Origin of the sequence: Actinokineospora baliensis, assembly GCF_016907695.1 — a bacterium.
Taxonomy (GTDB): Bacteria; Actinomycetota; Actinomycetes; order Mycobacteriales; family Pseudonocardiaceae; genus Actinokineospora; species Actinokineospora baliensis.
On record NZ_JAFBCK010000001.1, the window covers coordinates 57672 to 173014 of the forward strand.

The window sequence follows — 115343 nt, forward strand, 5'->3', positions numbered from 1 at the left end:
GGCGAGCGCGGCTCGGATGACCCGCTGCTGGGAGGGGCCGTTCGGGGCGGTGAGCCCGTTCGACGCGCCGTCCTGGTTGACCGCGCTGCCCCGCACGACGGCCAGCACCGGGTGTCCATTGCGGACAGCGTCCGACAGCTTCTCGACGAGGATCATCGCGGCGCCCTCGGCCATGCCCATACCGTCGGCCCGCGCGGAGAACGCCTTGCACCGGCCGTCCGAGGACAGGCCCCGCTGCCGGTTGAACTCGTGGAACCCGGTCGGGTGCGGCATGACCGTCACACCACCGACCAGGGCGAGGGTGCAGTCGCCCGACCGCAGCGCCTGACTGGCGAGGTGAAGCGCCGTCAGCGAGGACGAACACGCGGTGTCCACGGTGACCGCGGGCCCCTCGAGGCCCAGGGTGTAGGCGATGCGACCCGACACGACCGAGGTCGCGCCGCCGGTCAGCAGGTACCCCTCGGACCCGGCCATGCCCGCCTGCATGCCCGCGCCGTAACCCTGGCCGTTCGTGCCGACGAACACGCCGGTCTGGCTGCCGCGCAACGACTTCGGGTGGATCCCGGCCCGCTCGACGACCTCCCACGCGCCTTCGAGCACCAGCCGCTGCTGGGGGTCCATCGCGAGCGCCTCGCGCGGGTTGATCCCGAAGAACCCCGGGTCGAACAGCCCCGCGTCGTGCAGGAACCCGCCCTGCGCCGACTCCGCCGAGGTGTGCCCGTCCGGGTGGGTCAGCGTGTCCCCCACCCAGCCCCGGTCCGTCGGGAACGAACTGACCCCGTCCACCCCGTCGACCAGCATCCGCCACAACTCGTCCGGCGACCCCACACCGCCCGGCAGGTGGCAGCTCATCGCCACCACCGCCACCGGCTCCACCTCGGCCGACTCCGCCGCCCGCAACCGCCCCCGGGTCTCGTGCAACTCGGCGATGACCCGACCGAGGTAGTCCCGCAGCTTCCGCTCAGCGGGCGTGCCGTTCTCGCTCATGCCAGCCCCAGGTCGGTCTCGAACAGCTCGGCGGCGGAGTGCGGTTGAGCAAGATCACGCCGTGCTGAGCAGCCCCCGAATCGAGGGTAGTGGGGGGCGCGGCCACGGCGGTGGGGTGAACGTCGGGCTGTGGACAACCCGTGGGGTTGTGGACTGCAGGGCCGCGGACTGCGAGGTTGTGGAGTGCGGGGTTGTGGACTACCCGCCCCGAGCCCGTGCGGGGCGCGGGCGCTGCTGTCGGTCATGTCAACCCCAAGTCCTTCTCGACCAGGTCGAACAGTTCGTCGTTGGTGGCCGAACCGAGCCGGTCCAGCAGGTCGCCCGCGGTGCTGGCCGCGGTGGCGCGTTGGGCGGCCAGCAGGGATTCCAGGCGCATGACGACCCGGACCCGGGCGATGTCGTCGTCGGGGCGGGTGGTCAGGGCCAGTTCCAGGCGGTCGAGTTCGGCCATGGAGGGGAGGTCGTCCTCGGGGGTGTCCGGCAGGACCAGGGTGCGCAGGTGGGTGGCGAGCACGGTCGGGTTGGGTTGGTCGAAGACGAGGGTGGCGGGCAGCGCCAGGCCGGTGTCGGCGGCCAGGCGGTTGCGCAGTTCGACGGCGGTGAGGGAGTCGAAGCCGACCTCGCGGAAGGCCCTGTCCGGTTCGATCGCGTCCGCCCCGGTGTGGCCGAGGACCACGGCGGCGTGGGCGCGCACCAGGTCGAGCAGGGCGCGCGAGCGCTCCACTTCGGACAGTCCGGCCATTCGGGACCGGAAGTCGGCCGCGGCCTCGGCCGGCACGACCGCGGTGGCGACGGGTTGGGCGGCTTCGGGGAGTTCGGCCAGCAGGGGACTCGGCCGCAGGGAGGTGAACGCGGGCACGAACCGCGCCCAGTCGACCTCGGCGGCGGCGACGAAGGTGTCGCCGTGGTCGAGCGCCTGGCGCAGGGCGACCATGGCCGGGCCGGGGGTGATCAGCGGCACCCCCCGGCGCAGCATGGGTTCGACGGCGGTCAGCGCGACCATGCCGCCGCCGTCCCACGGCCCCCACGCCACCGACAGCACCGGCACGCCCTCGCTGCGCCGGTGCTCGGCGAGCGCGTCGAGGTAGGCGTTGCCCGCGGCGTACCCGCCGTGCCTGCCCACCCCCCACACGCCCGCGATCGAGGAGAAGTAGACCACCGCGTCGAGCTGTGCGGGGTCGATGAGCTCGTCGAGGTGGCGCGCTCCCGCCACCTTCGCGGTGATCAGGTACGCCAGGTCGTCGACGCTGGTGTACTCCAGCGGCGCCAACGTCCCCATGCCCGCCGTGTGCATGACCGCCGTGACCGGACTGTCCAGTTCAGACAGCATGCGCGCCACGTCCGCGCGGTCCGCCAGGTCGCAGGAGACGACGTCGACCCGTGCACCCGACGCCGACAGTTCAGCGACCAGTTCACGCGCACCCGGCGCGGCTGGGCCGCGGCGGCTGGTCAACACCAGGTGCTCGGCGCCGTTGGCCGCCAACCACCGCGACACGTGCCCACCGATCGCCCCGGTACCACCGGTGACCAGCACGGTCCCGCCCGGCCGCCACGACCGCATCGGCGCGGCCGAACCCGTCGCCGCGCGCACCAAGCGCCGGGCGAACGTCCCCGAAGCCCGGATCGCCAGCTGGTCCTCGTCATCCGCCCGGCTCAGGACCCCGACCAGCCTTGACGCCGCCCGGTCGTCGAAGCCCACAGGCACATCGACAAGACCGCCCCACTGCCGGGGGTGCTCCAAGCCCGCGACCCGCCCGAGCCCCCACACCTGGGCCTGCACCGGCCGAGCGGGCACCTCGCCCGTCGTCCCGACCGCGCCCTGCGTCACACACCACAGTGGAGCGATGTCGGTCTCGACCACCGCGTGCAGCAACGACAACGTCGCCGTCAACCCGACCGGCAAGGCGGTGTGCACTGGGTGCGGGGTCTCGTCGAGGGCCAGCAGCGACAGCACCCCGTCAACCTCGCGACCGAGCAGCTGGGCGACGAACGACTCCTCGGTCGGGTCGACCACCAGGACCTCGGCGCCCGCCATCGCCTTCACGACCGGTGAGTCCGCCACGGCCTGGGTGACCACGACCAGCCACCGACCGGTCAGCACCGGGTCGCGCACCTCATCGACCGCCGACCAACGGATCCGGTACCGCCAAGCGTCCACAGCGGACTCTTCGCTCACCTGTCGGTGCCAGCTCGCCAACGCGGGAAGCAATGGCTCCACCGCAGTCTCCGGAACCCGCAGCGCCGACGAGACCACGGCGCTGTCCTGCCGGTCCACCGCGGCCCAGAACCGGGCCTCACCCGGGTTGCTGACCACAGCGGGCGCCTCGGGTCGCGCCTTCGGCCAGAACCGCTGGCGCTGGAAGGCATAGGTGGGCAGGTCGACGAACCGGCCGTCGAGCCGCCAGTCGACCGCTGCTCCGCGGGTGTGGGCCTCCGCGAGCGCGGTCAGCCATCGCGCACGACCGCCGTCGTCGCGGCGGAGCGTCCCGATGGCGGTCGCGTCTTGGATGGCGGCCGTGAGCACCGGGTGCGGACTGGACTCGATCAGCAGGGTGTGGCCGTCGCGCAAGAGAGCCGTGGTCGCGGCTTCGAAGCGAACCGTCTCGCGCAGGTTCGTGAACCAGTACTCGGCGTCCAGCTTGGTGGTGTCCACGACATCGCCGGTCACGGCTGAATAGAACGGGATCGCGCACCGGCGCGGCGTGATCTCCGCAAGTGCCCCGAGGATCCGCGCACGCAGGCGGTCGACCTGCGCCGAGTGGGAGGCGTAGTCGACGGGTACGCGGCGAGCCCGGACGTTGTCCCCGGTCAACGCGACCAGCAGCTCGTCGAGCGCGCCCGGCTCACCCGACACGACCGTCGCTTCAGGACCGTTCACGGCCGCTACCGAGATCCGCTCGCCCCACCCCTCGATCCGCTCGCAGACGGAGCCCTCGGACAGCGGGATCGACACCATGCCGCCCAACCCGGCCAGTTCGGTGATGGCCTGGCTGCGCAGCGCGACGACAGCGGCCGCATCGGCCAGGCTCAGCGCACCGGCCACGGCGGCCGCCGCGATCTCGCCCTGGCTGTGCCCCACCACTGCCGCAGGCGCGACCCCGTGGGCCTGCCACAACGCGGCGAGCGACACCATGACCGCCCACAGCAGCGGCTGCACCACGTCAACGCGGGCCAACGCGTCTTCGTCGGCGAGCGCTTCGGTCGGCACGAAGTCAATGTGCGGGGCCAAAGCGTGAGCGCACTCGGCGAACCGGTCGGCGAACACCGGTTCGGTCAGCAGGTCCAGTGCCATCCCGGCCCACTGCGAACCCTGACCGGGGAAGACGAACGCGACCTTGGCCGTTCCCGCTTTGCCCGCCGTGACCGCCGGGTGCGGTGTCGCGTCCACGAGCGCCGACAAACCTTCGCGCAGCGAGTCGGTGGAGTCGGCGACCACCACGGCCCGGTGCTCGAAGGTGCTGCGCCTGCTCAGGGTGTGCGCGACGTCGGGTAGCGCGTCGGTCAGGTTCGCCCGCAGAGCCTCGGCTTGCGCGCGCAGGGCCTGCTCCGAGCGAGCCGACACGACGAAGGGCAAGGGCCGTCCGGCCGCTGAGGTGGTCTGCTCGGCGGGATCACCCGGGACATGCACTGCCTCCTCGACCACGAGGTGCGCGTTCGTTCCGCTGGCGCCGAAGGACGACACCCCGGCCCGGCGCGGCCGCCCGGTGGCAGGCCACGGCGTGGTGTCGGTGAGCAGGTCAACGGCTCCAGCCGTCCAGTCGACCTGGGTGGTGGGGGCGTCGATGTGCAGTGTCTTGGGCAGGATCCCGTGCCGCAGCGCCATGACCATCTTGATCACGCCTGCGGCACCGGAGGCGGCCTGGGTGTGTCCGAGGTTGGACTTCACCGCGCCCAGCAGCAGCGGGCGCTCGCGGTCGCGCCCGTAGGTGGCCAGCAACGCTTGGGCCTCGATCGGGTCGCCGAGCGTCGTACCGGTCCCGTGCGCCTCGACCGCGTCCACATCGGATAGTGAGAGGCCGGCCGCGGCGACGGCTTCCCGGATGACCCGCTGCTGCGACGGCCCGTTCGGCGCGGTCAAGCCGTTGGACGCGCCATCGGAGTTGACCGCGCTGCCCCGCACCACGGCCAAGACCTGGTGCCCGTTGCGCTGGGCGTCCGAGAGCCGCTCGACCAGCAGCAACGCCGCGCCCTCACCCCAGCCGGTCCCGTCGGCGGCGTCGGCGAACGCCTTGCACCGACCGTCCTGGGCGAGCCCGCTCAACCGGCTGAACTCGACGAACGGGCCCGGCGTGGACATCACCGACACGCCACCGGCCAGCGCCAGGTCGCACTCGCCCGACCGCAGCGACCGCGCGGCCAGGTGCAGCGCCACCAGCGACGACGAGCACGCCGTGTCGACCGTCAGCGCGGGCCCTTCGAACCCGAGGGTGTAGGCGACCCGGCCGGACAGGATGCTGGCGGTCGCGCCCGCGAGCAGGTGCCCCTCGACGTCCTCTTCCGCGCTGAGCAACAGGTAGCTGTAGTCCTGGCCGTTGCTGCCCGCGAACACGCCGGTCCGGCTGCCCCGCAAGTCGTGCGGGTCGATACCGGCTCGTTCCACCGCCTCCCAGGCGGTCTCGAGCAACAGCCGCTGCTGCGGGTCCATCGCGATGGCTTCGCGCGGGGAGATCCCGAAGAACGCGGGGTCGAAGTCGGCGGCCTCGTGCAGGAACCCACCCGCCTGGACGTAGGACGTGCCGCCGTCCGCGTCCTCGGCGAACAGCTCCGCCAGGTCCCACCCCCGGTCGGTGGGGAACGCGGAGATCGCCTCGTCGCCCGCCAGCAGAAGCCGCCACAGGTCTTCCGGCGACGCGATGCCGCCGGGGAACCGGCAGGCCATGCCGATGATCGCGATCGGCTCGTCGGTGGCGATCCGCGCGGTGGTCTCGACCTCGCGGGTGGTGCCGGTCAACTCAGCGGCCAGGTATTCGGCCAGGGACGCGGGTTTGGGGTAGTCGAACACCAGGCCCGCGGTGAGTGCGAGACCGGTCGCGGTGGCGAGCCGGTCGCGGACCTCGACCGCGGTCAGTGAGTCGACACCCAAGTCCTTGAACGGCAACTGCGCGCCGATGTCTTCCGGGCCCCGGTACCCCAGGACCGCGGCGACCTCGGCGCGGACCAGGTCGAGCAGGACGCCGGTGCGGTCGCCCTCCGGCAGGTCGGCGAGCCGGGTCCGCCACTGGGCGCGCAGGTCACCGGCGTCGACCGGGGTGGTGTCGGCGGCCTCGGGGAGGTCGGCGAGCAGTCGGCTGGGGCGGGTGCTGGTGAACGCGGGCGCGAAGGTGGTCCAGTCGACGTCGGCGACGGTGAGGTCGGTGCGGCTGTCGAGTGTCCTGCCGAGCGCGGTGAGGGCTTTCACCGGGGACATCGGGCGCAGGCCTCGGCGCAGGAGTTGGTCGTGGCTCTGCGCGGCCATACCAGCGCCCTCCCACGGCCCCCACGCGACCGACACGGCGGGCAACCCCCTGGCACGCCTGGATTCCGCCAGTGCATCGAGGTAGGCGTTCGCGGCGGCGTAGGCGCCCTGACCGCCACCACCCCAGGTCGCCGCGACGGAAGAGAAGTAGACGAATTCGGCCTTGGGCAACAGTTCGTCGAGCAGCGCGGCACCCTCGACCTTGGCCCGCAAGACATCGGCGAACTCGGCGAGCCCGGTCTCGTTCAGCGGAACGAGGTCGCTGACCCCGGCCGCGTGAACGACGGTTCCGATCTCGTGCCCGGCGACGAACGCTGCCACCTGTTCGCGGTCGGCGACGTCCAGCGGAAACTCAGTGCTGCCGCGGCTGGCGAGGATGACCTTCTCGGCACCGCGCTCGGTGAGCCACTGGGCGACGTGCGTGCCCAAAGCACCGGTGCCACCGGTGACCAGGACCGTTCCGCGCGGCGACCACGGGGTGCCGACGGGCGGTGTCGCCCGGACCAAGCGCCGCCCGAACACCCCGGTCGACCGGATCGCGACCTGGTCCTCACCACTGGAGACCACCGCGAGCAGCGCGGCCACGGCGCGGTCGTCGGGGTTGGGCATGTCGACCACGCCGCCCCAGCGAGCACCCAACTCGAGTGCCGCGACGCGACCCATCCCCCACAGCTGCGCCTGCCCAGGAGCGGTGAGCCGGTCCGCACGACCGACCGACACCGCGCCCCGGGTGACCATCCACAAGGGAGCGTCGATCGCCGCGTCACCGAGGGCTTGCACCAGGATCAGGTTCGCCACCTGCCCCGCGCTCATCGGCGGGTACTCGGTGTGCGGGGCGCTGTCGTCGGCGAGCAGCGAAAGCACGGCGGTGAAGCCCATGCCCGCGATGTCCCGCAACCGCGCGGCCACCGACCAGCGGTCCACCTCCGTGCGCGCCAACGGCAACTCGACCACGTCGACGCCGTGCCCGCGCAGCGCGCGGACCGTGCTGATCACCGACTTGTCGTCGGCCTTCGCGCTGGGGACGACCACGAGCCAAGTGCCGGGCGCGCGCGGCGCCAAGCCGGTGAGCGGGGTCCAGGTGGCCCGGTACGACCAGGTGTCGACCTCGGCGCGGTCCCGAACGCCTCGGCGCCAGTCGAGCAGGGCGGGCAGGACGGCGCGGACGGCATCCTCGTCGGTGCGCAGGGCCGCGGCGAGCGCGGTGGGGTCGGCGCGGTCGACGGTGGACCAGAAGTCGTTGTCCGAGGTGTCGGCGTCGGTTGTCGCGGCGGCGAGCCAGTAGCGGTCGCGGCGGAAGGCGTAGGTGGGCAGCGGCACGACCCGACCGCCCCACGGCTCGAACACGGCCCGCCAGTCGACGGGGACACCGGCGACGTGGGCGCGGGAGATCCCGGTGAGCAGTGCGTCGACCTCGTCGCGGTCCCGCCGCGACAGCGCCACGGCCCCGTCGACCATGGCCGAGAGCGCGCCGTCCGGGCCGACCTCGACGAACTTGGTGACCCCGGCGGCGCGCAACTGGTCAACCGCGGTGGCGAAGCGGACCGGCTGGCGCACCTGCTGGACCCAGTACTCGGCGGGGGCGTCGACCAGCAGCTCACCGGACACGGAGGACACGACGGGCAGGGCAGCCCGGGTGAAGGTGACCCCGGCCAGCGCGGCCCTGAACTCGGGCAGCATCGGGTCCATCAGCCGCGAGTGGAACGCGTGCGACACCGCCAGGTCCTTCACCCGGCGACCTTGTTCGACAATCCTACTTTTGAACTGTTGAACAATCCCACAATCCCCGGATACCACAATCGAACGATCCGAGTTCACCGCCGCGAGGTCGACCCCCTCGGGGAGTTCGATCTCGGACTCGGCGGCCTCGATGGCGAGCATGGCCCCGCCCTCGGGCAGCGCGCCCATGAGCCGGGCCCGGGCGGAGACCAGGGTGCAGGCGTCGTCCAGGGACAGGATCCCGGCGACGTGGGCGGCGGCGATCTCACCGATGGAGTGGCCGACCAGGTAGTCGGGCCGGATCCCCCAGGACTGCAGCAGCCGGAACAGGGCGACCTCGAAGGCGAAGATCGCGGGCTGGGCGTGCTCGGTCCGGTCCAGGTCACCCAGCTCACCGAACCGGGAAAGCACCTCGGCGTGCGCGTCGGCGAACACGCTGAACGCGGCGGCGAGCCGTTCGCCCATCCCCGCGCGCTGAGCGCCCTGCCCGGTGAACAGGAACGCGGTACGCCCATCGTCCGCGGTACCCGCGACCACGGTTCCCGCTGGTCGACCGGCGGCTATGGCCCGCAACCCGTCGACGAGGCCGTCGCGGTCGGCGGCCAGCACGACCGCGCGGTGCTCGAGCGCGGCGCGGGCGGTGGCGAGGGTGTGCCCGACGTCGAGCACGGACCCGTCGAGCGACCCGAGCAGCCGGTGCGCCTGTTCCCGCAAGACCTCTGGCGTGTGCGCCGATACCAGGCAGGGCACCAGCGCGGGGGCGGATCCCGCCGCCGCGGGTTCCGAATCCACACTGGACAAGATGGCGTGCGCGTTGGTGCCGCTCATGCCGAACGAGGACACGCCGATCCGGCGCGGCCGGTCGACCTGGGGCCATGACCGCGACGCGGTCAGCAGCCGCAGCCCGGTCCAGTCGATGTGCGGGGAGGGTTCCTCGGCGTGCAGGGTCATCGGTAGTTCGCCGTGCCGAAGCGCCAGCACCGACTTGATCACCCCGGCGACACCGGCGGCGGCCTGGGTGTGCCCGATGTTGGACTTGATCGACCCCAGCCACAGCGGCTCGGCGCGGTCACGGCCGTACGCCGCCGCCAACGCCTGCGCCTCGATCGGGTCGCCGAGCACGGTCCCGGTCCCGTGCGCCTCCACAGCGTCCACATCGGACGGCGTGAGACCCGCGGCGGTCAGCGCGGCCCGGATCACCCGCTGTTGCGACGGCCCGTTCGGCGCGGTCAGCCCGTTGGACGCCCCGTCGGCGTTCACCGCGGTCCCGCTGACCACGGCCAACACCTCGTACCCGCGCCGACGGGCCTCCGAAAGCCGGGTCAGCACCAGGACTCCAGCGCCTTCGCCCCACCCGGTGCCGTCGGCGTCGGCGGAGAACGCCTTGCAGCGCCCATCCCCCGCCAGCCCGCCCTGAGCGCCGAACTCGCTGTAGAGCCCCAGCCCGGCCATCACGGTGACCCCCGCGGCCAGCGCCACCGAGCACTCGTCGGCCTGCAGCGCCTTGACCGCCAAGTGCAGCGCCACCAACGAAGACGAGCACGCGGTGTCCACAGTGACCGCAGGACCCTCAAGCCCCAGCGCGTAGGCGACCCGACCGGACACGACGCTGGCGGCACTGCCGGTCAGCAAGTGCCCTTCAGCGCCCTCCGGCAACTCAAGGCCGATCCCGTAGTTCGACGCGCCCGCGCCCGCGAACACACCGGTCCGGCTCCCGCGCAGCGACAACGGGTCGATACCAGCGCGCTCCAACGCCTCCCAGGCGACCTCCAGCAACACCCGCTGCTGCGGGTCCATGGTCAGCGCCTCGCGGGGGCTGATGCCGAACAGCGCCGCGTCGAACCGGTCGGCGTCGTCGAGGAAACCGCCGCGCACGGCGACCGGGTCGGCGTCGATCCCGCGGCCGTCGGGGAACCCGGTGACCGCGTCACGGCCGTCGCGGACGAGGTCCCACAGGTCCTCCGGTGTGCGCACGCCGCCCGGGTAGCGGCACCCCATGCCAACGACCGCGACGGGTTCCCGCAGCGCCGCCAGCCGCTCGCGGGTGTCCGCGAGGTCGGCGGTGACCCGCTTGAGGTACCGCAGGAGCTTCTCGTCGTCAGCCATGTCGGGGTCCTCCACCACATCCGTTCCGGTCGGGGCTGCTGGGTTCAGGCCGTGGTCACGACACGCCGAGTTCCTTGTCGATGAAGTCGAAGACGTCGTCGGCCGACGCCGAGTCCAGTCGGCCCGCCGCGCCCCCGGTGACGGTGTCCAGCAGCGCCCGCAGCCGCTCGGCCAGCGCGCTGCCCGCGAGGGCACCGACCGGCAGCGCCTGGACGGTCGCGCTGAGCCGGTCGAGGTCGGCCAGCGCGGCGGCCCCCGGGTCGACACCGCCGAACAGCTCGGTCCAGAGCCGGTCGGCGAGCTCGGCCGGGGTCGGGTGGTCGAACACCAGCGTCGCGGGCAGCCGCAGGTCGGTGGCCCCGGTGAGCCGGTTGCGCAGCTCGACGCCGGTGAGGGAGTCGAAACCGAGTTCCTTGAACGCTCGCTGCCCCCCGACGGCGGTGGCGTCGCTGTGGCCGAGGACGGCGGCGGCGTTGTCGCGGACCAGGTCGACCAGGGTCCGGCGCTGCTCGGGTTCTGGGAGCCTGGCGAGTCGGTCGCCGAGGTCGAGCGGGGTCGCGGCACTCGCCTTGGCCCTGGTCGGGGTGGTCGGCCGGACGAGGCCGCGCAGCAGCGGCGGGACGTCCACAACGGCCTTGAGGTCGAGCGGCATCGGCACCAAGTGCGCGTCGGGCAAGGCCAACGCGGTGTCGAACAGGGCCATGCCGCGCTCGGCGGAGATCGTGCCGCCCGCGCGGGCCTGGTGCGTGCCCCCGAGGTGCCCGGTCATCGTGCTGGCCTGCTCCCACAGGCCCCACGCCAGCGACTGGGCGGGGAGCCCACGGGCCCGGCGGCGTTGTGCCAGGGCGTCGAGGACGGCGTTCGCTGCGGCGTAGTTCGCCTGGCCCGCGGTGCCGAGAGTGGCTGACGCGGAGGAGTACAGGACGAAGAACGCCAGGTCGTGGTGGGCGGTGAGCTCGTCGAGCAGCAATGCGGCGGTGACCTTGGGGCGCAGGACGGCGGCGAGGCGGTCCGGGGTGAGCGAGCCGAGCACGCCGTCGTCGAGGACACCGGCGGCGTGGACGACACCGGTGAGGGTGACGCCGTCCAGCAACGCCTCGACAGCGGCGCGATCGGTGACGTCGCAGGCGACCGCACGGGCCTGCTCCGGTATGTCCGCCGGGGCGTTGCCGCTGCGGCTGACCAGGAGCACGTCCCGCACGCCGTGCTCGTCGACCAGGTGCTGGGCCAGGAACCCGGCGAGGACGCCGCTGCCGCCGGTGATCAGAACCGTGCCGTCGGGGTCGAGCGGGGTGGGCAGCGTGAAGACGTTCTTGCCGACGTGCCGGGCTCCCGCGATGTGCCGGAACGCGGCGGGGGCTTGGCGCAGGTCCCACGCGGTCACCGGGAGCAGGTCCAGCGCGCCCCGGTCGAACAGCGCGAGCACCTCGGCGAGGATCTCGCCCAGTCGGTCCGGACCGGCTTCGACCAGGTCGAACGCGCGGTAGTTGGGCACGTCGACGCGGATGTCGGTCTTGCCCATCTCGATGAAGCGGCCCTCCGGCGCGAGCAGCCGCAGCGACGCGTCGACGTACTCGCCCGCCAGGGAGTTGAGCACCACGTCGAAGCCGCGGCCGTCGGTGGCGGCGCGCAGCCGCGGTTCGAAGTCGAGGGACCGCGACGAGGCGAGGTGCTCGTCGTCGAGACCGGTCGCGGGCCACTTCGCCGGGCTGGCCGTGCCGAACGGCTCAGCGCCGAAGTGCCGGACCAGCTGGACCGCCGCCATCCCGACCCCACCGGAGGCGGCGTGCACGAGCACGGTGTCGCCCTTGGCCATGCCGCCCAGGTCGACCAGGCCGTAGTAGGCGGTGAGGAACGGGGTGGGGACCGAGGCGGCCGCCGCGAAGCTCCACTGTGGACGCATCCGCGCGAGCGCGCGGCGGTCGGTGGTGGCCTCGGTCCCGAAGCAGGTGGTGAAGACACCGAACACGCGGTCGCCCGGCTCCAGGTCGAGCACGTCGGCGCCGACCTCGAGCACGACGCCAGCGCCCTCGGTTCCCATGCCCTGCTGGTCGGGTACCAGGCCGAGGGTGATCGCGACGTCGCGGAAGTTGACGCCCATTGCCCGCATGGCGACCCGGACCTCGTTCGGACCGAGTTCGCGTGGCGGGTCCGGCACGAACGCGAGGTTGTCGATGGTGCGGTCCCCGACGACGTCGAGCCTGGTGCCCGGTCGGGGATCGAGCGCCGGGGCGGTGACGCGGGCGAGGCGCGCGGCAAGCACCTGGCCGCGGCGGATCGCGACCTGCGGTTCGCCGGTGGCCAGCGCGGCCGGGAGCGCGGCGCGGGAGTCGGGGTGTTCGTCGAGGTCGACTGTGGCGAAGCGACCGGGGTTCTCGCTGGCGGCCGAGCGGAACAGGCCGTGCACCGCAGCACCCGCGAGGTCGTCGACGTGCTCGCCGGGGGCGGTCGCGGTCGCGTGCCGGGTGAGCGCGACCAGGCGGGAGTCCGCCACGCGGGGGTCGAGCGCCCAGTCTTGTGCGGTGATCAGGGCCTCGAGGGCGGCTTGCTCCGGCGTGGCGGCCGTCGGTGACCAGATGACGTGCGCCGGGACCGGGTCGGCGAGTTCGTGCGCGTACTCGGCGAAATCGGCCGATTCGCTTGCGGTGACAGGAATCCAGTCGACGCGGTAGAGGGATTCGGTGTCGACGACGGCGGTCAGCGGGCGCAGCACCAGGGAATCGATGGTGATGACGGGGGTGCCGTGCGGGTCTGTGGCGGTGACGGCGATGCTGTCGGCGCCGATCGGGCTGATCCGCACACGCAGAGCGGTCGCACCGGTCGCGTGCAGGGTGACCCCGGTCCACGCGAAGGGCAACAGGGTGCCGCCGCCGAGGAGACCACCGAGTGTCGCCGCGTGCAGTGCCGAGTCGAGCAGGGCCGGGTGGATGCCGAAGCCGCTGGTGTCGGCGAGTTCGACCTCGGCGTAGACGTCATCGCCGGACTTCCAGGCAGCGGTGAGGCCCTGGAAGGTCGGGCCGTAGGCATAGCCCGCTTCCGCCAAGGCGGTGTAGAAGCCTTCGGTGTCCAACGGTTCGCCAGCGGGTGGCCACGTCAGTGGCGCAGGTTCCGTGGTGGCGTCGCTGAGGGTTCCGGTGGCGTGGGTGGTCCAGTCGCCGCCGGTTTCCGGTCGTGAGTGGACGGTCAGGCTGTCGCCGTTGACGCGGACCTGGAGTTGGACGGCGCCGCGCTCGGGGATGGTGAGCGGGGTGCGCAGGGTCAGGTCTTCGACGTGGCTGCCCGCGTGCAGGGCGAGGTCGACGAACGCGGTGCCGGGCAGCAGCACGGAACCGGCCACGGTGTGGTCGACCAGCCAAGGGTGGGTGGCCAGCGACAGGCGACCCGTCCACAGTGTCCCGTCGTCGTCAGCGAGCGTGACGGCAGCGCCCAGGAACGGGTGGTTCGCGTCGGCGAGGCCAGCGGCGGTGACATCGGTGCTGGTCACGGGCTTGGGCCAGAACCGCTGCCGCTGGAACGGGTAGGTGGGCAGGTCGACGACCCGGCCGCCCCAGCCGCGCATGACCTCGGCCCAGTCGACCTCGATCCCGGCGACGTGGGCCTCGCCGAGCGCGGTGTACCAACGACCGGGCTCGTCGCGGCGCAGCGTCGCCAAGACGGTGCCCGCGGTGTCCTTGGCGTCGAGGGTTTCCTGGATGCCGACGGTCAGCACGGGGTGGGCGCTGACCTCGAGGAACACGGTGCGGCCCGCGTCGACCAGGTTCGCGGTGGCCTGCTCGAACAGCACCGTTTCGCGCAGGTTGTCGTACCAGTACTCGGCATCGAGTGAGGCGGTGTCGAGCACGCCCGCGGTGACGGCGGAGTGGAACGGGATAGTGCCGGTGACCGGGGCGATCGGGGCGAGGTCGGCCAACAGCCGTTCGCGGACCCGTTCGACGTGCGCGGAGTGGGAGGCGTAGTCGACGGAGATCCGCCTGGCGCGGATGTCGCAGTCAGCGCAGACAGCCAGCAACTCGTCCAAGGCGGGAACGTCACCCGAGACCACTGTGGACTGTGGCCCGTTGACCGCGGCGATGGACAGCGCGGGCCAAGCGGCGATCAGGGTCTGCGCCTCGGCGTGCGAGACGGCCAGGGAGACCATGCCGCCTTCGACGTCGATGAGCCCGCAGCGGTCCGCCCATTCGCGGTGAATGTCGCTGGTCGGAGTGGTCTCGGGTCGCAGGAGTTCAGCGATCGCGTTGGCGCGCAGGGCAACGACCCGAGCCCCATCCTCCAAGGTCAGACCGCCCGCGACCACGGCGGCGGCGATCTCACCCTGGGAGTGGCCGAGCACCGCGCTTGGCCGCACGCCCACCGAGGCCCACAACGCCGCGAGGGAGACCATCACGGCCCACAGCACCGGCTGCACGACCTCGACCCGCTCCAGGTCACCGCCGCGCAGGACGTCGAGCAACGACCACCGCACGTGCGGGGCGAGAGCGCGTTCGCACTCCTCGATCCGGTCCCGGAACACCGGCTCGTCGAGCAGGTCGACGGCCATGCCGACCCACTGGGAGCCCTGCCCAGGGAAGACGAACACCGGCCCCGCGAGGGTTCCGGTGCCGATCTGCGCACGACCGTCCGCGAGTGCGGCGAGACCCTCGGGGCCGAATGCCACGGCGCGGTGCGACAGCGCGGCCCTCGTGGTGGCGAGCGTCCAGGCGGCGTCAACCGACGAGACATCCACAGTGGACAGCTGCCGAGCGTGCTCGCGAACTGCTTCTGCGGTGTCGGCGGACAAGACCCATGGCACGGCCGGGCGGCCTACTGGCGCGACCGACTCGGCGTCGTCCGCGGATTCGATGACGATGTGGGCGTTCGTGCCGCTGACGCCGAACGACGACACGCCCGCACGGCGTGGGCGGTCAGCGGGCCAGGGCTGCGACTCGGTGAGTAGCCGGACGGCACCGGCCGTCCAGTCGACCTGGCTGGTGGGCGCGTCGACGTGCAGGGTCCTCGGGAGAACACCGTGCCGCATCGCTTGGACGACCTTGATCACACCGGCGACACCGGAGGCCGCCTGGGTGTGGCCGATGTTGGACTTCACCGAACCCAGCCACAGCGGCGTCTCGCGGTCCTGGCCGTAGGTGGCCAGCAGTGCCTGCGCCTCGATCGGGTCACCGAGTCGGGTTCCCGTTCCGTGCCCCTCCACAACGTCCACATCGGATGTCGTGAGGCTGGCGTCAGCGAGGGCAGCGCGGATGACCCGCTGCTGCGACGGCCCGTTCGGTGCGGTCAGGCCGTTGGACGCGCCGTCGGAGTTGACCGCTGTCCCGCGCACGACGGCCAGCACCCGGTGTCCGTTGCGGCGGGCGTCCGAGAGCCGCTCGACAACAAGGACGCCCACACCCTCACCCCAGCCGGTTCCGTCGGCGGCGTCGGCATACGACTTGCAGCGGCCGTTGGGTGCGACACCGTTCTGGCGGGAGAACTCGGTGAACACGCCAGGGGTGGACATGACCACAACGCCACCGGCAACCGCCATCGTGCACTCACCACCGCGCAACGCCCGGACCGCCATGTGCAGCGCCACCAACGAAGAAGAACAAGCAGTGTCCACAGTGACTGCCGGTCCTTCGAGCCCGAACGTGTAGGCGACGCGACCGGACACCACGCTGGCGGAACTACCGGTAGCGAGGTATCCCTCACTGCCTTCGGGTGCGTCCGCGAGCAGCGAGATGTAGTCGTGGCTGTTGGTACCCGCGAAAACACCTGTACTGGAGCCCTTGAGCGACATCGGGTTGATCCCCGCGCGCTCGAACGCCTCCCAGGCGGTCTCCAGCAGGAGACGCTGCTGCGGGTCCATGGCGACGGCTTCGCGTGGTGACACCCCGAACAGACCAGCGTCGAAGTCGGCCACGTCGTAGAGGAAGCCGCCTTCGTGGGCGTGCGAGGACGCCGGGTTGTCCGGGTCCGGGTCGTACAGGCCGTCGAGCCACCACCCGCGGTCGGTCGGGAAGGCCCCCATCCCGTCGCCGCCGGTGCGCACCAACTCCCAGAGGTCCTCGGGCGACCGGACGCCACCGGGGTAGCGGCACGCCATACCGATGATCGCGATCGGCTCGTTGGGGTCGGTGCTGGTGGGCGTCTCTTCGGGGGTGGTGCGCAGGTCACCCGCGAGGTGGTCGGCGAGCGCACGTGCGGTCGGGTAGTCGAAGACCAGCGTCGCGGGCAGCGCCAGGCCGGTGGCGTTGACCAGGCGGTCCCGCAGTTCGACGGCGGTCAGCGAGTCGAACCCGAGGTCGTTGAACGGGCGACCGGGCTCGATCGCCTCCGGGTCGCTGTGCCCGAGGACGGCGGCCGCGCTGGCCCGGACGAGCGTGAGCAGGTCACCGGGGTCGACCGCGACCCGCTCGGGAACGGCCACCGGCTCGGTGAAGTCGGTGAGCAGCGGACTCGGCCGGGAGGTGGTGAAGGCGGCGGTGAAGCGCGCCCAGTCCACATCGGCCACAGTGACCGTCGTGTCACCGTTGTCCAGCGCCTTGGCCAGGGCGGCCGTGGCCAACTCCGGGTCCATCGCGGCGAGGCCGCGCCGCAACAGGTAGTCCTCGGCATCGGCGCTGACCAGCATGCCATCGCCCGCCCATGGTCCCCATGCGACAGACGTGACGGGCAGGTCGCGCGCTCGGCGGTGCTCGGCGAGCCCGTCGAGGAAAGCGTTCGCGGCGGAGTAGGCGGCTTGGTTGCCACTACCCCAGGTGGCGGCGATCGAGGAGAACAGCACCAGGTGGGCGTTGGGCAGGAGCTCGTGCAGGTTCCTGGCGCCGGTGACCTTGGCCCGCAGGACATCCGCGAACTCACTCAACCCGGTCTCGGCCAGCGGCACAGCCTCGACCATGCCCGCGGTGTGGAAGACCGCGGTGATGTCATGGCCCGCGACGGCTTCCGCGAGGGCATCCCGATCGGCGACATCGGCGGCGACGAAGGTGATCCGGTTCCCGTGACGGGCCAACAACTCCTGAGCCCGGGGTGCGTCAGACCCACTGCGGCTGAGCAGGAGGAGGTGCTCGGCGCCCCGGTCCAGCACGAGTCCAGCGGCCCGAGCGGCAAGAGCTCCGGTACCACCGGTGACAAGAACGGTTCCCGTCGCGCGCCAACCCGGCTTGGCGGGGGCGGGAGTGGCGCGGGTGAGACGGCGGGCGTAGCGGCCTGCGGCCCGGATGGCGACCTGGTCCTCGGTGCCGGTGAGCGAGACAGCGAGGCGTTGCGCACCACGGGAGTCGAGGCGCTCGGGCAGGTCGATCAGGCCGCCCCAACGGGCCGGGAACTCCAGTGCGGCCACTCGACCCATGCCCCAGAGCGCGGCCTGGTCGGGGTCAGCTGGGCGGTCGCTGCGGCTGACGGCTTGGGCACCGCGGGTGAGACACCACAGGGGCGCTGTGCTGCCCGCGTCGCCGAGGGCTTGGACGAGGAGGACGGGCAGCGCGACGGCGGTGGGCAGGTCCGGGTACTCCGGGTGGTGGCCGGGGATGGCCGTGGTGATGACGCCGTCGTAGGTGCCGAGGAGGTGTTGGGCGAGGTTCCAGCGGTCGGTCTCGGTGCCGGTGAGGTCGAGCTCCACGACCTCCGCGCCGTGCGCGCGCAGAGCATCGCGGACATCCTGCGGGCAAGCGACGGCGAGCCAGGTGCCGAGCGGGGCTTGGTCGACGTCGGGGATCGGGTTCCAGGTGGCGCGGTACCGCCACGAGTCCACTGTAGACCGGTCGGTGCGGGTCCTGCGCCAGCTGGTGAGGGCGGGGAGCACGGCGTCGAGGGTGCTCTGGTCGAGGTTGAGGCTCGCTGCGAGGGCATCGGCGTCGCCCTGGTCAACGGCCGCCCAGAAGGCGTGCTCGTCCCCGGTGACCGCGGCGGGCGCGGGGAAGGTGTCCAGCCAGAACCGCTGCCGCTGGAACGGGTAGGTGGGCAGGTCGACGGGGTTGCCGCCGCCGATGACCTCCGCCCAGGTGACCTTGGCGCCGCGGACCCAGACCCCGGCGATCGCGTGAACCGCGGTGTCGGCCTCGGGCTTCCCGTTGCGCAACAACGGGAACGCGGTGCCTTCGACGAGCGCGCTGAGGACGCCGTCGGGGCCGAGTTCGAGGAAGTCGGCGTCCTGACCCGCGGCCGCCTCGGCGAAGCGGACGGTGTCGCGGACCTGGCGGACCCAGTAGTCCGGGGAGTCGAGGCGACCACCGGCGGTCGGCACGATCCGGATCACCGGCTCGTGGAAGGTCACACCCCGGGCGACCTCGGCAAACGCGTCGAGCATCGCGTCCATGTGGTGCGAGTGGAAGGCATGCGAGACCCGCAACTGCTTGACCCGCAGTCCTTGTTCTGCGAGCCGGGCCCTGAGCTGCTCGACCTGCACGCGGTCCCCGGACACCACGATCGACCGGTCCGCGTTCACCGCCGCCAGGTCGACGCCCTCGGGCAGCTCGACTTCGCCTTCAGGGGCCTCGACGGCGAGCATGGCGCCGTCGTTGTCGATGGCCTGCATGAGCCGGGCGCGGGCGGAGACCAAGGTGCAGGCGTCGTCGAGGGACAGGACCCCGGCGACGTGAGCGGCCGCGAGCTCGCCGATGGAGTGGCCGATGAGCAGGTCCGGCGCCAAGCCCCAGGACTCCAACAGTCGGAACAGCGCGACCTGCAGCGCGAACAGGGCGGGCTGGGCGTTGCCGGTCTGGTCGAGGTCGTCACCGAAGGGGACTCTGGCGACGATCGCGTCGTAGGTCTCGGCGAAGACGGGGAACGTCTCGCGCAGCTGCTCCCCCATGCCCGCGCGCTGCGAGCCCTGACCGGTGAACAAGTATCCCAGCCTGCGCGGCTCGGCGACGCCCCGCGCGATGGTCTCCCGATTGAGGACCACCGCCCGGTGGGCGAGAGAAGCCCGGCCGACCGCGAGCGTGTGCGCGATGTCGGCAGTGGGTGCCTCGGGCATGGCGCCCAGTTGCGCGTCGAGCGCCGGTTCCGTCTTGCCGGAGAACACCCACGGCACCACGGCGGCCGGGAGCGTCGGCCGGTCGGGAGTGGCCGGGGCCTGCTCGATGATCACGTGCGCGTTGGTCCCGCTGACGCCGAACGCGGAGATGCCCGCGCGGCGGGGGCGGTCCAGGTCCGGCCAGGGGCGAGCGTCGGTCAGCAGCGCGACCGAGCCGGTGGTCCAGTCGACGTGCGGGGTGGGTTCGTCGACGTGCAGGGTCTTGGGGAGGTGGCCGTGGCGCATCGCCATGACCATCTTCATGATCCCGGCCATGCCGGACGCGGCCTGCGTGTGCCCGATGTTCGACTTCAGTGACCCCAGCCACAGCGGCGTCTCGCGGTCCTGGCCGTAGGTGGCCAGCAAGGCTTGCGCCTCAATGGGATCGCCGAGCCGGGTGCCCGTTCCGTGACCCTCGACAACGTCCACATCAGACGTCCGAAGTCGAGCATCAGTCAGTGCGGCGCGGATCACCCGCTGCTGCGACGGGCCGTTCGGCGCGGTCAGGCCGTTCGACGCGCCATCGGAGTTGACCGCCGACCCGCGCACCACGGCGAGCACGGAGCGCCCCTGCCGGATCGCCTCGTCCAGCGGCATGACCAGCAGCGCTCCGACGCCCTCGCCCCAGCCCGTGCCGTCGGCGGCTCCGGCGAACGACTTGCACCGGCCGTCACCGGCGAGCCCGTTCTGGCGGCTGAACTCGGAGAAGATGTCCGAGCTGGTCATCACCGCCACACCCGCGACGAGCGCCATCCCGCATTCGCCCGCCGCCAGCGCGCGCATCGCCAGGTGCAGCGCGACCAAACTGGAGGAGCAGGCCGTGTCGACGGTGACGGCAGGCCCTTCGAGGCCGAAGGTGTACGCGAGCCGACCGGACATGACGCTGCTGGACGTGCCTGTCAGGTAGTGGCCTTCCGAACCGCTGGCGGTGTTCATCCCGACCCCGTACCCGGAGGCCGAGGCGCCGACGAAGACACCCGTGTCGGTGCCGCGCAGCGAATACGGGTCGACGTTGGCGCGTTCCAGAACTTCCCACGCGGCTTCGAGGAGCACTCGCTGCTGCGGGTCCATCGATGCCGCTTCACGCGGGGAGATGCCGAAGAGGTCGGCGTCGAACGTGGTGGCGTCGTAGATGAAGCCACCTTCGGGCGCATAGGCCCCGTCGGCGCGGCCCAGGTCCCAGCCTCGGTCGGTGGGGAACACCGAGACGCCGTCGATCCCATCCCGGACCAGCTGCCACAGCGCTTCCGGGCTGCTGACCCCGCCCGGGAACCGGCAGCTCATCCCAACGATCGCGACGCCGCCCGAGCTGACACCCGCGGCGACGACCGGGAGGTCAGCCGAGTCGGTGTCGTCCGGGAGGAGCAGTCCGAGGAGGTGGTCGGCCAGGGCCACCGGGTTCGGGTAGTCGAAGACGACGGTGGCGGGGAGCCGGACGCCGGTGGCCGCGCCGACCCGGTTGCGGACCTCCACGGCGGTGACCGAGTCGACGCCCAGGTCCTTGAACGGGCGGTCGGGGTCGACGGGGTCGGTGTAGCCGAGGACGACGGCGGTCTCGCGGCGGACGGCGTCGAGCACGAGGCGCCGCCGCTCAGCGGAGGTGCGGTCGGCGAGGGCGCCTACCAGGGCAGGGACCTCGGGGACGTCGGAGGCCACCACGACGTCCGGGGCGAACGAGGCGAGCAGCGGGCTGGGGCGCGAGGTCGTGAAGGTGGGGACGAAGCGGGTCCAGTCGATGTCGGCGATCGTCACGGCGGTCTCTCCGGCGTCGATCGCGGCGGCCAGACCGGCCAGGCACCTCTGGGGCGACATCGGGTTGATCCCCCGGCGCCTGAGGAACTCGCCCGCACCACCTCGGGTCGCCATACCGGCGTCTGCCCACGCCCCCCACGCGATAGAGGTTGCCTGCAGCCCGCGGGCTCGCCGCGACTCGGCAAGTGCGTCGAGGTGGGCATTGGCAGCCGCGTAAGAGGCCTGGTTTCCGCTGCCCCACACGCCGGCGATAGAGGAGAACAACACGAAGAGCTCGGCGTCAGCCAGCAGTTCGTTCAGGTGCGCGGCGCCGAGAACCTTCGCGCGTAGACCGTCGGCGAACTCGGCGACATCGGTCTCGTCCAGGGGCACGGAGTGGTCGACTCCGGCGGTGTGCACGACGCCCACTACGGGGTGAGCCGCCAGCACAGCCTCGACGGAGGCGCGGTCGGCCACGTCGCAGGCAACGACCGGCGCGCCCAACTCCGCGGACAGCTCCGCAGCACCCGGTGCGTCCAGCCCACGGCGGCTGGCCAAGACGACCGAGACACCCCTACCAACCAGCCATCGCGCTACGGCGGCGCCCAGCGCACCTGTGCCGCCGGTGACCAGCACGGGGCCGGAGAGCGCCAAGGGCGTAGTGGGTCGAGGTTCAGGCGCCCGCTCAAGGCGTCGCCCGTAGACGCCATTGGCGCGAACCGCGACCTGGTCCTCTTCACCGCCAAGCATGGCCACTAGGGCGGCAGGGTCACCGCCCGAGGACAGCTCGATCAGCCCGCCCCATTGCGACGGCGCCTCTAGCGCAACGACTCGCCCAAGACCCCAGACCTGGGCCTGTACCGGGTCCCCTAAGGCGCCAGTGACGCACCACAGCGGCGCAGTGACCCCAGCATCCCCAAGGGCCTGAACCAGCGTAAGAGTCCCACCGACGCCAACCATGACCGCGTCGTCGTCGATGTGGGGGCGGTCGTCGAAGGCGAGCAGGGACACGACCCCGTCCGGGTAGCCGACCTCGCGCATCCGCTCGGCCAGTGACCACCGGTCGAGGTCGTCGTCCGCAAGGACGATCTCCACCAACTCCACGCCTCTGGCAGCTAGCGCGTCGAGGCACCACTGCCCGTCAACGCCCTCGGTCCTTACGACCGCCCAAGTGCCGCTAGCGCCCTTGCCGGGCGTAAGAGGCCGCCACCCGACCCGGTACCGCCACGACTCCGCTGCCACTACGGGCGCGGCGAGCCAGTAGTGCTGTCGCTGGAACCGGTAGGTCGGCAGGTCCACCCAGGTCCCACCGGCCGCGAGCACCGACCAGTCGACCCGGACCCCGGCGACGTGCGCCTCGGCGACGGCGGTCAGCCACCTGCGCAGATCGCCTTCGTCGCGCCGCAGCGTCGCCAGCGCCGTTCCGGTACCGGCCTGTTCCAGCGTCTCCTGGAGCCCGACAGTGAGCACTGGGTGGGCGCTGACCTCGATGAACACGGTGTGCCCGGCGGCCAACGCCGCCGAAGTGGCCTGGTCGAACCGCACGGTTTCGCGCAGGTTGCGGTACCAGTAGTCGGCGTCGAGCTCAGCGGTGTCGATCACCTCGCCGGTGACGGCCGAGTAGAACGGCACCTGGGCCGACCGGGGCGCGAGGTCGGGCAGGTCAAGTCGATCGCGCAGCCGCTCCACGTGCGCGGAGTGGGAGGCGTAGTCGACCGGCACCCGCCGCGCCCGCACACCCGACTCCTCGGCCACCGCCAACAGCTCGTCCAACGCGGCGACGTCACCGGACACCACAGTGGACCCCGGGCCGTTCACCGCCGCGACCGACAGCCCCGGCCACCGCTCGATCAGAGCCGCCCCCTCGTCGTGCGGCAGTGCCAACGACACCATGCCGCCGGTGCCACCCAGCACCTCAGCGATGGCCCGGCTCCGCAGCGCCACTACGCGCGCCCCGGTCTCGAGGGAGATCGCCCCGGCCACTACGGCCGCGGCGATCTCCCCCTGCGAGTGCCCGATCACGGCGGCGGGCGTCACCCCGACCGAGCCCCACAGCTCGGCCAGCGACACCATCACCGCCCACAACACGGGCTGCACGACGTCGACCCGCTCCAGGTCGCCTCCGCGCACGACATCGAGCAGTGACCAGTCCACATGCTCGGACAGGGCGTGGGCGCACTCGGCCATGCGTGCGGCGAACACCGGCGAGGCCGCCAGCAGCCCGGTGGCCATGCCCACCCACTGCGAGCCCTGCCCGGGGAACACGAACACCGGCGCCGCGTCCGACCGGGCAACCCCAGAGACAACGTTGACGGCGGACTCACCGCGCTCGACGGCTCCAAGGCCCGCCCGCAACTCCTCTGCGGTGCCACCGACCACCACGGCCCGGTGTTCCAGCGCGGCACGCCCGGTCGCGAGCGACCAGGCCACATCGGCTGGCTGGGCCTCCACCGTCGCAAGAGCGGTAGCAGCGGCGCGCAGGGCGTCACCGGTGCGGGCCGCTACCGGCCACGCCACAACGGAAGGCGGCTCTACCGGCTCAGCGCTCTCGTGCGGTTCGGCTTCCTCTATGACGATGTGCGCGTTGGTGCCGCTAACGCTGAACGACGACACCCCAGCGCGGCGCGGACGCTCAGCGTCACGAGGCCACGGGGTGGGCTCGGTCAAGAGCTCTACCGCGCCAGCCGCCCAATCCACGTGCGGAGTCGGGGCATCCACGTGCAGGGTCTTAGGGAGCAGTTCGTGCTGCAGCGCTTGGACGACCTTGATGATCCCGGCAGCACCAGCAGCCGCCTGGGAGTGGCCGAGGTTGCTCTTAATAGAGCCAAGCAGCAGCGGCCGTTCGCGGTCCTGCCCATAGGTGGCCAGCAGGGCCTGCGCCTCTATGGGGTCGCCAAGCGTAGTGCCGGTGCCATGCGCCTCTACCGCGTCAACATCAGCTGGAGTGAGCCGGGCGTTGGCGAGAGCGGCACGGATGACGCGCTCTTGGGAGGGCCCGTTGGGTGCGGTAAGGCCGTTCGAGGCGCCATCGGAGTTGACAGCGGTTCCCCGCACAACGGCGAGAACGCGGTGACCGCGTGCCTTGGCGTCAGCGAGACGCTCTACGACCAAGACACCCGCGCCCTCGGCCCACCCGGTGCCGTCAGCGGCGGCGGCGAACGCCTTACACCGCCCGTCAGCGGCGAGTCCCTTTTGCCTGCTGAACTCGGTGAAGATCCCGGGCGTGGTCATCACGGTGACGCCGCCGGTCAGCGCCATGTCGCACTCGCCAGCCCGTAGTGCCTGGACGGCGAGGTGGAGCGCAACAAGGCTGCTGGAACAGGCGGTGTCCACGGTCACCGCGGGCCCTTCCAAGCCCAGGGTGTACGCGACGCGACCGGACACAACGCTGGGGGCGTTGCCGGTGAGCAGGTGCCCCTCAGCGCCCGGCGGTAGCTCCCGAAGACCAGCGCCGTAAGCGGAAGACGACGAGCCGATGAACACGCCGGTTCGACTACCGCGCAACGACAGCGGGTCGAACCCGGCCCGCTCCACCGCCTCCCAGGCGGTCTCCAGCAGGATGCGCTGCTGCGGGTCCATCGCGACCGCTTCACGCGGGGAGATCCCGAACAGGGTGGCGTCGAACTCGGCGGCGGTGTGGACGAACCCGCCCTCGCGCGCGTAGCTGGTGCCCGGCGCGTCGGGGTCGTCGTCGAACACAACGTCCCAGCCGCGGTCGGTGGGGAACGGGGACACCCCGTCGCGACCCTGAGCGACCAGCTCCCACAGGTGCTCGGGCGAGGCGATCCCGCCGGGGTAGCGGCAGGCCATGCCGACGATCGCGATCGGCTCGTGCGGCCGGTCCTCGGCCACCCGCAAGCGGCGGCGGGCCTGGCGCAGGTCGGCGGTGAGGCGCTTGAGGTATTCCAGGTACTTCTTCTCGTCAGTCACCCGATGCCACCTTCTCCAGGGCCGACGGGAGCGCACACCCAAAACCCGCGAGCCCACCGCACTGACGAAGTCCCGAAATCCGGTGGGCATTCCGGGGCCAGAACACGAGACAGACCCTAGGAAGCACCGTCCCGGCCGGACAACCCCCTAGCACCCCTAGGCGACCAGGGGCTAGGGGCTCGGCGCTGGGAACCCGACGCGGGGAATGTGCACCCCAATCGCAGCGCATTTCTCTAACGCGATTCGGGCGGCTCGATAGGGCGAACTTGTTTTGCGTGGGGCCCCTACGACAGCCGCGGCAGGACCGCAAAGCCGGGGCCGAAAAGCGTGGCCCTGTCCGCGCACAACGCTACGGCTGTCGTCCCCCCACGCAAAACAAGTCCGCCCTATCGAGCATTTGGGTATTGGTCATCTGCCTAGTTCCTGGTCGATGAGCGAGAGGAATTCCTCGTCGGAGGCGGTGTCCAGGTCGTCGACCTGATCGGTGTCGGTGCCGCCGCCGTCCCAGCGGGCCAGGAAGGAGCGCAGCCGCACGGCCAGTTTGATCCGGGTCAGCCCGTCCGGCGCGGCTCCCGAGAAGGCCGACTCCACCGCGTCCAACTCGGCCAGCAGGGCGTCCACCCCGGTGACCGGCCCGAGTTCCGCGCGCAGGTGCCTGGCCAGCTCTGCCGAGGTGGGGTAGTCGAAGGCCAGTGAGGCGGGTAGCGCGAGACCGGTCGCGGTGACGAGCCTGCCGCGCAGTTCGACGGCGGTCAACGAGTCGAAGCCCAGGTCGCGGAACGCCCGGTTCGGGTCGACACCACCTTGGTAGCCCAGGACTTCGGCGACCGCAGTAGTGACCAGCGCCAGCAAGGCGGCCTCCTGCTCGGCCTCCGGCAGGCCGGACAGGCGCGCACCCAGGTCGCTCTCGGCAACTGGCTCCGGGGCGGGCAGCAGGTCGGTGAACAGGGTGCCCGGCCGGGCGGTGTGGAAGGCGTCGGCGAAGCGCGGCCAGTCGACGTCGGCGACGGTCACCGCGGGCACACCCGCGTCGAGCGCGGCGCCGAGCGCGTCGAGCGCCACGGCGGGGTCGAGCGGGGTGAGGCCGCGTTTGCCCAGGTAGTCGGCGGATCCGGCGGCCATGCCCGCGCCCGCCCACGGTCCCCAGGCGACGGCGGTGACCGGTTTGCCCTCGGCGTGCCGACGCGCGGCGATGGCGTCGAGCGCCGCGTTCGCCGCGGCGTAGGCAGCCTGTCCACCACTTCCCCACACGCCCGCGATGGAGGAGAACAGCACAAAAGTATCCACAGTGGACAATTCGTCCAGGTGTAGAGCGCCGTTCACCTTGGCACGCAATGTATCGGCAACAGTGTTGGCGTCGAGGCCCGCGAGCGGCGCCACACCGGGCACGCCCGCGGCGTGGACGATCGCCGTGACCGGGTGGTCGGCGAGCAGGCGAGCGACAGCGTCACGATCACCGAGGTCGCAGGCGACGAGGTGCACCCGCGCGTCGAGGCTGGCCGCCAACTCGGCCGCACCCGGCGCGTCCGGGCCGCTCCGGCTGACCAGGACCAACTCGGTGGCACCGCGCTCCACCAGCCAACGGGCCACCTCGACACCGAGGGCTCCTGTGCCGCCGGTGACGAGGACCGGGCCGGTCGGGCGCCACGTCCTGCTCGGGGTCAGGCGCGTACGGGTGAGCCTGCGGGCGAGAACTTCCCCGCCTAGCACGGTGACCTGGTCTTCACCGACGCCCGCGAGTGCGGCGATCAGGCCAGGGCCGGTGCCATCAACGAGGCCGCCCCAGCGGTTCGGGTGCTCGAGGGCAGCGACCCGGCCGAGTCCCCACACCTGGGCCTGCTCGGGATCGGCGACGGCATCTGTTGTGACGCACCAGATCGGAGCGCCGTCGCGCCGCAGCAGGTCGATCGTGTCGTTGAGGCCGCCGAGGGAGATGACACCAGTGGTGTCAGCGGTTTCCTCTTGGACAACGGTCGCGCCCGCGCCCTTGAGCAGACCGGCGATGTCGTGGATGTCGTCACCGAGGACAGCCCAGGTGCCGGTCAACTTGGTGGCCGGGGCGGCGACGGGGGTCCAGGTGGCCGCGTAGGTGAGGCCGTCGAGGCGGGAGCGGACGGGCTCGATCGGCCAGAACCGCTGCCGGTCGAACGCGTACGTGGGGAGCGGGGCCCGGCGCCCGCCCGCGACCAGCGGCCGCCAGTCGACTGGAACACCCGCGACGTGCAGTCGTCCGACCGCCTCGAGCAGGGTTTCGCGCTCGTCCCGGCCCGCGCGCAGCGTCGGCACAGCGCCGTCGACGAGCGCGGTCAGGACACCGTCGGGGCCCAACTCCAGGAAGCGGGTGATCCCGCGCTCGCGCGCCTCGGCCACAGCATCGGTGAACCGCACCGGCTCGCGGACCTGGCGCACCCAGTAGTCCGCCGTGCCCGGATCGGCCTGGTGGTGGACCGTGGAGATGAGGGACTGCTCGCCCGCCCCCACGGCCAACCGCTCAACAACGGCCCGGAAGTCGGGCAGCATCGGGTCCATCCGGTGCGAGTGGAACGCGTGCGACACGGTGAGCCGCTTGACCCGCCGCCCCTCAGCGGCCCACTGAGCGGCCAACTCTGCCACGGCTGGTTCGTCGCCGGAGACCACGAGCGAACGGGGACCGTTGACCGCCGCGAGGTCGACACCGGCGGGCAGGATGATCTCGTCCTGGTCTGCCTCCACGGCGAGCATGGCTCCGCCCTCGGGCAGTGCCTGCATGAGGCGACCGCGGGCGGCGACCAGAGCGCAAGCGTCGTCCAGCGACAAGATGCCCGTCACGTGCGCGGCGGCCACCTCACCGATGGAATGTCCTATGAGGACCTCCGGCGTCGCAACCCAGGACTCGATGAGGCGGTAGAGAGACACCTGCAGGGCGAAGATGGCCGCCTGGGCGTTGACGGTCTTGTCTATCTCTTTGTCGTTGAACGGAAGCCGCTCGCGGATGTCGTCGAAGGTGCGCGCGAAGGTCGGGAACACCCTGAGCTGGTCACCCATCCCCGCCCGCTGCGAACCCTGCCCCGTGAAGAGGAACGCCAGACCACCGCGCCCCGCCTCACCGACCAGTCCGCGCCCGTCCGCCACGGCTCGAACCCGCTCGGCGAACTCCGCGCGATCAGCGGCGAACACCACAGCCCGGTGCGGCAGGAGTGCCCGGCCGAGCAGCGCGGCAGCGATGTCCAGTGTCGGCTCGACGTCCAGCAGCGCCTCGGCTTGGCCGCGCAGAGCGACTTCCGACGCCGCGGACAGCACGAACGGGGTCGGCTCGTCGATCGGCGTCTCGGTGGACCGCGCGGTCGGGTACGCCTCGATGATCACGTGCGCGTTGGTCCCGCTGACGCCGAACGCGGAGACGCCCGCGCGGCGCGGACGGTCGGCGGGCCACGGCCGCGACTCGGTGAGCAGGGCCACGGAGCCCGCGGTCCAGTCGACCTGGGCGCTAGGCCGGTCGACGTGCAGGGTGCGCGGCAGGGTCTCGTGCCGCATGGCCTGGATCACCTTGATGATGCCCGCGACGCCCGCGGCGGCCTGGGTGTGGCCGATGTTGGACTTGACCGATCCGATCCACAGTGGAGTATCGCGGTCCTGCCCGTAGGTGTTGAGCAGCGCTTGCGCCTCGATCGGGTCGCCGAGCGCGGTGCCGGTTCCGTGCGCCTCCACAACGTCCACATCGGACGCTGCCAGTCCGGCATCGGCCAACGCCGCCTGGATGACCCGCTGCTGCGACGGCCCGTTCGGCGCGGTCAACCCGTTCGACGCGCCGTCGGAGTTGACCGCGGACCCCTTGACCAGGGCCAACACCTGGTGGCCCGCCTCGATCGCGTCCGCCAGCCGCATCACGACCAGGACACCGACACCCTCACCCCAGCCGGTGCCGTCGGCGCCATCAGCGAACGCCTTGCACCGGCCGTCCGGGGCGAGGCCGCGCTGCCTGCTGAACTCGATGAACGCACCCGGCGTCGACATGACGGTCACGCCGCCCGCGAGCGCCATGTCGCACTCGCCACCGCGCAGCGCCTTCACGGCCAAGTGCAGTGCGACCAGACTACTGGAACACGCCGTGTCCACCGTGAGCGCCGGGCCTTCGAGCCCGAACGCGTAGGCAATCCGTCCAGAAAGGACACTCGCGGCGTTCCCCGTCCCGAGGTGCCCCTCCAGGTCCGGCCGGTTGGCCAGCAGCAACGCCGGGTAGTCCTGCCCGTTGGTCCCGGCGAACACCCCCGTCCGACTCCCCTTCACCCCCCTGGGGTCGATCCCCGCGTCCTCGAACGCCGCCCACGAGGTCTCCAACATGAGCCGCTGCTGCGGGTCCATAGCCACCGCCTCCCGCGGCGAAATCCCGAACAACCCGGCGTCGAACTCCGTCGCCGTGTCCAGGAATCCCCCGACCCGGGCGTACGAGGTCCCACCCCGCTCAGGATCATCATGGAACAACCCCTCGAGATCCCACCCCCGATCCCCCGGAAACGCCCCCACCCCGTCGACCCCGTCCCGAACAACCCGCCACAGCCCTTCAGCCCCCTCCCCCCCACCCGGGAACCGACAAGCCATCCCCACCACCGCAACAACCCCACCCGACTCCCCGCCAACCCCCACCCTCTCCACCGGGCGCCCACCCACACGCCCACCCACACCCACACCCACACCCAAGCGCCCGCCCGCACCCACCCCAACCCCTGCGCCCACACGCCCACTCGCGCCCACATCTACACCCACACGCCCGCCCGCACCCACGCCAGCCCTTGCACCCACCCCAACCCCTGCGCCCTCGTGCCCTCGCGCGCGCGAGGCCACCCCCCACCCTCCCTGGGGGGCTGCCCCGCTCCAGTTTATCGAGGTGGGGGCGTCGGGGGAGGGGGTGGCGGAAGGCTGTGGATGGGCAGTGGGGTTGTGGACAAGTAGGGATCGCAGATGGTTGGCCACGGCCACCGGAGTGGGGTAGTCGAAGACCACACTGGCGGGTAGGGGCAGGTCGACGGCGGTGGACAGGGAGTTGCGGAGTTCGAGGGCGGTCAGGGAGTCGATGCCGAGGTCGCGGAAGGCGCGGTCGGGGTCGACGGTCGGGTGGCCGAGGACGGCCGCGGTGTGGGTGACGACGAGGTCCAGCAGGTCGCGGACGGGTTCGCGGGTCGGCTGACGGGTCGGGAAGTCGGCGAGCAGCGGGCCGGTGGCGGTGAAGCGCGGCCAGTCGACGTCGGCGATGGTGACGCAGGTGTCGCCCGCGGCCAGGGCGGTCGCCATGGCGGCGAGGGCCCGGTGCGGCGCGAGCGGGCGCAACCCACCGCGGCGCAGGCGGGTGGCGACGTCAGCTGCCATACCCGCGCCCGCCCACGGTCCCCAGGCGACAGCCAGGCCGGGGCGGCCACGCGCCACGCGGGCCTCGATGAGGGCGTCGAGCTCGGCGTTGGCGGCGGCGTAGTTGCCCTGGCCCGCGCTGCCGATCACCCCGGCGAGTGACGAGAACACCACGAAAGTGGTGGCCGAATCGGCCAGTTCGTCCAGCCAGCGCGCGGACTTCGACCGCAACACCGCGTCGAACCGCGCCTCGTCGAGCGCGTCGAGGACACCGTCGTCGACGATGCCCGCCGCGTGGAAGACCGCGCGCACCGGGTGCTCGGCGAGCAACCGCGCCACAGCCGCCCGATCGGCGACGTCACAGGCCACGACGTGCACCTCGGCGTCCAGGCTCGCCACCAGCTCAGCCACCCCAGGCGCGTCCGGCCCCCGGCGGCTGACCAGCACCAGCTCGGTCGCCCCGCGGTCGACGAGCCAGCGCGCGACCTCCGCACCGAGCGCACCCGTGCCACCGGTCACCAGCACCGGCCCGTCCGGCACCCACTCACCGCGCGCGGCGACCGGCGCCCGCCGCAGCCTGCGCCCGAACACCCCGGACGCGCGAACCACGACCTCGCTCTCCGCACCACCGAGCACGGACGCGAACCGCCGCGCGGCCCGCCCCACCAACTCGGACGGAACGTCGACCACGCCGCCCCAACGACCGGGCACCTCGACCGCGGCCACCCGGCCGAGCCCCCAGACCCGCGCCTGCACCGGATCCGACTGCCCGCCGTCAACCGCGACCGCCGCCCTGGTCACGCACCACAGCGGCGCGGACAGATCGGCCTGCACGACCCGCAGCACGTCCTCGACCGGGGCCAGCACCAGCACACCCACGAGTCCGTCGACCTGCGGCAACGCATCGACCCGCGCCGGAATGATCTCGACGTCGGTGAGCGCGTCCCGGATGTCCGTCGGGACCGCACCGTCGGGTGTGACGACCAACCAGGCGCCGGACACCGGGCGCGCGGACTCGGACACCGGGCGCCACTCGACCCGATACCGCCAAGAGTCCACAGTGGATTGCTCGCGGTGGTCGCGGCGGAGCGCGGTCAACTGGGGCAGCACGGCGTTGAGCTCGTCGGAGGCGACCACCTCGCCAGCCTCGACCGCGGCCCAGAAGCTGTCGTCGGCAACCGGCGCCGCGGGTTCGAGCCAGTACCGCTCGCGCTGGAAGGCGTAGGTCGGCAGGTCGATCGGCACGGCTCGCCCGAAGATGGCGGACCAGTCGACCTCACCGCCCCGAACGTGCAGGGTCGCCACAGCGTCCACTGCGGACTCGACGTCGTCCCGACCAGCACGCAGAGTGGGCACCGCTGTCGCCGTCACGATCTGGGGTACTACGGCGGAGAGCACGCCGTCCGGTCCGAGCTCCAGCCAGGTGCGCACCCCGTCGGCGTCGACCGCCCGGACCGCGTCGGCGAACCGGACCGTCTCGCGCACCTGCCGCACCCAGTACTCGGGCGTCGCCATGTCCCCGGTCGCGGTCGGCACCAGCGGGATCTCCGGCCGCCGGTACTCCAGCGCCTGCGCCACCCGGGCGAACTCGCCCAGCATCGGGGCCATCAGCCGCGAATGGAACGCGTGCGACACCGTCAGCCGCTTCACCCGTCGATGTTGTTCACCAATCCTACATTCGAACTGTTCAACAATCCTACAATCCCCGGATACTACAATTGAACGATCCGAGTTCACTGCAGCCAAGTCCAAGCCTTCAGGGAGCTCGATCTCGGACTCGGCGGCCTCGATCGCCAGCATGGCGCCACCGGCGGGCAGGGCCTGCATGAGACGTGCGCGAGCCGCGACCAAAGTGCACGCGTCGTCCAAAGACAGGATCCCAGCGACGTGCGCGGCCGCCACCTCGCCGATCGAATGTCCGATCAGGACATCAGGCCGGACACCCCAGGACTCCAGCAACCGGAAGAGCCCGACCTGCAGGGCGAACAAGGCGGGCTGCGCGTTGCCGGTCTCGTCGATCGCGGACTCGTCGAACGGGACGCGAGCACGGATGGCGTCGACCACCGCCGCGAAGACCGGGAAGGACCGCAGCCCGTCCCCCATCGCGAACCGCTGCGATCCCTGCCCGGTGAACAGGAACGCCACCCGGCCCTCACCAGCGACTCCACGCACGAGCCCGGCCGCAGGCTGGTCGGCGATCAGCGCGTCCAAGGCCGCCCGACCGTTGACCACCGCCCGGTGCGAGAGGTCCGCCCGACCAGCGGCCAACGCCCGCGCCACCACGGCATCCGGGTACCGGCCCGCGAAGTCGCGCATCCGCTCGGCCTGCGCCAGCAACGCGGACGCGCTGCGCCCCGAGATCAACCACGGCAGCGAGGCCCCATCGGCCTCGACCGGATCAGCGGCCGCCGGGTATTCCTCCAGGATGGTGTGCGCGTTGGTGCCGCTCACCCCGAACGACGACACCGCCGCGCGTCGCGGCCGGTCCACCTCCGGCCACGGCCGCGACTGCGCCAGCAGCGACACGGCCCCCGAACCCCAGGCCACGTGGTGCGACGGCGAGTCGACGTGCAGCGTGCGGGGCAGGACCCCGTGCCGCAGCGCCAACACCATCTTGATCACACCGCCCACACCGGACGCCGCCTGCGTGTGCCCGAGGTTGGACTTCAACGACCCCAACCACAACGGCGCCGAACGGTCCTGACCGTAGGTCGCCAGCAACGCCTCGGCCTCGATCGGGTCGCCGAGTCGCGTGCCCGTGCCGTGCCCGTCAACAGCGTCCACATCAGACGCGTTCAACCCGCCCGAGGCCAATGCGGCCCTGATGACCCGTTGTTGCGACGGCCCGTTCGGCGCGGTCAACCCGTTCGACGCGCCATCGGAGTTCACAGCCGACCCGCGCACGACGGCCAACACCCGGTGCCCGTTGCGGATCGCGTCCGAAAGCCGTTCGACCACGAGCACGCCGACACCTTCGGACCATCCCGTGCCGTCCGCCGCCGACGCAAAGGCCTTGCACCGACCGTCCGCGGCCAGCCCGCCCTGAGTGGCGAACTCCGCGAACACCGCGGGTGACGGGATCACCGTGACGCCGCCCGCGAGAGCGAGATCGCATTCACCGTCCCGCAACGCGCGAATGGCCCAATGCAGGGCAACCAGAGACGATGAGCACGCGGTGTCCACAGTGACCGCCGGGCCCTCGAGGCCCAACGTGTAAGCGATCCGGCCGGACATGACGCTGTTGGCGGTTCCGGTGAGCAGATGCCCTTCAACCTCGGCGGGCAGCTCCGCCCCCACCCCGTACCCCGAGTTCGAGGCGCCGACGAACACACCGGTCGCCGATCCGCGCAGTGACAACGGGTCCAGACCCGCGCGCTCGAACGCCTCCCACGCGGTCTCCAGCACGAGTCGCTGCTGCGGGTCCATCGCCAACGCCTCGCGCGGCGAGATGGAGAACAGGTCAGCGTCGAAACGCGTTGCGGTATCGACGAATCCACCACGCCTCGCGTAGGAGACATCGCCCGCGAGATCCCACCCGCGGTCACCGGGGAAGTCACCGATCGCGTCAACACCACCGGTGACCAAGTCCCACAGGTCTTCCGGTGAGTTCACCCCACCCGGGTAGCGGCAGGCCATGCCGACGATCACGACCGGATCGTCAACTTCGCGCCGGGGACCTTCAATGGGTTCCGCACTGGCGGTGACCGCGGTCGGCAGGGAAGCGATCAGGCGGTCGGCCAGCGCCCGCGCGGTGGGGTGGTCGAAGACGGCGGTGGCCGGGATGGTCAGTGCGGTGGCTTCGGTGAGGCGGTTGCGGAGGTCGACCGCGGCGAGTGAGTCGAAGCCGAGTTCCTTGAAGGGCTTGTCCGGCTCGATGGCCGACGGGTCAGTGTGCCCCAGGGCCGCGGCCGCATGCGAGCGGACCAAGGTGAGCGCGGTGGCCGATCGCTCCTGGGTGGACAGCGCAGCGAGATCCGTCGCCCATGTTGTGCTGACCGGAGCCGCGTCCGACTCGTGGAACCCGGCCAGTAGCGGACTGGGCCGGACCGAGGTGAAAGCCGCTGTGAACCGTGCCCAGTCGACATCGGCGATGACGACCGTGGTGTCACCGTGGTCGAGCGCGTCACCCAGCGCGGACAGCGCGCGAGCCGGGGCAAGCGGGGTGAGACCGCGTCTACGCAGGTAGACGCCGGTGTCCCCAGTCGCCATCCCGACCGAAGCCCATGGCCCCCAAGCGATGGACGTCGCAGGCAGGCCAAGGCGGGCGCGGTGTTCGGCGAGCGCGTCGAGGTAGGCGTTGCCCGCCGCGTACGCGGCTTGTCCGCTGCTGCCCCACACCCCCGCGATCGAGGAGAAGAAGATCAGGTGCGCGTCGGGGGCGAGCTCGTGCAGGATGCGGGCGCCGTCGACCTTCGCACGAGTCACCTCGGCGTAGGCGGTCTCGTCGGCGCCGATCAGCGGCGTGTGGGTGTCGACGCCCGCCGCGTGGACGATGGTCGACACCGGGTGCGCGCGCAGCACCTCGGCGACGGCATCCTGGTCGGCGATGTCGCAGCGTACGACGTGCACCGGGACACCGAGGTCAGGGGCGCTGCCACCGCTCCTGCTGACCAGCACCACCTCGGTGGCGCCACGGGTGACCAGCCACCGCGCGACCTCGAGCCCGAGCGCGCCCGTCCCACCGGTGACCATGACCGGCCCGGCCGCCGTCCACGAGCCGCGCACGCCCAGCGGCGCGCGGCGCAATCGTCGCGCCGAGGTGCCGCTCGACCGGACGACCACCTGGTCCTCCACGCCGCCGAGCACGCCCGCGATCCGCGCGTCGACGCCTTCAGGCAGGTCGACCGACCCGCCCCAGGCCCGGGGCAGCTCCAACGCCGCGACGCGTCCGACTGCCGACACCTCGGCCGCGGCGAGCCCACCGCGGGTGATCGCCCACACCGGCACCTTCGCCGACGCCACAACACTCATCAGCCCCGGTGCGTCGACCTCGACGACGAGACCGTCCGCATCGGCCACCTCATCGACAACCGCCACTCCAGCCGACCGCAGCGCGTCGGCAACGTCCTGGGCGCCCCGAACGGCCCACTTGCCCGCCGCCGGAGCACCGTCGGATACCGGCTCCCAGTCGACGCGGTAGCGCCAGTCCTCAGTGGACTCAGCGCGCTTGGCGGGCGCCAGCCAGTACCGGCTCCGCTGGAAGGCGTACGTCGGCAACGGGACCCGCTGACCTCCCCAGTGCGCGAACACCGCGGCCCAGTCGACCTCGACCCCTCGCGTCCAGGCAGCCCCCACAGCGCGCAACAACGACGGCACCTCGTCCGTGCGCAGCGCAGGCGCTGTGACAGCGTCGTCAAGGATGTGGTGCACCAAGGCCGACAACACCCCACCCGGCCCGACCTCGACGAATGTCGTCGCCCGGGACTCACGCACAGCATCGGCGAACCGGACCGTCTCCCGGACCTGCCGCACCCAGTACTCGGCCGTGGCCGGGTCACCAGGTGAACTGTTCAACAGTGGGATTGTCGGATTGTTGAACGACAGCCCCGCAACGACCTGGCGGAACTCGTCCAGCATCGGGTCCATCAGGCGACTGTGGAACGCGTGCGACACGGTCAGCCGCTTCACCCGCCGGTTTTGTTCAACAATCCTACATTCGAACTGTTCAACAATCCCACAATCCCCAGATACCACAATCGAACGATCCGAGTTCACCGCAGCCAGGTCGAGCCCCTCGGGGAGTTCGATCTCGGACTCGGCGGCCTCGATCGCCAGCATGGCGCCACCGGCAGGCAGAGCCTGCATGAGACGCGCCCGAGCGGAGACCAGCGTGCAGGCATCGTCCAAAGACAGGATCCCGGCGACGTGGGCAGCGGCGACCTCACCGATCGAGTGGCCGACCAGGACATCGGGGCGGATTCCCCAGGACTCCAGGAGGCGGAACAGGGCGACCTCGACCGCGAAGAGCGCGAGCTGGGCATTGCCGGTCTGGTCGATGGCGGCGTCGTCGAACGGGAGACGGGCGCGCAGGTCGTCGAAAGCTTCGGCGAACGCGGGGAACACCCGGAGCTCCTGCCCCATGCCCGCGCGCTGCGAACCCTGACCGGTGAACAAGAACGCCACCCGGCCCCGGGCGATCACCCGACCAGGCGCGTCCACCAGTGCGGCGCGCAGCGCGTCCGCCGAGTCCCCCACCACCACGAGCCGGTGGTCCAGGTCTGCCCGCGCCGTGACCAGCGACAACCCGACGTCGACCGGTGCCAGGTCAGCCGTGTGGTCCGCGAGCCGGGCGGCCTGGTCGCGAAGTGCCCCGTCCGATGCCGCCGACAGGACCCACGGCACCGCGACGGTCGCCGGGCGGGTCACAGGCGCAGGGGATGTCGGCTCGTGCTCGATGATCACGTGGGCATTGGTGCCGCTCACGCCGAACGAGGACACCCCGGCCCGGCGCGGTCGATCCACCGAAGGCCACGGCCGCGATTCGGTCAGCAGTGAGACCGCGCCCGCCGACCAGTCCACGTGCGGGGTCGGCTCGTCGGCGTGCAGGGTCCGGGGCAGCACTCCGCGGCGGAGCGCCTCGACGACCTTGATCACCCCGGCGACACCGGCCGCCGACTGGGTGTGGCCGATGTTCGACTTGACCGATCCCAGCCACAGCGGCTCGACCCGGTCCTGCCCGTAGGTCGCCAGCAACGCCTGGGCCTCGATCGGGTCGCCGAGCACGGTCCCCGTTCCGTGCGCCTCCAGCAAGTCCACATCGGACGGTACGAGACCACCCACAGCCAGTGCTGCCTCGATGACCCGTTGCTGCGACGGCCCGTTCGGCGCCGTCAACCCGTTCGATGCGCCGTCGGAGTTCACCGCGGTGCCGCGGACGACCGCGAGGATCTCGTGGCCGTTGGCGATCGCGTCGGACCGCTTCTCGACCACCAGCACCCCGGCGCCCTCGCCCCACCCGGTGCCGTCGGCGCCCGCGGCGAACGACCGACAACGGCCGTCGACCGAAAGGCCCTTCTGGCGGCTGAACTCGGTGAAGATCCCCGGTGTCGCCATGACGGTCGCGCCACCGGCCAGCGCCAGCGTGCACTCGCCGTTGCGCAGTGCCTGGACCGCCAGGTGCAGGGCGACGAGGCTGCTGGAACAGGCGGTGTCGACGGTCAACGCGGGACCTTCGAGCCCGAAGGTGTAGGCGAGCCTGCCGGAGGCGACGCTGGTCGCGATGCCGGTCAGCGAATGCCCTTCAGACGGCCCGCTGTCGAGGCCGTAGAGCGAGGTCGCGACACCCATGAACACGCCGGATCGACTGCCCCGCAGAGACATCGGGTCGATCCCGGCGCGCTCGAACGCCTCCCAAGTGGTCTCCAGCAGGAGACGCTGCTGCGGGTCCATCGCGGTCGCCTCGCGCGGGGACACCCCGAACAGGCCCGCGTCGAACCCGGCGGCGTCGCTGAGGAAACCGCCGGATCGGGTGTAGGTGGTGCCCAACCGCTCGGGGTCCGGGTCGTGGAGCGCTTCGAGGTCCCAGCCCCGGTCGCGTGGGAACTCGCCGATGGCGTCCACCCCGGACGCCACCAGGTCCCAGAGATCCTCCGGTGACGAGACTCCACCGGGGTAGCGGCAGGCCATGCCGACGATCACGATGTCATCCGCGCCGACCTCGGTCGCGCGAACGGACACCTTCTTGGCGGCGGGCTTGTCCGCGGCGATGAGCGCGGCGAGCGCGGTCGGCGTCGGGTGGTCGAACACGACCGTCGGCGGCAATCGCAGGCCGGTCGCGGCGTTGACTCGGTTGCGCAGCTCGACCGACGTGAGCGAATCGAACCCGAGGTCGCGGAACGCTCGGCGAGGGTCGACGACGTCCGCGGAGTTGTAGCCGAGAACTGCGGCGACCTGCTCGCGCACCAGGTCCAGCGCGTTGTCGGAGGTGAGCGTCGACGCCTGGGGCCGTCGGCGTGCGGTGGAACCGAGGCCACGCAGGAGTGTGTGCTGCGATCGTGCGTCGAGCCGCATCGGCAGCAGGTGGGGTGCCGCGAACTCGCGTGACCTGTCGAACAGCGCCAGACACTCCGCTGTGGACAGTGCGGATCCGAGCCGCGCACGGTCAGCTGACGAGAGAGACGCGGTGATCCCGCTCGACTGCTCCCACAGTCCCCAAGCCAGCGACGATGTCCTCGTGCCCCGAGCGCGGAGCTGGTGGGCCAGTGCGTCGAGCACCGCGTTCGCGGCGCAATAGTTGGCCTGCCCCGGGGTCCCGAAGGTCGCCGACGCCGAGGAGTAGAAGGTGAGCGACTCCAGATCGAGCGCAGCCAAGTTCTTGGCGGCGCCCGCCTTCACACCGAGTACCGTGTTGAGCCGGTCAGGGGTCAGATCGGTGACAAGAGCGTCGTCGGTGACACCAGCGACGTGGATGACATCGGTTGGCTTGTGCGCCGCGATGACCTCTGCGAGGGCATCCGGGTCGCTGATGTCGCACGCGACGACCGCCACATCAGTGCCGTCGAGGTCGGCGAGCAGCTCCGGGTTCGCCTGACCGCTGCGAGAAACGAGCACGAGTTTCGACACACCCCGCACTGCGAGGTGTCGAGCCAGCTCGGTGCCGAGCACCCCGGTGCCACCGGTGATCAGCACGGAGTCGAGCGGCCGCGGCAGGGTGAACACGTTCTTGCCGACGTGCCTGCCCTGTCCGAGGTGGCGGAAAGCGGTTCGCGCGTCGCGGATGTCCCACGCGCGAGTCGGCGGCAGGTGCAGTGCCCCTTGTCCGAAGAGGACAACCAGCTCCTGGAGCATGGCCTGCAGCCGGTCGAGGCCCGCTTCACTCAGGTCGAACGCCTGGTAGCGCAGGTCGGGGAAGTCCTGCGCGGACCGCACATCAGCCTTGCCCATCTCGATGAACCGCCCGCCCGGCCCGAGCAACCGGGCCGAGGCGTCGATGTACTCACCCGCGAGGGAGTTCAGCACGACGTCGAAGCCCCACCGACCTGCCACGCGGCGGAACTTCTCCGCGAAGCCGAGGTCACGGGAGGAAGCCAGGCGCTCGTCGGAAAGGCCGGTCGCTGCCCACTTGCTCTGACTCGCGGTCCCGTAGACCTTCGCCCCGAGGTGCCTGGCGATCTGGGTCGCCGCCATGCCGACACCGCCAGCGGCGGCGTGCACGAGGACGTGCTCACCCGCTCGCACATTGGCCAAGTCCACCAAGGCGTAGTAGGCAGTCAAGAACGCCATGGGGACGGCCGCGGCCTCCGTGAAGGACCACGTCTCCGGTATCGGCGCGACGAGGCGGCGGTCCACAATGGTGCGTGGGCCGAACCCACCGGAGAACAGGCCGAAGACACGGTCCCCCACCGCCAGATCGACGCCATCGCCGACCTCGATGACGACACCCGCGCCCTCAGAGCCCATGATCGCGCGTTCCGGGTAGCTACCGAGCGCGATGAGGACGTCGCGGAAGTTGATGCCCGCCGCGCGCACGTCGACTCGAACCTCACCCGGCGCGAGTGGACGGTCGGGGTTCGGCACCGCTGTCAGGTTCTCCAGCGTTCCACCGGTCATGACGTCCAAGCGCCACGGCTCGTCGGGCAGGACGATGCCGGGTTGGGCGCGGACCAGCCGCGCCGCGAGCACGACCCCATCGCGCACAGCCACCTGCGGTTCGTCGAGTGCGAGCGCTCCGGCGAGGTCAGCGTCGGCAGCGGCGTCGACGAGGACGAACCGGTCGGGGTGCTCGGACTGCGCGGCCCGGACCAAGCCCCACGACGCCGCACCTTCCAAGTCGCTGATCTCGTCGCCCGCGACAGCGGCCACCGCACCGGAGCCGACGAGGACGAGCCGCGGGTCCGGGTTGTGCCTGATCCACGCCTGGACCAGCTCCAACGTGTCGACAACTGTCGCGGGAAGGGGAACCACGACATCGCGAACGGTGGCGTCAGCCGGGACCGACACCGGGGCCCAGTCCACTGTGAACAGTGCGTCGTCGAGTGACCGGTCGACGATCTGGGTCGCGGCGCGCAGGGTGAGGGACTCGACGGTCGCCACGGGAATGCCGTCTTGATCTGCGACCTCGACGCGCACGGTGTCCGCGCCGGTGCGGGTGAGGTGGGCCCGCAGGTGCTGGGCGCCCGTCGCGTGCAGGGCGACACCGGTCCAGGCGAACGGCACCCGAGCGGTGTCGTCGCCGCTGTCCAGCGCGAGCGCGTGCAGGACGGCGTCCAGGAGCGCGGGGTGCAGCCCGAAGCCCGCTATGTCGACGGGCGCCGTGACGTCAACGACCAAGCCGTCGGCCGAGCGGCGTACCGCTTGCAGGCCCTGGAAAGCGGGACCGTAGTCAAGCCCGGCGTCGGCCAACGCGGCGTAGAGGCCGTCGAGGGAGACGGCGTCGGTCGTCTCGGGGAAGGCCGTCACTCGCGGAGTTGGGGTCGAGCTGAGGATGCCGGTGGCGTGGCGGGTCCAGGTGTCGCCCGCGCGGGAGTGGATCGTGAAGGCGCGGGTGCTGTCGGGGTTGGGGCTGGCCACGGCGAGTTGGACGGAAGCGGGGAGGGTGAGGGGGACCTCGATGGTGAGTTCGTCGAGGTGCGGGGTGCCGGTGGTGGCGCCCGCGTGCAGGGCGAGCTCGACCAGAGCCGTGCCGGGGAGGACGACCCGGCCGTGAACGACGTGGTCGGCCAGCCAGCCGTCGGCGGCGAGGCTGCCGGTGAACAGGTGGCCGCCGTCGCCGAGTGAGGTCGCACCGGTGAGCAGCGGGTGGGTGGTGGCGTCCAGGCCAGCGGCGACCGGTTTGGGCTGGGCCCAGAAACGGGTGCGCTGGAAGGCGTAGGTGGGCAGGTCGACGCCGGGGCCGCGGGTGGGCCAGTCGACCGGTACACCGTGGACGTGGAGGGTGGCGACGGCGCGCTCGAAGGTGTCCGCTTCCGACTTGCCCGCCCGCAACGTCGGGACGGCGGTCACGTCCAGGGCCTGCTGCGCCAGTGCCGTCAGCACCCCGTCCGGCCCCAACTCGAGGAACACGCCCACACCGGCCAGCCCGGTGATCGCCTGGTGGAACCGCACGGTCTCCCGCACCTGCCGCACCCAGTACTCCGCCGTCGCCGGGTCACCAGGCGACGTGCTCACCAAGGGGGTTGTCGGAGTGGTGAACGAGAGTCCCGCGATCGCTTGCCGGAACTCGTCCAGCATCGGGTCCATCAGGCGGCTGTGGAACGCGTGCGACACCGTCAGCCGCTTGAACCGCCGGTTTTGTTCAACAATCCTACATTCGAACTGTTCAACAATTCTACAATCCCCGGATACCACAATCGAACGATCCGAGTTCACCGCAGCCAGGTCGAGGTCCTCGGGAAGCTCGATCTCGCCTTCAGCGGCCTCCACCGCGAGCATGGCGCCACCGGTAGGAAGCGCTTGCATGAGTCGGGCTCGGGCAGAGACCAGGGTGCAGGCGTCGTCCAGGGACAGGATCCCGGCGACGTGGGCGGCGGCCACCTCGCCGATGGAGTGGCCCACGAGCACGTCGGGGCGGACGCCTCGGGATTCGAGGAGTCGGTAGAGGGCGACCTGGAGGGAGAAGAGGGCGAGCTGGGCGTTGCCGGTCTGGTCGATCGCCGAGTCGTCGTAAGGGAGCCGGGCGCGGATGTCGTCGAAGACGTCGGCGAACACCGGGAAGACACGCAAGCCCTCCCCCATGCCCGCGCGCTGCGAGCCCTGACCGGTGAAGAGGTAGACGAGCTTGCCGTCGACGACTGAGCCCTGGACACCGCCCTCGGCCAGTGCCCGCAAATCACCCGCAGGCACCACGGCACGGTGGGCGAGAGCGGCCCGACCACGTGCGAGGGTGTGCGCGACGGCTTCGTGGTCGACCTCGGGATTCGCCTCCAGGAAGTCCAGCAACCGCGCGGCTTGGTCGCGCAAACCGGCCGCCGAACCAGCGGACAGCAGCCAGGGGGATCCCCCAGCGCCAGCCGCGGGCACCGCCTCGGTCTCGGGTGCCGACTCCAGGATCACGTGTGCGTTGGTCCCGCTGACGCCGAAGGACGAGACGCCCGCGCGGCGTGGACCGGTCGACCACGGCTGCGGCTCGGTCAGCAGCGACACCGCGCCGCTGGACCAGTCCACGTGCTTGGTCGGCTCGTCGATGTGCAGGGACGCGGGCAGGACGCCGTGCCGCATGGCCTGGACGACCTTGATCACGCCCGCGACGCCTGCGGCGGCCTGGGTGTGCCCGATGTTGGACTTCACCGAGCCCAACCACAGCGGCGTGTCCCGGTCTTGGCCGTAGGTCGCCAACAGCGCTTGGGCCTCGATCGGGTCACCGAGCACCGTGCCCGTCCCGTGCGCCTCCACGGCGTCCACTTCGGACGGCGCCAAACCTGCCGCCGCCAACGCGGACAGAATGACCCGTTGCTGCGACGGGCCGTTCGGCGCGGTCAGCCCGTTAGAGGCGCCGTCGGAGTTCACGGCTGATCCGCGCACCACCGCCAAGACCTGGTGCCCGTTGCGGACCGCGTCCGAGAGCCGCTCGACCAACAGCACGCCGACGCCCTCGCCCCACGACGTCCCGTCCGCGGCCTGGGCGAACGGCTTGCACCGGCCGTCCGCCGCGAGGCCGCGCTGGTGGGTGAACTCGACGAACGCGCCAGGTGTCGCCATCACCGTGACGCCACTGGCAACCGCCAGCGAGCACTCGCCGTCACGCAGTGCCTTGGCCGCCAGGTGGAGCGCCACCAGCGACGACGAGCACGCGGTGTCCACAGTGACCGCAGGCCCCTCCAGCCCGAAGCTGTAGGCGATCCGGCCGGACAAGACGCTCGCGGTGATCCCGGTCGACAGGTAGCCCGCCAAGGCATCGGAAGCCAGCGCGACCCCGGCGTAATCCTGGCCGTTGGTGCCCGCGAACACGCCAACCGGTTGACCACGCAGGGAAGTCGGGTCGATCCCGGCGCGCTCGAAAACCTCCCAGGTCGCTTCGAGCAGGAGTCGCTGCTGCGGATCGAGGACTGTGGCTTCGCGCGGGGAGATGCCGAACAGGTCAGCGTCGAAGTCGGCTACATCGCTGAGGAACGCGCCACGCAGGGAATGCGAACTGGAGCGCAGTGCGTCGAGGTCCCAGCCGCGGTCGGTGGGGAACTCGTCGACGACCTCCCGCCCGGCGGAGACCAGTTCCCACAACGCTTCCGGGGAGTCGGCACCACCGGGGAAGCGGCAGCTCATCGCGATGATCACGATCGGGTCGTCGACCCGGGTGGCGACCTCGGTGCGGACCCGCTCGGACTCACCGCGTGCTTGGCGGCGCAGGTGGTCGGCGAGCGCGGTCGCGGTCGGGTAGTCGTAGACGAGGGAAGCCGGTAGCCGCTGTCCGGTGGCCGTGGCGATGCGATCCCGCAGTTCTACCGCCGTCAGCGAGTCGAAACCCAAGTCCTTGAAGGGCTTCTTGGCATCGACTGCCCCCGAGTAGCCCAGCACAGCAGCCACTTCAGCGCGCACCAGGTCCAATGCGCAACGCTCGTCCCACGCGGTCGCGGCGACAACCTCGTTGTTGGACCAGGGAAGGAGGTGGCTCGGCCGCCCGGAAGTGAAGACGGCGGCGAACCGTGGGCCGTCGATGTCGACGACAGTGACCGCGGTGTCATCCGCATCGAGCGCACGACCGAGCGCGGCGAGAGCGCGAGTGGGTGCCATAGGCGTGAGACCGCGACGGCGGAGGTAGTCCTCGGCGTCGGTGTCAGCGAGCATCCCCGACCCGGCCCACGGACCCCAGGACACGCAGGTGGCCCGTTGCCCGCGCGCGCGGCGATGGGCGGCGATCGCGTCGAGCTGGGCGTTGGCGGCGGCATACGCGGCCTGGCCGCCACTGCCCCAAACCCCGGCGATCGAGCCGAACAGGACCAGGTGCGCGTCCGGCAGCAGCTCGTGCAGGTGGGTGGCACCGTCGGCCTTGGCGCGGACTGTGGCGGTGTATTCGTCCACAGTGGTCCCATCCAACGGCACCGACGCGACGACACCAGCAGCGTGGAAGGCGGCCGTGACTTCGTGCGCGGACAGCAGTCCGGCGAGCGCGTCGCGGTCGGCCACGTCGCAGGCGATGACCTCGGCCCGGGCACCGAGCTCGGCCAACTCCTGGACCAGGTCGGCAGCCCCGGGAGCGTCGGGACCGCGCCTACTGGTGAGGATGAGGTGGTCGACACCACGACCCGCGAGCCAACGGGCGACGTGGCTGCCGATCGCCCCCGTTCCGCCGGTGATGAGGACTGTTCCGTTGGGGCGCCACGGGGTTCCGCTGTTCGCGGGTGCGGGGACGAGCCTGCGGGCGTAGGCGCCGTTGGCGCGGAGCGCGATCTGGTCTTCGCCACCCGCGATGATCGCGGCGATCCGGGCGGGATCCGGGTCGGCGTCGACATCGATGATGCCGCCCCAGCGGTCGGGGTGTTCCAGGGCGGCCACTTGACCGAGGCCCCACAGCTGCGCCGCCGCGGGGTCGGTGACGGGGTCGTTGGCGCCGGTGGACACGGCGCCCCTGGTGAGGACCCAGATCGGCGGAGTCGACGGGTCGCGCAGGAGGTCGATGACGGTGGCGGGAGAAGCACCGGGACCGACGATGACAGCCGGGGTGTCCTCCGGCTGTGCGGTGAAGGTGACGGGGGTCCAGTCGACGCGGTAGCGCCAACCATCCACAGCGGACTGTTCGGTCACCGCAGGGGCGAGCCAGTAGTGGGAGCGCTGGAACGGGTAGACCGGCAGGGCGATCCGCCGTGCTCGCGGCACCGCGGCCGTCCAGTCGACGGGCACACCGGTGACGTGCAGCCGAGCCACCGCGGTCATCAGCGTGACCGGTTCGTCCTGCCCGGCCCGCAGCGTCGGCACCCCGCCGACCAGCGCCGACAGCACCCCGTCCGGCCCCAGTTCGAGGTACCGAGTGCTCTCGTCCAGCCCACGCACCGCTTCGGCGAACCTGACTGTCTCGCGGACCTGCCGCACCCAGTACTCGGCCGTGGCCGGGTCACCGGTTGAACTGTTCAACACTGGGATTGTCGGATTGTTGAACGATAGTCCCGCGATCGCCTGCCGGAACTCATCCAGCATGGGGTCCATCAACCGAGAGTGGAACGCGTGCGACACCACCAGGTCCTTCACCCGGCGACCTTGTTCGACAATCCCATCCTTGAACTGTTGAACAATCCTACGATCCCCGGATACGACAAGTGACCGATCCGAGTTCACCGCGGCGAGGTCGAGGTCGTCAGGGAGCTCGATGTCGGACTCGGCGGCCTCCACGGCGAGCATCGCGCCACCGGCGGGGAGGGCCTGCATGAGACGGGCTCGGGCGGAGACCAGGGTGCAGGCGTCGTCCAGGGACAGGATCCCGGCGACGTGGGCTGCGGCAACCTCACCGATGGAGTGACCGATGAGCACGTCCGGGCGCAAGCCCCAAGATTCGACCAGGCGGAACAGGGCGACCTGGAGGGCGAACAAGGCGAGCTGGGCGTTGCCGGTCTGGTCGATGGCGGCGTCGTCGAACGGGAGACGGGCGTGGAGGTCGTCGAAGACCTCGGCGAACGCGGGGAAGACCCGCAGCTCTTGGCCCATGCCCGCGCGCTGCGAACCCTGACCGGTGAACAGGAACACCAGGTCGCCGTCGACCGCCGAGCCGCGGATCAGCCCCGGCGCGGACTCCCCCTTCGCCAAGGCCGACAGCGCATCGCCGGTAAGGGCAACCGCGCGCTCACCGAGGTTCGCCCGTGTCGACACCAGTGACCACGCGACGTCCACCGCAGGCTCGTCCAGCTGTCCCAGCCGCTCGGCCTGGGCCCGCAAGGCGTCCTCGGTCCGCGCCGACAACACCAGCGGCACCACCACCGGCTCTTCGACCGCCGGGGCTTCGACCGGTTCCGCCGCGTACGCCTCCAGGATGACGTGCGCGTTGGTGCCGCTGATGCCGAACGACGACACAGCGGCTCGGCGCGGGCGGTCCACCGATGGCCACGGACGCGCCTCGGTCAGCAGCGAGACCGCGCCTCGCTTCCAGGCGGCGTGCGGGGTCGGCGTGTCGACGTGCAGTGTCTTGGGGAGGATGCCGTGCCGCAGGGCCAGCACCATCTTGATCACGCCTGCGGCACCGGAGGCCGCCTGGGTGTGACCGATGTTGGATTTCAGCGACCCCAACCACAATGGCTCCGCACGCCCCTTGCCGTAGGTCGCCAGCAGGGCTTGGGCTTCGATCGGGTCACCGAGCCGGGTCCCCGTGCCGTGACCCTCCACTACGTCCACATCACACGGTGACAGTACAGCCGAAGCCAACGCGGCTTGGATGACCCGCTGCTGCGACGGCCCATTCGGCGCGGTCAAACCGTTCGACGCGCCGTCGGAGTTCACCGCTGACCCGCGTACGACCGCCAACACGTCGTAGCCCTTGGCCAGCGCATCGGACAGCTTGGTCACGACCAGCACGGCCACGCCCTCGGACCAGCCAGTGCCGTCCGCCGCCGCGGCGAAGGACTTGCAGCGGCCGTCCGCGGCCAACCCGTTCTGCCGGGCGAACTCGGCGAACACGGCCGTGGACGGGATGACCGTCACACCGCCGACCAGAGCCATGGAACACTCGTCGGCGCGCAGTGCCCGCATCGCCAGGTGCAAAGCGACAAGGCTGCTCGAACACGCCGTGTCGATGGTGACCGCGGGCCCTTCCAACCCGAGCGCGTAAGCGACGCGGCCGGAGATCACACTGTTCGCGGTGCCGGTCAACGCGTGCCCCGCGACCTCCTCAGGCAACGGAACACCTGCGCCGTACCCGGAGTTGGACGCACCCGCGTACACGCCGGTCGCGCTGCCCCGCAACGAATCCGGCGCGATGCCTGCCCGCTCCAACGCCTCCCAGCTCGCCTCTAGGAGCAGGCGCTGCTGCGGGTCCATCGCCAGCGCCTCACGGGGCGAGATGCCGAACAGCCCGGCGTCGAATCCACCGGCGTCGACGAAACCGCCCGCCCTGGCGTAGTCGACCTCGCTGACCAGGTCCCAACCGCGGTCGCCCGGGAACCCGGTGATCCCGTCCCCGCCACGGTCGACCAGCCCCCACAGCTCGTCCGGCGAAGCCACCCCACCCGGTAGACGACAAGCCATGCCGACGATCGCGATGGGTTCGGCCGCAGCAGCGGTCAGGTCGTGGTTGCGCTTGCGCAGCCGCTCGGTCTCCTTCAGCGACGCCCGCAGCGCCTCGACGATCTGCTGCTCACGACTCATGCTGGGCTCCACGGATCACGTGCCGGGGTTGTCGAAGGCCGACTGGATGAGGGCGTCGACGTCCATCAGGTCAATATCGTTCGCACTGTCCGATTCGACATCTTCGTCCACAGTGGACGAGTCCGCGGCGCGCAGCAGTTCGAGGACCCCGGCGGCGCGGAGTCGCTCAATGGGCAGTTCGGCCAGTGCACGGCGGATCTCGGCTTCATCGGGATCGGTCGCCAGTTCTTCGGCCAGGTGCGCGGCGAGGGCGACCGGGGTCGGGTGGTCGAAGACCAGCGCGGTCGGGAGGTCGAGTCCGGTGCTTTCGGCGAGGCCCGCGCGCAGGCGTACCGCGGCGAGCGAGTCGAAACCGAGGTCGGCGAAGGAGGCTCGGGCCGGGACGGCGGCGGTGCCGGTGTGGCCGAGCACTTCGGCGGCGGTGCGGCGCACGAGGTCGAGCAGGGTGCGGTCGCGTTCGGCGGGTGTGGCGGTGGCCAGGCGTGCCGCGAAGTCGGTTCGGCCCGTTTCGGTTGCGGTGAACTGGAAAGCGGCGAGCAGAGGGCTGGGACGGGCGGCCGTGAAGGTGGGCAGGAACCGGTCCCAGTCGACGTCGGCGATGACGACGTGTGTCTCGTCCGCGGCGAGTGCGGCGCCGAGGGCGGCGACGGCCCGCGCGGGCGCCATCGGATTCAGGCCGCGTTCCCGCAGGTACGACTCGGCTTCGCCTGCGGCCAGGCCACCATCGGCCCACGGTCCCCAGGACACCGCGGTGGCTTTGCGGCCCTGGAGGCGGCGGCGGGCCGCGAGCGCGTCGAGGGCGGCGTTGGCGGCGGCGTACGCGGCCTGACCACCGCTACCCCACACGCCCGCGATGGACGAGAACAGCACGAGGTGCGCGTCGGGCAGGAGCTCGTCGAGGTGCCGGGCGCCGTCGACCTTGGCGCGCTGGGTGGCGGCGAGCTCGTCGAGTTCGGTGATCGCGGTGGTGCCCGCGACCCCGGCCGCGTGCACAACGACGGTCGGGCGGTACTCGGCGACCAGGGCGGCGAGCGCGTCCCGGTCTGCGGCGTCGCAGGCCACGACGTCGACCCGCACGCCGAGTTGGGCGACCAGCGCCGCAACCCCGGGGGCATCGGGGCCGCGGCGGCTGGTCAGCACCAGGTGGGTGGCGCCGAGGCGGACCAGCCAGCGGGCGACGTGCCCGCCGAGCGCGCCGGTGCCGCCGGTGATGAGGACCGGACCGTCCGGGGTCCAGCGGGTGCCGGGCGACTCCGGTGCGCGGACCAGCCTGCGGGCGAGGACCCGGCCGTCGCGCAGGACGAGTTGGTCCTCGCCGCCCGCCAGGGGAAGCGCGGTGGGGTCGCCGTCGACGTCGATCAGGCCGCCCCAGCGCCGCTCCAGCGCGGCGACCCGACCCAGGCCCCAGACCCGCGCCTGGTCTGGGTCGGTCTGGACACCCCGGGTGACGGCCCAGACGGGGGCGAGGGGGTTGGCCTTGAGCACCCGCAGGACGTTCTCCGCGCTGTCGGGCAGGACGAGGACGCCGTCGGCCGGGGTGGTGGCGAGGTCGTCGACGGTGGTCTCGGTGACGTCGGCGGTCTTGCGGAGGGCTTCGACGATCCCGGGTTCGCCGCTGCCGACGACCAGCCAGTGCCCGGTGGCCGGTTCGGGTGTGACCTCGGCCCAGTCGACCCGGTACCGCCAGCTGTCCACCGCGGTGGGTTCACCGGTGAGCCAGAAGTGGGTGCGGTCGAACGGGTAGGTCGGCAGGGCGGCGCGGGGTCCGTCGCCGAGGACGGCGGTCCAGTCGACCGCGACCCCGCGCACGTGCGCGGCGGCCAGGGCGGTGATCGCCGAGGTCGGTTCGTCGTGACCGGATCGCAGCAGCGGCGTGCCGGTACCCACCATCGCCGACAGCACCCCGTCCGGCCCGAGCTCCAGGAAGGTCGCGTCGGCTAGCCCCCGTACGGCGTCGGCGAACCGCACGGTCTCCCGGACCTGCCGCACCCAGTACTCAGCCGTCGCCGGGTCCCCGGTTGAGCTGGTCACCATTCGGATTGTCGGCGTGGTGAACGACAGCCCCGCGATCGCCCGCCGGAACTCGTCGAGCATGGGGTCCATCAGGCGGCTGTGGAACGCGTGCGACACCGTCAGCCGCTTGAACCGCCGGTTTTGTTCAACAATCCTACATTCGAACTGTTCAACAATTCTACAATCTCCAGATGCCACAATCGAACGATCCGAGTTCACCGCAGCCAAGTCCAAGCCCTCGGGGAGCTCGATCTCGGACTCGGCGGCCTCGATCGCCAGCATGGCGCCACCGGCGGGAAGGGCCTGCATCAATCGAGCCCGCGCGGAGACCAGGGTGCAGGCGTCGTCCAGGGACAGGATCCCGGCAACGTGGGCAGCGGCGACCTCCCCGATGGAGTGACCGACCACGACGTCGGGGTTGACGCCCCAAGACTCCAACAGGCGGAACAGGGCGACCTGCAGTGCGAACAGAGCCGGTTGGGCATTGCCGGTCTCGTCGATCGCGGAGTCGTCGAAGGAGAGCCGGGCGCGGATCTCGTCGAATGCCTCGGCGAACGCGGGGAACACCCGGAGCGCTTGCCCCATGCCCGCACGCTGCGAACCCTGACCGGTGAACAGGTAGACCAACCGCCCAGGGCCCGCGATGCCGGTGGCCACCGGGGCCGATCGCGGGTCGAGCAGAACCGCGCGGTGCGGTAAGTCGGCGCGGGTGGCAACCAGGGCCCTCGCCACGTCGATCTGTGGTTCGTCAACGGTTCGGATCGCCGCGATCTGGGCTTCCAGTGCCGCTGGGCTGCCCGCCGACACGACCAGCGGCACCACCGGCGGCGTCGGAGTGACCGGTCGTGGCGGCATGACCTGGGCGGGCGCTTCCTCGATGATCGTGTGCACGTTCGTGCCGCTGACGCCGAACGAGGAGATGCCCGCCCGCCGGGGTCGATCGCCGCGGGGCCACGGCCGGGACCCGGTCACCAGCTCGACCGCACCCGATGCCCAGTCGATGTGCTCCGAGGCCTTCTCGACGTGCAGCGTCGAGGGCAGCGTCTCGTGCCGCAGCGCCTGCACCAGCTTGATGATCCCCGCGACACCTGCGGCGGCCTGGGTGTGCCCGATGTTGGACTTGAGCGACCCCAACCACAACGGCCGATCGCGCTCCTGCCCGTAGGTGGCCAGTAGCGCCTGAGCCTCGATCGGGTCGCCCAGGACGGTTCCGGTGCCGTGCGCCTCCACAGCGTCCACATCAGACGGTTCCAGCCCGGCGGCGGCCAGAGCGGATCGGATGACCCGCTGCTGCGAAGGCCCGTTCGGCGCCGTCAGACCGTTCGACGCACCATCGGAGTTGACCGCCGATCCCCGCACGACGGCCAGGACCTCATGCCCCCGCTCGAGCGCGTCGGAGAGCCGTTCGACCAGCAGCACACCGACACCTTCGGACCAGCCGGTCCCGTCGGCGTCGGCTGAGAACGACTTGCACCGACCGTCGGCGGCCAGCCCGCCCTGCCGGGAGAACTCGGTGAACATCCCCGGTGTCGCCATCACCGCGACACCCCCGACGAGCGCCATCGAGCACTCACCCGACCGCAGCGACCGCGCCGCCCAGTGCAGTGCCACCAACGAAGACGAGCACGCGGTGTCCACAGTGACCGCTGGACCTTCAAGGCCGAAGAAGTAGGCCAACCGGCCGGAGGCGACACTGGTAGCGACCCCGGTCATCTGGTGACCCTCGACCTCACTCGCCCGCACCGCCGCCCCGTACAACGAAGCCGCAGCACCCACGAAGACACCCGCGTCTGTACCACGCAAAGACAACGGGTCGATCCCGGCGCGTTCGAAGACTTCCCAAGAAGCTTCGAGCAGGAGTCGTTGTTGGGGGTCCATGGCCAGTGCTTCGCGCGGCGAGATGCCGAACAGGGCGGCGTCGAACCGGCCCGCGCCCTCGACGAACCCGCCCCGGTTGGTGTCGCTGGTACCGGTCACCGGGTGCAGCAGTTCGTCGAGATCCCACCCGCGGTCGGCGGGGAACGGTCCGATCGCGTCCCCGCCCTCAGCGACCAGGCGCCACAGGTCGTCCGGGGACTCGATGCCACCGGGGAAGCGACAGCTCATGGCGACGATCGCGATCGGTTCGTCGACCGGCGCCCGCACCTCCGCCCGCTTGACAACGGTGGCGGCGTCCACGTGCGCGGCGAGTGCGGCTGGGGTCGGGTGGTCGAAGATGAGCGTCGCGGGCAACCGCTGACCGGTCGCGGACGTGAGCCGGTTGCGCAGTTCGACCGCGGTCAACGAGTCGAAACCGAGCTCGGAGAACGACTTCCCCGGGTCCACGGTGTCCACAGTGGCGTGCCCGAGCACAGCGGCAACCTCGGCCCGCACCAACTCCAGCGAGGTCTGAGCCCGGGTGACCCTCCTGGGTTTGGCCGGAGCGAGACCCCGGAGCAGAGCGGGCGCGTCGTCGCCTACCCGGCTGACGTCGAGAGCGGCGGCGACGGCATGCGCCTTGCCCGCCTGGATCGCCGCATCAAACAGCGCCAGTCCATCCACATCGGACAGTGGGGCGCCAAGCCTCGACGCCCTCGCACGCGCGACGTCGTCCAAGTGCGCACTCAGGTCCCCGACCCGCTCCCAGAGGCCCCACGCGATGGACACCGTCGGAAGTCCGCGCGCGGCCCGGTGGTGCGCCACAGCGTCGAGAACCGCGTTCGCCGCCGCGTAGTTCCCCTGGCCCGGCGTGCCGAGCGTCGCGGCGACCGAGGAGTACAACACCAGCAGCCAGTCCCCCGGCAGTTCAGCGAGGTGCAACGCGGCATCCGCCTTGGCAGCGACCGATCGCAGCCGGTTCTCGTCCAACGACTCGACGAGACCGTCATCCGTGGTCCCCGCCGCGTGGATGACGGCCGCGAGATCGGGGATGCTCGCGATCAGGTCCGCGAGCGCGGTCCGGTCGGAGACGTCGCAGGTCACGTGCCGCACGCGGTCGCCGAGGTCGGGCCCGGTTCCACGCCTGCTCGCCAGCACAAGCCGTTCGACCCCGTACTCGGCGATCAAGTGACGGGCCAGGAGCGTGCCGAGTGCGCCAGATCCACCGGTGACGAGAACAGTCCCTTGTGGATTGATCGCCGGTGGCGGCGTCAGGACGTTCTTGCCGATGTGGCTGCCCTGAGCGACGAACCGGAGCGCGGCGGTCGCCTCACGCATGCCCCAAGCGCGGATCGGCGGCAACGTGAGGACGCCCGCAGCGAACAGGTCCAAGACCTCGGCCAGCATCTCGCCGAGGCGGTCCGGTCCGGCTTCCCAGAGGTCGAACGCGCGGTAGCCGGGGATACCGGAGCGCAGGTCGGCCTTGCCCATCTCGATGAACCGGCCACCTCCGCCGAGCAACCCGGCTGACGCGTCGATGAACTTGCCCGCCAACGCGTTGAGGACGACGTCGACCGCGGGGAACTTGTCGGCGAACCCGAGATCACGCGAGGAGGCGAGGTGGCTGTCGTCGAGCCCGGTCGCGGCCCACTTGGCCGGGCTCGCGGTGCCGAAGACCTCGGCGCCGAGGTGCTGCGCGATCTGCACGGCCGCGCCACCCACTCCGCCGGCGGCGGCATGGACCAGGACGCGTTCGCCTGCCGAGAGCCCGGCGAGGTCGACGAGCGCGTAGTAGGCGGTCAAGTACGCCATCGGAACGGCAGCGGCGTCGGCGAACGACCAGCCGTCCGGAATGGCCGCGAGCAGGCGCCGGTCGACGACCGCACTGGTCCCGAACCCGCCGCTGAGCAGACCGAACACCCGGTCGCCGACGCGCAGGTCGGTCACACCGGCGCCGACCTCGGTGATCACGCCCGCACCCTCGGACCCCAACTCGGCGGCCTCGGGGTAGGTGCCGAGCGTGATCAGGACGTCGCGGAAGTTCACGCCGGTCGCCCGGAGGTCAACGCGGACCTCGCCGGGAGCCAGGTCGGTGCGCGGGACCTCGATGGCGCGCAAGTCAGCGAGGGTGGTGCCACCAGGCACGAGTCGCCACGACCCCTCCGGTGTCGTGATGCCCGGGCGACTGCGGACCAATCGCGGCAGGTAGGCCTGTTCAGCCCGAACGGCGAGCTGGGGTTCGCCGGGGATGACGGCCGGGGAGCCGTCGACGAGCGCGAACCGGCCTGGGTGTTCGGACTGCGCTGTGCGGACCAGACCCCAGATCGCGGCCTGGGCGGGGTCAACGATCCGATCACCCGCGGCCGCGACGACGGCGCCTTCCGTGACGACCGTGAGGGTTCCGGCGTCCTTGGTGAGCCAGTCCTGGATCGCGGTGAGCGCCTCTGCGGCGGTGGCGGGCCTGCTGACGTGGTCGGCCTGCGCGGTGGGGTGCTCGGTCGGCGTCCAGTCGACCTCGAACAGGGCGCCCGCGCGCGGGGTGGTGGTGGGCCGCAGGGTTAGCGACGTGATGGTGATGACCGGTGTGCCATCAGGGGTTTCGGCGTGGAGGCGGACGGTGTCGGGGCCGGTTGGGGTGATCCGCACGACGAGCCGGGATGCCTTGGTGGCGTGCAGGGTGACGCCGCCGAAGACGTACGGGACCCTGGCCGCACCACCGGGTTCCGCCGCGGCGATCGCTTGCAGGGCCGCGTCGAGGAGCGCGGGGTGCAGGCCGAAACTGGCGGAATCGGTGATCGCGGCCTCGGCGTGGACCTCGTGGCGCAGGAACCAGGTCGAAGGCGCCGGGTGTTCGGTGACGCGGACCGAGGCGAGGCCCCGGAAGGTCGGGCCGTAGTCGAGTCCGGCTTCGGCGAGCGCCGGGTAGTGGTCGGTGAGATCGAGTTCGTCGGCGTCGACCGGGGTGATGGGTTCCGGCTCTGGGGTCGCCTCCGCTGTGAGGGCGGCGGAGGCGTTGTGGGTCCACGGGCCGTCATCGAGTCGCGAGTGGACGGTGACCGTGCTGTCGTCGAGGGTGAGCTGGAGCTCGGCGGGGGCGTCGATGACGAGCGGCGCGTGGAGGGCCAGCTCGTCGATCGCCTGACCGGTGCGCGACGCGGCGTGCAGGACCAGGTCGAGCAGGGCGGTACCGGGGACGACGACCTTGCCGTGGACCTTGTGGTCGGCGAGCCAGGGGTGGGTGGTCGGGGAGATGACGCCGGTCAGGAGGGTGTGGCCGCCGGTCGCGGAGGTGACGGTCGCGGCGAGCAGCGGGTGCCCGGTGGGGCGTAGACCTGCGGGTTTGGCAGCGGTGACCTGCTGCCAGTAGCGCTCACCCTGGAAGGGGTAGGTAGGCAGGTCGGTGAGCCTGCCGCGCCACGGGGCGAGGACCGCTGCCCAGTCGGGGTTGGCTCCGCTGGTGAACGCGTGCGCCACCGCGGCCAAGGTCGACTCGACGTCGTCGCGGTCGCGCCGGAGCAGGGGGATACCGGCATCGACGAGCGCGGACAGCACCCCGTCCGGCCCCAACTCCAGGTACGCGACCCCTTCGACCGACGCGGCGGCCGCTGCGAACCTGACCGTCTCCCTGACCTGCCGCACCCAGTACTCGGCCGTGGCCGGGTCACCAGTTGAACTGTTCAACAAGAGGATTGTCGGATTGTTGAACGATAGGCCCGCGATGGCTCGGCGGAACTCGTCCAGCATGGGGTCCATCAGACGGCTGTGGAACGCGTGAGAGACCGTCAACCGCTTGAAGCGCCTGTTTTGTTCAACAATTCTACGTTCGAACTGTTCAACAATTCTACAATCCCCGGATACTACAATTGAACGATCCGAGTTGACGGCCGCGAGATCGAGGCCATCGGGGAGTTCGATCTCGTCTTCGGCGGCTTCGACGGCGAGCATGGCACCGCCTGCGGGAAGCGCTTGCATGAGCCGGGCACGGGCCGCAACAAGGGTGCAGGCGTCGTCCAAGGAGAGGATCCCGGTGACGTGCGCGGCGGCCACCTCGCCGATGGAGTGGCCGATGAGCAGCTCGGGGTGGACGCCCCAGGACTCCAGCAGGCGGAACTGGGCCACCTGCAGTGCGAACAGCGCGACCTGGGCGTTACCAGTCTGATCGATGGCGTCGTCGTCGAACGGGAGACGTGCGTGTAGGTCGTCGAGCACGGAGGCGAACACCGGGAAGACCCGCAGGCCCTCCCCCATGTCTACGCGCTGCGAACCCTGACCGGTGAAGAGGTAGCCGAGTCGGGTCGGACGCGGCTCGGGCGCGGCCAAGACGCGTCCATTGAGGACAACAGCGCGGTGCGGCAACACCGCCCGGGTAGCCAGGGTGTGCGCGATGTCAGCAGGCTTGGCGTCGAACCGCTCCAGGAGATCCAGCTGAGCGGCCAGGGCTCGGGCGCTGTTCGCGGACACCGGCAGCGGCGGTTCCGGCAACACCTCGACGGTCGGCGTGGAAGGCACAGCGGAGATGTGGGCGTCACCAAGGATGACATGTGCGTTGGTGCCGCTGATGCCAAACGCGGAGACACCGGCACGGCGCGGCCTGCTCCCAGCGGGCCAGGGCCGGGCCGCGGAGAGCAGTTCAACGGCGCCGGTTGACCAGTCGACGTGCGTGGTCGGCGTACCCGCGTGCAGCGAAACGGGGAGGGTCTCGTGGCGCAGCGCCAAGACCGCCTTGATGACGCCCGCGGCGCCCGCCGCCGCCTGGGTGTGACCGATGTTCGACTTCACCGAACCCAGCCACAGGGGTTCGGCGCGGTCCCGGCCGTAGGTCGCGAGCAGCGCTTCCGCCTCGATGGGGTCGCCGAGGGTGGTGCCGGTGCCGTGCGCCTCCACAACGTCCACATCAGACGGAACCAGACCCGCTGAAGCGAGGGCGGCGCGGATGACGCGTTGCTGAGAGGGGCCGTTCGGCGCGGTCAGGCCGTTGGACGCGCCGTCGGAGTTCACCGCGGAACCCTCGATCACGGCGAGCACCGGGTGGCCGTTGCGCTGGGCATCGGAGAGCCGCTCGACGAGCAGGACACCGATGCCCTCACCCCAGGCGGTTCCGTCGGCGTTGTCGGAGAACGGTTTGCACCGACCGTCGGCCGCGAGCCCGCGTTGCCTGCTGAACTCGACGAACGCCCCCGGTGTCGCCATGACCGTCACACCCGCGGCGACCGCGAGTGCGCACTCACCCTGCCTCAGCGCCTGCGCGGCCAAGTGCAGAGCCACCAACGCCGATGAACACGCCGTGTCAACGGTCAGCGCGGGCCCTTCCAGCCCGAACGCGTACGAGACCCGACCCGACATCACACTCGCCGCGCCGCCGGTGGCCACATGCCCCTCAGGCACGTCGACGGCCAGGGTGAGCCTGGTGTAGTCCTGCCCGTTGGTCCCCGCGAAAACACCGGTCCTGCTGCCGCGCAGCGACTTCGGGTCGATGCCTGCGCGCTCGAAGACCTCCCAGGTCGTCTCCAGCAGGAGGCGCTGCTGGGGGTCCATCGCGATCGCCTCGCGGGGGGAGATCCCGAAGAGGTCGGCGTCGAACCGGGCGGGGTCGACCAGGAAAGCACCCCGGTCCACATAGGACGTACCCGGGTGGTCCGGGTCGGGGTTCACCAGCGAGGCCAGGTCCCAGCCCCGGTCAGCGGGGAACGGGCCGGATACCTCGCGCTCGTCGACCAGGACTTTCCACAGGTCGTCGGGGGTGTCGATGCCGCCGGGGAACCGACATGCCATGGCGACGATCGCGATCGGGTCGTCGACAGGCGCGACCGGCGTCTGATCCTCCACTGTGGAGTCACCGGCCAGGTGCTCGGCGAGCGCGGCCGGGGTCGGGTAGTCGAAGACGAGCCCGGCGGGCAGTGCCGTGCCCGTGGCTTCGGCGAGGCGATCGCGCAGCTCGACCGAGGTCAACGAGTCGAAGCCCAGGTCGGCGAAGGCGCGGTCAGCGGTGATGGCGTCGATCGACTCGTGCCCCAGGACCGCCGCCGCCTCGGCGCGGACCAGCAGGACCAGGTCCTTGCGGGGGCCGCTCGGCTTGGTCGACGGGGCGACGACCGGCGTCAGGTCGGCCAGCAGTGGGCTGCGGCGGGTGGCGGTGAAGGTCGCGGTGAAGCGCGGCCAGTCGACATCGGCGATGGTGACGGCGGTCGTGGGGTGGTCGAGCGCCTGGGCGAGCGCGAGCACGGCGTGGTCGGGGCTCATGGGGCGCAGGCCGCGGCGGCGGAGGTAATCCTCGGCTCCCCCGTCGCCGAGCATGCCGTCACCCGCCCACGGGCCCCACGCGATGGAGGTCACGGGGAGCCCGAGCGCGCGGCGGTGTTCGGCGAGGCCGTCGAGCGCGGCGTTCGCGGCCGAGTAACCCGCTTGACCGCCCGCGCCCCAGGTCCCGGCGATGGAGGAGAACAGGACGAGGTGCGCGTCCGGGGCGAGCTCGTGCAGGGTGACCGCACCGGTGACCTTCGCGTGGGCGATCTCCGCGAGCTGCCGCGGGGTGGTGTCGGCCAGCGGGACGGCGTCGACGACCCCGGCGGTGTGGATGATCGCGTCGACCGGGTGCTCGGCTAGCAGGGCGGCCAGCGCGGCGCGGTCGGTGACATCGCAGGCCACGACCTCGGCGGGGAGCTCGTCGGCACCAGGCGCGTCCGGCCCCCTGCGGCTGGCGAGGACGATCTTGGCGACGCCGCGCTCCGCGAGCCAGCGGGTGACGTGGCCGCCGAGCGCGCCGGTGCCGCCGGTGACCAGCACCGACTTGGGGCGCCACGGTTGCGCGTCGCCCAGCGGGGCGGGTCGCAGCCTGCGGGCGAAGGCACCATCGGGTCGGATCGCAACCTGGTCCTCATCGCCCGCCAAGACCGCGTGGAACCGGGCGGCGGACTCGTCGTCCAGGACGGCGGGCAGGTCGACGATGCCTCGCCAGTGCGGCAACTCCAGGGCGGCGACTCGGCCAAGACCCCAGGTCGCGGCGCCCTCGACGGTGGCGAGGGCATCCCTGGTGATCACCCAGACCGGCAGGCTGTGGCCCGCGGTGGGCAGGACGTCGTCCGGAGTCGCGGCGAGGCAGAGGATTCCTGTTGCCGCGGCGAGGTCCTCGGTCGTGGGGACGGCCGCGGAGATGTCGGCTGGAACGGGGCCGTCGGTCAGGACGTACCAGGTGGCAGCCGAGGTGGTCGTGGGTTCGGGGAGCTTGATCCACTCGGCCGCGTAGCGCCAGTTCTCGACCGCGGGGCGGCGTTCGGAGCCGAGCCAGAACCGCTTGCGCTGGAACGGGTACACCGGCAGGGCGATCCGGGTGCCGCCCCACGGTCCGATCATCGCCTGCCAGTCGACGGGGGTGCCGTGCGCGTGCAGGGTCGCCACTGCGCGGACCACGGCCTCCGGCTCCGACTGCCCGGACCGGAGCGCGGTGGCGAACACCCCGTCCCCGGTCTCGCGGACCAGGGCCGTCAGCACACCCTCGGGACCCAACTCGAGGAACTTGGTCGCGCCCCGCTCCCGCGCCTCCCGGACCGCGTCAGCGAACCGGACCGTCTCGCGGACCTGCCGCACCCAGTACTCGGCCGTCGCCGGATCACCGGTTGAACTGTTCACCAAGGGGATTGTCGGATTGTTGAACGATAGACCCGCGATGGCCTGCCGGAACTCGTCGAGCATGGGGTCCATCAGGCGGCTGTGGAACGCGTGCGACACGGTCAGCCGCTTGAACCGGCGATTTTGTTCAACAATCCTACGTTCGAACTGTTCAACAATCCCACAATCCCCGGATACCACAATCGAACGATCCGAGTTCACCGCCGCGAGGTCCAGGCCGTCCGGAAGATCGAGTTCGGCTTCGGCAGCCTCGATGGCCAGCATGGCGCCACCCGTCGGGAGAGCCTGCATCAGCCGAGCCCGCGCGGAGACCAGGGTGCACGCGTCGTCCAGGGACAGGATCCCGGCGACGTGGGCGGCCGCGACCTCGCCGATGGAGTGACCGACCACGACGTCCGGCCGGATACCCCAGGACTCGACCAGGCGGAACAGGGCGACTTCGAGGGCGAACAGGGCGACCTGGGCGTTGCCGGTCTGGTCGATGGCGCCGTCGTCGAACGGGACGCGGGTGACGACCTCGTCGAACGCCGAGCCGAACACAGGGAACATCCGCAGGTCACGGCCCATGCCTGCACGCTGCGAACCCTGACCGGTGAACAGGAACGCGAGCCTGCCGGGCGTGGTGATCCCGGTGACCAGACCAGCAGCGGTCCCACCTTCGCTCAACGCGGCGAGCGCGGCACGGTCGAGCGCGACCGCCCGGTGGTCAAGCGTCGCCCGCGTGGTGGCGAGCGAATGCGCGAGGTCAACGGGGTCGGCGTCGACGCGCAGCAGGTCAGTGGCACGGGACCGCAGCGCCACCTCCCCGCGTGCCGAAAGCAGCAGTGGCACCACCGGCGCTTCCCGGCGGGACGAGTCCACAGCGGGGCGAACGGGTGCCTGTTCGAGGACCGTGTGGGCGTTGGTGCCACTGATCCCGAACGACGACACGGCGGCGCGGCGCGGGCGGTCGCGGTCGGGCCACGGGAGGGTGTCGGTCAGCAGCCGAACGTCGCCAGCGCTCCAGTCCACATGCGACGACGGTTCGTCGACGTGCAGGGTCTTCGGGAGAACCCCGTTCCGCAGCGCCTGGACTGCCTTGATCACCCCGACGAGACCGGAGGCAGCCTGGGTGTGGCCGATGTTGGACTTCAGCGATCCCAGCCACAGCGGCTCGACCCGGTCCTGGCCGTAGGTGGCCAGCAACGCCTGAGCCTCGATCGGATCCCCCAACCGGGTTCCGGTTCCATGCCCCTCGACCAAGTCCACATCGGACGTCGTGAGTCCGGCATCGGCGAGCGCGTCCCGGATGACCCGCTGCTGCGCTGGGCCGTTGGGTGCGGTGAGACCGTTCGAGGCACCGTCGGAGTTCACCGCACTGCCGCTGACCACCGCCAGGACATCGTGCCCACGGGCGATGGCGTCCGATAACCGTTCCACGACAACGACCGCGACGCCCTCAGACCAGCCGGTCCCATCCGCGGCGTCGGCGAAGGCCTTGCACCGACCGTCGGCGGCTAGGCCGCCCTGCTTGGCGAACTCGATGAAGCCCGCCGGGCTGGGCATGACCGTCACGCCACCGACGATCGCGAACTCGCACTCCCCGTGCCGCAGCGCCCGAGCGGCCAGGTGCAGCGCGACCAAGCCGCTGGAACACGCGGTGTCCACCGTCAGCGCGGGCCCTTGCAAGCCGAGCAGGTACGACACGCGCCCGGAGATGACGCTGGTCGCGGTACCGGTGATCAGGTGACCAGTACCTTCCGCGGTGTCCTGGCCGAACCCGTACCCGGATCCAGACGCGCCGACGAACACGCCGCCCCGGCTACCGCGCACCGTGCCCGCGTCGATCCCGGCCCGTTCCACCGCTTCCCAGCTGGCTTCGAGCAGCACCCGCTGCTGCGGGTCCATCGCGGTCGCTTCGCGCGGCGAGATGCCGAACAGTTCCGCGTCGAACCCGGTCGCGTCGTGGACAAACCCGCCGACGAGCGGGTAGTCAGCGCCTGCGAGGTCCCAGCCGCGGTCAACGGGGAACCCTCCGATGCCATCCCGGCCCTCGACGACCATGTCCCACAGCTCATCCGGCGAGGTGACCCCACCGGGGAGTCGGCACGCCATGCCGACGATCACGATCGGGTCGTCATCGGACTTGCGTTCCACAGTGGATGATTCGACCGCACGGGGGATCAGCCGCGACAGCAGGTGTTCAGCCAGATCAGCAGCTGTGGGGTGGTCGTAGGCCAAGGTCGACGGCAGGGGGAAACCGACCGCGGTCGACAGGCGGTTCCGCAGGTCCACAGCCGTGAGCGAGTCGAAGCCCAGTTCCGCGAACGTCACCGACGGGTCTACGGCGTCGCGATAGCCGAGAACTGTTCCCACAGCGCTTGTGACCAGATCCAGTGCCGCCCGCTCGCGGTCCATAGTGGACAACGCGCGCAGGTGTGCGGCGAAGCCGTTCTCCTCGGGTGTCTCGGGCACGAGGGCGAAGGCACTGAGCAGCGGGCTGGGCCGCGCGGCGGTGAAGGTGTCGAGGAAACGGGGCCAGTCGAGGTCCGCAACTGTCTGCGTGGGCAGGCCGCTGGCGATGGCCGCGTCGAGGGCGGCCAGCGCTTGGGCAGGACGCAGGGGGCGCAGGCCACGGCTGATCAGGTAGTCGGAAGCGGCACCAGCGGCCATGCCGGCATCGGCCCAGGGCCCCCAAGCGATCGAGGTGGTCGGGAGGCCAAGGCCAGCACGGTGTTCCGCGAGTGCGTCGAGTTCCGCGTTCGCGGCGGCGTAGGCGGCTTGTCCACCGCTACCCCAAACCCCCGCGATGGAGGAGAACAGCACAAGGTGCGCGTCAGGTACCAGCTCGTGCAACAACCAGGCGGCATCGGCCTTGGGCCGCAACACCTCCGCGAGCCGCTCGGAGGTCAACTCGCCGAAGGGAGCGTCCTCGCCGATACCCGCCGCATGGACGACGGCCGTCACGGGGTGCACGGCGAGCAAGGCCGCCAATGACTCGCGATCAGCGACGTCGCAGGCCACGACCTCGGCGGGCAGGTCGACGGCTCCGGGCGCACCTGGCCCCTGGCGGCTGGCCACGACCACGCGGACCCCCCGGGCGGCCAGATGGCGGACGACCTGAGCGCCGAGCGCACCAGTTCCACCGGTGACCAGGACAGTCCCTTCTGGACGCCACGGGACAGGTGGTACGGGATCGGCTTTGGTCAGCCGCCGGGCAAAAGCGCCGTCTGAGCGAATGGACACCTGGTCCTCGGGACCGCCGAGCACACCCACGAGCCGCCGGATGGCCTGGCCATCCGGGGTGTCGGGCAACTCGACGAGCCCACCCCACGTCGTTGGTGACTCCAGCGCGGCGACCCGGCCGAGTCCCCAGACCTGTGCGGTGGTCCGGGTCGCGCCGCGCGTGATCACCCAGCGCGGGACCGCGGTGTCGTGGACGAGGTCAACCGGGTCGGTCGGCTCGATGAGCACGCCGGTCGCCGCGCCGGGGTCGAGGGTGGTGGTCAGCCCAGCTTCTTCCAGGGCCGCACGGAGGTGGTCCGGGACGAGCCAGGTACCGCTGACCGGCCGGGGTGCGATGGGGGTCCAGGTGACGCGGTAGGCGTCGATGACCTGGGTGGTCGGCGTGTGGTCAAGCCAGAACCGCTCGCGTTGGAACGGGTACGCGGGCAGCCGGACGCGGCGCGCACCGGGGGTGAGGGAGGTCAGGTCGAGAGTGGCACCCCGGGCGTGGGCGGCGGTGACGGCCGCGATCACGGAGCCGACCTCGTCGCGGCCCGGTCGCAGGGTGGGGATCCCGTGGTCCACGAGCGCCGACAGGATGCCGTCGGGGCCGAGCTCCAGATGGGTCTGGGCACCCGCTGACCGGACCGCCGCCGCGAACCGCACGGTCTCCCGGACCTGCCGAACCCAGTACCCAGCCGTCGCCGGGTCACCAGTCGAACTGTTCAACAAGGGGATTGTCGGATTGTTGAACGACAGTCCCGTGATCGCTCGGCGGAACTCGTCAAGCATGGGGTCCATGAGCCGGCTGTGGAACGCGTGCGACACGATCAGCCGCTTGAACCGCCTGCCTTGTTCAACAATCCTACATTCGAACTGTTCAACAATCCCACAATCCCCAGATACTACAATCGAACGATCCGAGTTCACCGCCGCCAGGTCGAGGCCATCGGGGAGGTCGATCTCGCCTTCGGCGGCCTCGATCGCCAGCATGGCGCCGCCGCTCGGCAGGGCCTGCATGAGGCGAGCCCTCGCGGAGACCAGGGTGCACGCGTCGTCCAGAGACAAGATCCCGGCGACATGGGCTGCGGCCACCTCGCCGATGGAGTGACCCACGAGCACGTCAGGGTGGACGCCCCAGGACTCCAGCAGGCGGAACAGGGCCACCTGCAGCGCGAACAGAGCCGGTTGGGCATTGCCGGTTTCGTCGATCGCGCTGTCGTCGAAGGGGAGGCGGTCGCGGATCTCGTCGAAGGCCGAGGCGAACACCGGGAAAGCGGCGTGGAGCCCGCTGCCCATCCCCGCGCGCTGAGAGCCCTGCCCGGTGAACAGGAACGCCACCTCACCGCCCGCAACCTGTGGGGACGCCGCAGCCAGACCGTCGAGGACCTCTCCGGGGGTGGCGGCGGTGAAGGCGATCCGATGGGTCTGCCTGGCTCGAACGGCGAGTTCGCGAGCCAGGTCGACGGGGCGCAGGTCAGCCGCGCGCCGTTGGAGTTGGTCGACCCGGGCAGCAAGCGCTTGCGGGGAGTGCGCGGTCACGACGACCGGCACCGGGTACGCCGGTTCGCCGCTCACAAGCTCCGCGGTAGCGGGGGCTTCCTCGATGATCGTGTGCACGTTGGTGCCGCTGACACCGAACGAGGAGACGCCCGCCCGCCGGGGCCGGGCACCGCGGGCCCACGGCCGGGACTCGGTCAGCAACTCCACCGCGCCCGAGGACCAGTCGATGTGGTCGGAGGCGTTCTCGGCGTGCAGGGTGCGGGGCAGCACCTCGTGCCGCAACGCCTGGACCACCTTGATGATCCCCGCGACACCTGCGGCGGCCTGCGCGTGGCCGATGTTCGACTTCAGCGATCCCAGCCACAACGGCTCGTCGCGATCTTGCCCGTAGGTCGCCAATAGCGCCTGCGCCTCGATGGGGTCGCCGAGGACCGTGCCCGTTCCGTGGGCCTCGACGGCATCCACATCGGACGGAACCAGGCCCGCATCGGTCAGCGCCGACTGGATCACCCGTTGCTGGGAGGGCCCGTTCGGCGCCGTCAGGCCGTTCGACGCGCCATCGGAGTTCACCGCGGAGCCGCGCACAACGGCCAAGACCCGGTGGCCGCGAGCAACGGCGTCCGAGAGGCGCTCCACCAGCAGCACACCAACACCCTCGGACCACCCGGTCCCGTCGGCGTTGGCGGAGAAAGACTTGCAGCGGCCATCGGCGGAGAGTCCGCGCTGACGGGAGAACTCGGTGAAGATCCCCGGCCCGACCATGACCGTGACACCACCGGCGATGGCCATCGAGCACTCGCCCGACCGCAGCGCCCGCGTGGCCAGGTGCAGGGCAACCAGCGACGAGGAACACGCGGTGTCCACAGTGACCGCTGGGCCTTCAAGACCGTAGAAGTAGGCCAACCGCCCTGAAGCGACGCTGGTCGCGCTACCGGTCAAGAAGTGGCCTTCGACGCCCTCCGGGAGCGCCACACCTACGCCGTAGCCGGAATGCGCCACACCGACGAAGACGCCGGTTCGGGAACCACGCGCCGAGGCCGGGTCGATCCCGGCGTCCTCGAACGCCTCCCAAGTCGCCTCCAGCAGCAGCCGCTGCTGCGGGTCCATCGCGGTCGCTTCCCGAGGCGACACGCCGAACAGGCGCGCGTCGAACCCGGCGACGTCGTCGAGGAAACCACCCGCACGGGCGTAGGTCGTGCCGACAACGTCCGGATCCGGGTTGTAGAGCGAGCCCAGGTCCCAACCGCGGTCGGTCGGGAACGGCCCGATGCCCTCTCGGCCCTCGAAGACGAGCTCCCACAGGTCGTCCGGCGAGTCCACACCGCCGGGGAACCGGCACGCCATGCCGACGATCGCGATCGGCTCGTCCGTCGACTGTGGAGCGACCACGGCCGCCTCGCGGACATCCTGCCGCTCGGGTAGCAGGGAAACCAGGTGGTCGACCAGCGCGTCGGGCGTGGGGTAGTCGAAGATCGCGGTCGCCGGGAGGCGCAGACCGGTCGCCGTGGTGAGGCGGTTGCGGAACTCGACGGCGGTGAGGGAGTCGAAGCCCATTTCCTTGAACGGGCGCCCGGTCTCAGCTGAGGTGTGCCCCAGCACGGCCGTGATCTCAGCTCGAACCGCGGCCAGCAGCGCGCGCCCCGCTTCGGCAGGCCCAAGCGTCCGCAAGTGATCGAGCGAACCGGTGCGGGCCACGCGACGCGAGGTGCGGACGAGGCCGCGCAGCAACGCGGGCACCGGGGTGAGCTTGCGCGCGGTCGCCGGGTCGTAGGCGATGGTGACCAGGTGCGCACGGCCGTCGCGGTGGGCGGCGTCGAACAGGGCGAGACCCGCGGCTTCGGTCAGCGCGGGTCCGACGCGGGTTGCGCGGGCGAGGTCGACGGAGTCGAGGGATCCGCTGATCGCGCTGGTCGTCGCCCAAAGACCCCACGACAGCGATGTCGCGGCGAGCCCCCGTGACTTGCGGCGGACCGCGATCGCGTCCAGCACGGCGTTGGCGGCGGCGTAGTTGGCTTGACCGGGCGAGCCGAACACCGACGACACCGACGAATAGAGGGCGAACAGCGGGATGTCGCCGACGAGGTCGTCAAGCAGCACCGCGCCGGTGGCTTTCGGCGCCAAGACCGAAGCGATCCGCTCGGGGGTCAGGGCTTCGAGGACGCCGTCGTCAGCCACGCCTGCCGCGTGGACAACGCCTGTCAGATCGGGGATGTCGGCGAGCAGCGCGGTGACCGCGTCCAGGTCGGCCATGTCGCAGGCAACCACCCGAACCCCGGGCAGGTGCGGCTCACCAGCGCCGCTGCGGTTGGTGAACACGAACTTGCGCACCCCGTACTGGTCGGCGAGGTGGCGCGCGATGATCCGACCGAGCACACCCGTGCCGCCGGTGACCAGAACAGTCCCTTGTGGATCGACAGGTCGCGGGATGGTGAGCACGTTCTTGCCGATGTGCTTGCCCTGGCCGACGAACCGGAACGCCGCCTGGGCCTCCCGCACGTCCCACGCCCGCCACGGCAACAGGGTGAACACGCCCTGCGCGAAGAGGTCCAGCACTTCGAGCAGCATCTCGCGCAGCCGGTCGGGCCCTGCTTCGCTCAGGTCGAACGCGCGGTAGCCGGGGATGCCGGTGCGCAGATCGGCCTTGCCCATCTCGATGAACCGGCCACCTTCGCCGAGCAACCCGGCCGACGCATCGATGAACTCACCCGCCAACGCGTTGAGCACAACGTCGACCTCGGGGAATTTGTCGGCGAACCCAAGGTCGCGCGACGAGGCGAGGTGCGCGTCGTCGAGTCCGGTGACGGGCCACTTGGCAGGGCTCGCGGTGCCGTAGATCTCGGCGCCGAGGTGCCGGGCGACCTGCACCGCAGCCATACCAACGCCGCCCGCGGCGGCGTGCACGAGCACTCGTTCACCCACCTGCAGCCCAGCCAGGTCGACGAGTCCGAAGTAGGCGGTGAGGAACGCCATCGGCACGGTCGCGGCCTCGGCGAACGACCAGTCGTCCGGCATCGGGGCGAGCATCCGGTGGTCGACCACGACCGACGGGCCGAACCCGCCCGCGAGGAGTCCGAATACCCGATCCCCCAGCCGCAGGTCGACATCCGGGCCGACCTCGACGACCACGCCCGCGCCCTCGGATCCCAGGAGTGCGTGTTCGGGGTATTGCCCCAGAGCGATGAGGACGTCACGGAAGTTCACACCGGTCGCCCGGATCTCCACCCGGACCTCACCCGGGCCAGGCGTGCCCGCGTCGAGCGGGTTCAGCGCCAACGCGTCGAGCGCGTCACCGCCTGGTTGGAGGCGCCAGGCCGGGGAATCGGGCAGGGACAGGGTGCCGGTCGCGCGGGCCAACCGAGGCGCGAACACCTCATCGCCGCGCAGGACCAGTTGCGGCTCGTCGAGGTCTAGCAGGCTCGCGACGACGCCGTCACCAGGCTCGTGATCGCCGTCCAGCAGCAGGAACCGACCCGGGTGCTCGGCTTGCGCCGAACGGACCAGACCGCCCGCTGCCGCACCGGCGACATCGACGATCTCGTCCCCGGGCAAGGCGGCAACCGCACCCCGGGTGAACAAGACCAGGGTCGATTCGGCGAACCGGTCATCGGCGAGCCAGGCCCGCATCGCGGCCAGCACGGTGACCACAGTGGACTCGATGTCGCCGGACGGCACCCGCCACAGCACCGCGTCGGCTGGCGCCCACTCGGCGGGTTCGCCGCACAACACGGACTTGGTGGATCCCTGGGTTGCGATCCTGGCCCAGTCGAGGGCGAACAGGTCGTCCTCGCGGCGGATAGGGGGGCGAAGTGTGAGGGTGTTGACCGTGATGACCGGAGTCCCCGCGAGGTCGGTCGCGGTCAGCGAGTAGGTGTTGGTGCCGGTCGTCTTGATAGCGACGCGAAGGCCGGTCGCACCTGTGGCATGGCGGGTGACGCCGGACCAGGCGAAGGGAAGGCCCGCGCGGGCCGGGTCGACGCCGGTCGGGTGCAGGGCCGCGTCGAGCAGCGCCGGGTGCACACCGAAGCGGGTGGCCTCCCGGTGCGCGGACTCGGGGAGCTGGACTTCGCCGTAGAGGGTGTCGTCCGTGCGCCAGGCAGCGCGCAGGCCCTGGAAGAGCGGACCGTAGCCGAATCCGTTGTCTGCGGCTGTGGCGTAGAACGCGTCGAGGTCAACGGGCTCAGCCTTGGGCGGCCATGCGAGTGGGACTGTGGTGGCGGCACCGCCGAGTCGACCCTGGGCGTGCAGTGTCCAGTCCAGACCGTCCACACTGGAGTGGATGTCGAGGGATCTGGTGCCGTCCTCGGCCGCGGGAGCAACGCTGACCTGGATGCGGATGGCACCGGTCAGGGGCAGCGGCGCGGAGATGGTCAGGTCGTCGAGGACCGGGGAGCCGACCTGGTCACCGGCGTGCATGGCCAGCTCGACGAACGCCGTGCCGGGGACCAGCACCTCGCCGCCGATGCGGTGTTCGGTCAGCCAGGGGTGGGTGCTCGGGGAGAGCCGCCCGGTGAAGAGGTGGCCGCCGTCGGGCTGGGGTGCGGCGGCGGCGAGGAGCGGGTGGTCGGCGGCGCCGAGTCCCGCCGCGGTGACGTCGGTTCGAGCGGACGGACGTGGCCAGTAGCGGCGGCGTTCAAACGGGTAGGTGGGCAGGTCGGTCCGGGCACCGCCGGGCAGGAGCTCGGGCCAGTTGACGCGGGTACCGAGCGTGTGGACGCGCCCGAGGGCGCGGACCAGCGTCTCGTGGTCGTCGCGGCCCGACCGCAGGACGGGTGCGCTGCCGTCGCCGACCAGGGCGCTGAGCACACCGTCGGGGCCGAGCTCGAGGAAGCGGTTGGCACCCCGCTCGCGAAGCTCCCTCGCAGCAGCGGCGAAACGGACCGTCTCGCGGACCTGTCGCACCCAGTACTCGGCCGTGGCCGGATCACCAGTTGAACTGTTCAACAAGGGGATTGTCGGATTGTTGAACGATAGACCCGTGATCGCCTGGCGGAACTCGTCGAGCATGGGGTCCATCAGGCGACTGTGGAACGCGTGCGACACCGTCAACCGCTTGAAGCGCCTGTTTTGTTCAACAATCCTACGTTCGAACTGTTCAACAATTCTACAATCCCCGGATACCACAATCGAACGATCCGAGTTCACCGCAGCCAGGTCCAGGCCATCGAGGAGCTCGATCTCGCCTTCAGCGGCCTCGACGGCGAGCATGGCGCCGCTGGCGGGCAGGGCCTGCATCAACCGGGCGCGGGCCGAGACCAGCGTGCAGGCGTCGTCCAGCGAGAGGATGCCCGCGGCGTGGGCGGCGGCCACCTCGCCGATGGAGTGGCCGACGAGCAGGTCCGGGCGGAGGCCGAGGGACTCCAGCAGGCGCAGGAGCGACACCTGGAGGGCGAACAGGGCGGGCTGGGCGTTGCCGGTCTGGTCCAGGTCAGCCGCGTCGAACGACAGACGGGCGGCGATCTCGTCGTGGGTCGAGGCGAACACGGGGAAGACGCGCAGACCTTCCCCCATGCCCAGCCGCTGCGAACCCTGGCCGGTGAACAGGAAGGCCAACTTGCCCGGGGTGTCGACGCCGAAGTCCGCCGCGGCCGGGGTGCCGCCGTCGGCGATCTCGGCGAGTGCGGCGTCGGCGGCCGAGGCGTCGCGGGCAGTCACCACGGCCCGGTGCTGGAACGCGGCACGGGTTGTGGCCAGCGAGTACGCGGTGTCCAGCAGGCTCCCCGCACCGACCCGCAGCCCGGCGGCCTGCGCGCGCAGCGCCTCCTGGGTCCGCCCCGACAGCAGCAGCGGCACGACGGCCGGATCGGCGGCGCTGACCGGCGCGTCGACCTCGGGAGCCTGCTCCAGGATCGTGTGGGCGTTGGTCCCGCTGACGCCGAACGAGGACACCGCGGCCCGGCGCGGTCGATCCACCTCCGGCCAGGGCTGGTTCCCGGAGAGCAGCGAAATGGTGCCTGCAGCCCAGTTGACGTGCGGTGATGGCGTTTCGGCGTGCAGGGTGGCGGGCAGGACTCCGTGGCGCAGCGCCATGACGGCCTTGATGATCCCGGCGACCCCGGCTGCGGCCTGGGTGTGGCCGATGTTCGACTTGACCGACCCCAACCACAGTGGTCGCGCGCGGTCGCGCCCGTAGGTCGCCAGCAGTGCCTCGGCCTCGATGGGGTCGCCGAGCCGGGTCCCGGTTCCGTGCGCCTCCACCATGTCCACATCGGACGGGGTGAGCCCCGCAGACTCCAACGCGGCCCGGATGACCCGCTGCTGCGACGGTCCGTTGGGCGCCGTCAAACCGTTGGACGCGCCATCCTGGTTGACCGCGCTGCCGCGCACGACGGCCAGCACCCGGTGGCCCGCCGCTCGTGCGGCGGACAACCGCATGACCACCAGGACACCGACACCCTCACCCCACCCGGTGCCGTCCGCGCCAGCGCCGAACGCCTTGCACCGACCGTCGGGCGCTAAGGCCTTCTGGCGGCTGAACTCCACGAACGCCGCGGGCGTCGACATCACCGTGACGCCACCGACCAACGCCATCCGGCACTCGCCCGCACGCAGCGCCTGCATCGCCAGGTGCAGCGCCACCAACGAAGACGAGCACGCTGTGTCCACAGTGACCGCCGGACCTTCGAGCCCGAGCGTGTAGGCGATACGTCCGGAAAGGACACTCGCTGCGCTACCGGTCGCCAGATACCCCTCGGCGGCTTCGGGATCGGCGGCGATGACACCGGCGTAGTCCTGGCCGTTCGTACCCGCGAACACGCCGACCGAGTCGCCGCGCAGTGAAGTGGGGTCGATCCCAGCGCGCTCCAAGGCCTCCCAACACGCCTGCAACAACAAGCGCTGCTGCGGGTCCATCGCGGTCGCCTCGCGCGGCGAGACCTCGAACAGGCCCGCGTCGAATTCTGCTGCGCCGTCGAGGAAACCGCCGGTCGCGCCGTAGCTGGAATCGGGCGAGTCCTGGTCCGCCAAGGCTTCGAGGTCCCAGCCGCGGTCGGTAGGGAACGGACCGATCGCGTCCCGGCCCTCGGTGACCAGGCGCCACAGGTCCTCGGGTGTGCCGACGCCGCCGGGGAAGCGGCAGCTCATCGCCACGATCGCCACCGGCTCGGTCGCCTTGGCCTCGACCTCGCGCAGCTTCCGGTGCGCCGCCCGCAGTTCGCCCGTGACGAACTTCAGGTTCTCCAGCAGCTTCTTCTCATCAGCCATGGTCAGCGACTCCCAGCCACGGGCCTCATCCGGACTTGCCGAACTCTTTGTGGATCAGGTCGAACAGCTCGTCGGCCGAGGCGTCGGCCAGGTCGTCGGACTCGGCCTCGGCGGGCGCCGGGTCCAGCCGGGCGAGCAAGCCGCGCAACCGGGCGGTGATCGCGCTCGCCTCGGCGCCGGTCGGCGGCAACTCGGCGAGCGCGGCCTCGAGCTTGTCCAGCTCGGCGACCGCGGGCGAGCCGGGGTCGACGGCGAGCTCGTCGAGCAGGTGCGCGGCCAGCGCCTCGGGGGTCGGGTGGTCGAACACGATGCCGGTGGGCAGCGCGAGCCCGGTGGCGGCGTCGAGCCGGTTGCGCAGGTCGACCGCGGTGAGCGAGTCGAACCCGAGGTCGCGGAACGGGCGGCGCGGGTCGATCAGCTCGCCCGCGCGGTGACCGAGGGCGGCGGCGGCGCGCGCGGTGACCAGGTCGAGCAGGAGCGTGCCGCGCTGGCCGACCGGGGTATCGGCCAGCGCGGCACGCAGATCGGGTTCGGTCGCGGCGAAAGGGGTTTCGACCAGCTGGGCGAACAGGGGGCCGTGGCGGTCCGCGGTGAAGCGGGGCCAGTCGATCGCGGCGACGGCCGCGGTGGTCAGGTCCGCGTCGAGGGCCTTGGCCAACGCCGCGACAGCAATGGCGGGGTCAAGTGCGCTGACACCGGTGCGGTGCTGCTGGTCCGCGGCCGCGTCCTCGGCGCCCATTCCAGTGCCCGCCCAAGGACCCCATGCGATCGCGGTGGCCGGTTTGTCCTGTGAGCGGCGGTGTTCGGCGAGGGCGTCGAGGTAGGCGTTGGCGGCGGCGTAGTTGGCCTGACCGGGGTTTCCGACGACGCCCGCGAAGGAGGAGAACAGGACGAGGTGCGCGTCCGGCAGGAGCTCGTGCAGGTGACCCGCGGCAGCCTTGCTGCGCCAGACCGCGTCGAAGCGGTCCGGCGTGAGGGTGTGGATCACGCCGTCGTCCGCCGTGCCCGCGGTGTGGAAGGCGGCGGTGATGGTGTGTCCCGCCAGCAGCGCGGCGAGGGCGTCACGATCGGCGACGTCGCAGGCCTCGATCGTGACCTCGGCGCCACGCGCGCGCAGGTCAGCGACGAGCGCATCGGCGCCGGGGGCTTCAGGACCGCGGCGGCTGGTGAGGAGGAGGTGCGGGGTACCCCTATCAGCCAGCCAGCGGGCGACGTGACTGCCGAGGGCGCCGGTACCCCCGGTGACGAGGACGGTGCCGTCGGGGGTCCAGGTCCGGATGGGCGACGGTTGGGTGCGGGTGAGTCTACGACCGTGGATTCCGTTGTCGCGCAGTGCGACCTGGTCTTCGGCGCCGGTGAGAGCAGCGTGGAGTTGCTGGGGGTCGACGGTGGTGTCGAGGTCGATGAGGCCGCCCCATCGCCTTGGCAGCTCTTGGGCGGCTACTTGACCCAAGCCCCAGATTGCGGCCTGGCGAGGGTCGCGGATGGGGTCGCTGTGGCCGGTCTCGACAGCGCCTCGGGTCGCGCACCACAGGGGGGCGTCGACGTTCTGGAGGATGGCCAGGGCGGTCGCGGGGGTGGGCGTCGTGGCGAGGACCGCGGTGACGTCGAGGTCTTGGAGGTCGGCGGCGGCGACGTTGGTGCGGGTGATCGTGTCGACGTCGGTGAAGGCAGCGGTGATGTCATCGGTCGGGTCGATCAGGAGCCAGGTCCCGGTGGGCCGGTGCGCGGCGGGGGCGACCGGGACCCATTCGACCCGGTACCACCAGTTGTCGGCGGGGTTGACCTCGGGCCAGAAGCGCTGGCGCTGGAACGGGTAGCCGGGCAGGGTGACGATGGGGCCTGAGGGCAGGATCTTCGTCCACTGTGGAGTGCCGCCGCGCACGTAGTCGTGCCCCATCGCGGCCTGCAAGGTCGCGACCTCGGACTGCCCGCGTCGCATCGTCGGAGCCGCCCCCGCCACCAGCGCGGACAGCACCCCGTCCGGTCCCAACTCCAGGAACCGCGTGTCACCCGGCACCTGTCCCACCGCATCGGCGAACCGCACTGTCTCGCGGACTTGCCGGACCCAGTACTCAGCCGTGGCTGGGTCACCGGTTGAACTGTTCAACAGTGGGATTGTCGGATCGTTGAACGATAGTCCCGTGATTGCCCGCCGGAACTCGTCGAGCATGGGGTCCATGAGGCGGCTGTGGAACGCGTGCGACACGGTCAGCAGCTTGAACCGGCGATTTTGTTCAACAATCCTACGTTCGAACTGTTCAACAATTCTACAATCCCCGGATACCACAATTGAATGATCCGAGTTCACCGCCGCGAGGTCCAGGCCGTCCGGCAGATCGAGCTCGGCTTCGGCGGCCTCGATGGCGAGCATGGCGCCGCCTGCGGGGAGGGCCTGCATGAGGCGGGCTCGGGCGGAGACCAGGGTGCAGGCGTCGTCCAGGGACAAGATCCCGGCGACGTGGGCGGCGGCGACCTCACCGATGGAGTGGCCGACCAGGTAGTGGGGGTGGACGTCCCAGGACTCCAGGAGTCGGAACAGGGCGACCTGCAGTGCGAAGAGAGCGGGTTGGGCGTTGCCGGTCTGGTTGATCTCGGCGTCGTCGAAGGGCACCCGGAGCCGGACGGCGTCGAAAGCGTCGGCGAACACGGGGTAGGCGTTGTAGAGGTCCTCCCCCATCCCCGCGTACTGGGAGCCTTGGCCGGTGAACAGGAACGCTCGGTGGGAGGTCGCGGCGAGCTGTTCATGGAGGCCCTCCCCCGGCACGACGACGGCGCGGTGGGGGTGCCGGGTGTCGGTCACCGCGAGCGTCCGCGCGATGGCGGCCGCGGGCAGGTCCAGTGCGGTCAAGGAATCCGCCCTAGCGCGGAGGGCTTGCGGGGTGTGGGCGGACAGAACCCACACGGTCGGGGCCTCTTCGGGTGCCGCGGGCTCTTGGGTCGGTGGGACGTGTTCGAGGATGGCGTGGGCGTTGGTGCCGCCGATGCCGAAGGCCGAGACGGCGGCTCGGCGGTGCGGGCCGGACCAGGGCTGGGTGGCAGTGAGGACGGCGAGGGAGCCGGACCAGTCGATGTGGGGGCTGGGGTCGTCGGCGTGGAGGGTGGGGGGCAACGATCCGTGGCGCATCGCTTCGACGAGCTTGATGATGCCCGCGACCCCGGCTGCCGCCTGGGTGTGGCCGATGTTCGACTTGACCGACCCCAACCACAACGGCCGGTCGCGGTCCTGGCCGTAGGTGGCGAGGAGGGCTTGCGCTTCGATCGGGTCACCCAGTGCCGTGCCGGTCCCGTGCGCCTCGACAGCGTCCACATCGGACGGATTGAGGCCCGCATCGGCCAGAGCCGCCCGGATGACGCGTTGCTGCGCGGGGCCGTTGGGCGCGGTGAGGCCGTTCGAGGCCCCGTCCTGGTTGACGGCTGTGCCGCGGACCACGGCGAGCACCGGCCGGTTCGCGGCGACGGCGTCCTCGTACCGCATGAGCAGCAGCACACCCGCGCCCTCGCCCCAGCCGGTCCCGTCTGCTGCCGCGGCGAACGCCTTGCACCGACCGTCGGCGGCGAGTCCGTTCTGGTGCCCGAACTCCACGAACGCGGTCGGCGTCGACATGATCGTCACACCGCTCGCCAGCGCCATGTCGCACTCGCGCCCCCGAAGCGCCCGCACGGCCAGGTGCAACGCGACCAAACTGGACGAACACGCCGTGTCGACCGTCAGCGCGGGACCTTCGAGCCCGAACGCGTACGCGATCCGTCCGGAAAGGACAGCCGCCGCACTCCCGATCGCCAGGTGCCCCTCAAGCCCTTCCCCCGCCCCGGCAACCAGCGGCGCGTAATCCTGCCCGTTGGTCCCCGCGAACACCCCGACGCCAGCCCCCTTGAGCCCCGTCGGGTCCATCCCCGCCCGCTGGAAGACCTCCCAGGTGATCTCCAGCAACACACGCTGCTGCGGATCCATCGCCAACGCCTCCCGCGGCGAGATCCCGAACAACCCCGCGTCAAACCCCGCCACGTCGTCGAGGAACCCGCCAACCCTGGCGAACTCCGGCGCCCCCGCGAGATCCCACCCCCGGTCCCCCGGGAATCCCCCCACCGCATCCCCGCCCCGACTGACCAACCCCCACAATTCCTCCGGCGACCGCACCCCACCCGGGAACCGACACGCCATCCCCACCACAGCAATCGCCCCCCCAAGCGATCCGCCACCCCCCGCACCCTCTACCCCGCGCCCACCCCCACGCGACGTCAGCCCGCCACCCTCTTCGCCACGCCCACTCCCGCGCGACAGCCCCGCCCCCTCCGCCCCGCTCCCGCGCGACGGCAACCTCACACCCTCTGCCCCACGCCCATCCCCGCGCGACGGACCCATACCCCCGGCGCCACGCTCGCCCCCGCGCGACGACAGACCCGCACCCTCCGCCTCGCACTCACCCTCACGCGACGGCTCCCCACCCTCTACCCCGCGCCCACTCCCGCGCGACGACAACCCCACACCTTCTGCCCCACGCCCATCCGCACGCGACGACAGACCCCACTCGTCCGCACCCGCCCTCGCACGCGGCGTCAGCTCCCCACCCTCCGCATCGCGCCCGCCCCCGCGCGACAGACCCACATCTCCTGCGCCACGCTCGCCCCCGCGCGACGGCAACCCCACACCCGCCGCCCCGCGCTCATCATCACGCGACGACAACCCGACATCCCCTGCGCCACGTCCACCCCCGCGCGACGACAGTCCCACACCCTCGGCTTCGCGCCCACCTCCGCGCGACGGCAACTCCCGACCTTCTGCCCCATGCTCACCCCCGCGGGACGGCAAACCCCGCCCATCCGCGCCTGCGTTTGCGCCCGCACTCGCACGCGACGCGCGCCCCCCACCCTCAGCCTCGCGCCCATCCCCGCGCGACGGACCCATACCCCCTGCGCCACGCTCACCGATGCGCGACGACAGACCCATACTCTCCGCCTCACGCTCACCCTCACGCGACGGCCTCGCATCCTCTACCCCGCGCCCACCTCCGGGCGACGACAGACCCGCACCCTCCGCCTCGCGCCCACTCCCGCGCGACAGACCCGCACCCTCCGCCCCGTGCTCACCCTCGCGCGACGGCAGACCCCACCCATCCGCGCCTGCGCCCGCGCTCGCACGCGACGTCAGCCCGCCACCCTCCGCCTCGCGCTCACCTCCGCGCGACGGCCCCGCACCCTCTGCTTCGCGCTCGCCGACCGACGGCAACCCAGCGCCCTCAACCTCGCGCCCGCCCGCGCGCGAAGGCAGACCCCACCCTCCCTGGGGGGCCACCCCGCTCCAGTCTAGTGGGGTGGGGGGCTGGGGGGAGGGGGTGGCGGAAGGCTGTGGATGGGGGGCGGGGTTGTGGACAAACGGGGGGACGAGCAGGGTTCGCAGGTAGGCGGCGACAGCGGCGGGGGTGGGGTAGTCGAAGACCACACTGGCGGGTAGTGGCTTGTTGATCGCGGCCGACAGGGCGTTGCGGAGTTCCAGGCCGGTGAGGGAGTCGAAGCCGAGGTCGCGGAAGGCGCGGTCCGCCGGGACGGGGGTGGGGCGGCCGAGGATGGCGGTGGCGTGGGTGCGGACCAGGGTCTCCAGGTCCACCGGTGCGGCGTCGGGGGTGGCGGGGGTTTGGAAGGCGTCTAGGAGGGCGCCTGGGCGGGCGGGGAAGCGGGACCACGCGATGTCCGCGACGACGGTGTGGGGGGTGTTGGAGTCTAGGGCGCGGGCGAGGGCGGTCAGGGCGGCCGCGGGGGGCATCGGGGTGAGGCCGGTGCGGCGCAGGCGGTCGGCGACGGGGCCTGCGGCCATGCCTGCGTCGGCCCAGGGGCCCCAGGCGACGGCGGTGGCGGGGCGGCCTTGCGCGCGGCGGCGGGCGGCCAGGGCGTCCAGGGCGGCGTTGGCGGCGGCATAGTTGGCCTGGCCGGGGTTGCCGATGACGCCCGCCAGGGAGGAGAACACGACGAACGCGTCTAGGTCACCCGCGAGTGCGTCGAGGTGCGCAGCCGAGTCCACTTTGGCCTTGAGAAGAGCGGTGAAGCGCTCAGGTGTAAGGGATTCGATGACGCCGTCGTCTACGGTGCCGGCTGCGTGGAAGACGGCCGTGACGGGGTGGGCAGCGAGAAGGCCTGCGACGGCGTCGCGGTCGCTGGTGTCGCAGGACACGACGACCGCCTCGGCGCCGAGCTCGGCCAGTTCAGCGACCAACTCAGGCGCGCCAGGGGCTGCGAGACCCCTGCGGCTGGTGAGGACGAGGCGGGTAGCGCCGCGCGTGACCAACCAGCGGGCGATGTGCGCACCGATGGCACCCGTACCGCCGGTGATCAACACGGGGCCACGGGCGCGCCACTCCTGCCGCCAGACGGGAGCAGCGCGGCGCAAGCGTCGAGCCAGCGCGCCGGACCGGCCGAGCGACACCTGCCCCTCGTGTCCACTGAGGATCGAAATCAGGCGTCCAGCGGTACGGGGCGTGAGCGGGTCGGTGACATCGACCAAACCACCCCAACGCTCGGGGTGCTCAAGCGCGGCTACCTGACCGAACCCCCAGACCGCGGCCTGGTCCGGATCGGTCTCGGCGCCGTGCGTCACGCACCAAACGCGCGCTGACGTGGTGCGGACAAGGTGGAAGGCGTCCTGGAGGGTGCCGGTCGAGATCACGTTCTCGGCGTCGGCCGGATCGGCGGCCTCGACGAAGTTGGCGATGCCGAGCGGATCGGGGCCGTGCACCGCCCAGTTGCCCGACAAAGTCGCCGGTTCGAGGTCCAGCGGCTCCCAAGCGACCCGGTAACACCAATCGTCCACCTTGGACGCTAAATCCCGCGACCTGCGCCACGCGGCCAGGGCGGGCATGAGCTGGGCGAGGCTGTCCCGGTCAGCGCCGGACACCTGGAGGGCGGCAGCGACGGCGGACACGTCTTCCTGTTCGACAGCTGCCCAGAACCCGCTGTCGACGGGGCTCACCGAGGACGGGACGATCCAGAACGGTTCGCGCTGGAAGGAGTAGGTCGGCAGGTCAACCCGCTTGCCACCGTAGGGCTTCAGCACCGCCTGCCAGTCGACCGGGGTGCCGTTGACGTGCAACGCCGCCAACGCCCGCACAACAGCCGCGGGTTCGTCCAGCCCGGCCCTCAACACCGGCGTCCCGGCCTCGACCAGCCCGGACAGCACCGCGTCCGGACCGAGCTCCAGGCACCGCACCCCGTCCGGCACGGCCCCGGCGAACCGCACGGTCTCCCGGACCTGCCGCACCCAGTACGCAGCCGTCGCCGGATCACCAATTGAACTGTTCAACAATGGGATTGTCGGATTGTTGAACGATAGACCCGCGATAGCCTGCCGGAACTCGTCCAGCATGGGGTCCATGAGCCGCGAGTGGAACGCGTGCGACACCGTCAGCCGCTTGAACCGCCGGTTTTGTTCAACAATCCTACATTCGAACTGTTCAACAATCCCACAATCCCCGGATACCACAATCGAACGATCCGAGTTCACCGCAGCAAGGTCCAAGCCCTCGGGAAGCTCGATCTCAGACTCGCTGGCCTCCACCGCCAGCATGGCGCCACCGGCGGGGAGGGCCTGCATCAGCCGGGCTCGGGCCGAGACCAGCGTGCACGCGTCATCCAGGGACAAGATCCCGGCTACGTGAGCCGCAGCCACCTCACCGATGGAGTGGCCCACCAGCACGTCAGGGCGAACACCCCAGGACCCGAGCAGCCGGAACAGCGCGACTTCCAGCGCGAACAAGGCAGGCTGGGCATTGCCCGTCTCGTCGATCGCCGACTCATCCCACGGGATCCGAGACCGGATCTCGTCGAAAGCCGTGGCGAAGACCGGGAACACGCGGAGCTGCTGCCCCATACCCGCACGCTGAGCACCCTGACCGGTGAACAGGAACGCGAGCCTGCGCGACGCCATTTCTCCCCGGATGACCGCACCCGACACCCGGTCGGCGGCGAGGTCGGCCAGCCCATCGCGACCGAACACCACAGCCCGGTGCGCCAGCGACGGCCGGGCGGCGAGGGACACGGCAATGTCAGCGAGGTCCTCCTCAACCGCCACCAGCCGATTTCCCTGCGCGGCCAGACCTGGTGAAGCGGCAGAGGACACGAGCAGGGGGATCGGCGAGTCGTGAACCGCCTGGTCACCCGACTCAGGCTCCCGCAGCGGGGCATGCTCGAGAACCGCGTGGGCGTTCGTGCCGCTGATGCCGAACGACGACACCCCGGCGCGGCGGGGGCGGGACGACTCGGGCCAGTCGCGGGCCGAGGTCAGCAGCGAGACGGCACCGGCGGTCCACTCGACGTGCGGGGACGGTGCGTCGACGTGCAGGGTCGGCGGCAGGGTGCCGTGGCGCATGGCCTGGACCATCTTGATGATCCCGCCGACACCAGCGGCCGCCTGGGTGTGACCGACGTTGGACTTGAAGGAGCCCAACCACAAGGGCTCGGTGCGTCCTTGCCCGTAGGTCGCGAGCAGCGCTGAAGCCTCGATCGGGTCGCCGAGCGCGGTCCCCGTACCGTGCGCCTCCACAGCGTCCACATCGGACGAGCCGAGGCCCGCATCGGCGAGCGCGGCTCGGATGACCCGCTCCTGCGCCAGACCGTTCGGTGCGGTCAGACCGTTGGACGCGCCGTCGGAGTTGACGGCGGTGCCGCGCACGACAGCCAGCACGGTGTGGCCGTTCCGCCGCGCGTCGGAGAGCCGCTCGACCAGCAGGAGCCCGGCACCTTCGGCCCAGCTCGTCCCGTCCGCACCCGCGGCGAACGACTTGCACCGACCGTCAGCAGCGAGACCGCGCTGGCGGCTGAAGTCCACGAACACGGTGGGAGTCGACATCACCGTCACACCGCCGACGAGGGCGAGGTCGCATTCCCCCGAACGCAAGGCCTTCGCAGCCCAGTGCAGTGCGACCAACGACGACGAGCACGCGGTGTCGACCGTGACAGCGGGCCCCTCGAACCCGTAGTTGTAGGCGAGCCGACCCGAGACCACGCTGCCCGCGCCGCCGGTGGCGAGATAGCCCTCCACGTCCGGCGGAACGGTTCCCACCGCGTAGTCGTGGTACATCACGCCCGCGAAGACGCCGGTTTTGCTGCCGCGCAACGTGGTCGGGTCGATGCCCGCCCGTTCGAAGGTCTCCCACGACAGCTCCAGCATGATCCGCTGCTGCGGGTCCATCGCCAGGGCCTCGCGCGCGGAGATGCCGAAGAACTCGGCGTCGAAGAGGTGGGCGTCGTGTAGGAATCCGCCGTGACGCGAGTAGGTGGTCCCCGGGTTCTCCGGATCGGGGTGGTACAGGCCGGTCAGATCCCACCCGCGCTCGGTGGGGAACTCGCTGATCCCGTCGCGGCCGTCGACCACCATCTGCCACAGGGATTCCGGGCTGTCGACTCCTCCCGGGTACCGGCAGGCCATGGCGACGATCGCGATCGGCTCGTCGACCGCGACCTTGGTGACCACAGTGGACCGACGGGTTTCCGAAGCCAGTTCGGACCGCACGAACTCGGTGAGATCAGCGGGCGTCGGGTGGGAGAACACCACCGTGGCCGCCAGCGTGAGCCCGGTCGCGGCGGCGATGCGGTTGCGCAGTTCCACGCCCGTGAGCGAGTCGAAGCCCAAGTCTTTGAAGGTTCGTGCGGCATCCACGCGATCGACCGACGAGTGACCGAGAACGGCCGCAACGCTGTTGAGTACCAGGGAGTCCAGGTCACCCACTGCGGAGGGCTTCGACTCGACGGGCCGCAGCGGCGCCGCCACCGCGAGGACGTGGGGCCGATTCGGGGCGTGGTCGAGCAATGTCATGCCCTGGGCAGCGGTGAGCGTGCCGCCGAGGTGGGCGAAGCGCGAGCGGTCGACCGTCGCGCCCATTCCCTCGGCCCAGTGCCCCCAGCCGAGGGAGCGAGCAGGCAGTCCGTTGGCCCGCCGGTGGGCGGCGAGGCCGTCCAGGAAGGCGTTGGCGGCGGCGTACGCGGCTTGGCCCGCTGTTCCCACAGTCGAGGCGATGGAGGAGAACAGGACGAGTTCGACGCCCTCGCCCGCGAGCTCGTGCAGGTTGATCGCACCATCTACTTTGGACCTCAAGGTGGCGGCGATGCGATCGGCGTCGAGAACGTGGACGGGCGCGTCGTCCAGGGTGCCTGCGGCGTGGATGATCGTCGAGACGGGGTGAGCTGCGAGCAGCGCGGCCACGGCGTCGCGGTCGGTGACATCGCATTCGACGACGGTCGCGCCGAGTTCGACCAGGTTCCCCGCAGCTGGACTGGCGGCCCCGCGCCTGCTGGCGAGGACCACACCGATCCCCTGGGCCAGCAGGTGGCGGGCGACATGAGCGCCGAGTCCACCGGTGCCGCCGGTGACCAGAACGCTCTCTCCCCAGGTGGCGTGACCGTCGGTGGGCACTCGGACCGGCCGTGGCACAAGCGTTCGCCCCGCCCGGACGGCGATCTCCGACTCACCGACGGGAAGGGTGCTCGGGAGGTCTCCGTCGAGGAGCACGAACCGGCCGGGGTGCTCGGTCTGGGCGGAGCGCACCAATCCCCAGACGGCCGCCGCGGCCGCGTCGACCTGTTCGTCCTCAACGGACACAGCGGACCGCGTTGCGATGACGAGCTGCCCACTCCCGTCGGCCAACCAGTTCTGCACCAGCCGCAGGGCGTTCTGGACCGCCAGGTGGGTTCGTTCGACGAGATCACCGTCCGGGATCTCGACCTCGACGATCTCCGCGACGGGCTCGGTGGCAGCGACCGGTTGCCAGTCCAGGACGTAGGCGACGCCGTTTTCCCGCAACTGAGAAGCGGAAACGGGGCGGAAGGTGAGGGTGTCGACGGCCAAGGCAGGCGCGCCGGTCGAGTCGACCGCGTGCAGGGAGTACTCATCGGGGCTGCGACGGGTGAGGCGCACGTGCAGGGTGGTCGCGGTCCGGTACCGGGTGACACCGGACCAGGCGAAGGGAAGCAGCGGTGCGCCGTCTCGACCGAGCGCGGGCCCGATGGCGTGCAGCGCGGAGTCCAGGACAGCGGCCTGCGGCCCGTCGAGGTCGACGCGGGCGTGGATCGTGTCGCCGTCGTGCCAGACCTCCCGCAGGCCCTGGAATACCGGGCCGTAGTCCAAGCCCAGAGCCGCGAGGTCCGCGTAGTCGGGCGGGGTCGACGGGGTGGCGGGGAGGGCGACGGGCGCGGGTGTGTTCAGGGCTTCGCCGAGAGTGCCGACCGCGTGCGAGGTCCAGTCGTCGCCGGTCTGGCTGTCGACGGTGACGACCGCGCCGGTCACGGTGACCCGCAGCCGGACGGTGTCGCGTGCGGTGAACACGAGCGGCGCCAGCAGGGTCAGGTCGGTGAGCGCGGGCTTGCCGACCTCGGCACCCGCGTGCAGGGCCAGGTCGACGAACGCGGTACCGGGGAGGACTGCGGTGCCGCGCACGGCGTGATCGGCGAGCCAAGGGTGGGTGGCAAGCGACAGCCTGCCGGTCAGCACGACCCCGTCGTCCAGGGTGACCGCGGCACCGAGCAGGGGGTGATCGGTTGCCGAGAGACCAGCTGCCGCGAGCCCGGAGCTGGTGGCGGTGGGCCAGAACCGCTCGTGCTGGAACGGGTACGTCGGTAGTTCGACGTGACGCACTGGTCCGGGGTGAACCGCGTGCCAGTCGACGTCGACCCCGCGGACCCACAGGGCGCCGAGCGCGTCGGCGACGGTGTCCGGTCCGGGGCGCCCGCCGCGGGTGAGCGCGATCCCGTCGTCGACCAGCGCCGACAGCACGGCATCCGGCCCGACCTCCACGAACACCGCTCCGGAGAGCCCCGCCACCGCGTCGGCGAACCGGACCGTCTCGCGGACCTGCCGCACCCAGTACTCGGCCGTCGCCGGGTCACCGGGTGCACTGTTCACCAGTCGGATTGTCGGATTGGTGAACGACAGGCCGGTGACGACCCGGCGGAAGTCGTCCAGCATCGGGTCCATGAGCCGCGAGTGGAACGCGTGCGACACGGTCAACTGCTTCACGCGGCGACCTTGTTCACCAATCCTACTTTTGAACTGTTGAACAATCCTACGATCCCCGGATACGACAAGTGCACGATCCGAGTTGACCGCAGCGAGGTCAAGGCCCTCGGGCAGGTCGAGTTCGTGCTCGGCGGCCTCGACGGCGAGCATGGCGCCGCCCGCCGGGAGCGCCTGCATGAGTCGACCACGGGCGGCCACGAGGGTGCAGGCGTCGGCCAGGGACAGGACCCCGGCGACGTGGGCGGCGGCGACCTCGCCGATGGAATGGCCCACGACGGCGTCGGGCCGCACGCCCCAGGACTCCAGCAGGCGGAAGAGGGCCACCTCAACGGCGAAGAGTCCCGCTTGGGCGTGCACGGTCTGATCAATGGTGTCGTCGTCGAACGGCAAACGCGTGCGGATGTCGTCGAACACCGCCCGGAACGCCGGGAAGACCCGCAGGTCTTGGCCCATCCCTGGCCGCTGCGCGCCTTGACCGGTGAACAGGAAAGCCACCCGGCGAGCCTCGGCCCGCCCAGCGTTGGCCGCGTTGCCCGCCGCCAGCTCCGCCAGTCCAGCACGCAGGGTCTCGGAGTCGCCCGCACGCACCGCGGCTCGGTGCTCGAGCGCCGCACGCGTGGTAGCCGACGCGCTGGCCAGCAACCCGGGCGGGGCGTCGACGGCCAGGAGCCGGGCCGCCTGGGCGCTCAGCGCTTCCGGGGACCGGGCGGAGAGCAACACCGGGAACCCGGCGGTAGGCGTGTCCAGAACGGGTTCTCGAGCAGGAGGCTCTTCGATGATCGCGTGGGCGTTCGTGCCGCTGATGCCGAACGACGACACAGCCGCGCGCCGGGGTCGACCGCCCCGTTCCCAGGGGCGCGCTGAGGTGAGCAGCTCGACGGTACCGGTGGACCAGTCGACGTGTGGAGACGGTTCGTCGGCGTGCAGGGTCGGCGGCATCGTGTTGTGCCGCAGCGCTTGGACCAACTTGATCAGGCCTGCGAGGCCCGCGGCGGCCTGGGTGTGGCCGATGTTGGACTTCACCGAACCCAGCAGCACCGGCGCGGTCCGGTCTTGGCCGTAGGTGGCCAGCAGAGCTCCGGCTTCGATCGGGTCACCCAAGGTGGTCCCGGTGCCGTGACCTTCGATCAAGTCCACTTCGGATGGTTGAAGCCCGGCAGCGTCGAGGGCGTCGAGGATGACCCGCTGCTGCGCGGGCCCGTTCGGAGCGGTCAGGCCGTTCGACGCACCGTCGGAGTTGATCGCCGAGGACCGGACGACGGCCAGGACCTGGTTGCCGTCCCGCACCGCGTCGGACAAGCGGCGCACGGCCACGACTGCGACACCCTCGGACCAGCCGGTTCCGTCCGCGCCCGCGCCGAACGCCTTGCACCGGCCGTCGGCCGAGAGTCCGCCCTGGCGGGTGAACTCGGCGAAGATCCCGGGTGTCGACATGATGGTCACACCACCGGCGAACGCCAGGTCGCACTCGCCCGAGCGCAGGGATCGTGCCGCCAGGTGGAGCGCGACGAGGCCGCCGGAGCAAGCTGTGTCGACGGTGACGGCCGGGCCTTCGAAGCCGAAGGTGTAGGCGATCCGTCCTGATGCGACACTCGCGGTGTTGCCGGTGAGCAGGTAACCAGCGGTGTCGCCGGTCGCTTCGTGCATCCGCGGGCCGTAGTCCTGGGCCATCGCGCCGACGAACACGCCGGTTCGGCTGCCGCGCAGGGATTCCGGTGAAACGCCGAGCCGCTCGATCGCTTCCCAGGTGACCTCGAGGAGGTGCCGCTGCTGGGGGTCCATCGCGAGGGCTTCGCGCGGCGAAACGCCGAACAGCGCGGCGTCGAAACCGGCCGCGTCAGCCAGGAACCCGCCACGCTCCGGCAGGCCGTCGAGCTCCCAACCACGGTCGGTCGGCGGCGGACCCAGCGCTTCACGGCCGTCGATCATCAACTGCCACAACGCTTCCGGCGAGTCGATACCGCCCGGGAACCGGCACGCCATCGCCACGAGGGCGATCGGCTCGTCGGCGGCAACCGCCCTTCTGCGAGCGCGCGGCGCGCCGCCGAGGAGTTGGTCGCGGAGGTAGGCCGCGACGGCTTGGGGCGTCGGGTGGTCGAACATCAGGGTGGTGGGGAGTCGAAGCCCTGCGGCCACCGCGATCCTGTCCCGCAGTTCGACGGCGGTCAGCGACTCGAAGCCGAGATCCTTGAAGGTCAGCGCGGGGTCGATGGCGCCGGTGAAGCCGCCCGCGATGGCGGTGTGCGCGAGCACGAGGTCCAAGGCGCTGCGGGGATCGGCGAGGACCTTCGTCCGGAGTGAGTCGTCGTGCTCGGCGGGACGCTCGACCTCGGCGTTGCCGGGCCGCCAGTGCCGTTCTCGCTGGAAAGCGTAGGTCGGCAGATCAACGACGGCGGCCGCTGGTGGGGTGTAGTCGAGTCCACTGGCCACCAGCTCGGCGAGATTGGCCAGCAGCCGTTCCTGGCCGCCGTCGTCTCGGCGCGTGGAACCGACAACCACCGCGTCCACTTCGGACAGTGTGTCCCGGACGGCAGCCGCCAGCACGGGGTGCGGCGTCGACTCGACGAAGAACCTGAACCCCGCTTCGACCAGAGTCGTTGTCGCGGCGGCGAACTCGACGGTCCCACGGAGGTTGCGGTACCAGTAGTCCGCGTCGAGGGTGGGCGACCACTGGCCGGTGACCGTCGACAGGAACGGCACCCGGGGGTCCCGCGGCTCGATGTCGGCGAGCACGGCCAGCAGCTCGTCGCGGAGGGACTCCACGTGCGCCGAGTGGGACGCGTAGTCGACGGATATCCGTTTGGTGTCAACGGACACCGAGGCGGCGAACCCGTCGAGCGCGTCCGGATCACCCGCGACGACCACCGCCGACCGGCCGTTGACCGCGGCCACCGACAGCGAGGGCCAGTCCGCCAACCACGTCCGCACGTCCTCGACCGGGGCGGAGACCGACAGCATCCCGCCACGTCCGGCCAACGCCGTGATCGCGCGGGCCCGCAGGGCCACGACCTTGGCCGCATCCGCCAGCGTCAGGGCGCCCGCGACGTGGGCGGCGGCGATCTCGCCCTGCGAGTGGCCGACGACCGCGTCCGGCTCGACGCCGTGCGAACGCCAGAGCGCCGCCAGCGAGACCATGACCGCGAACAGGGCCGGTTGCACGACGTCGACCCGCTCCAGGTCCCCGGAGCGCAGGACCTCGACCAGCGACCAGTCGACGTGCGGGGCGAGGGCGGTGGCGCAGTCCGCGATCTTCGCGGCGAAGACCGGGTCGGTGTCGAGCAGGTCGACCGCCATGCCCGACCACTGCGAGCCCTGGCCGGAGAACAGGAACGCGACCTTGCCGTCGATCCGGGCGGCCTCAGCGACGCCTGCGGCGGGCAGCCCGACGGCGACGGCCTCCAGCCCGGCCTTGAGGTCGGCCTGGGTTGTGGCGACGATCGCGGCGCGGTGGTCGAAGGCGGTGCGGGTGGTGGCCAGCGAGTGCGCGATGTCCTGCGCGGAACCGTCGACCGCCGCCAGCCGCCTCGCCTGCTCGCGCAGCGCCGCTTTCGTCTTGCCGGTCACCACCGCGATGGTCGGGCGGGCGGCGGGAGTCGGTTCCGCTCGTGACTTCTCCGGCGCGGCGAGAACGACGTGACAGTTGGTGCCGCCCATACCGAACGCGCTGACACCGGCGATTCCGGGGCCGGAGAGTGGCCCGATTTCGGTGTGTACCCGGATATTCAACTCGTCGAGCGGAATGCGCGGATTGGGCGTGTGGAAATTGAGGCTAGGCGGGATCAACCCGTGCTCGACCACCAAAGCGGCTTTGATCAGGCCCGCGATCCCGGCCGCGCCTTCGAGGTGTCCGAGGTTGGTCTTGGCCGAGCCGACCGGTAGTGGGGTCGCGCGGGACTGCCCGAGCGCCGCGCCTAGAGCCGCTGCTTCGATCGGGTCGCCTAAGGGGGTGCCGGTGCCGTGCAGCTCGATGTAGCCGACGTCGTCGGGGTTGATGCCAGTGTGGGCGGCGCGTAGGACGTCCTCTTGCGCGTAGCGGCTCGGCGCAGTGAGGCTGGCTCCCCCGCCATCGTTGTTGACAGCGCTGCCCAGGATCACCGCGTGGACCCTGTCGCCGTCTCTTAGAGCTGCCTGCAGCGTCTTAAGGACAACCAGCCCGCCCCCTTCGCCGCGGACAAAGCCATTGGCCCTGGCGTCAAAGGTGTAGCAGCGCCCGTCCGGGGAGAGGCCGCCGAACTGCAGCGCGCTGACGGTGCTTTCCTCGGCGAGGTTGAGGTTGACCCCACCGGCGAGAGCCAGGTCGGTCTCGCCGCTCCGGAGGCTCTCACAAGCCAAGTGCACCGAGACCAGAGACGACGACTGTCCTGCGTCAACGGCCAGGCTGGGGCCGCGGAGGCCTAGTAGGTAGGAGACCCGGTTGGCGATGATGCTGCGGTGGGTGCCGGTCATCGTGTGCCGGTCGACAGCAGCGTCTTGGCGTAAGAGGGTTGTGTAGTCGTCCCAGATGGCCCCGACGAACACGCCGGTACGGCTACCACGCAAGTCCCGAGGAATCAGCCTGGCGTCCTCGACGGCCTCCCAGGCCAACTCGAGCGCGAGCCGCTGCTGCGGATCCATCCCAGCCGCTTCCCGCGGCGAGATCCCGAAGAACCCGGCATCGAACCGGTCTACGTGCTCGAGGAAACCACCCCGGGGGACCTCAGGCAGTCGCCACCGATCCGCGGGCACAGGCCCGGTCGCGTCAACCCCGTCGCGCAGCAACCGCCAATACGCCGCCGGATCACCCGCACCGGGAAAGCGGCACGAGTACCCGACCACCGCGATGGCCTCGGCGCGCACTTGCGACATGAATGCCTCAAACCCACTCGATACCGCGGGAACCACCCGAAGCCTGAACCGAATCCCGTGCGGAAATCCTCCATTTTCCTCACCCGGACCCTAGTTAGCCCCCTCCGGCACGGCCAACCCCTAAGCCCCCACCCCGTGCCCCTAACCAGCGACCCCACCCGACAACCCGGGCGGTGCGGGCAGCCGTGGGCGGGCGGCGGAGCCTGCCAAGTGTGATCCAGGGTTCACCCCGGTGACGACGAGCGACGGTACGATCACCGCCGCTACGGGTTCGAACCGGGCAAATCCGGCAGGACCCCCGCCCCCGCGACCTACCGCCAGGGCGGCTGACGAGCCTGAAGGGGAACCACAAGCGTGAACGCGGTGCAGCCTAGGGTCGAGGGCGGGACGGCGGCATTGCGGCTGCTCGGCCTGCACAAGGTGTTCGGTGAGTACACGGCGGTCGACCACGCCGACCTCACCGTCGCCCCCGGTTCGTTCTATGGACTCGTTGGTCCTAACGGCGCGGGCAAGACAACAGCGCTCTCTATGGCCGTCGGTCTACTACGTCCGGACGAGGGCCGCTCCGAGGTGTTCGGCGTGGACGTCTGGGCTGAGCCATTGGCCGCGCGCAAGCTCATGGGCGTTCTGCCCGACGGTCTTGCCTTGCCTGAGCGCCTCACTGGCCGCGAACTCCTCACTTACCTCGGTCAGCTAAGAGGCCTGGACGCCAAGACAGTCGCGGACCGCGCCGCGGAGCTGCTCGAGGTGATGGAGCTGACGGGCGACGCGGAGCGCACGCTCGTAGTCGACTACTCCACCGGTATGCGCAAGAAGATCGGTCTCGCCACCGCGCTCCTCCACGGACCCCGGCTGCTGGTGCTCGACGAGCCGTTCGAAGCGGTCGACCCGGTGTCGGCCGCCACGATCAAGCGCATCCTCAACCGGTTCGTCGCGGGCGGCGGCTCGGTGCTGCTCTCCAGCCACGTCATGGCGCTGGTCGAGCAGCTGTGCGACACGGTCGCGGTGATGGCCAAGGGCCGCGTGGTCGCCGAGGGGCCGCTCGACGAGGTCCGCGCGGGCGCGTCGCTGGAGGACACCTTCGTCGAACTCGTCGGCGTCAAGGTCGGCGGCGGGGAGGGCCTGTCGTGGCTGGCGTCCTGATCCGGATGAAGCTCGCCGTCCTGCGGCACACCATCGCCGGTCCGAAGGCGACCTGGATGCTCACCGGCGGTCTCGTCGGCCTGGCCATCGCCGCCGGGACGATCGCGCTCGCCACCGCGGACGCCGCCCCCGGTACCGTCGCCGACCTGCTCGCGGTCACGTTCGCCATCTGGGCCTTCGGCTGGATGCTCGGCCCCGCCTTCGGCGGCGACCCCGTCCTGCGCGCCGAACAGTTCGCCCTGGAACCCGTGTCGCGCACGCGCCTGGCCCTCGGCTTGCTCGGCGCGGCTTTCGTCGGTGTCACGACCGCGGTCACGTTGGTGGCCTTCATCGCGCTCGTCGTCTACGCCGCCCGGCTGGGCACTCTGTCCGTCATCGTGTCCATCCCGGCCCTGGTGCTCCAACTGACCCTCGTCGTCCTGCTGTCGAGGCTCGCGGCCCGGTTCTTCGGTGCGCTGGCTCGCTCCCGCACGGGCGCCGCCGTGACCGCCGTGATCACCGCGACGATGATGGTGCTCAGCCAGTCCGGCTGGGTCGTCTTCATCGCTCTCGACGTCGTGCTGCAGACCGGGTTCTCCAGCGCCACCTCCGTCGTGATCCGCGCACTGCCGTCCAGCTGGGGCGTTATCGCCGTTGAGGCCGCAGCACGCCGAGACTGGCTGTGGGTCGTGGGGCCCTTGTTGGCCTTGGCCGTCCTAGTGGTCCTGCTCGTGTTGCTGTGGGCCCGTGCCCTCGGCCCACAGCGGCTCGCTCGCCCCGTAGTGCGTGGCTCGTCTGCTGCGAGTGCGGCCAAGTGGGCCAACCGCGGACCGGTCACGGCGGTGTACGTGAAGGAGGTCCGCACTTGGCTGCGTGACCCTCTACGCGTGCAGACTCTCGTAGTCGCGCCTGCGTTCGCCCTACTGACCGGCCTGCTGCCACTGCTGTTCGACTCGACGGCCTTCTTGCCGTTCGTCGGTGCCACTACCGCGCTGATGGCCGCTACAACCAGCGCCAACCTCTATGGCCAAGACGGCACTGCGCTGTGGTTGACGCTGATGACACCTGGCAGCGAGCTCGCCGACGTTCGTGGACGCCAGCTCGCGTGGCTGATCTGGTTTGGCCCACTGTCGATCGCTCTGACCATCATCGGCACCGCCATCCACGGCGACCTCTGGCCCTGGGCCATCGCCGCCACCACAGCCACCCTGGGCGGCGGCGCGGGCCTAGTGGTGCTGACCTCGATCGACCAGTTGGTTCCCGGCCCGGACCCGCACCGCAACAAGAACTCGCCTCTAGACCACGGCGACGTCACCGGCCCTGCCTTCGTGGCACTGCTCCTGGTGCTCACAGCCGCCACCCCGGCCCTGTGCGTGGTGTTGGCAGGTGACCTGTTGAACATGCCGCTGCTGATGTGGGCAGGTGGTCCCGCAGGCGTCCTAACGGGCTTTGTCGCGTACTGGGTCTTGGGTGGTCTCGCGGCTAAGAGGCTTGCGGACCGCGGGCCGGAACTGCTGTACCTGATGCGTGCGGGCAAGGAACACGAAGCCGCTCTAAGCGCGGAAACGTCCGTCATCAAGGCCATGCCCCGCCACCGCCGGGGCCTCCTCTGGACGAGCTTCTTCATCGGCTGCCTGGCGACCTTCCCCCAGGGCCTGGTGCCCCTCGGCATGAAGCTCACCGGCGAGATCGAGCGGGTGTGGTTCCTGGCCCTGTACCTCCCCGAAGGCCTCCAGTGGCCGGTGATCGCCCTCATGCTCCTCATCGGCCTGAGCGCCTTCGCCCTGGCGGGCTGGGTCTACCTCACCGAGTCCCGCAAGCTCAAGGCCAAGCTCGAACGCAAAGCCGCCGAGCGCCAACACCAAGACCACCCCGTCGCAGTCGGTTGACCCCGCCGTCGCCTACAGCCCACCCAGGGGCTGTAGGCGACGCCCTAGAGCGGGATGTTGCCGTGCTTGCGGGTGGGGGCCGTGGTCCGCTTGGTGCGGAGGACGCGCAGCGCGGTGGCGATCTCCAGGCGCGTGCGCGCGGGCTGGATCACCCGGTCCACATAGCCGCGTTCAGCGGCGGCGTAAGGGTTGCTGAACGCGCGGCGGTACTCGTCGACCAGCCCGGCGGCGACTGCGGCGCGCTCGGCGGGATCGGCAGCCTGGAGGGTCCTGCGGTGCAGGATCTGGACAGCGCCGGTGGCACCCATGACGGCGATCTCAGCGGTCGGCCACGCCAGGTTGACGTCCGCGCCGAGGTGTTTGGAGCCCATGACCGCATAGCCTCCGCCGTAAGCCTTACGCAGGACGACGGTGACCTTAGGCACGGTGGCCTCGGCATAGGCGTAGATGAGCTTGGCCCCGTGGCGGACGATCCCTCCCCGCTCTTGCGCGACACCGGGCAGGTAGCCGGGAACGTCGGCCAGGGTGACGATCGGGATGCTGAAGGCGTCACAGAAGCGGACGAACCTCGCGGCCTTCTCCGAGCTCGCGATGTCGATTGCGCCCGCGTTCACCAGAGGGTTGTTGGCGACAACAGCGACCGAGTGACCGTCTACGCGCGCGAGCACGCACACGATGTTGCGGGCGTAGTCGGGCTGGACCTCAAGGTAGTCACCGTCGTCGACAACAGCCCGGATGACCTCGGTGACGTCGTAGCCGTGGTTCTCCGCGTCGGGGATCAGGCTGTCGAGCCGTTGGTCCAGTTCGGTCACGTCAGGCTCGTGGGCGTGTTCGTAGACCGGCAATGGGTCCAGGTTGTTGCTGGGTAGGTAACTGAGCAACGTCTGAACCCAGGCGATGGCGTCTTGTTCGTCGTCTCCGACGTAGTGCGCGTTGCCGGACACGGAGCTGTTGACGGCAGGGCCGCCTAGCTCGTCGAGTGTGGTGTTCTCGCCGGTCACCGCGGACACGACCTCAGGCCCGGTGACGAACATGTAAGAGGTCTTGTCGACCATCACGGTGAAGTCGGTTATCGCGGGCGAGTACACAGCCCCACCGGCGCAGGGACCCATCAGCAGCGAAATCTGCGGCACTACGCCAGAAGCGCGCACATTACGCATCCCGAGTTCGGCGTAGTGCGCCAAGGAGACAACGCCCTCCTGGATCCGCGCCCCACCGGAGTCGTTGATACCGATCACCGGGCAGCCGATGCTAAGAGCCAGGTCCATCACCTTGAGGACCTTGTTGCCGAACGCCTCCCCCATGCTGCCGCCGAGGGTGGTGAAGTCTTGGGAGAACACGCATACCTGGCGACCGTCTACCGTGCCGTGCCCAGTGACGACGCCGTCGCCGTAGGGCCGGTTGTGTTCCATGCCGAAGTCGGTGCATCTATGGCGCGCGAACTCGTCGAGCTCGACGAATGAGCCGGGGTCCAGCAGCAACTCGATGCGCTCGCGCGCGGTGAGCTTGCCTTTGGCGTGCTGGCGGTCGACCGCGCGTTTCTCCGCGATCTCGACGGCCTGGACGTGCCGAGCGGCGAGGTCGGAGATCCGATCCGCGGTGGTCGACATGGCTCGGTCCTCCTCACGGCTCAGCGATCAAGGTAGGGCCGAGCCGGGGCGGGGCAGTACCCCTAGCGCCCCCTGCACGCCGCTAAGCTGGGCTTATGGGGGCTTTTGGCAGGTTCTGGCTGGCTGACGCCATCTCGATGTTCGGGACGTACGTCACCACGGTGGCCGTCCAGGTGATCGCGGTGGTCGCGCTGTCGGCGTCGGCGACCGAGGTGGGCATCCTCAACGCCGCCCGCTGGCTGCCGTACCTGCTTTTCGGCCTCATCGCGGGCGTGATCGTCGACCGGTGCAGAAGGCGCCCGATGATGGTTGGCACCGATCTTGGTCGGGCTGTGCTCCTAGGGCTGATCCCGCTCTTGGCCGCGGTGGACCTGTTGAGCCTGCCGGTCTTGATCGCGGTGGTGTTCGGGGTCGGAGCCCTGTCGCTGCTGGGGGACGCCGCCTTCCAGTCCTTACTCCCGCGCATTGTCGAGCCGGACAGGCTTGCGTGGGCGAACGTGCGCATAGAGCAGACAAACTCGGTCGCGCAGACAGGTGGCCCGCTGCTGGGCAGTGGACTCTTGAAGCTGCTGGGTGCTCCCCTGGCCGTTCTTGTCGACGCGGTGTCGTATGTCGTGTCTGGCCTTCTTGTCTTGACTCTTAGGGTCAAGGAGGCGAAGCCCGAGCCCGTTGAACGGCACCTCTTAGCGGAGATGCGCGAAGGTCTGCGGTGGGTCTACCACCACCGCATGCTCGCCTCGCTCTCGCTCAGCTCGCATGCGCGGTTCCTCTTCACCGCTATGGCCAGTACTGCGTTCGTGCCCTACGCGGTAGGCGCGATCGGCCCAGCCGGGCTGGGGTTCGCGTACGCGGCGGCTGGCGTGGGCACGGTGGCAGGCGGCGGCATCTCGCTGCTCATCCACAGGAAGCTCGGCTTGGCACGAACGATCGCGCTCGGGCGGCTCCTCGCCGCAGCGGGCTTCACGCTGGTGCTAGCGGGCGATTGGGCTGTCTACGCCGGGCAGTTCCTCTTAGGCATAGGGCTCGGCGTCGAGGGGCCGCATGACGTCACCTACCGCCAGCAGATCACCCCGGACCGCCTACAAGGACGCTGCAACGCCACGATCCGGTCGTTCAACTGGGGGATGATCACCATCGGCGCGCCCGTCGGCGGGATCATCGGCGACGCGTTCTCCCTACCGGTGGCGTTGGTCGTAGGCGCCACAGGCATGTCATTGGCAGCCGTCGCGTTGTTGGTGTCTCCTTTCCGAGAAGCGAAGTCAGCCGTCTAGCTCGCTGTCGATAAGAGCGAAGATGGTGTCCTCTGTCGCCGCGTCGAGGTCTTCGTCGGCCTCGTCATCGACCGGCGTCCACTTCGCGAGTAGAGCAGCCAAGCGAGCACGGATGCGGTCGGCGTCCTGACCGGACAGCGACGGCAGCACGGCATCGATGCTGTCCAGTTCAGACAGCGCCACCGCTGTCGGGCTAGGCGGGGCAGGCACCAGATCGACTAAGAGCCGTTCAGCCATGGCTATAGGCGTCGGGTGGTCGAACACCAAGGTGGCGGGTAGCCGGACGCCGGTTGTGGTCGCGAGACGGTTGCGCAGCTCAACAGCGGTAAGAGAGTCGAATCCGAGGTCAGAGAACGCGCGTGCTGGGTCTACGGCTTCCGCAGAAGGGAAGCCGAGGACGGTCGCGGCGTTGTTGCGGACCTCTTCGACCAACACGCGGACCCGCTCTGCCGCAGGCAGTGCAAGAAGCCGTGCGCCCAGGTCGACCGGGGCCGCCGCGCCAGCCGCTCGGCGAGTGGACCGGGCTAGAGCGCTGAGCACAGCAGGCGGGTCATCGAGGGCACGCGGGTTGACGATGGCCGCGACCACAGCCGGGGTGGGCTCGGCGAGAGCCCGGTCGAGCAGGGGCAGCCCGGTGTCCGGGGTCAGCGGCGGGAAGCCGGTGCGGGCGAGGCGGTCACGGTCGGCGTCGGTCAGCTCGCCCAGCATGCCGCCCGCGAGGTCCCACGGACCCCAAGCAAGGGACCGCGCTGGGAGGCCGCGGGCGTGGCGGTGGTGGGCGAGTCCGTCGAGGAAAGCGTTTGCGGCGGCGTAAGCGCCCTGGCCGGGGGTGCCGATGGTGGCGGCGATGGAGGAGAACAGGACGAACTCGACCGCGTCCGGGACCGCGTCCCCCAGGGCCAGCGCCGCGTCGGCCTTCGCGTGCAGCACGCGAGCCAGCCGGTCCCGGGTCAACCCGGAGATCACGCCGTCGTCGAGCACACCGGCGGCGTGGAACACCGACCGGACCCCGAGCCCCGCTACGAGGTCACGATCCGCCGCGTCACCCGCGACCACCCGCACCCTCGCGCCCAGAGCCTCTACCGCAGCCACCAAGTCGTCAGGCGCCTTGCCGCCCCGGCTCAGCAGCACCAGGTCGCGGCGGCCCGCGGCGGCGAGGTGCCGGGCGACGAGACCGCCGAGCGCGCCGGTGCCGCCGGTGATGAGGACCGGGTCGGCGGGGTCGGGCACGGCGGGGATGGTCAGCACCACCTTGCCCACGTGCCTGGCCTGGCTCATGAACCGGAACGCCTCGCGCGCCTGTCGCACGTCCCACACCCGCCGCGGCGGCAGGGTGAGCGCTCCGGCGGCGAACAGGGCCATGACCTGGCCGAGGATCTGCCCGATCCGATCCGGTCCCGCCTCGGCCAGGTCGTAGGCCCGGTAGTCCACACCGGACACTTGAGCGCGGATGTCGGTCTTGCCCATTTCCAGGAACCGCCCACCCGGCCGCAACAATCCGAGCGAGGCGTCGACGAATTCGCCCGCGAGCGCGTTGAGGACGACATCGACCTGCGGGAACTTGGCGGCGAACGCGAGATCACGGGAAGAGGAGAGGTGGTCGTCGTCGAGCCCGGTGGCGGGCCATTTCGCGGGACTCGCGGTGCCGTACACCTCGGCTTCGAGATGACGGGCGAGTTGGACAGCGGCCATTCCGACACCGCCTGCGGCGGCGTGGACGAGGACGGATTCGCCTTGCCGCAGGTCCGCAAGGTCGACGAGGCCGTAGTAGGCGGTGGCGTAGACGATCGGCACACTCGCGCCTTCGACGAACGTCCAACCGTCCGGCAGGGGCACCAGGAGCCGCTCGTCGGTGGTGGCGACGGGTGCGAAGGCCGCGGAGAACAGGCCGAGCACGCGGTCACCAACGGCGAACCGGGTCACCTCCGGTCCGACCTCGGTGACCACACCCGCCGCCTCGCCGCCGATCGCGACCTCACCCGGGTACATCCCGAGGGCGTTGAGGACGTCCCGGAAGTTCAGGCCCGCGGCCCGCACGGCGACGCGGACCTCGCCGGGCGCCAGGTCGGGGTGGACGACGGAGGTGAGGACGAGGTTCTCGAGGGTGCCGCGACCAGTGGTGTCCAACCGCCAGGGGCCATCGGGGGCGGCGAGATCGGTGCCGGGGTCAGGAACGACACGCGGCACTAGCGCCGTCCCGGCGCGAATGGCCAGCTGCGGCTCGTCGGGGCACCGGACCAGGGCGGCCCACGGGTCACCGTCGATGTCGACCAGGCGCACCCGGCCGGGATCCTCGCTCTGCGCGACCCGCAGGAGACCCCACACAGCGGCACCGGGCAGGTCGGGCACGTCATCCCCGGCCTCAGCGGCGACGGCGCCCCTGGTCAGGACGGTCACCTTGGCGTCACCCAGGACGGCCGTGAGGCGGTCGAGGAGATCAGGGCCGCTGGAGCAGAGCACCACGTGGTCGGCATCGGCGTCGACCAGCGTCGCCCCCGCTTCGGCGAGCCCGACGGCCGCACCGAAGGTGTCGTCGCCCAGGACGGACCAGGTGCCAGCGGGGTCGGCGAGCGGGACGGGACGCCAAGCGAGGCGGTGCAACGGGGGCGCGGTGGAGGAGGTGGCGGCGGCCGCGCGGAGGACGACGTTGTCCACGGTGATGACAGGCGTCCCAGCGGGGTCGACGGCGAGGAGGGAAACGCCGCCGGGGCCGCTGGTAAGGCGCACGCGGAGGGTGGTGGCGCCGGTCGCGGACAGGCGGACGCCGGACCAGGCGAACGGAACACCAGCGTGTCCACTGCCGGTGGCACCGACCGCGAGCGCGTGCAGAGCGGAGTCGAGCAGCGCGGGATGAAGCCCGAACCCTTCTGTGTCCGGCAGCGTGACCTCGGCGAAGGTGGCGTCTTCGGTGCACCAGACCGCGCGCAAGCCTTGGAAGGCGGGACCGTAGGAGAGACCGGCCGCGTCGAGCTCGGTGTAGATACCGGTGATGTCCACGGGGTCGCCCGGCGGCGGCCAGGGAAAGTCCACAGTGGACGCGTGGGTGTCTGCGAGGGGAGGAAGCGAGAGAGTGAAGGGAGCGCCAGGAATGCCTCCCCGCGACGAACGGCTCGCCCGAGACTCCTCAGCGGCACTTCCGGGCGCGCCGGGGCGGGAGGAGGCGTGCGGATCCCGCGATGGGCCAGCGGCAGCCTGCTCGCCGGAGGCATCGTCAACAGCGACGATGCCCGGCAGCGACCGGCCCTTCGAGAACTCGTCGTTGGCGGCGGTACCTCCGGGTGCGCTGACGGCGGAGCCAAGGGGCGGGACATGCGAGTGCTGTTCGGCGGAGGGGCCGGCAGCCGGCATCAAGGGGTGTCCCTGGCCGACGGGGGTGTCGCCAGGCACGGTGGGGTTGTCGGCTGTGGTGAGAGTGCCGGTGGCGTGGAGGGTCCAGGGGTGGGGGGACCAGCCGGTGTCGTCGGCTGGTTTGGCGTGGATGGTCAGGGATCCGGCGGGGGTCAAGGCCACCTGGACCTGCACGGCGCCGTGGGCGGGGAGGGCGAGGGGGGCGTGGAGGACCAACTCCTCCAGGACCGTGAGGGAGTGGGGGTCGCCTGCGCGGAGGGCCAGTTCCACGAAGGCGGTGCCGGGCAGGACTGTGTGGCCGTGGATGCGGTGGTCGGCCAGCCAGGGATGGGTTCGGGTGGACAGGCGGGCGGTGAACAGGAGCGTGTCGGCGGCAGCGACGCCGATGCCTGCGCCGAGGAGGGGGTGGTCGGTGACACCCAGGCCAGCGGCGGTGACGTCTCCGGCCCAGGTGGTGGGGGTGGGCCAGTAGCGCTCGCGGGCGAAGGCGTAGGTCGGCAGGTCGACCTGCCTGCCGCCCCAGTTGGCGGTGATCGCGGTCCAGTCGACCGCCGCGCCGCGGACGTGCACCTCGGCGACGGCGCGCAACACGGTCTCGACCTCGTCGCGGCCGGAGCGCAGTGCGGGCACCGCGCCGCCACCGACGGCCGCGCTGAGCACGCCGTCCGGGCCCAACTCCAGGTACCGGGTGACGTCCTCCGCCCGCGCCACCGCGTCGGCGAACCGCACGGTCTCCCGGACCTGCCGGACCCAGTACTCGGCCGTGGCCGGGTCACCAGTTGAACTGTTCAACAGTGGGATTGTCGGATTGTTGAACGATAGTCCAGCGATCGCCTGTCGGAACTCGTCCAACATCGGGTCCATCAGCCGCGAGTGGAACGCGTGCGACACGGTCAGCCGCTTCACTCGCCGGTGTTGTTCACCAATCCTACGTTCGAACTGTTCAACAATCCTACGATCCCCGGACACGACAAGTGATCGATCCGAGTTCACCGCCGCGAGATCAACACCATCCGGGAGCTCGACCTCGTCCTCGGCGGCCTCGATCGCCAGCATGGCGCCGCCGGTGGGCAGGGCCTGCATCAACCGGGCCCGCGCCGAGACCAGCGTGCACGCGTCGTCCAGGGACAGGATCCCGGCGACGTGGGCGGCGGCCACCTCCCCGATGGAGTGGCCGATGAGAACGCCCGGGCGGATGCCCCAGGACTCGACCAGGCGGAACAGGGCCACCTGCAGGGCGAACAGCGCGGTCTGGGTGTACGAGGTCTGGTCCAGCTCCAGCCCGCCGCCGAAGACGACGTCCTTGACCGGCAGCTCGATCCGGTCGCACACCTCGTCGAACGCCGCCGCGAACACCGGGAACGCGGCGTAGAGCCCCGCGCCCATTCCGGGCCGCTGCGAACCCTGGCCGGTGAACAGGAACCCGGTGCGACCCTCGTCCGCCTGCCCGATCACCGCCCCGTCGAGGCTGACCGAGCCGAACAGCACCGCCCGGTTCTCCAGCACACCCCGGGACCCCGCCAGCGACCAGGCCAGGTCGACCAGGTCGTGCCCGCTGTCGCGCAACGCCTCCACCTGCGCGACCAGCCCGTGCTCGGTCCGCGCGGACACCGGCAGCACGACCACCGCGGGCGGCGACCCGACCGGCACCTCCTCGGGCAGCTCCGGTGCCGACTCCAGCACGACGTGGGCGTTGGTGCCGCTCATCCCGAACGACGACACGCCGACCCGCCGCGCCCGGTCGACCCGGGGCCACGGCCTGGCGGCGGTCAGCAGTTCGACCGCGCCAGCCGACCAGTCGACGTTGGGTGAGGGCCGGTCGACGTGCAGGGTGGCGGGCAGGACGCCGGAGCGCAGCGCGCCGACCATCTTGATCACGCCTGCCACGCCGGACGCGGCCTGGGTGTGGCCGATGTTGGACTTCACCGACCCCAGCCACAGCGGCTCGGCCCGGTCCTGCCCGTAGGTGGCCAGCAGGGCCTCGGCTTCGATCGGGTCGCCGAGCCTGGTCCCGGTGCCGTGCGCCTCCACGGCGTCCACTTCGGACGCTTCGAGTCCGGCGTCGGCGAGCGCTTGGTGGATGACGCGCTGCTGGGACGGCCCGTTGGGCGCGGTGAGCCCGTTGGAGGCGCCGTCGGAGTTGACCGCCGAACCCCGCACGACGGCCAAGACCCGGTGGCCGTTGCGCAGCGCGTCGGAGAGGCGCTCGACCAGCAGCACTCCGACGCCCTCGCCCCACCCGGTGCCGTCGGCGGCGGCGGCGAACGACTTGCAGCGGCCATCGGCGGCGAGGCCGAGTTGGCGGCTGAACTCCACGAAGGCCGACGGCGTCGACATGACGGTGACACCGCCCGCCAGGGCCAGTTCGCAGTCGCCCTGCCGCAGCGCGCGAACAGCCAGGTGCAGCGCGACGAGACTGCTGGAGCACGCCGTGTCCACGGTCAACGTGGGCCCTTCGAGCCCGAACGTGTAGGCCACGCGGCCGGACAACACCGCGGCCGCGTTGCCGGTCCCCTGATGGCCTTCGCTGACTTCGCGCGCACCCACGAGCAACGCCGGGTAGTCCTGCCCGCTGGTGCCTGCGAACACGCCGGTCCTGCTGCCCCGCAACGACTCCGGGTCGATCCCCGCGCGCTCGAACGCCTCCCAGCACGACTGGAGCAACAACCGTTGCTGCGGGTCCATGGCCAGCGCTTCACGCGGGGAGATGCCGAAGAACACCGGGTCGAACTCGGCGACGCCGTCGACGAAGGCGCCCTCGCGGACGTAGGAGGTTCCGTCGCCGCCGTTCGGGTCGTAGACGCGGGCGAGGTCCCAGCCCCGATCGGCGGGGAACTCGCCGATGCCGTCGCGGCCGTCGGACACCAGGCGCCACAGGTCTTCCGGGGAGCGCACGCCCCCGGGGTAGCGGCACGCCATGCCGATGATCGCGATCGGTTCACCGTCGGCGGCCGAGATCGTCTTGTGCCCCACCTCGGCCTTGGGGCGGGCGAGCGCGAGGAGGTGGTTCGCGAGCGCGGTGGGCGTCGGGTGGTCGAAGACGATGGTGGTCGCGAGCTTGAGGCCGGTGGCCGTGGTGAGGCGGTCGCGGAGTTCAACGGCGGTGAGGGAGTCGAAGCCGAGTTCGGTGAACGCCTGGTTCGACTTGACAGCGGCCGGATCGGCGTGCCCGAGGATGGTGGCGGCGTTGGTGCGCACCAGGTCGAGCAGCGTGCGGCGGTGGTCCTCTTCGGACAGGTGGGAGCGGTCCGGGGCGGCGGGGGCCTCAAGTGCGGGGGCTGGGCTGTCGATAAGGTCGTCGAAGAGGTGTTGCGGTCGGGCGGTGGTGAACGAGGGCACGAAGCGGGCCCAGTCGACATCGGCGACGGTCACGCAGGTGTCCCGCTGGTCGACCGCTTGGGCCAACGCGGCGATGGCCATGGCCGGGTCGAGCGGGTTCAGGCCGCGTTTGCGCAGGTAGTCGGCAGTGCTGTCGGCACCGGCCATGCCCGCGCCCGCCCACGGGCCCCAGGCGATGGCCGTGGCGCCGGTGGCCTCCGCGAGCGCGTCGAGGGCCGCGTTGGCCACGGAGTACGCCGATTGTGAGCCGCTCCCCCAGGTCGCCGACACCGAGGAGAACAGGACGAGCCGGTCGAGGCCGGGGTATTCGGCCAGCACCCGCGCGGCGGCGACCTTGGCGTTGAGCGTCGCCGCGAAGTGCGCGAGGTCCGCCTCGGCGATGGGCGCGTAGTCACCGGTACCGGCCGCGTGGAACACCGAGACTGGCGGGTGTTCAGCCAGAAGCTGCGACAGCGCAACGGGGTCGGACACGTCACAGGGAGCCAAGGTGACCCTGGCACCCCGGGATTCCAACTCCTGGGCCAGATCCACCGCCTCCTGGGCGCTTCGGCTGGCCAGCACGAGGTGTTCGGCGCCGCGGTCGGCCAGCCACCTGGCAACATGATGCCCGAGCGCACCGGTGCCGCCGGTCACCAAGATAGTCCCTTGTGGACTCCACTGCCCGGCGGCCTCAGCGGGCGCGGGCGCGAGGCGGCGGGCGAACAACCCGCTCGCCCGGACGGCGAGTTGATCCTCGCCGCTGGTGATCGCGGCGACGAGGAGGGCGGCGGCCGAGTCGTCCAGTTCCGCGGGGAGGTCGACCAAGCCGCCCCACCGTCGCGGGTGCTCAAGGGCCGCGACCCGGCCGAGCGCCCACAGCGGTGCGGCGAGCGGCTTGGCCAGCGGCTCGTCGACGGCGACCGCGCCTTGGGTGGCGAGCCAGATCGGGGGCCCGTCGGCCCGGAGCAGGTCGAGGGTGTCGGCGATGCCCTGTGCGACAACGGGGTGATCCGGGTGCGGGTCGGTGCTGGTCAGCAGCGAGAGCACCGCGTCGGCTTGTTCTGGCCCGTCGGCGATCGTGGCGCCGTGGGCACGCAGTGCGCTGGTGCACCAAGTGGCGATCGCGGAGTCGGGGTCGTCGGTGAGCACGTGCCACGCGCCGGTGAGCTGGGCCGGAGCGGTGGTGGTGGGCTTCCAGGTCACGCGGTAGCGGAGGTTCGTGGTGGAGACGGGCCAGAAGTGGGTGCGCTGGAAAGCGTAGGTGGGGAGGTCGACCCGCTGACCTGATTCCGCCCAGGTGAACGGGATTCCAGCCACGAATGCCTGCGCGAGACCGCGCCACCACATCTCGACGCCGTCCCGGTTCGCGCGTTGCAGCGGGATGGCGATCGCGTCCGGCAACTGGTCGCGCACGGCCGCCGACAGCACCCCGTCCGGCCCGATCTCCACGAACCGGGTGACCCCCTTCGCCGCGAGCCCCTTCACGGCGTCGGCGAACCGCACGGTCTCCCGGACCTGCCGCACCCAGTACTCGGCCGTCGCCGGGTCACCGGGTGCAGTGCTCACCAGTGGGATTGTGGGATCGTTGAACGATAGCTCCGCCACCACCTCGCGGAAGTCGTCCAGCATCGGGTCCATCAGGCGGCTGTGGAACGCGTGCGACACGGTCAACCGCTTCAGGCGCCGGTTTCGTTCACCAATCCCACGTTCGAACTGGTCAACAATCCCGCAATCTCCCGATACCACAATCGAACGATCCGAGTTCACCGCGGCCAGGTCGAGCCCCTCGGGGAGTTCGACCTCAGACTCGGTGGCCTCGACCGCGAGCATGGCGCCGCCTTCCGGCAACGCGCCCATGAGCCGAGCGCGCGCGGACACCAGGGTGCAGGCGTCGTCGAGGGTGAGGACGCCTGCGATGTGGGCGGCGGCGATCTCACCGACGGAGTGGCCGACCACGTGGTCCGGGGTGATGCCCCACGACTCGACGAGCCGGAAGAGGGCCACCTCCAGGGCGAACAGCGCCGGTTGAGCGAGCTCGGTGCGGTCGAGGTTCCCGGCGGGGTCGACGCCGAGCCGAGTGCACAGCGAGTCGAACACCCCGGCGAAGACGGGGAAACGGCGCAGGTCAGCGCCCATGCCCCGCCATTGGGAGCCTTGGCCGGTGAACAGGAACGCGGTCTTGCCCGGCACGACTTCACCGACCACAGTGGACTGATCCGGCGTCCCGCCCGCCAGCGCAGCGAGGGCAGCGGCGCGATCGGCACCGGGGAGAACGGCGGCACGGTGGTCCATGGCCGCACGTGTTGTCGCCAGCGAGAACGCGACATCGCCCTGCGCTGCTGTCACCGCGATGAGTCGAGATGCTTGTGCGCGAAGGGCTTGCGGGTCGCGGGCGGAGATCAGCCACGGCAGGTCGGCATCGTTGGGCGGCTCGGCAGCGGCCACGGGCGCCTGTTCCACGATCGTGTGCGCATTGGTTCCGCTCACACCGAAGGCGGAGACGGCGGCGGTCCTCGGACGCTCCACTTCGGACCACCCGCGCGGTTCGACCAGCAGTCGAACCGCCCCGGAGGTCCAGTCGACGTGCGGCGACGGAGCGTCGAGGTGCAGCGTCGCGGGCATCACACTGTTGCGCATTGCCTGCACAACCTTGATGACGCCCGCGATGCCCGCGGCGGACTGGCTGTGACCGATGTTGGACTTGATTGAGCCCAGAAAAACTGGGACCCCCGTACGCTGTCCGTAGGTGGCCAGCACCGCGGACGCCTCGATCGGGTCGCCGAGGACCGTTCCGGTCCCGTGCGCCTCCACGAGATCGACATCGGCGGCGGTCAGCCGGGCGTCGGCGAGCGCGTCGCGGATGACCCGCTGCTGGGCGCGACCGTTGGGTGCGGTGAGCCCGTTGGAGGCCCCGTCGGAGTTGACCGCGGAACCCCGCACCACGGCGAGGACCCGGTCGCCGTCACGGAGCGCGTCGGCCAGCCGCCGCACGAGCAGAACGGCGACCCCCTCAGACCACCCCGTCCCGTCCGCCCCCGCGGCGAAGGACTTGCACCGGCCGTCGGCCGCCAACCCGCGCTGCCTGCTGAACTCCACGAACGCCGACGGGTTGGCCATCACCGTGACCCCGCCCGCGATCGCCATGTCGCACTCGCCCGCCCGCAGCGCCCTGACCGCCAGGTGCAGCGCCACCAACCCGCTCGAACAGGCGGTGTCCACGGTGACCGCAGGCCCCTCAAGGCCGAACAGGTACGCCACTCGTCCACTGAGGACGCTCGTGGCCGATCCGGTCAGCCCGTAGCCCTCGTCGGGGACCGCGTACCCGTATCCGGAGGTCGTTGCCCCCACGAACACCCCGGTCCGGCTGCCCCGCGCCGACGTGGGGTCGATCCCCGCGTGCTCGAACACCTCCCAAGACGTCTCCAGGAGCAACCGCTGCTGCGGGTCCATGGCCGCGGCCTCGCGCGGGGAGATCCCGAAGAACGCCGGGTCGAACCACCCGGCCGAGTGCACGAACCCGCCTTCGCGGGCGTAGGAGGTTCCGTCCCGAGTGGACTCCGGGTCGTAGAGCCCGCTCAGATCCCAGCCCCGGTCGGCCGGGAACTCGGAGATGCCGTCGCCGCCGCGGGCCAGCAGGTCCCACAGGTCGTTGGCCGACTCGACCCCGCCGGGCAGCCTGCACGCCATGCCGACGATGGCGATCGGCTCGTGCGCGGCGTCGGCCAGGTCCCGGTTTCGGGCTTTGAGCCGCTCGTTCTCCTTGAGCGAGGTCCGCAGCGCCTCGACGTACTGCTCAACGGACGCGGCCATCGCTATTCCCCATCTCCCGCAGCGACCAGCCGCAGTAGGTCCTCGCCCGCCATGGTGTCCAGGTCGGTGGGGGCGTTGGTGTCTTCGGCAAGGCCCGCCAGGCGCAGCAGCGGTTCGAGCAGCCCCGCTTGCTCCAAACGGGACAGTGGGATGGCGGCGATCGCGGCCCGCACGCCCGCGTCCTCGCCACCCGAGAGCTCGGTGAGCAGGTGTGCCGCGAGTTCGGCCGGGGTCGGGTAGTCGAAGACCACCGTGGCCAGCAGGGACAGGCCGGTCGCCGTGGTGAGGCGGTTGCGCATCTCGACCGCGGTCAAGGAGTCGAAACCCAGGTCGCGGAACGGCCGACCGGGGTCGATCCCGCCGAGGTCGTTGTGGCCGAGGATGGTCGCGGCCTCGGCCAACACGAGGTGCGACACCAGGTCCGCGCGTTCGTGCGCCGCGGTTTCGGCCAGGCGCGCGCGGAACCAGCCGGTGTTCTCGGGTTCGGCAGGCGCGTCAGTGAGCTCGGACAGCAGGGGGCTGGGGCGCGCGGCGGTGAACGCGGGCACGAACCTGGTCCAGTCCACCCCCGCGACGGTGAGGACACGATCGTCACCGGCGACGGCCTCGGCCATGGCGGTCAGCGCCTGGTCGGGTGCGAGCGCGATCAGGCCTTGGCGGCTGAGGTCCGCGCCTGCCGCCATGCCGTCACCCGCCCATGGCCCCCAAGCGATGGACGTGGTGCGGGGACGGGCGGTGGCGAGGCCGTCGAGGTAGGCGTTCGCGGCGGCGTAGGCGGCTTGGTTCGCGCCGCCCCAGGTGGCGGCCGCGGAGGAGAAGAGGACCAGTTCGGCCTCGGGGCAGAGTTCGGCCAGGTGACGGGCTCCGTCGACCTTGCCCGCGAACACGGCGGACAGGGTGTCGGCGTCGAGGTCGGGGATGCGGCCGAGACCGCCGACGCCTGCCGCGTGGATGACGACATCGGGCCGGTGTTCGGCGACCAGCGCGGCCACAGCGTCCCGATCGGACACATCGCAAGCCACCACGGTAGCGGGTAGGTCCACCTGGGACGGGCGCCTGCTGACGACCACGACCCGGTCGGCGCCGGACTCCGCGGCCCACCTGGCCACGTGCTGACCGAGTGCGCCGGTACCTCCGGTGACCAGGACAGTCCCGTGTGGACGCCATGTCCCGGTGGGCGCCGGTGCTCGGCGAAGTCTGCGGCCCTCGATCACCGACGTGATCCGGATCTGGTCCTCGCCGCTGGTCAGCGCACCGGCGAGCAGGGCGGGGTCGAAGTCGCCGCCAGGGAGTTGAATCGTGCCGCCCCAGGTGGTGGGGAGCTCCAGGGCAGCACTGCGGCAAAGACCCAACACGGCCGCGTTGTCGGGGGTGTCACCGAAGGTGAGCGCCCAGACCTTCGTTGGCCGGGCCGCAAACGCTTGCAGGGTACGCAGCGTCGCAGCGAGGTCTTGGGCGGTGAGGACCCCGGCGAGCGGTCGCCCGGTGTCCTCGCGGACCACGGTGGCGCCGTGCGATTCCAGCGCGCGGACGACTGGATCAGGGGCGCCGAGGACCAACCAGGTGCCGGCGAGCACGGGTGACGGCGAGGCCGCGACCGGCGCCCACTCGGTCCGGTAGCGCCACAGCGCGGTGTCGGCTCCGCGGGTCGGCCAGTAGCGCTCGGTCTGGAACGCGTAGGTGGGGAGGTCGATGACCTGGCCGCCCCAGTCGGTGAAGACGGCGGTCCAATCGACGGGGACCCCGTGGGTGTGGGCGGTGGCGACGGCGCGTAGGAGGGTGGTCACGTCGTCGCGGCCCGCCCGCTGGGTGGGGATGCCCTCGACCAGCGCGGACAGGACGCCGTCCGGGCCGAGCTCGATGAACCGGGTGACGCCTTGCTCCCGCGCTGCGGCCACGGCGTCGGCGAACCGAACCGTGGAACGCACCTGGTCGACCCAGTACTCGGGGACGCTGACCTCGGCCGACCCACCGGTCGGCAGGAACTCGATCTCCGGCCGCTGGTACCGCAGGCCCTTCGCGACCAGGGCGAACTCGTCGAGCATCGGGTCCATGAGGTGGCTGTGGAACGCGTGCGAGACGGCCAGCCGCTTCACCCGACGGCGTTGTTCAACAATCCTACGTTCGAACAGTTCAACAATCCTACAATCCCCGGATACGACGAGTGAACGATCCGAGTTCACCGCGGCCAGGTCCAGGCCCTCGGGGAGGTCGAGATCGGACTCGGCGGCCTCGACCGCGAGCATCGCGCCGCCCTCGGGCAACGCACCCATGAGCCGTGCGCGGGCGGAGACGAGGGCACAGGCGTCGACCAGGGAGAGGACCCCGGCGACGTGGGCGGCGGCGAGTTCGCCGATGGAGTGGCCGATGACGAAGTCCGGTCGGATGCCCCAGGACTCCAGCAGCCTGAAGAGCGCGACCTCCAGCGCGAACAACGCAGGCTGGGCGACCGCCGTGTGGTCGAGTTCTCCTTCGAAAGCCGCCGCCAACAGCCCCAACTCGCTGCACACCTCGTCGAAGGCCCGCGCGAACACCGGGAACACGCGCAGCGCCAACCCCATGCCAGCCCGCTGCGCTCCTTGCCCGGTGAACAGGAACGCGACCGGACCACTCCCCGCGGTGCCAACGACCAGATCGCTCGACTCGGTCCCCTCGGCCAACGCTCGCACCCCGTCGGCCGGGTCGGCGGCGATCACGACGGCCCGGTGTTCCAGCGCCGCCCGCGTCACCGCCAGCGACCGCGCCAGGTCCACCGGTTCCGCCTCGACCTCCAGCAGCCGCTGAGCCTGCGCCCGCAACGCCGCGGCCGACCGCCCGGATACCAGGAACGGCAACACGTCAGGTGCCGTACCCGCGGCAGCGACCGGCGCGGGGCCCGCCTGCTCCAGGACCACGTGGGCGTTCGTGCCGCTCACCCCGAACGACGACACGGCCGCCCGGCGGGGCCTGTCCACCACTGGCCAGGGCCGCGACGAAGTCAGCAGCCGCACCGGCCCCCAGGTCACGTGCGGCGACGGTGCGTCGATGTGCAGCGTCGCGGGGAGCGTGCCCTGGCGCAGTGCGTGCACCATCTTGATCACACCCGCCACCCCGGCGGCGGCCTGGGTGTGCCCGATGTTGGACTTGATCGACCCGAGCCACAGCGGCTCGACCCGCCCGGGCCCGTAGGTGGCGGTGAGGGCCTGCGCCTCGATCGGGTCGCCGAGCACGGTCCCCGTCCCGTGCGCCTCCACGACGTCCACATCGGACGGCAGGAGCTGAGCGGCCGCCAGTGCCTGCTCGATGACCCGCTGTTGGGCGGGGCCGTTCGGGGCGGTCAGCCCGCTGGAGGCACCATCGGAGTTGACCGCCGATCCGCGGACGACCGCCAACACCGGGTGACCGTTGCGCTGGGCGTCGGAAAGCCGTTCGAGCAGAAGCACACCGACGCCTTCGCCCCAGCCGGTGCCGTCGGCGGACGCGGCGAAGGACTTGCAGCGGCCGTCGGCGGCGGTGCCCTCGTCGAAGCCGAACCCGGCGAACATCATCGGCCCGGCCATTACCGTCACCCCGCCCGCCAGGGCGAGCGTGCACTCCCCCGACCGCAGCGCCTGGGCGGCCAAGTGCATCGCTACCAGCGACGACGAGCACGCAGTGTCCACAGTGACTGCGGGACCTTGCAGGCCGAGGCTGTAGGCGACCCGCCCGGACAGCACGCTGTTGGCGTTGCTAGTGCCCAGGTAGCCGTCGAGCACCTCTGCGGGGACGGACGTCGCGTAGTCGTTGTACATCACGCCCGCGTACACGCCGGTTCGGCTGCCGCGCAACGACAACGCGTCGATCCCTGCCCGCTCCACCGCCTCCCAGCAGGCGTGGAGCAGCAGTCGCTGCTGCGGGTCCATGGCCAGCGCCTCGCGCGGGGAGATCCCGAAGAACCCGGCGTCGAACCCGCCCGCGTCGGCCAGGAAGCCGCCTTCCGCCGACCCGGGCAACGCGGCCAAGTCCCAGCCCCGGTCGGCGGGCAGCGGTCCCAGCGCGTCGACCCCGTTCGACACCAGCTCCCACAGGTCTTCCGGGGAGGCGACACCGCCGGGGTAGCGGCACGCCATGCCGACGATCGCGATCGGCTCGGCCGCCCGCTCCCGCAGCTCGCGCACCTGCTCGCGCGCGGTGCGCAGCTCCTCGGTCGCCCGCTTGAGGTAGGCGAGCAGCTTCTCCTCGTCGGCCTGCGCCATGACCGTCCTCTCAGGACTTCTCGAACTCGCTGTCGAGGAGGTCGAAGATCTCCTCGGCTGACGCGGAGGTCAGGTCGTCGGTGGCGGCGCGGGTGTCCCACCTGGCGGCGAGCGCCCGCAGCCGGGCCGCGACCCGCTCCCGGTCGGCGTCGGTGTGCACCCCGCCGAGGGAGTGCTCCAACCGGGTCAGGTCCGCCAGGACCTCGTCGGTCGCCGACGCCGGGGCGAGCTGCTCGCGCAGGAACTCCGCCACAGCGCCCGCCGACGGGTGGTCGAACACCAGGGTCGCGGGCAGGCGCAGCGCCGTGGCCGTGGCCAAGCGGTTGCGCAGCTCGACGCCGGTGAGCGAATCCAAGCCCAGGTCGAGGAACCCGCGATCCGGGGCGACCGCGGTGGCGTCGGGATAGCCGAGCACAGCGGCGACTTGACCGCGCACCAGGTCCAGCAGGATCCGGCCGCGTTCGCCGTCGCCCGCCGCGTCGAGTCGAGCACGCACATCCGCGACGGCCTTGGTCTCCGAACGCACTAGGGAACGCAGCACCGGCGGTACGGCACCACGTCCCCGCAACGCGCCAGGGGTGAACACCATCGGCACGACGGCGGCATCCCCCGCGGCCGCGGCCGAGAACAGCGCCATTCCATCCTCAGTGGACAGTTGACCGAGGCCGGACCGCATGACCCGCCGCACATCGGCCTCGGTCAGCTCCCCGGTCATGCCGGTGCGCTGCGCCCAAGGACCCCACGCCATCGAAACACCCGGCAGGCCGAGCGAACGCCTGTGCTGCGCCAACGCGTCGAGGAACACGTTCGCGGCGGCGTAGTTGGCCTGCCCCGCACCTCCGAACACGCCCGCGGCCGAGGAGAACAGCACGAACGCGGACAGGTCGGCGGTCAATTCGTGCAGGTTGATCGCGCCGCGCACCTTCGGGGCCAGCACTGTGGCGAGCCGCTCAGGGGTCATCGCGGTCAGAACGCCGTCGTCGAGCACGGCCGCCGTGTGCACGACCGCGTCCACCCGGTGCTCGGCGAGGAGCCCGGCAAGCGCTTCCCGGTCGGCGACGTCGCAGGCCACCAGCGTAGGCCGCGCACCGAGGTCTGTCAGCTCAGCGAGCAAGGCATCCGCACCGTCCGCGCGTGGGCCGGATCGGCTGGTGAGCAACAGATCCCGGACGCCGTGCTCGACAACGAGGTGTCGAGCCAGGGCAGCGCCCAGGGTGCCGGTCGCCCCGGTGACCAGCACGGTTCCGGTGAGCCCGGTGTCGCCTTCGGGGATCGGCTGGCGCACGAGGCGGGGTACGAACACCTGTCCACCGCGCACCGAGACCTGCGGTTCTCCCGACGAGACCGCGGCCGCGAGCAGGTCGGGGTCGTCCACGTCAACCAGGAGGAAGCGGTCCGGGTGCTCAGATTGCGCGGACCGCACCAGCCCCCACACCGGCGCCGCGACCAGGTCCTGCCCGTCGATCGCGCCGCGCGTGGCGACGACGAGCGGTACAGCGGCCAACCGCTCGTCGGAGATCCACGCCCTGACCAGTTCCAGCGCCTGGGCGGCGGCCCGCTCCGCCGCGTCGGCGACCGGACCCTCGCCCCCGACGAACTGGGCGACGACGACGTCGGCGGCCAGGTTGTCCAGCAGGTGGTCGAGGTCGGCGTGCGCGCTGACCTCGTTGCCCGCCTCGATCAGCGCAGCACCGAGGCGCAGTTCGTCGGTGCCCAACAGCGCCCAACGCGAGGTGCCAGGGTCAGCAGGGGTGATCGGGGTGGACCAGTCGAGCCGGAAGAGGGCGTCGGCGATGGCTCGCCTGGCCGCCGACAGCTCGGCCCCGATCGGGCGGGCCACCAGCGACCGCACGTGCCCAACAGGGGCGCCCTGCTCGTCGGTGACCTGAAGCTCGATGCCGTCCTCGGTCTCGGTTAGCCGGACGAGCAGGGTACGCGCGGTGGTTGGCCTCAGGGTCACGCCGGACCAGGAGAACGGCAGTTCAGCGGGCCGGTCACCGCCTTCGCGCAGCAGCCCGATGCCGTGCAATGCGGCGTCGAGCAGTGCCGGGTGCACGGCGAAGCCGGTCGACGACAGCTCCTGCGGCAAGGTGACCTGCGCAAACAGCTCGCCTTCTCCCCGCCAGGCCGCGGTGAGGCCCTGGAACGCCGGGCCGTAGCCGTAGCCGAGGTCGGCGATCGAGTCGTAGAACCCGCCCAGCTCGACCGGTTCCCGAACTGTCGACCAGTCGAACTCCAGCCGCTCCGACGCACCGAGCAGGCCGGTGGCGTGCTTCGTCCACTCCAGACCATCCACACTGGAGTGGATGGACACCTCGCGGCGCGCGTTATCGTCCGGCGCACCGACTGCCACCTGCAAGGACACCGAGTCCTGGGTGCCGAGTACGAGTGGCGTGCCCAGGGTCAGCTCAACCACGTCCGGGGCGCCGACCTGCGTACCGGCGTGCACAGCGAGCTCGACGAAAGCCGTTCCGGGCAACAGGATCGTGCCCAACACAGTGTGATCGGCCAGCCACGGGTGCGTGCGGGAGGAGATCCGACCGGTCAACACCAACCCGTCCCCGCCTGCCAGCGGCACGGCTGCACCGAGCAGCGGGTGGTCGGCGGCGGTCAGGCCCGCGGCGGAGACGTCGCCCGGTCCGGCCGAGAGGAGTTCCAGCCAGTAGCGCTGACGCTGGAAGGCGTAGGTGGGCAGTTCGACGGTCCGCACGGGCAGGCCGTCGAATGCGGCACCCAGGTCGACCGGACCGCCGTGAACGTGCAGCTCAGCGGCCGAGAGCAGGAACCTGGCCAGGTCGCCCTCGTCGCGGCGGAGGGTGCCGACGGCGACGATGTCGTCCACCGTCTCGCTGATCGCCGGAGTCAGCACCGGGTGCGGGCTGACCTCGACGAAGAACCGGTAGCCGGAGTCGGCGAGCGCGCGGGTGGCGGTCTCGAACTCGACGGTGTGCCGGAGGTTGCGGTACCAGTACTCGGCGTCGAGGCCCGCGGTGTCCAGCCATTCGCCGGTCACCGTGGACCGGAACGGGATGCGTGCCGACCGAGGGGTGATCCCGGCAAGCACCCGCCGGAGTTCATCTTCGATCTGCTCCACTTGGGACGAGTGCGACGCGTAGTCCACCGGGATTCGCTTGGCGCGCACGCCGTCGACCTCGCAGTCGGCGAGGAACCGCTCGACCTCACCGGCGACCACGACCGTGCCGGGCCCGTTCACCGCCGCGATCGACACCTGACCGTCGTACCGGGCGAGTCGTTCGCGCACCTCGACAACGGGCAGCGACACCGAAACCATGCCGCCCTGCCCAGCCAGTGCGACGATGGCCCGGCTGCGCCTGGTCACCACGAGCGCCGCGTCCGCGAGGCTCAGTGCGCCCGCCACGTACGCGGCCGCGATCTCGCCCTGGGAGTGGCCGACAACCGCGTCCGGCTCGACTCCGTGCGCCCGCCACAGGGCCGCGAGCGACACCATCACCGCGAACAGCACCGGTTGCACGACATCGACCCGGTCGAGGCCGTCACCGCTGGTCAGCACGTCGAGGAGGTTCCAGTCGACGTGCGGCGCGATCGCTTCGGCGCAGGCGTGCAACTCGGCGGCGAACACCTCGTCGCCCGCCAACAACTCCGCGGCCATCCCGACCCATTGCGAGCCCTGACCGGGGAAGACGAAGACGACCTTGCCGTCCCGCGCTCGGCCCAGCACCGCGGTGTCCAAGTTGTCCAAAGCGGACACAGCGGTGTCGAGATCGGAAGCGACGAACGCGGCCCGGTGGTCGAAACGCGCCCTCGAAGTGGCCAGGGAGTAGGCGACATCCGCTGCCGACGGCCGCGCCTCGCGCAGGTGGTCCCGCAGCTTGGCCGCTTGCTCCAGCAGTGCCGCCGGGGTGCGGCCGGACAGCACCCACGGCAGCGGCGCGGTGACCTCGCCGGGGTCGGTCGGGTCGGCGACGTACTGCTCCAGCACCAGGTGCGCGTTGGTCCCGCTACCGCCGAAGGAAGACACCGCCGCGCGACGAAGGCGGTCCACGCCGGGCCAGGGCACGGTATCGGCCGCGAGTTCGACGGCACCTGCAGACCAGTCGACGTGCGGGGTCGGTTCGTCGATGTGCAGGGTCTTCGGGACAACACCGTGGCGCAGCGCGAGCACGGTCTTGATCACCCCGGCGACGCCGGACGCCGACTGCGTGTGGCCGATGTTGGACTTCACCGACCCCAGCAGCAGCGGCACGTCCCGGCCTTGGCCGTAGGTCGCGATCACCGCCTGCGCCTCGATGGGGTCGCCGAGCGTGGTCCCCGTCCCATGCGCCTCCACCATGTCCACATCGGACGGAGAAAGTCCCGCGTCGGCCAGCGCCGCTCGGATGACCCGCTGCTGCGACGGCCCGTTCGGCGCGGTCAGGCCGTTGGAGGCGCCGTCCTGGTTGATCGCGCTGCCCTTGATCACCGCGAGGACCCGGTGACCGTCGCGCACGGCCTCCGACAGCCGCTGGACGAGCAGCACGCCGACGCCCTCACCCCAGCCGGTGCCATCGGCGGCCGAGGCGAACGGTTTGCACCGGCCGTCCGCGGCGAGCCCGCGCTGCCTGCTGAACTCGGTGAACGATGTCGGCGACGGCAGCACCGCCACACCACCGGCAACGGCCAAGTCGCACTCACCCCGCCGCAACGCCTGCACGGCGAGGTGGATCGCCACCAGCGAAGACGAACACGCGGTGTCCACAGTGACCGCTGGACCTTCGAGCCCGAACGTGTACGACACGCGCCCTGACGCGGCCGCTGTCCCAGTGCCCGACAGGAAGAACCCTTCCGCGTCGCTCCCGGGCGCCAAGGCACCGATTCCGTACCCCACAAAGGAAGTACCCACGAACACGCCCGCGCGGCTGCCGCGCCGAGTGGCCGGGTCGATGCCCGCGCGTTCGAACGCCTCCCAGGTGGCCTCCAGCAGCATCCGCTGCTGCGGGTCGGTGGCCGTCGCTTCACGCGGGCTGATGCCGAAGAACTCGGCGTCGAAGTGCCCGGCGTCGTGGACGAAACCGCCTTCCCGCACGTAAGAGGTACCGGGGTTGTCGGGATCCGGGTGGTAGAGCGCTTCGAGGTCCCAGCCGCGGTCGTCGGGGAACGGGGTGATCGCGTCGGTGCCGGCCATCACCAGGCGCCACAGGTCTTCCGGCGAGTCGACGCCACCCGGGTAGCGGCAGCTCATGCCGATGATCGCGATCGGTTCGTCCGAGGCCGTGGTCGTCACCTGGGTGTCGTCGGCCAGGCCGAGCACGTCGGCGAGGAGGTGACCGGCCAGGGTGCGCGGGGTCGGGTAGTCGAAGACCAGGGTCGCGGGCAGGCGCCTGCCGGTGGCCGCGGTGAGCCGGTTGCGCACGTCGACGGCAGTCAGCGAGTCGAACCCGAGGTCGCGGAACGCCCGGTCGGCCTCGACGGCGGTCGGGTCGGCGTACCCGAGCGCGGCGGCGGCTTGTGCGCGGACCAGGTCGAGCAGGTAGCCCGCGCGGTCGCCCTCCGGCAGCGCCAGCACCCGGTCGCGCAGGTCGTCGCTCTCAACTGCGTTGTCCTCGACCCGCGCTTCGGCGATCTCGGCGATCAGCGGCCGCGGGCGGGCGGCGGTGTACCCGGGGGCGAACAGCGGCCAGTCGATGTCGGCGACGGTGAGGCAGGTGACGTCGGCGTCGAGTGCCCGCTGGAGCGCGGCGACGGCGAGGTCCGGGGCCATCGGGCGCAGGCCGCGGCGGCCGAGCGCGGCGACCGCGGCGGCGTCGGCCATCCCGCCGTCGGCCCAGCCGCCCCAGGCGATCGAGGTGGCGGGGCGGCCGTGGGCGCGTCGGTGCAGGGCGAGCGCGTCGAGATAGGCGTTGCCGGCCGCGTACGCGGCTTGGCCCGCGCCGCCCCAGGTCGCGGCACCTGACGAGAAGAGGATGAACGCGTCGAGGTCACCCGCGAGTTCGTCGAGGTAAGCAGCGCCCGCGACCTTGGCGGCGGTCACCTCGGCGAGTTCCTCAGCGGTGATGTCGGCGATCGGGGTGGATTGGGCGACACCGGCCGCGTGCACGACCGCGTCGACCGGGTGCTCGGCGAGCAACGCGGCGACAGCGGTCCGGTCGGCGACATCGCAGGCCGCGACCACAACGCCCAGTTCGTCGACCAACTCGCGGGCACCGGGGGCCTCGAGACCGCGGCGGCTGGTCAGGACGACCTTGTCGGCGCCGCTGTCGACAAGCCAGCGTGCGACCCTGGCGCCGAGGGCACCGGTGCCGCCGGTGACGAGCACAGTCCCCTGTGGACGCCATGGTGATCCGGCCGGGACGTCGGCTCGCACCATGCGACGGCCGAACACGCCCCACGACCGCACGGCGATCTGGTCCTCGCCTGTGCTGAGCGCGGCGAGCGCCCTGGCGATCACCCGGTCGTCGACCTCGGCGGGCAGGTCGAGCACCCCGGCCACCTGGCCGGGGCGTTCCAGGGTGCCGACCAGGCCGAGACCCCAGGTCTTCGCCTGGTTCGGGTCGCGCAGCGGGTCGGTGCGGCCGACCGACACCGCGCCGGTGGTGACCAACCACAGTGGACCGTCGGACTTGACGAGGTCCAACACCTGGTCCGGCGTGTCGTCCAAGCCGAGCAAGGACACCACGCCGGTGAACGTGGTCCCGGCAGGCAGGGCCGGGACGATCATCGGATCAGCACCGACCGCGGCGATCTGGGCGGCGAACCGGGCAGCCAGCTCGGTCTGGGCACCGGCGACGATCGCCCAGGTTCCGGTGAGTTCGACGGTCTTGGACACCGCCACCGGACGCCACAAGACCTCGTAGCACCACTCGGCCACTGTGGACTCTTCGCGCGCCTTCGCCCGCCAAGCGGCCAACGCGGGCAGCGCTGCCGCGTCGATGCCGATCGCGTCAGCGTCTCCCCGGCCCACGGCGGCCCAGAACGCGGCGTCCTCGGCGGTCGACTCGGCGCCCTCGACCGGCTCGAACCAGTACCGGGACCGCTGGAACGGATAGGTGGGCAGGTCGATGTCGTGCCCGCTGTGCGACCAGACCGGCTCGA

Annotated in this window: 11 protein-coding genes and 2 pseudogenes (2 of these 13 cut by a window edge); 3 read left to right on the forward strand and 10 right to left on the reverse strand. The window is 71.2% G+C overall.

Features of this window, described 5'->3' with window-relative positions; genetic code table 11:
* From JOD54_RS00200 to JOD54_RS00405, 6 genes and pseudogenes are all read right to left on the reverse strand, one after another.
* Positions 1–987, reverse strand: partial view of an SDR family NAD(P)-dependent oxidoreductase gene (locus tag JOD54_RS00200; protein ID WP_204448636.1) — the 5' end (the start) only. The gene continues 9009 nt to the left of window position 1, outside the view; only the first 987 of its 9996 coding nucleotides appear in the window; its start codon is at positions 985–987; its stop codon lies beyond the left edge, outside the window.
* Between the two features lie 241 nt (positions 988–1228).
* The gene (locus JOD54_RS00205) at positions 1229–10267 is read right to left on the reverse strand and encodes a type I polyketide synthase (protein WP_204448637.1); all 9039 of its coding nucleotides are present in this window, start codon (positions 10265–10267) and stop codon (positions 1229–1231) included.
* A gap of 55 nt (positions 10268–10322) precedes the next feature.
* A complete protein-coding gene (locus tag JOD54_RS33835) occupies positions 10323–24956 on the reverse strand; it encodes a type I polyketide synthase (RefSeq protein WP_443601161.1) in 14634 nt (4877 codons plus the stop codon).
* A 372-nt stretch (positions 24957–25328) separates the two neighbouring features.
* Positions 25329–47462 (reverse strand): type I polyketide synthase, encoded by a 22134-nt coding sequence (locus tag JOD54_RS33840; protein ID WP_239573228.1) that lies wholly within the window; start codon positions 47460–47462, stop codon positions 25329–25331.
* 15 nt (positions 47463–47477) lie between these two features.
* Entirely contained in the window at positions 47478–70865 is a 23388-nt protein-coding gene (locus JOD54_RS33845) for a type I polyketide synthase (RefSeq protein WP_239573229.1), read from the reverse strand.
* 28 nt (positions 70866–70893) lie between these two features.
* Positions 70894–87711: pseudogene (locus tag JOD54_RS00405) on the reverse strand (type I polyketide synthase); the annotation flags it as partial.
* Between the two features lie 354 nt (positions 87712–88065).
* On the opposite strand from JOD54_RS00405, the gene JOD54_RS00410 reads away from it, so the two are divergent.
* Together JOD54_RS00410 and JOD54_RS00415 are read left to right on the forward strand one after the other, a co-directional pair.
* A complete protein-coding gene (locus JOD54_RS00410) occupies positions 88066–88854 on the forward strand; it encodes an ABC transporter ATP-binding protein (RefSeq protein ID WP_307859764.1) in 789 nt (262 codons plus the stop codon).
* The gene (locus tag JOD54_RS00415; RefSeq protein WP_204448639.1) at positions 88839–90722 is read left to right on the forward strand and encodes a permease-like membrane multi-spanning protein; all 1884 of its coding nucleotides are present in this window, start codon (positions 88839–88841) and stop codon (positions 90720–90722) included. Before JOD54_RS00410 ends, JOD54_RS00415 begins: the two co-directional genes overlap by 16 nt.
* Positions 90723–90766: 44 nt before the next feature.
* On the opposite strand, the gene JOD54_RS00420 is transcribed toward JOD54_RS00415, so the two are convergent.
* The gene (locus JOD54_RS00420; RefSeq protein WP_204448640.1) at positions 90767–92332 is read right to left on the reverse strand and encodes an acyl-CoA carboxylase subunit beta; all 1566 of its coding nucleotides are present in this window, start codon (positions 92330–92332) and stop codon (positions 90767–90769) included.
* A gap of 95 nt (positions 92333–92427) precedes the next feature.
* Between JOD54_RS00420 and JOD54_RS00425 the strand changes: the two genes are divergently transcribed.
* Positions 92428–93603: an MFS transporter gene (locus JOD54_RS00425; RefSeq protein WP_204448641.1), complete on the forward strand. Its 1176-nt coding sequence runs from the start codon at positions 92428–92430 to the stop codon at positions 93601–93603.
* Here the strand turns inward: JOD54_RS00425 and JOD54_RS00430 are convergent.
* From JOD54_RS00430 to JOD54_RS36135, 3 genes and pseudogenes are all read right to left on the reverse strand, one after another.
* On the reverse strand, positions 93592–104079 hold the full coding sequence (locus JOD54_RS00430; RefSeq protein ID WP_204448642.1) for a type I polyketide synthase: 10488 nt from the start codon (positions 104077–104079) through the stop codon (positions 93592–93594). The genes JOD54_RS00425 and JOD54_RS00430 overlap by 12 nt on opposite strands.
* A gap of 2 nt (positions 104080–104081) precedes the next feature.
* Positions 104082–108287 (reverse strand): annotated as a pseudogene (locus JOD54_RS00435) (type I polyketide synthase); the annotation flags it as partial.
* A 16-nt stretch (positions 108288–108303) separates the two neighbouring features.
* Positions 108304–115343 carry the final stretch of a type I polyketide synthase gene (locus tag JOD54_RS36135; protein ID WP_239573231.1) on the reverse strand. It continues 8092 nt past the right edge of the window, so only the last 7040 of its 15132 coding nucleotides appear in the window; the start codon falls outside the window, past its right edge; it ends in the stop codon at positions 108304–108306.

Excerpts from the sequence above, each read along its gene's own strand:
- JOD54_RS00205 (WP_204448637.1), bottom strand. The coding sequence starts at position 10,267 with ATGGCTGACGACGAGAAGCTCCTGCGGTACCTCAAGCGGGTCACCGCC.
- JOD54_RS00420 (WP_204448640.1), bottom strand. The coding sequence starts at position 92,332 with ATGTCGACCACCGCGGATCGGATCTCCGACCTCGCCGCTCGGCACGTC.
- JOD54_RS00430 (WP_204448642.1), bottom strand. The coding sequence starts at position 104,079 with ATGGCCGCGTCCGTTGAGCAGTACGTCGAGGCGCTGCGGACCTCGCTC.
- JOD54_RS00425 (WP_204448641.1), top strand. The coding sequence starts at position 92,428 with ATGGGGGCTTTTGGCAGGTTCTGGCTGGCTGACGCCATCTCGATGTTC.
- JOD54_RS33845 (WP_239573229.1), bottom strand. The coding sequence starts at position 70,865 with ATGGCTGATGAGAAGAAGCTGCTGGAGAACCTGAAGTTCGTCACGGGC.
- JOD54_RS33840 (WP_239573228.1), bottom strand. The coding sequence starts at position 47,462 with ATGAGTCGTGAGCAGCAGATCGTCGAGGCGCTGCGGGCGTCGCTGAAG.